We start from the raw sequence: 113,907 nt of genomic DNA, 5'->3' as shown, positions 1-113,907 counted from the left end.
AGCGGTGGTCGACCACGGCCGCGTCATCGCCCGCGGCACCTCCGACCAGCTCAAAGCCCGCACCGGCGGCGAGCGCGTCGAGGTCGTGGTGCACGAGCGCGAGCACATGGCGACCGCCGCCGAGGTGCTGCGCGGCTTCGGCAAGGGCGACACCACCGTCGAGGAACACACCCGCAAGCTCACGGTGCCCGTCACCGGCGGCGCCAAGCTCCTCGCCGAGGTGATCCGCGAGCTGGACACCCGCGGCATCGAGATCGACGACATCGGCCTGCGCCGCCCGACCCTCGACGACGTGTTCCTGTCGCTGACGGGCCATGTGGCGGAGGCCGCCGACGAAGAGAACGGCGCCGACGGCGCGAGCGGTACGCCCGCCGACGCCAAGGGCCGCAAGCGCAAGAAGGAGACCCTCAAGTGAGCGCCGTGACCGACGCCGTACCGCGGCCCGCCCGCCCGAACCCGATCGGCCAGTCCGTCCGGGACTCGCTGGTCGTCGCCAAGCGCAATCTGATCCGCATGTCCCGGATCCCGGATCCTGTTCGCTCGTGTTGGTCAGGATTCATCTCGCCGAGCATTCGAGACCGGCGGCCCAACGCCTTGAAGGAGCAGGTGAAGTGAGCGCCGTGAGCGATTCCCTGGTCATCACCCGCCGGAATCTGATTCGCATGGGCCGGATTCCCGAGATGATCATTTTTGGGCTGGTCCAGCCAATCATGTTCGTGGTGCTGTTCACCTACGTGTTCGGCGGCTCGATCCAGGTCGGGTCGTCCACCTCCACCCAGGCCTACCGCGAGTTCCTGATGGCGGGCATCTTCGCCCAGACCGTCACGTTCGCTACGGCGGGCGCTGGCGCGGGCATTGCCGACGACATGCACAAGGGCCTCATCGACCGCTTCCGCTCCCTGCCCATGGCGCGCGGCGCGGTGCTGACCGGGCGGACCCTCGCCGACTCGGTGCAGACGGCGCTGACCCTGATAGTCCTCGCCGTGGTCGCCCTGCTGGTCGGCTGGCGCACGCATGAGAACTTCGGCAAGGTGCTCGCCGGATTCGGCCTGCTCCTGCTACTCGGGTACGCGTTCTCGTGGATCGGCGCGCTCATCGGCCTGTCCGTGCGCACTCCTGAAGCGGCCACTTCGGGCGGCCTGATCTGGCTGTTTCCGCTGACATTCATCTCGAACGCCTTCGTGGACGCGAACCAGATGCCGTCCTTCCTGCGGCACATCGCGGAGTGGAACCCGTTCAGCGCCACCGTGCAGGCATGCCGCGAGTTGTTCGGCAACCTTCCCCCGGGCTTCCAGACGCCCGACGCCTGGCCCATGCAGCACCCGGTTTGGGCCTCGCTGATCTGGTCGGTCGTGATCATCCTGTTCTTCCGTACGCTCGCCGTCCGCAAGTACCGCCGGGCATCTGGTTGATGGCCTCCTCGAATGGGCCCCCATCCAACGGATGGGGGCCTTCTTCACGTTCAGGTACCCCTCACTTGAGGAACAACTTCCAGTAGGCCAAGCGGCGTACGCTGAACTGGAGGTGATTCGATGTCGTCGCTCGGAGAGAACGTCAAGAACTACCGCCGCCTGAAGGGCTGGACGCAGGAACAGCTTGCCGAAGCTGCGGGTTCCTCGGTTGGTACAGTCCGCATCGTCGAGCAGGGCGGGAACGCCTCCGTCGAGATGCTGAACTCCTTCGCCCGCGCGCTGGACACCACGACATCAAGCCTCTTCGCAACCGAGGTGCCGTCACCCATCGAGGTGGACTCCAGCGAGGGCCCCAGGCTCATGGAGCTACGCCGCGCCCTCATGCCGCCGGTCGGCTTGTCCGAGACCATCATGGGGCCGGACCAACCCGTCGCCCTGTCTGCGATCCAGCGGGACGTTGACGACCAGCACGCCCTCTACCGCACCGACCGCTACGACAGCGTGGCGAAGAAGCTGCCGGGCATCCTGCGCGCCGCCGAGACTGCGGTAGCCACCAGCGACGACGGAGAGGATCGCCAGCGCGCCATCATCGTGCGCGCCAGGGCTTTCCTGCTCGCAGGCAAGTACTTGACCCAGGTGAGGCGCTACGACATGGCGTATCACGCCCTCTCGCGCGGTATCCAGGACGCGCGGGAGACCGGGCAGGTTCAGCTCGCCACGAACGGCGTCGTCGGCATGGGCTGGCTGCTTCTGCGGCAGGACCGCTTCGACGAGGCTGAGCAACTGGCCACTCGAACGGCTGACAGCGTCGAGCCGCGTATGTCGAAGGCCACGCCTGGCGAACTGGCCGTCTGGGGTGAGCTACTTCAGCGCGTGGCGTCCGCATCGATCCGCAACAACCGTCCGGACGTCGCCAGGGAGGCTCGCCGCATGGCGACGACGGCCGCGAGCGCGCTGGGGCGGGAACACATGGACTTCCGGGAGCACTGGGCTACGTTCGGGCCGGTGACTGCTGAGACCAAGGCGATCGAGGATCTGGCGCTCATCGGTGATGCACAGGGTGTCCTCAGCCGGGCCGACGATGGCCCCGTGGGGGGTAAGGCATTGAAGAAGCTCGGCCGACCGAGTTCGAACAACTGGGACAGGCACCGCTTGGACGTCGCGAAGGCTCACGTCCTGCTCGGGTCACACCAGGACGCGATGGACGAGCTGACCGGTATCAAGGCGTCGTCTCCGGAGTGGCTGAAGCATCAGTCGATGGCCCGGCGGATCATGCGGGACATCCTCGGCAACCGGAAACGGACGCTGACTCAGGACATGCGTGACATGGCCTCTCACCTGGGGGTTGCGGGGTAACTGCCAAGCAAATTGGTAGTCCTTGACGGGGTGTCGGGTAACTACCAACGTTGCTGTCTGGAGTCGAGTGGTCGCGGCTCGTAGTTTCGACGCATGGCCACGACGGAGAGAGACCAGACGGCCGTGGACCCGGAAAGCTGCGCGCTCGACAGCCTGGTGATGGACATTGAGACCGGCAAGGTCGGCGTAGTGATGGGGCATCACGGCCCGGATCGCGTACAGCTTCGCCCCGTCCACGGGGGCCGGGAGTGGGACGCCTTCCGAGTGAGGTACCTGACCCCACGCGAGGAGCTGTCGGTTCGCAACGGCATACGAAACGCCATGTCCAGAGCGGGCCTGTGACGGACAGCGAGATCATCACCCGCCCGTGGCGCACGTCCACGAGCCGCTGATGAGGCGGTTACTCGGTCGGCTGGCCGGCCCCTTGCTCGCGTTCATGATCGCTGGCTCGATCGGATTCGTTCTGGTCGCCGCGTACGTGATGGCGAATCCCTGAGACTGGCCTTGTCCGAGCAGCGTTCCCCCGTGCGCTCGGGCGAGGCCGCCCAACCCCCGCCTCGGCCGCTCTTGATGGTCGGTGGTCGAGGCGGGTCAGCAAGTGCAGAGCACCATCCCTACGGAATCGAGGAGTGTCACATGCGCGACGAGCGCCCCTGGATCGTGCGCGGCGGCGAGGACGACAGCGACTCGGGCAACAAGCACGGCGGTGGAGGTAGCGAGGGTGACGACTCGGGCCACAGCGACACGAACGGCGGCTCCAGCCGGTGACTGAGCACGAACTGAGGGAGGCCGGCCTTCACGGGTTGGCCTCCCGGCTCAAGGAGACGGGCGCGCTGACCTCGGACTGGCCACCGGCCTTCGCCGCCGTGCCGCGCGAGCTGTTCGTGCCTGATCTGATGTGGCCGGGCCAGATCAAGGGCACGGGCCAGGGCGATGTGATCAACCGCAACGCGGACCCGGGGGCGTGGTTCCGCGCGGTCTATTCGGACGTGTCCCTGACGACGCAGTGGGACGACGGCCAGCACTCGGGCACCGGCAAGGGGAGGACGCCGACGTGCTCGAACTCGCAACCGTCCATGGTCTTCTCGATGCTCGCGGCCCTCGACGTCCAGGAGACCAGCCGAGTCCTGGAGATCGGCACAGGCACCGGGTGGAATGCCGCGCTCCTGTCTGAGCGGGTTGGTCCGGGCAACGTCTTCTCTGTCGAGGTCGACGAGGAGAACGCGAAGTCGGCGCGCGAGCGGATCGAGTCAGCGGGCTACCACCCGACGCTCGTCGTGGGCGACGGCTTCGATGGGTACCCCGAGGGGGCGCCGTATGACCGTGTCCTGGTCACGGCTGCGCTGACCGAAGTGCCGCACCAGGTGATCGGCCAGGTCCGCACGGGCGGGGCCATCGTCGCCCCGTACGCCACCACCTACGGGGGTGAAGGCGTGGTGCGGCTGACCGTGCAGCGTGACGGGTCCGCCGTGGGGCCGTTCGTCGGCTCGTCGGCATTCATGCGGCTACGTCAGCAACGCCAGAAGCGCCGACATGTGCGGGAGTACCTGGGCGGCGAGCCCTGGCCAGCCGATGGCGTCAAGTCCTTGACGTCGCTCTCGCCCGAGGACATCGGGGACTGGCTACCGATGTTCGCGATCGGCCTCCAGGCCCAGGGAGTCTTCCCGTGGACCGAGACCTACGACGACGGCTCGTACACGCTCTGGCTGCGTGACACGGCCGTCACCTCGTGGGCCACGGTCGACTACGAGCCGGGCCGGGAGGAGTTCGAGGTCTACCAGTCCGGCCCGCGGGACCTCTGGGACGAGGTCACCGTCGCATACTTGCACTGGGACGCCATGGGCAGGCCGGGGTGGGAGAGATTCGGCCTGACGGTCGACGGCGAGACCGGCGAGCATACGCCGTGGCTCGACCATCCGAGCAGCCCTCTGCGCCCGATCGGCTGACTACCTGCCGAATGTCAACCACCCCTCAGCAGCGATCAGTTAGGGGGTGGCCGGGGGTTCGTTTTCCCTGGTAGTGGCGCGGTTTGGGCAGGCCGTCGGCCCCAGCCCAAGAGGGGGAACGTCACGCGGGGTTACCCGTCTCGCTGGTCGCGGCCTTCGAGGTCGGCGGCGGCCCGTGCGGCGGCCTCTTCCATGGACAACCTCCCGGCCTGCCATCTGCGGCGCGCCTGCTGTACGCGGGCGAAGGAACGGGCCATGCGGCCCGGCCGGGTCAACGTCGTGTGCGGCTTGTTCGAGGGGCACGAGGGCGAGCACGTGTGGCCGTAGCGGGCGCTGGGCTGGCCGGTGGGGGTGTCGTGGGTTCGGGTCGGTGGCTGAGTTGCGGGGGCCGTAAGCCTCGGGCCTGAACCCTTGGGATAGGGCGGGCAAGGCGAGCTGTGCTGGATATGGCTGACGCTCTCAGGTCGCCTGGTGCTGCGCCGGGGCAGCGGCGCCCCGGACCGGACCGGCCGAAAGCCGCATGCCGGGCCGGGGTGCGGCAAGCCGCCCCGGCGGCGCGCCTTCACCTGGATCGGCGCGCTGATCGGCCTGTCCGTGCGGACGCCCGAGGCGGCCACGTCCGGCGGGCTGATCTGGCTCTTCCCGGTCACCTCCGTCTCGAACGCGTTCGTGGACTCGGACCAGATGACGCCCTGGCTGCGGCACATCGCCGAGTGGAACCCGTTCAGCGCCACGGTCCAGGCCTGCCGAGAGCTCTTCGGAAACCCCGGTGTCGCCACCTCGGGCGCCTGGCCCATGGAGCACCCGGTCTGGGCTTCACCTGATTCTTGCGAGGATGCCCCGGCGTTCACGCCGGGGAGGAATCGCATCCCGTGACGGCGACGCGGAGCGTCGCCGTGTCCGGCCTCCCGGCGGAGCCGAAAAGCGAACGCGTGTGCCCGTGTTCGCTGGTTGCGGTGACTGTGTCGTGATGAGGGCACGGGTGTGCGCATGTCGCACGTACGGTCTCCTCACGGAGGTCGGGGTGAGCGGCCGAGGCGCGGGAAGGGGGTGATGGCGTGTCGGTGGTGAAGGAGGCCGGGGACGCCGGGCACGCCCGGTACACCTACCGGCTTCGCGTGTCGTCGATCGCCCGCACCGCCCTCCTGGCGGAGTGGGACCGCTGCCGGTGGATCTGGAACGAGTGCGTGGCCCGGTCGAAGAAGGCCCACGCCGAGAACGAGAAGTGTGGCCCCGCACGGCTGGACAAGATGCTGACCGAGGCCCGCGCCATCACGCCGTGGCTGGCCGAGGGCTCGTCGGTGCCGCAGCAGCAGCTCATCCGCGACTTCGCCAAGTCCCGCGCGAAGGCGCTGAAGGACATCACGGAACGGCTGCCCGTACGGCAGCGGGCCGGGATGCCCCGGCACAAGAAGAAGCGCGAGGCACTGCCCACGCTGAACTACACCCGGCGCGGCTTCCGGCTCAAGGACGGCCGTCTGCACCTGGCCGGGAACATCGTGCTGACCGTGGTCTGGTCGCGGGACCTGCCCGCTGACCCGTCCAGCGTGCGGGTGTACCAGGACGCCCTGGGACACTGGTACTGCTCGTTCGTCGTGCCCGCCGAGGTGCAGCCGCTGCCGGAGACCGGCCGCATGATCGGGATCGACTGGGGCGTGAAGGAGACCGCGACCACCACCTCGGACGCCCACGACCTCCCACACGCCCAGCACGGGAAGAAGGCCCGGGCGAAGCTGACCCGCTACGACCGGATGATGGCCCGCCGCAAACCCGCCAAGGGGCAGGCCGCCTCCAAGGGCTACCGCGAGGCCAAGAAGCTGCGGGCGAAGACATACCAGAAGATCGCCCGGCAGCGGCAGGACACCGGCCGCAAGTGGGCCAAGCGCGTCGTGACCGACCACGACGCCATCGCCGTGGAGGACTTCCGCCCGAAGTTCCTCGCCAGGACGTCGATGGCCCGCAAGGCCGCCGACGCCGCGATCGGCGCCACCAAGCAGGCCCTGATCGAGATGGGCCGCAAGCACGGGCGGGACGTCCGCCTCGTGCACCCCGCGTACACCACCATGGACTGCGGACGCTGCGGAGCGAGAACCAAGCACGCACTTCCGCTGTCAGAACGCACCTACACCTGCACCGCGTGCGCAGCCGTCTCCCCCAGGGACAAGAACTCCGCCCGCGTGATGCTCGTCCGGGCAGGTCTGAACCCGGCTGGTGTCGAGGGCGTAAGACCCCCTGGAGCGCCGCTCCAGGAGGCGGCCTGAGCCAGGAATCCCCCTCGCTCACGCGGGGGAGCAGTCAATGATCTACTCGGCCCTGATCATCGTCATATTCCGGACTCTGGCGGTACGGAAGTACCGCTCGGCGACGGCGTGAGAACCCGCGACGAGATCGGCTCGACGAGACCGACCTGGGCATGACGAAACCCCCGGCGTCGCGCGGACGCCGGGGGCCGTCAAGGGCGGGTCGGTCAGGCGCAGGGCGCTGACCGGGTTCAGCCGCTGTACGGCTCGGCCTTCAGGATCTTCACCGAGGCCGTCTTGCCGTTGGGCAGCTCGTACTCCGCGTCCTCGCCGACCTTGTGGCCGATCACGCCGGCCCCCAGCGGGGACTGGGGGGAGTACGTCTCGATCTCGGCGCTGGCGTACTCGCGCGAGGCGAGCAGGAACGTCAGCGTGTCGTCCTCGTCACCGTCGAAGGCGATCGTCACGACCATGCCGGGGGCCACGGCGCCGTCCGTCGAGGCCGGTGCCTCGCCGACCTTGGCGTTCTCCAGGAGCTGGGTCAGCTGGCGCACACGGAGCTCCTGCTTGCCCTGCTCCTCCTTGGCCGCGTGGTACCCGCCGTTCTCCCGCAGGTCGCCCTCCTCGCGCGCGGCCGCGATCTTGGCGGCGATCTCCGTGCGCGCAGGACCAGTAAGGTACTCAAGCTCGTCCTTGAGCTTGTTGTACGCCTCCTGGGTCAGCCAGGTGACGTTCTCGCTGGTCTGGGTCACAGGTGCTCCTCGTCGGTACTGGGAATACAAAGCATCGCCCTACCCAGAAGAATGTTCCTTCACGAGTGGGCGAAACCACGAGCCTAACAATTCAGTGGCGGAAGAGGGAGGACATAAGTCAACAAAATCACGTCATTGCAGGTCAGCCGCTACGTGATACGGGTGACGTCAGTCGGCGTGGCACCCCACGAGCTCGGCTGTCGTGCCCGGTGCCGTCGTACGGAGCGTGACGACCTCGGTGATGCGGGTGGCGTCCCCGTCGAAGCGGAAGTCGGCCCGGCCCACCTCGGCGCCGTTCTCCGCCTGGGAGCGCACCGTGCAGTAGCCGGAGGCACCCGCGTCCTTCTCGACCGCCAGTTTCACCTTCACCGCATCGTCCGAGAGATCGAAACTGATCACTTCAGCGCTGATCTTGTTCTGCCCGATGTAGGTATACGCAAAATAGGCGATCACGGCGATGAACAGCGCCCCGAGGGCGACGCCGGCGACCTTCAGGGTGCGGTCGGCGCGCTCGTCCGAGGAGCGGCCGTAACGGTCCTCGGGCAGTCGCGTGCTCGCCGTACTCATGATCGTCCTCTCGGCCGGGGCGGGACCCAGGTCCCGGACGGGGCTCCCGGGACCGGGGCCCCGGAATTTTTCGCCCCCCGATTCGGTCACTATAGAAGCCGCCGTTCGCACCCGGTCACACCGGGCGCCGACCAAACGAGGATTGAGTCTTGACTGACCAGTTGCGACTGATGGCCGTCCACGCGCACCCCGACGACGAGTCGAGCAAAGGCGCGGCCACCATGGCCAAGTACGTGTCCGAGGGGGTGGACGTGCTGGTGGTGACCTGCACGGGCGGGGAGCGCGGCTCCATCCTCAATCCGAAGCTGCAGGGCGACAAGTACATCGAGGAGCACATCCACGAGGTACGCAAGAAGGAGATGGACGAGGCCCGCGAGATCCTCGGCGTCAAGCAGGAGTGGCTCGGCTTCGTCGACTCCGGCCTGCCCGAGGGCGACCCGCTGCCGCCGCTGCCGGAGGGCTGCTTCGCCCTCGAGGACGTCGACAAGGCGGCCGGCGAGCTGGTGCGGAGCATCCGCTCCTTCCGTCCCCAGGTGATCACCACCTACGACGAGAACGGTGGTTACCCGCACCCCGACCACATCATGACCCACAAGATCACGATGGTGGCGTTCGAGGGCGCGGCGGACACCGAGAAGTACCCGGAGTCCGAGTTCGGCCCGGCCTACCAGCCGCTGAAGGTGTACTACAACCAGGGCTTCAACCGCCCGCGCACCGAGGCGCTGCACCAGGCGATGCTCGATCGGGGCCTGGAGTCCCCGTACGGGGAATGGCTCAAGCGCTGGGACGACTCGGGGCACAAGGACCGCACGCTGACCACGCACGTCCCGTGTGCGGACTTCTTCGAGATCCGTGACAAGGCGCTGATCGCGCACGCCACGCAGATCGACCCCGACGGGGGCTGGTTCCGGGTGCCGATGGAGCTTCAGAAGGAGGTCTGGCCGACCGAGGAGTACGAGCTCGCGAAGTCCCTCGTGGATACCTCCCTCCCCGAGGACGACCTCTTTGCAGGCATCCGCGACAATGCCTGACATGAGCGCAAGCGCGAGCCTGGCAATGACCCATCTCGTCACCCTCGCCAAGGAGGTCGACGAGGACAAGGTGACTCCCGGCGTCCTCGGCTTCATCGTCTTCGCGGTGATGGCCCTGGCCGTGTGGGGCCTGATGAAGTCCATGAACCGCCACATGGGCCGGGTCGACTTCGACGAGGCCCCCGACGGGGCGGGGGCCTCCGGCAAGGGCGCCGCGGAGCAGGCGTCGGGGAAGGCCTCACCCGCGAAGGGCTGAGTCCCCGACCGGGCGGACCCTCACTGTGGGCGGTCCGCCCGGGACAGCAGGTAGGTGCGCAGCCCGGCGGGACGCCCTGGGGGCACCTCCCAGGCCCTTAAGGCACTGGGGGAGGCACGACTGCCCGCAGCTGCGTCCCCAGCGGCACGACTGCCCGCAGCTGCGTGCGCACCATGGACCCTCACGAGGCCGCCACCACCCCCACCCCCATGACCTCCCGCGCATGCCGGCTCGGCACCATCCCCAGTCGCCAGGCCTGCCACCCGTCCTCCAGGCTCACGCCGCGCTCCAGCAGCAGCTGATACGCCTCCACGTAGTCGTCCAGCTTCTCGTCCCGCGCCGGATGGCCGGCCCGACCCAGCTGCGCCAGCTCCTCCTGCGCCACCGCCGTACCGACCTCCACCCCACCCGGAGCCGCATACGGCAGCAGCGTGCAGCGCAGGAAATGGGCCCAGTCCTCGCCCCGCCGGTCCCCGTACGACGCGAACAGCCCCACCGCCTCGTCGCACAGGGCCAGCGCCTGTGCCGTACGGGCGTTGCCCGCGTCGACGACGGCCAGCTCCAGACAGGTCCACGCCTCGCCGTGGGCGACGCCGATGCGCTGGAAGTCGGCGCGGGCGTCGACGAGCAGTTGCCTCGCGAAGCCCGAGTTCCGCAGGGATCCGGTCTGGGCGGCACGCTGGTCGCGGGTCGCCCGGGCCGAGTGGTGGCGGGCGCAGGCCAGCCCGTACACGTCCCGCATCCGGGAGAACATCGTGCGTGAGCGCTCCAGGTCACGGACCGCCTGGTCGAGGTTGCCCGCCTCCTCCAGCGCCTGACCGAGGTAGTAGAGCGTCCAGGCCTCGCCGCGTGCGTCCTCGTTGTCGCGGTGCCGGGCCGCCGCCCGGCGCAGCTCCTCCACCCCCGTGAAGGCGTCGCCCGCGACCAGCCGGGCCCGGGCCAGCTGCGTCAGCGCCCATGCCTCGCCGCGGGCGTCGCGGGTCCGGCCGTACCGGTCGAGGGCCGCGCGCAGCTCGGCCTCCGCGCGTGGCACGTCGCCCAGGCGCAGGCACAGCTGGCCGAGCTGGAAGTGGGCCCACGCCTCGCCGTGCAGGGAGCCGCCGGCGCGGTGCAGTTCCAGGGAGCGGTTCAGCAGGTCCAGGGCCTCGGCGAGGTGGGCGCGGTCGCGTTCCACGGCCGCCAGCGCGTGCATCGTCCACGCCCGGTCGGTGGCCAGCTCGGGCGCGGCCTGCAGGTCCAGCGCCTCCCGCAGCCGGGTCGCCGCCTCGGTGAGGTTGCCCTGGTGGTGCAGGGTGATGCCGAGCGAGCACAGGGCACGGGCCGCGCCCGCATCGTGCTGGGCCTCCCGGTACAGGTCGACGACCGAGGCGAGCGTCGTACGGGCCTTGTCCAGCTCGCCCAGCTGCCGGGCCGCGATACCCGTGCGCCACTGCACCGAGCGGATCAGCAGCCCCTGGTCCACGGCCTGGGCGAGTTCGTTGATCTCGCCGAGGCGGTAGAGGTCGCCGCGCAGCAGGCAGTAGTCGCACAGCGCGCCCAGCAGGTTCAGCACCGCCGCCTGGTTCACGCCCTCCGCGAACCGGAGCGTCGAGGTGATGAAGCTCGACTCGTCGTCCAGCCAGCGCAGCGCCTCGTCCAGGGACGTGAAGCCGTGCGGGCCGAAGCGGTCCGAGCGGGTCGACATGTTGCCGTCCACCAGCCGCAGCACCGAGTCGGCGAGCTCGGCGTAGTTCACGATCAGCCGCTCCTGTGCCGCGGCCCGCTCGGCCGGCTCCTCCTCGTCCAGCAGGCGGGCGTGCGCGAAGACCCGCACGAGGTCGTGCAGGCGGTAGCGGCTGCCGCGTACATGATCGATCAGGCCCGCGCGGGAGAGGGCGACCAGGTGCCGGGTGGCCTCCGCCTCGTCCGTGGCCAGCAGTGCGGCGGCGGCCGCCGCGCCGAGCGAGGCACGGCCGGCCAGCGCCAGCCGCCGCAGCAGTCGCCGCGCCGGTTCCGCCTGGTCGGTGTAGCGCAGCCACAGCGCCCGCTCCACCGGCTCCACCGGCTCCACCGGCCCGTACGCCCCGAGGTCCGAGGCCAGCTGCCGGGGCGAGCGCGGGCCCAGCGAGGAACCGGCGACGCGCAGCGCCAACGGCAGTCCGCCGCACAACTCCCGTACCCGGTCGGCGGATTCGGCGTCGTAAGGCCCCGAGGCGTCCTGCGCGGCCGCGCCCAGCAGTTCCTCCGTGCCCACCGCGTCCAGCGTCGTGACGGGCAGCTGGTGCACCCACGCCGGCAGGTCGCCGGGCAGGTCGAGCGGGGTCCGTGCGGTGACCAGGACCAGGCTGTCGGACCGCTCCGGGACCAGGGTGCGGACCTGCTCGGGGTCCGAGGCGTCGTCGAGGACGACCGTGACGGGCACGCCGGTCAGATGCTGGTGGTACAGCTCGCTCAGCCGTTTGACCTGCTGGTCGGCCGAGGAACGCTCCCGGAACAGCAGCTGCTCGCGCGGTGCGCCCAGCCGGTTCAGCAGGTGCAGCAGGGCCTCGCGGGTGGACAACGGCGGTTCTTCCGGGCTGTCGCCGCGCAGATCCACCACGCACGCCCCGCGGAACTGGTCTTTCAGATCATGGGCGGCCCGCACCGCCAGCGTCGTACGGCCGCTGCCGGGCGCCCCGTGCAGGACGACCACCGTCGGCCGGGTCTGCGTGCTCGCCCGGGCGGCCTGCACCCACTGCCGGATCCGCGCCAGCTCCTGCCGCCGCCCAGCGAACGGGCCCACGGGCTCGGGCAGTTGACCGAACGACTGCTCCAGCACACTCCGCCCGCGCGCGGCCCCGCTCTTGTTGGCTCCTTTCAGCTGCGGCCCGCTCTTCTTCGGCCCCGTGGACGCGGCCAGCACCCGCTGCTGATCGAGGAACGGCCGGATCCCCCGCACGTCCAGCGCCGTCAGCCACTGCAGCCGCAACTGTTCCGGCCCGCCCGGCTGCCCCGCGGCACCGGCCCGGTGATGCGCGGTCGGCAGATGCGACCCGGCGACCTTCACCACCGTCGTCGCCGCGCCCACCACCCCGACGGTCACGCCCGCACCGACCGCGGTCCCCGTCCCCGTACCGAGCGCCAGATCGGCCACCGCCGCCGCCACAGCAGCCACACCCGCCACAAGCAGCGGCGTCCCGGCCCCCTCCCGCGCATACCGCTGCCCGAACGACAGCCGCCCGGCCTCCGTCTCGTCCAGCGCACGCGTATAGGCCTCGTACTCCTCGGAGGCCGCCTGCGCCATGGTGTCGAGCGCCCCGCGCGCCCGGGCCATGAGCACTTTGCCGTCGATACGGCCACCCGACCGCCGTACCTCCTCCTCCACCGCGCGCACCAACAGTCGCTCGGCCTCCGCGCGATGACTGTCCCGCATGTCCCGTCCCCCTCCGGCGGCAACTGCTTTGCCTATGAGTGTCCTTGCGGGACGCTCCGAACGCGAGGGGGGCGACGATCACCGTCCACTTCGCCGGCCGTGCGACCCGGTGAAAACGGCCGACCGGGCGGCGGAGCTTCCCCACGACCGGGCCGGGCCCGTGGGGCAGGATGGAGGTATGCCGAACCGACTGGCCCATGAGACGTCCCCCTACCTGCTCCAGCACGCCGACAACCCCGTCGACTGGTGGCCCTGGTCGGAGGAGGCGTTCGAAGAGGCGCGCAGGAGTGACAAACCCGTCCTGCTCAGCGTCGGATATTCGAGCTGCCACTGGTGCCATGTCATGGCGCACGAGTCCTTCGAGGACCAGGCGACGGCCGACTTCCAGAACGAGCACTTCGTCAACATCAAGGTCGACCGCGAGGAGCGCCCCGATGTCGACGCCGTCTACATGGAGGCCGTGCAGGCGGCCACCGGGCAGGGCGGCTGGCCCATGACGGTGTTCCTCACTCCGGACGCCGAGCCGTTCTACTTCGGGACGTACTTCCCGCCGGCGCCCCGGCACGGGATGCCCTCCTTCCGGCAGGTGCTGGAGGGCGTGAGCGTCGCGTGGCGGGACCGTCGGGAGGAGGTCTCCGACGTCGCCGGGAAGATCGTGCGGGATCTCGCCGGGCGGGAGATCGACTTCGGGGGGACCGATGCGCCGGGGGAGCAGGAGCTGGCGCAGGCGCTGCTCGGGCTGACCCGGGAGTACGACCCGCAGCGCGGCGGATTCGGCGGCGCGCCGAAGTTCCCGCCGTCCATGGTGATCGAGTTCCTGCTGCGGCATCACGCCCGGACCGGCGCCGAGGGCGCGCTGCAGATGGCGCAGGACACCTGTGAGCGGATGGCGCGGGGCGGGATCTACGACCAGCTCGGGGGCGGGTTCGCCCGGTACTCCGTCGACCGGGACTGGGTCGTGCCGCACTTCGAGAAGATGCTGTACGACAACGCCCTGCTGTGCCGCGTCTACGCCCACCTCTGGCGCACCACCGGCTCCGAGCTCGCCCGCCGCGTAGCCCTCGAAACCGCCGACTTCATGGTGCGCGAACTGCGCACGAACGAGGGCGGGTTCGCCTCCGCACTGGACGCCGACAGCGACGACGGGACCGGTCGGCACGTCGAGGGGGCGTACTACGTCTGGACGCCCGAGCAGCTCCGTGACGTGCTGGGGGACGACGCCGAACTCGCCGCCCGCTGCTTCGGCGTGACCGAGGAGGGCACCTTCGAGGAGGGTGCCTCCGTCCTCCAGCTCCCGCAGCAGGACGGCGTGTTCGACGCCGAGAAGGTCGAGTCCGTGAAGCAGCGGCTGCGGGCGGCCCGCGCCGAGCGGCCCGCTCCCGGACGGGACGCCAAGATCGTCGCCGCCTGGAACGGCCTCGCGATCGCCGCGCTCGCCGAGACCGGCGCCTACTTCGACCGCCCCGACCTGGTGGACGCCGCCCTTGCCGCCGCCGATCTCCTCGTCCGCGTCCACCTCGACGACCACGCCCGCCTCGCCCGCACCAGCAAGGACGGCCGGGTCGGCGCCAACGCGGGCGTGCTGGAGGACTACGCCGATGTCGCCGAGGGCTTCCTGGCGCTGGCGTCCGTGACCGGGGAGGGCGTCTGGCTGGAGTTCGCGGGACTGCTGCTCGACCACGTCCTGGTCAGCTTCGTCGACGAGAAGTCGGGCGCCCTGTACGACACCGCCGCCGATGCCGAGCAGCTGATCCGCCGCCCGCAGGACCCGACCGACAACGCCGCCCCGTCCGGCTGGACCGCCGCCGCGGGTGCCCTGCTGAGCTATGCCGCCCAGACCGGCGCCGAACCCCATCGGACCGCTGCCGAGCGGGCGTTGGGCGTGGTGAAGGCGCTGGGTCCGCGCGTGCCGCGGTTCATCGGCTGGGGGCTCGCCGTCGCCGAGGCCAACCTCGACGGCCCTCGCGAGGTCGCGATCGTCGGGCCGGGCCTCGACGACAAGGCCACAAAGGCCCTGCACCGTACGGCACTTCTGGGCACCGCCCCCGGTGCGGTGGTCGCGTACGGGGTGCCGGGGAGCGAGGAGTTCCCGCTGCTGGCCGACCGGCCACTGGCCGGCGGTGAACCGAGCGCGTATGTCTGCCGTAACTTCACCTGTGACGCCCCGACGACCGACCCGGAGCGGCTGCGCGCGGCGCTGAGCGGCTGATCCGGGGCGTGCAATTGGGTATGTGTGCGGACACGTCTCACTAGCCGCCCACCAGTACGAAACACGCTATTTATCGGAACAGCTTCCGAGCTTCACACTTCCCCCCTACTCTCTCCACAGTGCCGAGACGGCGGTGACTCGCCGTCTCGGCAGGGGGGTTTTGGGGATCTGGGGGGATCTGTTGCTGACGTCTGTCTTCATCGCTGCCGTTTCACTGGCCCTGTTCTGGATGGCGGCGTTCACCTTGTGGTGGCAGATGCACGCGTGGCGTACGCCCGAAGTGCTCGCGTCCACCCGTTTCAGCCGACCGGACGGCGGCGGGCACCTGTCGTTCTCGCTACTGCTTCCGGCCCGGCACGAGCAGGCCGTGCTGGACCACACCATCCAGCGGCTGCTGGAGTCCACACACACCGACTTCGAGATCATCGTCATCGTCGGGCACGACGACCCGGAGACCACCGAGGTGGCCCGGCGGGCGGAGGCCCGCGACCCGCGTGTACGGGTCGTCGTCGACACCCACGAGAAGAAGAACAAGCCCAAGGCCATGAACACGGCGCTGCCGCACTGCCGCGGCGATGTCGTCGGGGTCTTCGACGCGGAGGACCAGGTCCATCCGGAACTGCTCGCCCATGTCGACCACGCGTTCCGGTCCACCGGCGCGGACGTCGTCCAGGGCGGTGTGCAGCTGATCAACTTCCACTCCAGCTGGTACAGCCTGCGCAACTGCCTGGAGTACTTCTTCTGGTTCCGCTCGCGGCTGCACCTGCACGCGCAGAAGGGCTTCATCCCGCTCGGCGGCAACACCGTCTTCGTGCGGACGAAGGTGCTGCGCGAGGCCGACGGCTGGGACCCCAACTGCCTCGCCGAAGACTGCGATCTGGGCGTGCGCCTGTCCAGCGTCGGCAAGAAGGTCGTCGTCGCCTACGACTCCGACATGGTCACCCGCGAGGAGACCCCGGGCAGCCTGATGTCCCTGCTGAAGCAGCGCACCCGCTGGAACCAGGGTTTCCTCCAGGTCTACCGGAAGAAGGACTGGAAGCAGCTCCCGGGCTTCCGGCAGCGGCTGCTCGCCCGCTACACCCTCATGACGCCGTACCTGCAGGCGATCTCCGGCGTGATCATCCCGCTGAACGTGGCCATCGCGCTCTTCCTGGACGTCCCGGTCGGCGTCGCCTTCATCACCTTCCTGCCGGCCGTCACCGCGCTCGTCACCTTTGTCTTCGAGCTTGTCGGCCTGCACGACTTCGGCAAGCAGTACGGGCTCCGGGTCCGATTCGTGCACTACCTCAAGCTCATCGTCGGCGGCCCCTTCTACCAGGTGCTGCTCGCCGGGGCCGCGGTCCGCGCCGTATGGCGTGAGCAACGCGGCCGCAACGACTGGGAGTTGACCAGCCACGTCGGCGCACATCTCGCGCACGTGAACCGAGAGGACGTTCCTGCGTGACCTCCACACTTCCCGCGGCGACCGGAGTCAAGGTCCCCGCGCAGCGGACAGCTGCGCCCAGAACCGGTTCGGCCGGCCGAACAGCACCTCCGCTCCGGCTGCACAGTTCGCGCCCCGACCTCATCCTGTGCGGTGTCCTCCTCGTGGCGATCCTCGTCGTGCAGGGCTGGAACATCGCCGACTACCCGACCTTCAGCGACGACGAGGGCACCTACCTCGCCCAGGCCTGGGCCGTACAGGAGGGCCGGGGTCTCGCCCACTACACGTACTGGTACGACCACCCGCCCTTCGGCTGGGTGCAGATCGCCATCCTGACCTGGATCCCTGCGTACTTCGCCCCCGAGTCGATGACCGTGGGCTCGATGCGGGTCATGATGCTGCTGATCAGCGCGGTCAGCGCGGTCCTCGTCTATGTCCTCGGCCGCCGCCTCGCGCTGCCCCGCTGGGCGGCCGGGCTCGGCATGGTGCTCTTCGGGCTCTCCCCGCTGTCGGTGGTCCTCCAGCGCGAGATCTTCCTCGACAACATCGCGGTGATGTGGACGCTGCTGGCCTTCTGCCTCGCGGCCTCCCCGAGCCGTCACCTCTGGCACCATTTCGGCGCGGGCATCGCGGCCGCCGCGGCCGTGCTCACCAAGGAGACGATGCTGCTCGTCCTGCCCGCCGTGATGGTCACCATGTGGCGGCACAGTCATCGCGACACCCGGAAGTTCGCGCTCACCGGGGCGATCACCGCGTGCGCGCTCATCGGCATCTCGTATCCCCTCTTCGCCCTGCTGAAGGGCGAGTTGCTGCCGGGCGACGGGCACGTCTCGCTGTGGGACGGCATCGTCTACCAGATGAGCCGCCCCGGCTCCGGCTTCATCCTCGAACCCGGCACCGGCTCCCACGGAGTGCTCCAGTCCTGGCTGTACTACGACCGTGTCCTGCCCCTCGGGGGACTCGCCGGCGCCCTGCTGCTCCTGCTCACCTGGCGCTGGTCGGTGACGGCACGGGCGCTCGCCGGGCCCGCGCTCGCCGTGGCGATCCTCGCGGGGATGGCCATGCGGCCGGGCTACCTGCCCGCCATGTACATCATCCAGGCGCTGCCGTTCCTCGCCCTCGTCCTGGCCGGCGGCACCGCCAGTGTGACCCACCTGGTGCTGCACAGATGGCGCCGGGACGGCGAGAAGCGGTACGTCACCGGCGGGCGGTACGCGCTCGCGGCCGTCCTCGCGCTCGCGGCCGGCGCCTACGTCGTCCCCCGCTGGTACGACGGCGACCGCACCGCCATGACCGCCGACGCCAACGCCCCCTACCGGGCCGCCTCCACGTGGCTGGCCACGGAGGTCGAGGACCCGAAGGGCACCCGGGTACTCGTCGACGACGCGCTCTGGCTGGACCTGGTGCACGAGGGGTACCAGCCGGGGCTCGGCGTCATCTGGTTCTACAAGGCCGACCTCGACCCCGCGGTGACGAAGACGATGCCGCGCGGCTGGCGGGACCTCGACTACGTCGTCGCCTCGCCGACGGTACGGCGGGACGCGGTCGATCTGCCCAACGTCAGGGCAGCGATGGAGAACTCGACTCCGGTCGCCGTCTTCGGCACCGGTGAGGACCGGATCGAGATCCGGCAGATCCAGACCGTGGGAGGCGCCCGATGAGCGGCCACGAGTCCACCGTCCCCGGCGAGCTGGGTGACCCGGCCGCATACGCCGTGGAGGTTCCCGAGCCGGGCGCCGTCACCATCGTCGTACCGACGTTCAACGAGTCGGCGAACGTCCGTCAGTTGCTGCACCAGATCACCGAGTCGGTGCCGTCCCGGCTGCCCTGCGAGGTCGTCTTCGTGGACGACTCCACCGACGACACCCCGCAGGTGATCCGCGAGGCCGCCCAGGACTGCCCGTTCCCGGTGACCGTGCTGCACCGCGAGGAGCCGGTCGGCGGGCTCGGCGGTGCGGTGGTCGAGGGCATGAAGGCGGCCGGCTCCGACTGGATCGTCGTCATGGACGGTGACTGCCAGCATCCGCCCTCCCTGGTCCCGGAGCTGGTGGCGACCGGCGAGCGGGCGAACGCCGGACTGGTCGTCGCCTCCCGTTACATCAAGGGCGGCAGCCGGGCCGGGCTGGCCGGCAGCTACCGGGTGGCCGTGTCCAGAGCGGCCACCTGGCTGACCAAGACTCTCTTCCCGCGCAGGCTGCACGGCATCAGCGACCCGATGAGCGGCTTCTTCGCGGTGCGCCGCAGCGCGGTCACGGCCGAGGTCCTCCAGCCCCTCGGCTACAAGATCCTCCTCGAACTCGCCGTGCGCAGTCGCCCCCGCCGGGTCACCGAGGTCCCGTTCGTCTTCCAGGACCGGTTCGCGGGCGAGTCCAAGTCGACCGCGCAGGAGGGCCTTCGTTTCCTGCGCCACCTGGTCGGACTGCGCACCGCCTCACCGGTGGCCCGCATGATCGTCTTCGGTCTGATCGGTGCGACCGGCTTCGTTCCGAACCTGCTCGGGCTGTGGGCCCTCACCTCCCTCGGCATGCACTACCTCCCGGCCGAGATCCTCGCCAACCAGCTCGGCGTCGCCTGGAACTTCCTGCTCATCGAGCGGCTGCTGTTCCGCGACCGCCGCCGGCACCGGCGCTTCTGGGACCGGCTCGGCCGGTTCGCGCTGCTCGCCAACGCCGACCTGGTGCTGCGCATCCCGCTGATCGCGCTGCTGGTCGGCGCGTTCGGGATGGGCGCGCTGCCCGCCACAGCGCTCGCGCTGGTGACGACCTTCGTCCTGCGCTTCGTCGGTACCGAAGCGCTGGTCTATCTGCCGCGCCGGAGTCGGACACCCGAGCGCGGGAGCCGCACAGCAAGGAGAGCCGTGTGAACAAACGCCGCAGAAGAACCGCACTCCTGGCCGTCGCAGGCCTCACCGGTGGCCTGCTTCTGACCACACCCCAGTCCGCCTCCGCCGCCAACCTCATCAAGAACCCCGGCTTCGAGACGGCCGGCACCGGCGACATGCCGTACTGCTGGTCGAAGTCCGGCTGGGGCGACAACGACTTCAGCTTCACCACGACCCCGGACGCGCACTCCGGCAGCAAGGCCATGAAGGTCGAGCTGACCCGCCGTGTCGAAGGCGACCGCAAGGCGCTGATCACGGAGTCCGCGGACTGCGCGCCGGTGGTGACGGTCGGCAAGCAGTACGACCTCTCCCTCTGGTACAAGACGACGACGCCGGACGCCAACATCACCCTGTTCCGGCACGACACGACGGCCGGCTGGCAGTACTGGACCGACCTCAAGACGCTGGAGATGGCGGGCAGTTGGACCCGGGCCACGGTCCGCACCCCGGAGGTCCCGGCCGGTACCGACCGCGTCAGCTGGGGCGTCTCCGTCTACGGCACCGGCTCCGCGACCACCGACGACTACACGATGGAACAGGTCGCCGACCCGGTCCCGGACCCCGAGTGCACGGGCACGCCGGAGGAGTGCGCGAACGGCAGGTGGGACGTGCTGCCCGCGCAGAACCCGGTCCGCTCGATGCACTCGGTCGTCCTGCACAACGGCAAGGTGCTGCTGATCGCGGGCTCCGGCAACGACCCGGAGATGTTCGAGGCGGGCACGTTCACCTCCGCGGTCTACGACCCGCAGAACGGCACATACAAGGTCATCCCCACGCCGGACGACATGTTCTGCGCCGGGCACGTCCAGCTCCAGGACGGGCGGGTGCTGGTGATGAGCGGCAACAAGGGCTACCCGTCGGCGGACGGCACGATCGGCTACCAGGGGTACAAGGACTCGTACATCTTCGACCCCGAGACCGAGACGTACACGAAGACGAACGACATGAACGACGGGCACTGGTACCCGTCCGCGACCATCCTCGGCAACGGTGACGTCATCTCCTTCGGCGGGCTGAAGGAGGACTCGACCGGCTCGGTGACCGCCGAGCTGTGGTCGGACGCCGAGCAGAAGTGGCTCGAGCTGTGGAAGGTCAACCAGACCTGGTCCTACTGGGGTCTGTACCCGTCGATGATCCTGATGCAGGACGGCCGCCTCTTCTACTCCGGCAGCCATGTCTTCGGCAACAACATCCCCGGCACCGGTTCGGCGATCTACGACTACGACGCCAACACGATCACGCAGGTGCCCGGTCTGCAGAACAAGGACGAGCGCGACCAGTCGGCGAGCGTGCTGCTGCCGCCGGCGCAGGACCAGAAGGTCCTCACCGTCGGCGGCGGCAACATCGACTCCAACCCGGAGGCGAACCGGCTGACCGATGTCATCGACCTCAAGGAGCCCAACCCGTCCTACGCTGCGGGCCCGCCGCTTCCGCAGGGCACCGTCGACCTCGGCAACGGGCCGGTCCCGCAGACCGGGGGCCAGGGCAAGATGTACGTCTCCGCGGTGCTGCTGCCGGACGGCAGGGTCCTCGAGACCGGCGGTGCCCTGCACAACCGGGCCAACCCGGTCTTCGAGTCGTCGATCTACGACCCGGCGACGAACACCTTCGACCCGGTGGCCGCCGACCCGGAGGCCCGCGGCTACCACTCCTCGGCGTTCCTGCTGCCCGACGGCCGGGTGATGACCACCGGCGACAACCCGGGCAACGGCTCCTGGAACCACAACGTGTCGATCTACACCCCGCCCTATCTCCTCAAGGGCGAGCGCCCGACGATCACCTCGGTGATCGACACCGAGTGGAACTACGGCGACACCCAGCGGATCACGGTGGACCGGCCCATCGCGAAGGCGGAGCTGATCCGCCCGGCCGCGGTGACGCACTCGTCGGACCCTAACCAGCGGTTCGTGGATCTTCCGTTGAGCGTGGACGACAACACCATCGACCTGAACGTGACGAGCAACCCCAACCTGGCCCCGCCCGGCTGGTACATGCTTTTCGCGGTCGACGCCAATGGGGTGCCGTCGGTCGCCAAGTGGGTGCACCTCCAGGGCCCGCAGGCCCTCAGCGCCACCGACGCCTCGGCGCACGTCCACTCCTTCGCCGACGACCTGTCCGGCAAGGTCACGGGCCCCGGCAAGAAGCGCACCTCGCAGAAGGTCGGCACGACCGTTGCCGGCTGCGACCGGCACTACGGCTCGGCCAACGTCTGCGTGCCGACCACCTTCCCGTCCGAGGTGAAGAAGACGACGGCCGCCCGCTGCACCTGGCTGAAGGCCAACGACTACGGCCGCCTGAAGGTCAACGGCAAGGACGACCCCCTCCGCCTCGACCCGAACAAGGACGGCGTGGCCTGCGGAAAGGGCGACCTCAGGCGCCGCTGAGAATCAGGGTTCCCAGCATGAGCTGAGCGCCCCACTGCAACAGAACGGCCCCGGCTCGAGCGGGCGTCCACCGGGTTCGGGGCCACAGCAGGGCCAGCACACCGAGCACGACAGCGGCCCAGAACAAGCCGTACAGCACTCCGCCCGGGATGCTGGAGCACTGCTACTCAACCGTCCTGAGTACGCATGCTCAACGCGTCCTCCACGATCGCCACCAGCTGTTCGTGGTGCGCGCCCTTCCAGTACGCGCGCCCGCACTCCGTGCACTGCGCGAAGACGTCGTACGTCCGCTGAGTCCCGCCCTCCAACTGGTCCGCCACCTCCTCCTTGGTGGCCTCCTTCAGCAGGCCGTTGCAGGCGGTGCAGCGGGTCCAGGGGCGCAGTTCGGGGCGGAACCGGTCCAGGACGTCGCGGAGTTGGGTCTCGGGGCGGGTGCTGTAGACGAAGGCGCCGGCCCACAGTTCGCGGCGGCGCAGCAGGCCACGGTCGCGGCTGAGCATGACGCGCCGCTCGGCGGCCGAGCGGGCGGCGAGGGCCGGGTCGCCGATGTCCGTGGACTCGTACGCCGTGTCCACGCCGAGCAGCCGCAGCCGGCGGGCGAGCGTGCCGAGGTGCACGTCGAGGAGGAAGCGCAGGGGAGCGCCGGGCACCCGTTGCGGGCGTTCGACGGCGCGGACGTGCACGGACTCGCCGTCCTTCGGGATGTGCGCGGTCGGCACCTCGTGGCCGTCGACGACGAGGGCGCCGACCTCGGTGAGCGGGACGCCGACGGACTCGATGACATGGCCCAGCGTCGAGACGCCGTCGATGGCGAGCCGAGTGGCGCCCCGGCGCCTGGTGTTCGGGACGAACAGGGCCAGTTCGGGGTCGAATTCGACGTGGATCTCGGGTCCGTTCACCTGATCAGGATGGCATGGGAGCGGGCGCGGGCCTCAGGGATTTTCGGCGCCGAGGCCGCGGTCGTAGACGGCCAGGGCGCGGTCGACGAGGTCGGCCGGATCGTCGCGGAAGCCGGTGCGCGCCCAGTACGGGGAGATCTCCATCAGACCGCCGATGAGGGACATGGTGAACACGCGTACCTCCAGGCTCTCCGGGTCGCGTCCGGTGCGCGCCGCGATGGCCTCGGCGAGCAGGGGCCCGGCGGCGGACAGGCTCTCCATCAGCCGGGAGCGCACCGCCGGGACCTCCGCGATCAGCCGGCAGCGCAGTCGGGTGATCCCGGGCTCCTCGCCGAGGCCCAGGCCGATGGCCCTGCGTGTGATGTGGCGCAGGGAGTCCTGCCAGGGCTCGTCCGCGGGCCGGGCCCGGAACTCCTCCAGCAGCGAGTCGTACTCGTCCGTGAGGACGATGTCCTCCTTGGTGGGGAAGTAACGGAAGACGGTCGACGGCGACACCTCGGCACGGTCGGCGATCTGCTCGATCGTCGTGGCGTCGTACCCCTGCTCCTCGATCAGTTCGTAGGTCGCGGTGCGGATCGCCTCGCGCGTCCTGATCTTCTTCCGCTCCCGGAGTCCCGGCTGGGGGCGGTCGGCGGGGGAGGCGAGGCGGGGGGCTGTCATGGTGGTCATTGTCGGGCATCCGGCTCGGCGACAAAAGGGTGAATTGAGAGTCGCTGTCAAAATCAAGTAACCATCAATGGGGTGTCGCTGTCAGGGCATGCAAAAGGGCCACGGCCCGCAAGCCGTGGCCCTGAAGGGGGCGGGGTGCTACGGGTGCTGGTACGCCACCAGGGAGATCCCCACGTAGTGCACGACGAACGCCGCCAGCGTGAACGAGTGGAACACCTCGTGGAAGCCGAACCAGCGCGGTGACGGGTTGGGGCGCTGGATGCCGTAGACCACGCCGCCCGCGCTGTACAGGACACCGCCGACGATCACCAGCACGAGGACGGCGATACCGCCGGTGCGCATGAAGTCGGGCAGGAAGAAGACGGCCGCCCAGCCCATGGCGATGTAGCAGGGCGTGTAGAGCCAGCGCGGGGCGCCCACCCAGAAGACGCGGAAGAGGATGCCGGCCGCTGCGGCGGCCCAGATGCCCCACAGCAGCCACTGCCCCTTCGCGCCCGGCAGGAGCAGCAGGGTCAGGGGTGTGTAGGTACCGGCGATGATCAGAAAGATGTTCGAGTGGTCCAGGCGGCGCAGTACGCCGTCCATGCGCGGGCTCCAGTTGCCCCGGTGGTACAGCGCGCTCACGCCGAACAGCAGGCATGCCGTCAGCGCGTAGATCCCGCAGGCGAGGCGGCCGCGCGGGGAGTCCGCGAGGGCGGTGAGGACCAGTCCTGCGACGAGCACCGCGGGGAACATCCCGAGGTGCAGCCAGCCGCGGAGCTTGGGCTTGATCGGGTGCGGCAGGGAGAGCGCACTGGATACCCGGTCGGCGACCGGCGTGTCCCTCGGCGCGTCGGAAGCGGGCGCAGTCATGGAGGGCATCGTACCTACGGAACCGTAAGTTACGGATCGGTGTGGCGACGGGAGTGGCCATCATCTCACGGAAGTTGGGGGTACCGGCGACCCCTTCCGCCCCAAGAGGCGGTCATCCGAACCCAACGTGCACGTAAAGAAACGGAGAGAAACGCCCAGGTGCGTGGGCCGGCTCACGCCGCTCAGGTGGGCGGTCCTCTGGACAAATGCGCACTCACCTCGGATGATCAAATGAGTGCAGTCGGCACCGGATGAGCGCGTAGCGATCGGTACTGCGCAGCATCCGGGTCGCAGCCCCCACGGGGCAAAAGGACAAAAAAACCCTCATTTAGGAGCAACCGTGGCGCGCGACATATCGGCTACCCCCGTCATCCCGACCAACCACCAGGAACTGATCTCCTGGGTGAACGAGATCGCCGAACTGACGCAGCCGGACAACGTGGTCTGGTGTGACGGATCCGAATCCGAGTACGAGCGACTGTGCGAGGAGCTCGTCCAGAAGGGCACCTTCCGGAAACTCGACCCGATCAAGCGCCCGAACTCCTACTACGCGGCCTCCGACCCGACGGACGTCGCACGTGTCGAGGACCGCACCTTCATCTGCTCCGAGAAGGAGCAGGACGCCGGCCCGACCAACCACTGGAAGGCCCCTGCGGAGATGCGGGAGATCTTCCAGGGCGAGAAGGGCCTGTTCCGCGGCTCGATGCGGGGCCGGACCATGTACGTCGTGCCGTTCTGCATGGGCCCGCTCGGATCGCCCCTGGCCGCGATCGGCGTGGAGATCACCGACTCCGCGTACGTCGCCGTCTCCATGCGCACGATGACCCGCATGGGCCAGGCGGTGCTGGACGAGCTCGGCTCCGAGGGCTTCTTCGTGCGAGCCGTGCACTCGCTCGGCGCCCCGCTGGAGCCCGGCCGGCAGGATGTCCCCTGGCCCTGCAACCAGACCAAGTACATCTCCCACTTCCCGGAGACCCGCGAGATCTGGTCCTACGGCTCCGGCTACGGCGGCAACGCCCTGCTCGGCAAGAAGTGCTACGCCCTGCGTATCGCCTCCGTCATGGCCCGCGACGAGGGCTGGCTCGCCGAGCACATGCTGATCCTCAAGCTCACCCCGCCGCAGGGCTCGCCCAAGTACGTCGCCGCCGCCTTCCCGTCCGCCTGCGGCAAGACCAACCTCGCCATGCTGGAGCCCACCATCTCCGGCTGGACCGTCGAGACGATCGGCGACGACATCGCATGGATGCGCTTCGGCGAGGACGGCCGGCTGTACGCCATCAACCCCGAGGCCGGCTTCTTCGGCGTCGCGCCCGGCACCGGTGAGCACACCAACGCCAACGCGATGAAGACGCTGTGGGGCAACTCCGTCTTCACGAACGTGGCGCTGACGGACGACAACGACATCTGGTGGGAGGGCATGACGGAGGAGACCCCGGCCCACCTGACGGACTGGAAGGGCAACGACTGGACGCCGCAGTCCGAGACCCCGGCCGCCCACCCCAACGCCCGCTTCACCGTCCCCGCCGCGCAGTGCCCGATCATCGCGCCCGAGTGGGAGGACCCCAAGGGCGTGCCGATCTCCGCGATCCTCTTCGGCGGGCGGCGCGCCACCGCCGTACCGCTGGTGACGGAGTCCTTCGACTGGAACCACGGCGTCTTCCTCGGCGCCAACGTGGCCAGCGAGAAGACCGCCGCCGCCGAGGGCAAGGTCGGCGAGCTGCGCCGCGACCCGTTCGCGATGCTGCCGTTCTGCGGCTACAACATGGGCGACTACATGGCCCACTGGATCAAGGTCGGCAAGTCCGCGGACCCGGCCAAGCTGCCGAAGATCTACTACGTCAACTGGTTCCGCAAGAACGACGAGGGCAAGTTCGTCTGGCCCGGCTTCGGCGAGAACAGCCGCGTCCTGAAGTGGATCGTCGAGCGCCTGGAGGGCAGGGCGGAGGGTGTCGAGACCCCGATCGGCGTCCTGCCGACCAAGGAGGCCCTCGACACGGGCGGCCTCGAACTGGCCGACGAGGAGCTCGACTTCCTGCTCACCGTCGACAAGGAGGTCTGGCGCGAGGAGGCCGCGCTGATCCCCGAGCACCTCAACACCTTCGGCGACCACACGCCCAAGGAGCTGTGGGACGAGTACCACGCCCTGGTGCAGCGCCTGGGCTGAGACAGCCCCCCATGACGCCGCGGCCGGCTCCGAGTGTGCCCTGACCAGCAACATCGTCACGGCCGGCCGCGGTGACAGCACCACAGACCGGCGAGGTTCCGTACAACGGCGTATGGAGCCCTGGGCCTGTCGTCGTGCCCCGTCCGCCCCGACGGAAGCGCGACGACAGGCCCTCGCCTGTATGTCGTCGGGTGCGTCCCCTTGATCGAAGGATCTTCACGGCTGTTTCATGTTCATCACAGGTGCTCACTGAATCCAGTGAGCACCCAACACAGCCTGTGGGGGGCACAGTTGAATACTGCACGCCTTGATGGCGCACACCGTCCCAGACGTCTCGCGGCCACACTGCTCGCCGCCGCACTCGCCGGTACCGGCCTGACCGTCGCCGCCGCGCCCGCGGCACACGCGGCGGCGTCGGACGCCGTGGTCAAGCTGCCGATCTCGTCGTACTCGGCGCTGGCGGTCGACAACGTTCACGAACGGATCTTCGTCGCGGACAGCAACACCAGCTATTCCGGCAACAGCGGCACCATCGCCGTCTACAACTTCCAGGGCGAACGCCTCACGACGATCACCACGACCTACCACGTCTCGGGGCTCGCGCTCAGTGCCGACGGCACCAAGGTCTACGCCGGTCTGCGGGACCGGATCGAGTCGATCGACACCACCACCTTCCAGAAGACCTTCGTCGCCTACGCGAACACCGACACCTGCGGGCGTGATCTCGCCTACTCCGGCGGCCAGTTGTACTTCACGACGCCGTACTCGCAGTACATCTCCCAGTGCGCCACCGCCGGCACCTATGTGGACGCGATCATCAACGGCGCCCACACACGCACCGGTTGGAACGACTACGGCGAGCTCCAGCTGGAGTCCGGCCCCGGCAACAAGATGCTCATGGGCCAGCCGCTCAACGCGAACGCGGCCAACCCCTTCGTCACGGTGTTCGACACCAGCGGCGACAGCCTCGTACGAGGGGCCGCGCGCCGCTTCGCCGACAGCGCGGGCAAGGGCGCCCTGGACTTCAAGGACATGGCGTTCTCCCCGGACGGTGCCAAGATCGCCGTAGCCGACGCCGCGTACGGCACCCGGCTGCTGAACGCCGACGACCTGTCGGACGCGGCGACCGGCTACCCGGCGCTCCCGTCCGGCGCCACCGCCAGCTCGGTCGCCTTCAGCGGCGACGGTAAGTACATCGCGCGCGGTGCGTCGGCCACCGGCTCGACACCCGACCTGCTCGTGCAGCCCGCTGACCCCACCGACTCCACGGCCCCGCTGGAGTTCGTCTTCGAGGGCAGCCTCGACGGCGACAAGGTCGTGCCGCGCGGCATGGAGTGGTCGGCGGACGGTTCCCGCCTGTTCGCGGTCACGACCAACGCGGCCGGCAACCAGTTCTGGCTGCACATCATCCAGCCCCCGGCGGTCCAGTACGACGCCCGCTTCACCGGCGGCCTCACCCACAGCCCCATCCAGGCCGTCGCAGGCGAACCGCTGGCCGTGCGCGGCAAGCTGGAGCAGGGCGGCCCCGCGCCCGCCGAGCCCCTGAAGGTCAAGGCCACCCGCACCGACGCGAACGGCACCCACGACCTGGGCACCTTCACCGTCAAGGACGACGGCACCTTCACCGTCCTCGACGAGCCCGACCTCGTCGGCGACGCCACCTACACGGTCTCCTTCCTCGGCGACCTGACCCACCGCCCCGCCGAGGACATAACCACCACGGTGTCCGTCGGCAAGGCGCCCACCTCGATCGCGCTCACCGCGCCCGAGGAGGGCTCGCTGAGCACGGGCGTCCAGATGACCGGCATGTTCACCGCGCAGGGCAAGGCGCTGCCGGACCGGGCGGTGCTCAAGGTCGAGCGGACCGACCGCCTCGGCAGCGGCACGCTGTCGTCGGTGACCGTCGCCGCCGATGGCACGTTCACCGTCAACGACCTGCCGCGCACCCGGGGGGACGCGACCTACACGGTCAGCTGGCCGGGCGACGACCTGCACGAGGCGTCGACGGCCTCGGCGACGGTCTACGTCAGGCGGTGACGCCACCCGTCCCGCGCCGGTCCTGCAGATACCGGGTGTGGGACTCCTGGGGGCGGGCCTCCACCTCGCGCAGGCCCGCCCCCAGGTGCTCGGCCTCCTTCTTCAACAGGCCGAGCTGCCGCTCCAGATGGAACTCGGGGGATTCGGTGCCGGGTGCCATCCTCGTCCACCAGCGCGTGCGTACGAAGCTGTCGACGGCCTCGGGAAGATCGCGCCGCACGACACGGGAGAGCACGTGCACGCCCTCCGGGTCGTGCGCGAGCAGCTCCGCGACCCAGCCGGGGTCGAGTTACGCAATGAAGGCTGTCGGGTGCGCCCCGAGCTCACCGAGGGCGTCCGGTGAGCTTTCGAACCGACATGCGACCGGAGGGGATCGAGCGCTGGTGCTCAAGCAGTGTGCAGTTCCCGCCGATTGTGATCTTTCGAATGAAGGCGCTGTGACTGATTCCTACGGTGATCACATGCAGCTTCGCTACCAGTACCGCGCCTACCTGACGCCGGGCCAGGGCATCAGTGCCGCCCGTGTGTTCGGGTGCAGGCGCGTGGTCTGGAACGACGCTTTGGCGATCACCAAGCCACGTAAGACCTCGAACAAGCGGCTCGGCAGCCCGAAGCACCGGTTGGCGCAAGGCCCGTACTGGGCGGTCCCGAAGGCCGCCGAGCTGGGGAAGCTGCTGATCACCGCTGCGAAGAAGAATCCCGAGCGGGCGTTCCTTGCCAATGCGCCGGTCGGTGTGCTGCAGCAGACCCTGCGGGATCTGGATGCGGCGTGGAAGGCGCACGAGGAGTCCAAGGCGGGCAAGCGGTCCGGCCCGAAGATCGAGCCTCCGAGGCGGAAGTCCCGCAAGGACAACCGGCAGACCGCCCGGTTCACCCTCTCCGACCGGTTCAAGATCACCGAGGACGGCAGGCTGCGGTTGCCGAAGGTCGGGGACGTGCGGGTCAAGTGGACCCGTGATCTTCCCTCGGCTCCGTCGAGCGTGACGCTGATCAAGGACCGGTCCGGCAGGTACTGGGTCTCCTTCGTGGTCGAGACCGACCCGGCCGCCGATGTCCTGCCGCCCACTGACGGGGACCAGGGCATCGACCTGGGTCTGACCCGGTTTGCTGTGCTTGCGGACGGGACGCATATCACCTCGCCGAAGTACCTGCGGCGGGCGGAAAAGAAGCTCAAGAAGCGGCAGCGTGAACTGTCGCGGAAAAAGAAGGGATCCAAGAACAGGGACAAGGCCCGTGTCCGGGTTGCTCGCGCTCATGCCCAAGTGTCGGATGCCCGCCGGAACTTCCACCACCAGTGGTCTCACAAGCTGACGAGCGAGAACCAAGCCGTCTTCGCGGAGACCCTGAACGTGCGAGGGATGGCACGTGGCCGTCTGGCCAAGAGCGTGCACGACGCGGGCTGGGCCCAATTCGTGAGGTTCTGTGAGTACAAGGCTGCCCGGCGCGGGCGGACCTTCGTCAAGGTCGCCCGCGACTTCCCGAGCTCGCAGACGTGTTCCGTCTGCGGGCATCGCGACGGCCCCAAGCCGCTGCACGTACGTACCTGGACGTGCCCGAACTGCGAGGTCCGGCACGACCGGGACTGGAATGCCGGGCGGAACGTCCGCAATGAAGGGCGTCGGGTTCTCGCGGCCTCCACGACAGCACCAGCACCACCCACCCCCGGACCGGGGGCCCGACGCCGGTAACGGCGGCGGTAAACGCCTGTGGAGTGCACGTAAGACCGGGCGAGGTCCGGCAGCGCGCACAACCCCCACGCTGGGTGGGGAGGAAACAGGAACCCACCCGAAGCCGGTGGTCTTCCACTCACGGTGGCCATCGGCAGGCGGAGAATCCTGGCCCTTCAGGGCGATGGAGGAGGTCAACACTCCGCCGATCAGCAACGCGCAGCGCACCGCGAGAACGATTCCTGCGACACGTCTCACTCTGGGGAGTGCTCGCGGAACGCCCCTCGCAACCGATGCAACCAAAAGCCCCGCCAAAGCGAACGCAGTGTCATGGCACCCGATCCGCGCGTCGCTGCGGGTGCACGCGGACCGGGGCCGTCAAGGGAGCCCGGCGGGCTCAAGGCGCCTTCCCGGCAAGCCCTAGCGGGACGCGACCCCGCGGGGCTCGAGCGCAGCGGCGTGCGCATCCATGCGTTCCGCCGTAAGGATCGCCGCCGCCGTGTCCGCGCGGGATGCCGCGACGACCAGGGCACGGCCCGCGAGGGTGTGGGCGCGTCGGTGCAGGGCGGCGAGATGGGGTTCGGCGGCGGTCGCCGTCACCGACGTGCGGGCCGGCGCGGTTCCTCCCCGCAGCCGGGCCACCTGGTCGGCGAGCCGGGTGGCCGCGGTGTCCAGGTCGGCGGACGGGGCCAGCGCGCGCAGCTCGTCGGTGACGGCGAGCAGTGCCGCGAGATGGCCCGCGAGCTGGATGTCCAGCTCTTCCTCACGGGACCGGTGGGGGAAGTCGGTGGTGCTGCCGGCCATCGTCGTGTGGACCGACTTGGTGCGGATCGGCTCGTACATGGGATGGCCTCCTGTGTTCGGCAGAAGCCATCCTAGCTTGGATTTCGTCTAAAGTTGAGCCCGTTCACAAAAGTGAGCCGGGTGTCCACGCAGCGTGAGCGTCAGTGCTGGCTGTAGCCGTCCAGGAACGTGCCGATCCTGCCGACCGCGTCCCGTAGATCGCCGATCGTCGGGAGCGTCACGACCCGGAAGTGGTCCGGTTCCGGCCAGTTGAAGCCCGTGCCGTGGACGACCATGATCTTCTCCCGGCGCAGCAGGTCCAGGACCATCCGGCGGTCGTCCTTGATCTTGAAGACCTTGGGGTCGAGACGCGGGAAGAGATACAGCGCCCCCTTGGGGCGGACGCAGGTGACGCCGGGGATCTGCGTCAGCATCTCGTAGGCCACGTCCATCTGTTCCCGCAGACGCCCGCCCGGCAGTACGAGGTCGTTGACCGACTGGCGTCCGCTCAGCGCGGCGACGACCCCGTGCTGGCCCGGCATGTTCGCGCACAGGCGCATGTTCGCCAGGATCGTCAGGCCCTCGATGTAGGAGTCGGCGTGGGCGCGCGGGCCGGAGATCGACATCCAGCCGACCCGGTAGCCGGCCACTCGGTATGCCTTCGACATGCCGTTGAAGGTGAGGGTGAGCAGGTCGGGGGCGACCGCCGCGGTGGGGGTGTGCGTGGCGCCGTCGTAGAGGATCTTGTCGTAGATCTCGTCCGAGCAGACCAGCAGGTTGTGCCGGCGGGCGATGTCCGTCAGGCCCTTGAGCATCGCCTCGTCGTAGACCGCGCCGGTCGGGTTGTTCGGGTTGATGATGACGAGCGCCTTGGTGCGGTCGGTGACCTTGCGCTCGACGTCGGCGAGGTCCGGCATCCAGTCGGACTGCTCGTCGCAGCGGTAGTGGACCGCGGTGCCGCCGGCGAGGGAGACCGCCGCCGTCCACAGGGGGTAGTCCGGGGCCGGTACGAGGACCTCGTCCCCGTCGTCCAGCAGGCCCTGCATCGCCATGGTGATCAGTTCGGAGACGCCGTTGCCGATGAAGACGTGCTCGACGTCCGTCTCGATACCGAGGGTCTGGTTGTGCATGACGACCGCCCGGCGTGCGGCCAGCAGGCCCTTGGCGTCGCCGTAGCCGTGGGCCGTGGAGACATTGCGGAGGATGTCCTCCAGGATCTCCGGTGGGCACTCGAAGCCGAAGGCCGCCGGGTTGCCGGTGTTCAGCTTGAGGATGCGGTGTCCGGCCGCCTCGAGCCGCATCGCCTCCTCGAGTACCGGGCCCCGGATCTCGTAACAGACGTTGGCGAGCTTCGTCGACTGGATCACCTGCATGACAGGGAGCTTACGGTGGGGTAACGCCGCACGGCTCGTGCTTTCCGCCACATGAGACGCGGCGCTTTGGGTGGTTATCGCCGAACGCTGTCCCACCAGCCCCTTCCGCCCCTGGAATCCACGGCCGTGTCCACGCCACCTCACTACGGCAACGGGGCGAACGGCCCTTACGAACCCGCGGGGCCGCCGAACGTGTACCACCCGCAGGCCGCCCCGTCGCCGGTGTACGACGAGTACGCCGATCCGGCGGCCGCCCACGGCTGGCAGAACGCGTACGACGAGACGCGCGAGCTGCCTCCGGTCGCCGACGGCGAGAGCGGGGAGGGCGGTGCGATCGGCGAGGGCCGGGGAGACGGCCGGGTCGGCGCGGAGTCGCACCGGCACGGCTCCGGTCGGCGTTCCAGGCGCAAGCCCGGTCCCTGGCGCTCGCGGCGCGTGGCGGTGACCGCGGGAGTCGTGGGTGCCGTCTCGGCGGCCGCGCTGATCGCCGGGTTCTCCTTCTCGGGGTCGCCGTCCGGCACCCAGGGCAAGGGTGACCGCACGGGGGCCACGACGGGGGAGTCCGAGGAGTCCGCGGCGCCCACGGAGCCGGGCCGGGCCCCGGCGTCGGACGCGGCGCGGGCCGACGGCCCGTCGGGCACCGGGGAGTCGTCCGACTCGGCGTCCGCCGCCCCGTCCCCCTCGGTGAGCGGTTCCGCGCCGGCCGGGACGACGACGAAGGACCCCTCGACCGGGTCCCCCACCGCCGGCGCGACCACGACCTCCGCTCCCGTCACGGCCACCCCACCCCCTGGGCGGTCGAAGGACAATCCCGGCCAAGGGCAGGGCGGCACCAAGGGGCCCAAGTAGCCGCCCATGCGGTGATCTCATGCGGTGATCGTGGAGATCCGGCGACGTCCGGCGTGAAACGGTCCCCGGCCAGGAACAACTCCTTGTCCCCTCGCGTGCGCAGCATAACAATGTGCATGACAAACCTGCGGGCGACCGGAAGATTTCCGGTCGCCCTCGTCGCAAGAGGGGACCCCCACACATGAGAAAACCTCTCGTCGTCGCGCTCTCGGCCCTGGCGATAGCCGGGGCCGGCGCGGCCCCCGCGGTCGCGGCCGAGCCCACCCCCACGGGCTCGAGCACGGCCGCGGACACGGACACGATCACGTCCGTGGTCCACGACGTGGTCACGTCCACCACGGCGAGCGTGTCGCGGCTCACCGCACCGTCGGCCCAGGCCGTCGACTTCGCCGGCACCGTCTCGCTCAGCAACTGCTCCGGCTCCGTCGTCCGCATGCCGGACTCCGAGGACAACGACCCGGCGCTCGTGATGACCAACGGCCACTGCCTGGAGTCCGGCTTCCCCGGCCCCGGCGAGGTCGTCGTCGACCAGGCCTCCAGCCGCAGCTTCGGCCTGCTGAACTCCTCCGGTGCGCGGATCGCGACCCTGCGCGCCAACAAGATCGCCTACTCGACGATGACCGACACGGACGTGGCGATCTACCAGCTCACCACCACCTACGCGCAGATCAGCAGCTCGTACGGCATCAGCCCCCTGACGCTCAGCGACACGCGCCCGGCCGCGGGCACCGCCATCAGCGTCGTTTCCGGCTACTGGAAGCGGATCTACAACTGCTCCATAGACGGCTTCGCGCACAGCTTGAAGGAGGCCGACTGGACCTGGAAGGACTCCGTCCGTTACACCTCCGCCTGCGACACCATCGGCGGTACGTCGGGTTCGCCCGTCGTCGACCAGAGCACCGGCCGCGTCGTCGCCGTCAACAACACCGGCAACGAGGACGGTGAGCGCTGCACGATGAACAACCCCTGCGAGGTCGACGCGAACGGCAACGTCACCGTCCGCCAGGGCATCAACTACGCCCAGCAGACCCACCAGCTCGCCGCCTGCTTCGGGATCGACAACAAGCTCGACCTGTCGGCGAGCGGCTGCACCCTGCCCAAGCCGTAGGCAGGCCAGGGGCGGGTGGTCATACCGGAGTGCGGCGGACCGCCCGCCCCGCCAGTACGTCCGTGCGCCGGCCGTCCTCGATCACGAACCGGCCGTCGACCAGCACATGCGGGATGCCCGTCGGTAGGAAGCGGGGCTGCTCGAAGGTGGAGCCCGCCGCGACGGTCGCCGGGTCGAAAAGGACCAGGTCGGCCCGGTACCCCTCGCGGACCAGCCCGCGGTCCGGCAGCCGCAGCCGCGCCGCCGGGCGCGAGGTGAGGTGGGCCACGCACTCCTCCAGCGACAGCACCCCCAGCTCGCGTACGTACCGGCCGAGGTAGTGCGGGAACGTGCCGTACGCACGCGGGTGCGGCTTCGCGCCCTGGAGGATGCCGTCGGAGCCGCCGGTGTGCACCGGGTGCCGCATGATCGTCTGCACGTTCTCCTCGTGGCCGACGTGCTGGAGGATCGTCGGGCCCAGCCGGTCCTCGACCAGCAGACGGCGGGCCGTGACCCAGGGGGCCTCGCCACGCAGCGCCGCGGAGTCCTCGACCGTACGGCCGACGTAGGCGCCGAGGGCGAGGTCGGTCACGCCCGAGATCTCGATCGTGTCCCACTCGACGGGCACGCCGTGGCAGCCGTCCGCGCCGGTCACTTCCAGGTCGTGGCGGATTCGCTCGGCGCTCTCCTCGTCCGTCAGCCGCCGCAGGATCTCCTCCGGGCCGCCCTCGCTCGCCCAGCTCGGCAGCAGCGCCACGAGGGTGGTGCAGCCGGGGGTGTAGGGGTAGGTGTCCAGGCTGATGTCCGCCCCGGCGGCGAGCGCGTCGTCCAGCAGGGACAGCAGTTCCGGCGCGCGGCCCTTGTTCACGCCGAAGTTCATGGTGGCGTGGGCGAGGTGGAGCGGGCAGCCGGCCTCCCGGGTCAGCGCCACCATCTCCTCGTACGCCTCCAGCGCGCCCGCGCCGTACGAGCGGTGATGCGGGCAGTAGTAACCGCCGTAGGCCGCCACCACCCGGCACAGCTCGGTCAGTTCGGCATCTTTGGCGTACATGCCGGGCGTGTAGGTGAGCCCGGACGACATGCCGACCGCGCCCTGCTCCAGGCCCTCGGCGACCAACTGCCGCATCCGGTCCAGTTCTTCCGGCGTGGCCTCCCGGTCCTCCCAGCCGACCGCGAGCGCCCGGACCGTGCCCTGCGGGATCAGATACGCGGCGTTGACCGCGATGCCCCGGCCGTCGATCCCGCGGTCCAGGCGGTCCAGGTACTCGCCGACCGACCGCCAGTCGAAGTCGATGTCGTCGCCGTACCCGTTCCAGCCGGTGATGGCGCGGCGGACCTCGGCGAGGGTGCGGTCGTCGACCGGGGCGTACGACAGCCCGTCCTGGCCGATGACCTCCAGGGTGACGCCCTGCGCGGCCTTCGCGCTGTGGTCGGGGTCGCGCAGGAGAGCGAGGTCGCTGTGTGCGTGCATGTCGATGAAGCCGGGCGAGAGGACCAGGCCCTCGGCGTCCAACTCACGCACCGCACCGGGTCGTTGGCAGCCCGCCGCCGCTGCCTCCTTGACGATCGAGACGATCCGGCCGTCGTTCACCACCACATCGGCGCGGTACGCGGGGGCGCCGCTGCCGTCCACGACGTCCGCGTCACGGATGACGAGGTCTTCCACAGCGGGCCTCCTAGTAGGGCTTTGTTAGGTACCCCGATTGATCATCGTCAGGTAGATTGTGATGTTCTGTCAGGTGTGACACCTGAGGAGATGGAGACGGTTCGCCCGCGCCTGGAGGCGTTCGCGGCGGAGATGCTCGGTTCGCTGGCGCGTCGGGACCAGCGGGCCAAGGGCGAGCTGTATCTGCGCGGGCTGATGCTGGACGGCAAGCGCAAGTCCATGCAGCCGATGGCCGAGCGCCTGGGCGTGGACCACCAGCAGCTGCAGCAGTTCGTCTCATCGTCCACCTGGGACTACTCCAAGGTCCGTGAGCGGCTGGCCCGTTGGGCTGCCGCGCACATTTCTCCCGAGGCGTACGCGATCGATGATGTCGGCTTCCCCAAGGACGGCTACGACTCACCGGGGGTGGCGCGGATGTACTGCGGCGCCCTGGGTAAGCGCGGCAACTGCCAGGTCGGCGTCAGTGTGAACCTGGTCAGTGACCGTGCGTCATCGGCTGTCGACTGGCGCCTGTTCCTGCCCGAGAGCTGGGACGACACCAAGTACGGCGAGGACGCGCTGATGGCCGAGGCGATCCGGCGCCGCCGCGCCAAGGCGGGAATCCCGGACACCGAGCGGCACCGGGAGAAGTGGCGCCTGGCGCTGGACATGCTCGACGAGGTGCGCGACAACTGGGAGTTGCCCGACCTTCCGGTCGCCGCCGACGCCGGATACGGCGACGCCACCGGCTTTCGCGAGGGCCTGACCGAGCGCGGCCTGACCTACGCGGTCGCGGTCAAAGCCACCACGACCGCGCACCCCGGCAATGCCACACCCCAACGCCCGCCGTACTCCGGGCAGGGCCGCCCTCCCGTGTCCGCCTACCCCCAACCGCACACCACCCTGCGCGCCCTGGCCCTGGCCGTCGGCCGAGCGGCCACCCGCACCGTCACCTGGCGCCAGGGCAGCAAGGCCACCAGACGCAACCCGAACGCCGAGATGCGCTCGCAGTTCCTGGCCCTGCGGGTCCGACCGGCCAACCGCACCATCCGCCGCGCCGCCGACGGCTCCCTGCCCGACTGCTGGCTGCTCGTCGAGTGGCCACCCGACTCCGCCGAGCCAACCGACTACTGGCTCTCGACGCTTCCCGCCGACACCCCACTGCGCGAACTGGTACGAATCGCCAAGATCCGATGGCGAGTTGAGCACGACTACCGCGAGCTCAAGGACGGTCTGGGCCTGGACCACTTCGAGGGCCGCAACTACCTCGGCTGGCACCGCCACGTCACCCTCGCGTCCCTCGCCCAGGCCTTCTGCACCATGCTCAGGCTCGACCCAAAAGCCCCTGCGCCGGCCTGACCCTCTACGCGGTCCTCCGCGAACTCCAGGCCCTCCTGGCCACCTGGACCGGCGCCTGCTCGATATGCGGCCAACCCGCACCAGCACCCGAACCCCACCACAGGACCTAACAAAGCCCTACTAGAAGAACGTACGCATGTACTCGACGACCGTGCCGTCCGCCTCGGCCACCGGGATCAGCTGCCACTTGTCGAACGACGTGCACGGGTGGGACAGGCCCATGCCGAGCCAGTCCCCGACCTCCAGATCCGCCTCCGGCGCGGTGCGCAGCCAGGCGTGCTGGTCGGACAGGGCGGTGACCTCGATGCCGGTCGCCGGACGCTCGACACCGTCGCGGCGCACCACCTGCGCGAAGGGCAGGTCCAGGTCGTAGGCCGCGTCCCGCTTGCCCGCGTTGACGAAGGCCTGCTCGGGGGACGGGCGGGAGACGACCTGCGCCCACAGGCGGAACGCGGGCTCCAGGGCGCCCTCCTCCGGGACGCGGGTGAAGGGGGTCAGCTTGCGGTAGTGGCCGTCGTCGTGCGAGACGTACGCGCCCGAGCGCAGCAACTTCAGTACGGGTGCGGTCAGTTCGGGGACTTCGGCGAACACGTCGGCCACCGCGTCGAACCAGGCGCTGCCGCCGGCACTGATGACGATCTCGTCCAGGCCCTGGAAACGTCCGGCCTTGTCGAAGTCCGCGGCCAGCGCCACCAGCCTGCGCAGCCAGGCGTGCACCCGCTCCGGGGTCGCCTGCGGCACTTCGCCCTCGTAGCCCGCGACGCCGACCAGACGCAGGGCGGGTACGGCCGCCACCGCCTCCGCGATCGCCGCGCACTCCGCCTCCGTACGGGCCCCGGTGCGGGCGCCGTCGCCGGCGGCCAGCTCGACCACGACGTCCACGGGACGGGGACTCCCGTGCAGGGCCGCGGCCATCTGCTCCACGCCGCGCACGGAGTCGACGTAACAGATGAAACGGAAGTCGGGGTCGGCGGCCAGTTCCGCGGCGATCCAGCGCAGGGCCGCGGCGTCCACCAGCTCGTTCGCGAGGAAGATCCGCCGGACGCCGAACGCCCGCGCCACCCGCACCTGGTGCGGCACGGCGAGCGTGATGCCCCACGCGCCGCGTTCGACCTGGCGGTGGAAGAGCTGCGGGGCCATGGAGGTCTTGCCGTGCGGGGCGAAGGCGAGGCCGTGCCGGCTCGCGTACCGCGCCATGAGCGCGAGGTTGTGCTCCAGGCGCTCGGCGGACAGGGCCAGGACGGGGGTGGTGAAGCCGTCGGTGAACAGGTTGCGGCGCTGGGCGGCCAGCTCGCCGACCGTCAGCCCGTCGGCGTCCGGTGGGAGGCCCTTGAAGCGATGGTCGACGCGTTCCTCGGCGAGGCGGGCGAGCGCTTCTCCGGCCATGGGGGCCTCCCTCATCAGGTGCGTTGCATGTACTGCAACGTTCATTGCGTATATCGCTTACCGCTGTCTAACATCTCGGCCAACGCGGGGTCAACGGAGCCGCCGGTCCCGCGAGACGACGAGGAGTCCCGACCATCGTGACCGCCACCGGCCCCACCACCGCCCTCGACGTCGTGGACGTCGTCGCGCTCGGCGAGTCCATGGTCACCTTCCTGCCCTCCCGCCCGGGACGCCTCGCCGACGTCCCCTCCTTCGACCGTGCCATCGGCGGCGCCGAATCCAACGTGGCCTGCATGCTGGCCGCCGCCGGACACTCGGCGCGCTGGGTCAGCCGGGTCGGCGCCGACGGCTTCGGCGACCACCTGGTCGAGACGATCGGCGCGTACGGCGTCGACGTCTCGGCCGTACGGCGGGATCCGGCGCGCCCGACGGGCGTGTACTTCCGTACGGCGGGGGACCGGGCCGGCGACGGTCACGAGGTGGCCTACTACCGGACGGGGTCGGCGGCATCCGCCATGTCAGCGGAGAACATGGACCTGCAGGCGGTGCGCGCAGGACGCGTCCTGCACCTCTCCGGAATCACAGCGGCCCTCTCCGACGGGTGCTTCGCCCTGCTGTGGCAGCTGACGGCCCCCCGGCCGGACCGGCCCCTCATCTCCTTCGACGTCAACTTCCGCCCCGGCCTGTGGCGGGACGCCGACGGCCCACGCGTCCTCCTCGACCTCGCCCGCCGCGCCGACATCGTCTTCATCGGCACCGACGAGGCCCACGCGGCCTGGGGAGTCACGGGCGGCCCGGCGGAGATCCGCGAGCTACTGCCGGAGCCGGAGGTCCTGGTGGTGAAGGAGGGCGCACGAGGCGCGACGGCGTTCGAGACCGTCGGTCCGCGGGCAGCCGTGCCGCTGGCGGGCGTCAGTCCGCGGGCAGTCGTGTCGCCTGGGGCGGCACGGGTGGGCGCGGGCGGCACCCCGCCAGCGCTGGGCTGCGCGACCGACCCCCGCCCAGCACCAACCCCGCCCACCGAACAGCCGACCTTCGCCCCCGCCCTCACCGTAGACATCGCGGCAGCAGTAGGCGCAGGCGACGCCTTCGCCGCCGGCTTCCTCTCCGCCACCCTCCGCAACCTCCCGGTAGGGACCCGCCTCCGTCACGGCCACCTCATGGCCGCCGCCGCCCTCACCACCCCCGGCGACCTCGCCACACCCCCCGCCCGCGACCACGCCGACCGCCTCGCCGCCCTGGACGACGCGGCGTGGGGGAGACTGCGACTCGGCCCCGGTTGGACAGTCGCCAGGGACCGGGCCGAGGAGGAGGTACGTACGCCATGAGCCAGACCGTCGACCGCGCGCTGAGCATCCTGCCGCTGCTCGCCGAGGGCCCCGCCGATCTCGGACAGGTCGCCGACCGCCTCGGCGTGCACAAGTCCACCGCCCTGCGCCTCCTGCGCACGCTCCACGAGCACGGCTTCGTCTACCGCCAGTCCGACCAGCGCTACCGCCTCGGCGCCCGCCTCTTCGCGCTCGCCCAGGAGGCGATGGAGAACCTCGACATCCGCGAGATCGCCCACCCCCACCTCGTACGGCTGAACGAGCAGTGCGGACACACCGTGCACCTCGCGGTGTACGAGGAGGACGAGGTCCTCTACATCGACAAGGTGGAGAGCCGCTACCCGGTGCGCATGTACTCCCGGATCGGCAAACCGGTCGCCATCACGGTCGCCGCCGTCGCCAAGCTCCTCCTCGCCGACCTGCCCGAGCACGAGCGCCGGGCTGTCGCGGAGAAGCTCGACTACCCCCTGTACACGGCCCGTTCGACCCCCAACGCCGGAGCGTTCCTCAAGGAACTCACGAAGGTGCGCGAACAGGGCTGGGCCACCGACCTCGGTGGCCACGAGGAGTCCATCAACTGCGTCGCGGCGCCCATCCGCGGCGCCGACGGCCGGGTCGTCGCCGCGATGTCGGTGTCCGCCCCCAACGTCGTCGTCACCGCCGACGAACTCCTCACCCTGCTCCCGCTGGTCCGCCGCACCGCGGACGCGATCAGCGGCGAGTACTCCGGAAGGACCCCGACCAAGGACGTCGTATGACCGAGAAGACCGCCCTCACCCCCAAGACCCACACCACCCCGCCCGCGAAGTTCTCCCACGGCGTGAAGAAGGGCAACATCCTTCAGGTCGCCGGCCAGGTCGGCTTCCTGCCCGCCGAGGAGGGCAAGCCCCCGACGCCGGCCGGCCCCACCCTGCGCGAGCAGACCCTGCAGACCCTCGCCAACGTCAAGGCGATCCTCGAGGAGGGCGGCGCCTCCTGGGACGACGTGATGATGATCCGCGTCTACCTCACGGACGTCGCCCACTTCGCCGAGATGAACAAGATCTACGACCAATATTTCGAGGAGCAGGCCCTCACGCAGGCTCCGCCTGCTCGGACGACGGTTTACGTCGGGCTGCCCCAGGGCCTACTGATCGAGATCGATGCCCTGGCAGTGCTCGGCTGATTGATCGGGACTCGAACCCGTGACCTCTCCGCGCTGGTTCCGTTGATCAGATCAACGGAACCGCGGGGAGGCCAGGGCATGAAGGAGAAGGCGAAACGCCACCGTGGTTGCCGGGCGCGTCTTGCCCTGACGGCTGCCCAAGAGGCTCGACTCGACCAGCAGGCGCACGCCGCGAGGGCTTTGTGGAACTTGCTGCACGAGTTGTTCACCGTCGCCGGGGCTCGGCGGCCTCCCTTCTCCTACTTGGACAGTGAGATCCGTTGGGCGCGTGCCAACGTTGACTGGCTCGCAGTGCTGCCAGCGCAAGCAGCTCAGGCGGTGCTGAAGACGTACCGACAGGCCTGGGTGAACTGCTGGGAAGGCAGGACGGAAGCGCCGACCTTCAAGTCCCGTTCCGGCGCGGTGCCGGCGGTGGACATCCCGCAGGGACGGGATCTGCATGTGATGAGGGTGCACCGACGCTGGGGCACGGTGAACATTCCGAAGCTGGGGCGAGTGCGGTTCCGCTGGACGAGGGACCTGCCCGGGGTGACCAGAGGCGGCCACACGGGTCGGATCACGGGGGCGCGTCTGGTCAAGGAGGCGCTTGGCCGGCACATCGTGTTCCGTACGGAACGTGAAGTGCAGGTGCCGACGCCCAGGGACTGGACCGACTCCCATGTCGGGATTGACCGAGGCATCGCCATTCCGCTCTCACTGTCCGACGGCGGTCTCCCCGGAGAGATCCAGGGGAGAATCTCTCGCTGTGCGGGAGAGAGCTCCAAAACGCCTACTTCGAGGCTCCATCTTCGCCTCGCACGTCAACGACGGCGCCCGCGCGCGGAGCGCGCCAATGGATACAGCTGGATCGTGGCCAAGTACTTCGGCATCAGCGAGCGGGACACGCTCAAGACCTGGACCGTGCTGGAGCCCGTGCTGTCCGTCGCCGGGTTCGTGATGGCGGCCGCGTTGAGCATCTTCGTATAACGAAGTAGGGGCTGACTGTCTCGGACACAGGATCGTCGACCATACTGCTCCGCTGTGGAGCAGCGCATAGGTACGAGCAGTCAGCCCCTGGACGCCGGCGTCAACCCGGCCCACATCCCCGGGCTCACGGCGCCGGAGAAGGCCGCCGAGCCCGAGGACGCGGTCGAGCCCGAGGAGGCGGCCCCCGTCGAGGACGTGGCCCCCGAGGAGGCCCCGGCAGAAGAAGCCTCGGAGGCCGAGGATGCCGAGGCGGCCGACGGCCCCGTTTTCGAGGCCGCCGACCGCCGCGCACGCATCGTCGCCGACGCCAAGGGCGTACGCCTGAGCCTCGACGACGAGAAGTGCGAATTCCGCTGGGACGAGATCGGCGCGATCGAGACGGAGTCCCCGCGTTTCGGCAAGCGGTTCACCGTGACCGTGCACACGCCGGACCGCCGCTGGTACCCGATCGAGATCGAGGCCAAGTCGAAGTCCCAGCACAAGGAGTGGGACTCACAGCTGGACGAGGTCCTCGACGCCTACTTCGAAGAGGACGAAGAGGACACCGACTAACTGCAGTACTGGGCTTCCTTACCGATGGACCGGTACATACAGTCCGCGTTCTCCAGAAGCTGCAGCACCGCATCCCGGTTCCGCGAGGTCTCCCGCTCGATCACCTCATCGGGCGGGTAGAACCCGCCCCCGGACGCGGACGACGGATACATCTCGAAGGTGTACCCGAAGATCTTCTGAGAGCCCCACAGATAGTCGTCGATCGACCCGTCGGTGATGTACAGGTCGCTGGACTGCTCGGCCGTGTAACCGTTGCTGGCACCCATCTTCTGCCCCACCGCGGCGAAGGCGTTCCGGTCGTCGGCCGTCATCCCGGTGGTCGTGTCGGAGTACGTGTACCCGAACGGCCACAACACCAGCTCGCTGTACGTGTGGAAGTCGATGCCGGCCTTGATCTGCTGCGTCCCGCCGACGACCCGGCTGCGCACGAAGTTCGCGACCACCTTGACCTCGGGTGCGGATTCGGGCGCCGAGCCCCGGTAGGTGTCCGAGGACGGCGAGCCGGACGACCCGCCGCAGCAGCCCCACCGGTAGTTCCAGTTCCGGTTCAGGTCCGTACCGACGTACGACGAACCGGAGTTGGGCTGCCGGTTCTTGCGCCACGACCGGTAGGAGCCGGTCGCGATGTCGTACTCGCCGCCGTCCGGGTTGAGGTCCGGGATGATCCATATCTCCCGGTTGTTCACCATGCTGGTGACGCGTGAGTCCGTGCCGTAGTCGGAGGTCAGTTCCCGCAGCAGATACAGCGCCATCTCGACGGTGAGGTGCTCACGGGCGTGCTGGTGGTGGGTGAACAGCACCTCCGGTTCGGACTCGTCGCTCGCCACGTTGTCGCTGATCTTGATGGCGACGATGTTCCGGCCCTGGTACGACGTGCCGATCACGCGCTGGCTCGCGATGCCCGGGTTCGCCGAGACGACCGAGTTGATCTCGCTCGTCATCTCCGCGTAGTTGTGGTAGCGGGAGTCGCCGGAGGGGAAGTCGTAGAGCCGGATGTCGTCCTCACCGGCCGACCGGTCGGGGACCGCGCCGAGTGCGGTGATCTCGTAGCCCTGTGAGCGCAGCTTTCTGACCTGGTCCGCGCGGCCGGAGATCACGACCCCGTGGTCGTGGACCTCGTCCACGGTCACGCCCGACCGCTGAAGTGCCGTACGGTCCTTGGCGGTCGAGTGCATATGGATCTCGTACTGGCGGATGTCGTCCGCCGAGGCCGACGCCCTGTCCGCCCCGTCGGCGGTGGCGTCGGTGGTCGTCGCCGAGATCGGGGCCGCGAGGGCGAGGGCCAGCAGGGCGGCGAGCGCGGCGGTGCGTCTGCCGCTGCGGACGCCTGAGCCGCGGATGCGAAGTCGCATGAAATCTCCTTGTTTCTCCAGTGATTCCGGGGTCTCCGGAAGTGGGGGAGTGGAGCCGGGGGGGTGGTTCTTCCGTGCGACGTACGACGTACTGGTGCGGGTGTGGCGCTCATCGTGGGCGTATGGCATGGCCAGGTCAAGAGTTGGCTGTGGGCGGGTGGCTGAAACCACGCCAAAAACGGCTGTGCAACACGGTATTGAGCGTCCGCGCAGTGTACGCACGACGTCCTCACCCGGTGCCGACCCCGGCAAAGTGCACCCGTCGGTGTGAGCGGAACGTGCATATATGTAGGCGTCGGGGGAGAGTTGCAGTCCGCGCAAGGGCGAACCCTCCCCCCACCCCAGAGGACTGGCTGATCATGGGCGGATCAGCGCCGCACCGGGACGGTCACCTGCCGGTCGAGACGACCAGCTTCGTCGACCGGCGGACCGAACTCACCGAAGGACGCGAACTGCTGGCCCGTGCCCGCCTGGTCACGCTGACCGGCCCGGGCGGAGTCGGCAAGACCCGGCTGGCCGGACGCCTGGCGTCCCGTGTCGCCCGCGCCTTCCCGGACGGCGTGCGCTTCGTGCACCTGTCGGGGCTGCACGACCCGGCACTCGTCCCGCTCGCCGCCGCCGACGCCCTCGGCCTGCACGACTACTCCGCACAACCGCCGCTGGACGCGCTGGTGGAGCACTTACGGGACCGGCGACTGCTCCTCGTCGTCGACAACTGCGAGCATCTGCTGGGCGCCTGCACGGAACTGGCCGCCGCCCTGCTGCGCGGCACCACCGGCGTCCGGGTCCTCGCCACCAGTCGGCACCGCCTCGGCCTGACCGAGGAACACCTCCTGGAAGTACGTCCCCTGCCGGTCCCCGACCCCGACGGCGACCTCTCCGCCGCCGACGCCAACCCGGCCGTGGCCCTCTTCGCCGACCGCGCCGCCGCCGTCGTCCCCGGCTTCCGGCTCACGCCCGCCAACCGGCCCGCGGTCGTCCGCCTGTGCCGGCGCCTCGACGGCCTCCCCCTCGCCATCGAGCTCGCCGCCGTCCGGATGCGCGTCCTCGGCGTCGAACAGCTCCTCGACCGCCTCGACGACCGCTACCGCCTGCTGTCCGCAGGCAGCCCCGCCGCCCGGCCCCGCCACCAGACGCTGCGCGCGGCCGTCGACTGGAGCCACGAACTGTGCACCGAGCGGGAGCAGTCGGTGTGGGCGCGGCTGTCCGTACTGGCCGGCAGCTTCGATCTGGAGACGGCGGAGGCGGTGTGCGCGGACGAGGAAGGGCTGCACGCCTACGACGTCCTGGAAGCCGTCGCCGGGCTCGTCGACAAGTCCGTACTGTGCCGCGAAGCAGGCCCCGACGGCGTGCGCTACCGCCTCCTCGACACCCTCCGGCACTACGGCCTGGAGAAACTCCGGCACAGACCCGACGACGAGACCGCCGCACGCCGCCGCCGGCGGGACTGGATGCAGCAGCGGGCCGCCGCCTGCGAACGCGCCTGGTTCGGGCCCGGACAGCGGGAGACCGTGGCCCGCCTGCGCGCCGACCAGGACAACCTGCGCGCCGCCCTCGACTTCAGCCTCACCACCCCCGGCGAAGCCCTCGCCGCCCTGCACCTGGCCGGCACCCTCTGGTTCTACTGGCACGCCTGCGGCGCCCTACGCGAGGGCCGCTACTGGCTCGACCGCGCCCTCGACGCCAACCCGGAACCGACCCCCGAACGCGCCCGCGGCCTGTGGGTCTCCGGACTGCTCGCGCTCTGCCCCGAGGACCTCACCCGAGGCCGCCGCCGCGCCGAAGAGGCCCGCACCCTGGCCCGGCGGCTCGGCAACCCGGCGGAGGCGGCGCACGCCGAGTACGTCCTCGGTGTGATCACTCTGTTCAGCGACGACCTGCCCGCCGCCCTCGACCACTTCCGGGCCGCCGTCGCCCGCGGCCGGGTCCCCGGCCAGCACCTCAGCCTCGTCGGCCTCGACCGCGTCGAACTCGCCTGCGCCCTCGGCTTCCTGGGCGAGGCCGACCAGGCCATCGAGGTCTGCGAGGAGACCCGCCGGCTGTGCGAACGGCACGGCGAGGAATGGGTGCTGTCGTACGTCCACCGCATGCTGGCCCTCGCCCACAGCGTGCGCCACGACCACCGGCAGGCCGAACGGCACGCCCATGAGGCCCTGCGTCTCAAACTCGCCGTGCACGACGTCGTCGGCATCGGCCTCACCCTCGACCTGCTGGCCCACACCGCGAGCCGGACCGGCGCCCACGACCGCGCGGCCGTCCTGCTCGGCGGCGCCGACCGCATCTGGACCGACGTCGACCGGAACCGCTGGGGCTCCGCCGCCCTCAACTCCGGCCGCCGCGACACCGAGACCCGGGTACGCGAGGCCCTCGGAGCCGCCGCCTACGAGCGGTCCTACGAGCACGGCGCAGGACTCGGCCTCACGGACATCGTCGGCCACGCCCTCGACGAACACCGCCCCGAACAACCCACCGGCGAACGCCCCCAGCCCGACGTCCGCCTCACCCGGCGGGAGAGAGAGGTCGCCGAACTCGTCGCCGAGGGCCTCGCCAACCAGCAGATCGCCGACCGCCTGGTGATCGCCCGCCGCACCGCCGAGGGCCACGTCGAACGCATCCTCAGCAAGCTCGGCTTCAGCAACCGCAGCCAGATCGCCGCCTGGGTCACCGCCCGGCGCTGACACCCCCGCCCCTACCACCGACAGGAAACCCATGCCTGCCCGACCCGCACTTGCCCAAGGCACCTTCGACCACCGCATGGCCGTCTTCGACACCGACGAGGAGTTCCTGGCAGCCGCCCTGCCCTTCCTCGCCGAAGGCCTCGCCGCCCCCGACGAACCCCCGCCCGTGGCCATCGCCGCCCCCGCCAAACTCGGCCTGCTGCGCGACGCCCTCGGCGACGACGCGGCGCACGTCGGCTTCATCCCGCACACCGAGTGGTACACCGGCTCCGCCGCCAACGCGATCGCCCAGGGCGTCGGCTACCTCGCCGCGCACGCCGCCCCGCACGGCCGTATCCACCTCCTCATGGAACCCGACTGGAGCGGCCGGGCCGGCCGCTCCGCCCGCGAGACCAGCGAGTGGATCCGCTACGAGGCCTTCACCAACCTCCTCTTCGCCCCGCTCGCGACGACCGCCCTGTGCGCCTACGACACCCGCACCGCGGGCTCCGCCGTCGTCGCCGCCGCCCGCCGCACCCACCCCGGCACCGACGTCTACGAGGAACCGCTGCGCATCGCCGCCGAACTGGACGCCGTACCGCTGCCGCCGCCCCCGCCGGACGCACACCCGCTGCCCGCCCCGGACCCGCAGTCCGTACACACCTGGGCCACCGCCCGCGGACTGCCCGCCGCCGACGCCGACCTGTTCGCCGCCGCAGTCACCGAGGCCGCCGCCCCGCTCGACCCCGTCACCCGCGTCCTGCTGTGGGGCGAAGCCCCCGCCTGCGTCTGCGAACTGCGCTCCCCACGCCGCGTCGACGACCCCCTCGCCGGTTTCGTCCCACCGCCGGACGCGCAGCCGGCACCCGGCCAGGGGCTGTGGTTCGCCCGGCAGGTGTGCGCATACGTCGACGTACGCGACGACGGTGCGGGCGCGGCCGTACGCCTGCAGTACGCGTAACCCGATCCGTATGCGCACGCCTGCACAGGTATGGAATCGGGTAGTCCTCCCCGTGTGCCGGACACCCGGTACGGACACCCTGGAGACATGCTGCAACTCTCCGGGGGAGGCCGCCCGGACCCCGACCCCCGGTACGGCGCCTATCCCCAGCCACCCATGCGCGCGGGCCACTTGAGCGTCGAGTACGACCCGCAACCCTCCGCGGTCCGCGAGGCACGCACGGAGGTCCGGCGGCAGCTGGAGGCATGGGGACTGGCGGAGCGGGGCGGTACCGGCGACGACGACCTGGTGGCCACGGCCGAACTGCTGGTCAGCGAGCTGGCCACCAACGCCCTGCTGCACGCCGCGACCCCCTTCCGGCTCACGCTGACCGCCGCGCACGGCGTCCTGCGCTGCGAGGTCGCCGACCGCGGCCGGCGCCCGCCGCGGGTGGTCGACGCGGGCACCTCGGAGAGCGGCCGCGGGATGTTCCTGGTGGACGCGCTCGCCCGGCGCTGGGGCCACCACCAGGACGGACCGGGCACGACCGTCTGGTTCGAGCTCGGCACGTGCGCGTGCGACGGCTGCGGTCGGCGGCAGCCGTAGCACGCGTCGCACACATCGGGTGAAGATCCCGCCCGCCCTCTTGTCGCCCGGCCGTCCATGGGCTTACTTGACCTTCATGGCGGACACCACGGGAAACACCAGTGAAACCGGCGCATCACCGGCCCAGAACTCCGACTCCACCCCCCGTAAATCCAGTTGGAAATACATCGGCCCCGGCATCGTCGTCGCGGCGACCGGCGTCGGCGCCGGTGACCTGGTGGCCACACTCATCGCGGGCAGCAACTTCGGCTACACCCTGCTGTGGGCCGCGGTCATCGGCTGCCTGGTGAAGATCTCCCTCGCCGAGGCGGCCGGCCGCTGGCACCTGTCCACCGGCCGCACCCTCTTCGACGGCTGGGCGAGCCTGGGCCGCTGGACCACGTACTTCTTCGTGGTCTACGTCGTGATCTGGGGCTTCGTCTACGGCGCGGCGGCGATGTCGTCCAGCGCGCTGCCGCTGCAGGCACTGTTCCCGGACGTCATGGACCTCAAGTGGTGGGGCATCGCCTGCGGTCTCGTGGGCCTGGTCTTCGTCTGGTTCAACAAGTACGCCGTCTTCGAGAAGGTCATGACGGTCCTGGTCGGCGTCATGTTCGTGGTGACGGTGTACCTCGCGATCAGGGTCACCCCCAATCTCGGGGACGCCTTCGCCGGCCTCCTCCCCGTCCTGCCCGACGAGAAGGACTCGATCCTCAACACCCTCGGCCTGATCGGCGGCGTCGGCGGCACCATCACGCTGGCCGCGTACGGCTACTGGGTCAACGCCAAGGGCTGGACCAACACCGGCTGGATGAAGGTCATGCGCCTGGACAACCGGGTCGCCTACGCCACCACCGGCGTCTTCGTCGTCGCGATGCTCTTCGTCGGCGCCGAGCTGCTGCACGCCGCGAACATTGCCATCGAGAGCGGCGACAAGGGCCTGATCCAGCTCGGCGACATCCTGGAGGACGAATACGGCACCGCGACGGCCAAGTTCTTCCTGATCGGCTTCTTCGCCACCTCCTTCACCTCCCTGATCGGCGTCTGGCACGGCGTGAGCCTGATGTTCGCGGACTTCGTGGCACGCTACCGCCGCCGCGACGTGGCCAAGGGCGAGGAGATCGCGTCGGGCGAGCGGGAACGCTCCTGGCCGTTCCGGGCGTACCTGCTGTGGCTGACGTTCCCGCCGATCGTCCTGCTCTTCCAGGGCCAGCCGTTCCGCCTGGTCATCATCTACGGCGTGCTGGGCGCGGCGTTCCTCCCCTTCCTCGCCGGCACGCTGATCTGGCTGCTGAACTCCGACCGCACGCCCCGCGAGTGGCGCAACGGGTGGCTGAGCAACGGCATGCTCGTCATCGCGGGGCTGCTGTTCCTGGTGCTGTGCGTGAAGCAGATCTGGGACCAGCCGTGGTCGGAGTTCTTCTAGCCTTGGCTCTCACACGAGGTCGGCCCACTTCGGGCTGAGGGCGATCTCGCGGAGCTGCTCGATGGTGAGGGCGGGTGTCTCCCGTGTCGCGTCGGTGTGCTGGGCGTCGGAGTTGAACGCGCTGATCACGACACGGAAGCCGTCCGTCCGCATGGTGTCGACGCTCCACACCACGACCCCGGCACCACCCTTCTCGCCCGGCGCCTGGCTGGTGGCGACCAGCGTGCCGTCGGGCAGCTTCTCGGCGTCGCCGTAGAGGTCGCCGGCGGCGTCGGACATGTCGGCCTGCGCGTTGATCTGGACGAGGCTCTGCCCCTTGCCGTCGTCGACGACGACGTAGGCGTACGCGCTCTCCTGACCGCCCTGGGAGACCACCTCGACCCCCTCCGGCAGGAGGTCGACGAGGGTCTTCCGAATCGCGCCACCGTCGACCTCCGGCGGCATCTCCGACTCCGCCCCCGGTTTGCCCTCGGGATTCCCGGGGATCGAGTCGACGACGGCTCGCCACTCCGGAGCCACGGCGATGACCTTCAACTGAGCCGCGGACAGAGGCGGCTCTTCCCGAGTGATCGGCTTGTCCTTCTCCGCCACGGCGTTCCACTCGCTCACACTGACCTGCTGCCCCTCGGGGGTGACCAGCTCGGCCTGCCAGCGCTTGGTGTCCACGCGCCGGTCCGGAAACTCGTAGCCCTGAAAAGCATCAGCACCGAGCCGTCGGACAGCCGGCTCGTGGTGCAACTGTCGTACGGGACATGCGCCTTGTCGGGACACGTGGTCGCGTCACGCGCCGACTGACTGCCCGGCTCGACCCGGCTCAGCGCGACGCTGACCGCCCCGCCGCCCTTGCCGTCGTCGTAGACGACACGCGCGTACGGCGCCGCGATCTCCTCGTCCGTGCCACTGCCCGCCTCGCCGCTGACCGTCCCTTCCGGAAGCAGCTTCCTCAGCGTGGCGATCATGTCCTCGCCGGAGACGGGGGCAGGCGCCGACGAGGACGAGGTGGGCGTCGTCCGACGCAGCCGCAGCCTGTGCCCGCGGGCCTGACCGGCGGCGATCAGGGCGGGGCGATCGGTGTCGAACGTGTCCCCGGCCTGCCGCAGGGCTGCGCCGAGCCGGTCCTCGAAGGAGTCGTTCTCGTGGTGTGAAGTGGGCATGGCGAATCACCGTTTCTCAAGAGACGCGCGGATGAAGTGGGCGTACGGGTTCGGGGGGTCGCTTTAGAGGGTCGCTTCAGTGGGTCGCGTACTCGCCGAGGTCCTCGCCCAGAAGCTCACGCATCCGGGCGAGCGCACGGACACAACGCGTCCGCACGGCAGCCGAACTGGCGTTGAGTACGTCGGCGGTCTCCTCGATGCTGCGGTCCTCCCAGTAGCGCAGCACGACCACCGCCCGGTCCTTGGCAGGCAGCCGGGCGAGGGCTTCCAGCGGGGTCAGCCGCAGGGAGGCGTCACCGGCCCCGCGTCGGGCCGGTCCGGCAGTACGTCCATGGCACGCTCGGTACTGCTCCGCCGCCGCTGATAGGCGAGGAACGTACGGGTGAGCACGGTCTGCACGTACGCGGCGGGTTCCCGACCCGCGCAACGCGCCCCCATCTCACGTACAGCCGCCCGAGGGTCTCCTGCACCAGATCCTCGGCGAGGTGCGTGTCCCCCGCGGTGAGCAGACACGCGGACCGGTACAGATGCCCGGCGCGTGCCGCCGCGAACTCCGCGTACTCGTCCCCGAGGACCTGCATCGTTGTCCCCCCATCGTAGGCACCGTCACTTCATTGATGCGGTGGGCCCGGGGAAATGTTTCACGCCGGTCTCACGACTCTCAGAGCAGGTGATCGGCCTCCCCGGCCTTGATGCCGAGGATGAGGCTGCGGAGGGCTTCACGGGTGTCGGTGAGGTAGGCGTCCTCGGCACCGGCGACGGCTATGTAGGCGTTGCCTTGGGGGTCGGTGCCTAGGCGGAAGCAGCTGGCTCCCTCGCCGCAGAACGGCTCTTCCCAGGTGATGTCGTTCATCGGGGTCTCCTCACAGACTGTTGGCGATGTCCCGAATGAAGTCGCGCGACTCCTCCTGTGACAGCGCGATGCGCTCCATCCAGTCCAGGTGCGTACGGTACTTGACCAACTGCGTGTCCCCACTGAGGAATTCCGGCCCGTGACTGCTGTCGATCTGAACGGTGTCCAGCTGGGGAACCGGACCTTCGAGGAAGTTGAAGGTCTGCCCCGAGCCGGGGAACGTACCGGCGACGAACGGAATCACCAGTAGCCGTACTGCCGGTCGCTCCGAGACGGTCAGCAGATGCTCGAGCTGAGCGCGAGCAACCTTCCGCCCGCCGAACTGCATACGCAGAGCGGCCTCGTGCACAACGGCGACGTACTCGGTCGGGTTGTCGCCGTTCAGCACTTGCTGCCGCTCCACGCGGTACACCCAACCCCACCTCGCAACGGCCTGCGACACCCGCCGCCGCGCAGCCCTCCGCGTCCTGGCCCGCGTCTGCCGAGCCTGCGAGGGCGACTGGGGCTTCGGCGAATCCCGAGAACCGGGCGGCGGAACGCGAATGTGGGCGACGCTACCGAGGACGGGGACGGCGAAGTACGGCACGCTCACCGTGTGACCGCCGTTCCCAAGTGACCGTCGGGGCCGCCCGCTTCTTGGCCAGTGTCGTGCTTCCGCGAGGCGAGTAAAGGGCGCTTCGCGTCGCCTTCGGCGATGGCCCTGCGGGCCACCCTTGACTCGCCTCGCTCCAGCACGGGTGAGAAGCGAGCGAGCGGCCCGGAAAGGCGGGTGGCCGAGCGGGCGGTCACTTCCGTCGGTTGCGGGGCCTGCCGGGGTTGGCGGGCGCGGTCGCGCCTCGCATGCACGTCGGGTGGGCTTGGCGGCGATCGGCAGTGTGTGGTGGCGGTCGCGTCGGCGGGGTGGCGGGACGCCGGCTCGGTTCAGCGGCCTGCGGGTGGTGGGTGGCTGGGGCGCGCCAGGCGGTCGGGACAGGCCGGTCGGCTTGGCGGTTTCCGCCCGGCAGGAGGGGGTGGGAGGCGCGGGGCGGGCGCGGACTCGCCGATGGCGCTGGCAAGTCCCTGCTGCCACATCAGCCCCACGGGCCGTACCCCAGGAGGTAATTGGCCGATTTGGCTCACTGCAGGCAGTCCCCACCTGGGCTTTCTCTCCCGCTGGGTGAGCCAAATCGGCCAATTACTGTTCCATCGCCAGCGCCCGGCATCGGAACCCGAGGAAGGCTTACCAGTCACAGACCCCGGACGCTGCCACTCGCCCGCCACCCACCGGCCGGATGCCGTTGAGCCAACCCGGCGTGCAGGCGAGGCGCTGACGCGCCCCAGGGCGTCTTCATACATCTTGATCCATTGGGATGGCCTGTGCTCGTCAAGAAACCGGGCTCCTCAGGGCGTTCGCAGTACACCCGAGCCTGGAGGAACGCCTCGAACACGTCCTGCGGCGACGCCTCCCCACCCTTCGCCCGCCGCACCGCGTCGACCAACTCGGCCGCAACACTTGACTCTTCCGGCCTTGGTATGCCGCCCCCGTCCACACATGTGCCCAAAGATCACACAGGCCGATTACGGATTGCAACGCGGCTTTCCGACAACACCAACGTGATCCCCACGACAGCGCCGGCCGCATCGGGACATGCGGCCGGCGCCAGGAAGGGCGAGGATCACGGCAGTGCGTGCACGTGCGGCCCCACCGCGTTCGACCAGGCGTTCCCCGCCGTCGCGTCCCAGTTTGTCGACCACGTCATCGCGCCGCGCAGGTCGGGATACGTCCTCGACGGCTTGAAGCTGCCGCACCCGGTCCCCCGAGTCAGGCAGTCAAGCGCGTTGTTCACCACCGACGGTGACACATACCCACTGCCCGCGCCCCGCGTCGATGCCGGCAACCCCAACCCCACCTGGGACGGAGCCAGACCACCCTCCAGCTGGATGCAGGCCAGCGCGGTCAGGAAGTCCACCGAGCCCTGGCTGTAGACCTTGCCGTCGCAGCCGAGCATCGAACCGCTGTTGTAGTACTGCATGTTGACGACCGTGAGGATGTCCTTCACGTTCAGGGCCGTCTGGAAGTACGAGTTCGACGTCGACTGCATGTCGATGGTCTGCGGGGCCATCGTGAGGATCATCGACGGGCCCGCCTTCGCGGACAGCGAGCGCAGTGCCTGCGTCATGTACGTCGCGTTCAGGCCGTTCTCCAGGTCGATGTCGACGCCGTCGAAGCCGTACGTCTGCATCAGCCCGTACACCGAGTTCGCGAAGTTCGTCGCCGACGTCGCGTCGTTGACCGTGACCGTGCCGCGCTCGCCGCCCACCGAGATGATCACCTTCTTGCCGGCGGCCTGCTTGGCGCGGATGTCGGCCTTGAACTGGTCCACCGTGTAGCCGCCGAGGCCCGCCGAGTCCAGGTTGAAGGTGACCGCGCCCGGCGTCCCCGTCGCGTCGGCGAAGGCCACCGCGATGATGTCGTACTGGGACTGGACGTCCGCCAGCCGCTGCACGGTCGCGCCGTTGTTGAAGTTCTGCCAGTAGCCCGTCACCGCGTGCCGGGGGAGGTCGGAGCCGGTGTCGCCCGCCGGTGCCGTGGTGCCTGTCACGGTCGCCGACTTCGGTGACTCACCGGCCGCGTTCGTGGCCGTGACCTGGAAGGAGTACGACGTCGAGGCCGCGAGGCCGGTCACCGTCGCCGACGTGCCGGTCACCGCCGTCACCTTCGTGCCGTTGCGGTAGACGTTGTAGCCGGTCGCCCCGGAGACCGTGTTCCACGCCAGCGACACGGACGAGGACGTCGTACTCGATACCGAAAGACCGCTCGGCGCGCCCGGGATCGTCGGAGCCGGGTCGCCGCCCCCGCCGCCGTCGGGGCCGTGCACCGAGATGTCGTCGGCGTGGTAGGCCGCCTGGCCGTACCAGCCGTGCGTGTAGATCGTCACCGACCTCGTCGAGGCGCCTGTCGAGAACGTCGTCGACAGTTGTTTCCACGTCGTCGAGTCCGGTGTCCATGTCGACACGTCCGTCGTACCCGTGCCGGTGACGCCCAGGTAGGTGTAGCCGCCCTGGACCCATCCGCTCAGTGTGTACGTCGAGTTGGGCTGCACCGCCACCGTCTGGGAGCAGCGGGCGTTGTCCTGTCCGGCCGGGGTGGCTTTGAGCGCGGAGGTGCCGCTGTGTACCGGGGACGAGACGGTCGTACCGCTGTTCGCTGAGCAGGTCCAGTTGCTCAGGCCCGACTCGAAGCCGGCGTTCTTGGCGTTGTTGACGTCGGCGGCGGACGCCTGGCCGGTCGTCGGCACGGTGAGGGCGAGAGCGGCGGTCACCGCCCCCGACCACATGCGTATCCGTCTCCGTCTGCGTGCGCGGTCCACTGGGGCCTCCGGTGGGGGAGTGGGGTTGCGATGCGACGGTGGCCACCGTTGGACCTACAAGTTGGTCCAGACCAATTCAACTGTCAAGAGGTCCAGGCCAATTCGTCCGCCGGTGACCGACGAGATCTGGCACAGCGACGGTTCGAAGACGGCGTCGGTGGGCTGTCTGCCCGAGAATGATGGCGACGGCCACCACGATCATGCCCAGGTACTCGGTGCCGGCAGCTCCCCGGTCAGCTCCGTTACCAGGACCCACTCTTTCGGGTTCGGTCGGGATGCTCAACCTGCCCCGATTTGACGTGTCTTGTGCGACGACAGTTGCACGCCAGCTACGGAAACGCTGTTCTCCGGTCATCGAGGCGTGGATACAGTGCTGAGGAAGTCACGCAATGAAGTCACCTCGGTACACCGGAGTTGCGCCGGTGGGCCGACCGGGCGGGAAACGGGGAGCTGCGCGTGCCAACAGCCATTGCCGTGACCGGCGTCGACATGGCCCTGCCGGCGCAGGACGAACGCACCCTGCCCGCCGTCGTCCTGCAGGATGTGCACCAGCGCCCGCTGGAGCAGGCCCTCGCGGAGATGCAGACGCTGATCGAGACCCACGGCCATGTGATCGTCGTCAGCTCACGGGCCGTCCCCGCCGCGGTGGACCGGCGGCTGCACACCATCCGGTCGATCCTGGAAAGCGACCGGATCGCCCTGTTCCGCCCTGATCTGCCGCCGCTCGGACTCGCGGTCCTGGCCCGGCAGTTGAGGCAACTCGCCTCCTGTGACCTCACCCCCGGCGTTCTCGCCTCGGCCGGACGGCTGCTCACCCACTACATCCACGCCGGCGCCCTCCTCGGCTCCGTGGCCCGGCTCGACCGCGTCCCCGTCAGCCTCAAGTCGCACGCCAAGTCCTGGATGCCGGGCAGCCAGTTCGGCGTGATCGCCCACCCCGAGCCGCAGCTCGTGAAGATCGACCCCCAAGCCACCCTGAGCGGACCGGAGTTCGGCACCTGGATGCTCGTCGCCAAGGGCCAGCTCCAGTCCGACTGGGTCACCGCCTCACTGGCCCCGGCGTGGAAGGTGCAGGGGCTGCGCGAGGCCCAGCTGCCGGCCGAGTCGGCCGGCTGGTGGGGGACCGGCAAACTCATCGAGTTCTGCACCTATCTGCCCGACCTGTCGGTGCTCTACCAGCTGGTCAGCTCGGTGCGACAGGGCCGCTGCCACTGGTGCGGCATCGACGTCATCGGCGACCGGTGCGTGTTCTGCTCCGCCGTCGCACCGGAGCACGAGCAGTCCTACGAGAACCAAATCCCCGCGGGGTGAGTCCTGAATCACAGGACACGCACGGGGCCCCGGCACCCCGCGGGGCCGCGCACGACCCCTCACCGCTCACACGAACCCAGCCCACTCGACCGATATCCCCAATGAGGTTGCACGGTTCATGAACTCCCGTCAGCGCCGCGGCGTGATACTCCTGCTTCTGTCCGTCATCTGCGCCCTCGGCGCGTTCGCGGGCGTCCTGTCCGTCATCAGCGACGTGAAGTCCAAGGTCGGTCCCGAGGTCACCGCGTACCGGGTCAAGGCGAACGTGGAGCCCTACTCCGCCCTCACCACGGGCCAGTTCGAGAAGATCGAGATGCCCGAGCGCTGGCTGTCGGCCAACGCGGTCACCGATCTCCGGCAGATCGAGGGCAAGATCGCCGTGACGACCCTGCGCGAGGGCTCCCTGCTCCAGAGCGACATGATCGTCGACCAGCCCGCCCTGGAGCCCGGGCAGCAGGAGGTCGCCATCATGATCGATGCGGCGACCGGGGTGGCCGGCAAGATCACACCGGGCTCCACCGTCAACGTGTACGCCACCTTCGCGGGCGAGCGTGAGGGTGACCCCGCTCAGTCCAAGATCATCGTAACAAATGCACGGGTGATCGACGTCGGCAGGTTGACGTCCCTCAACCCCGACGAGGACGACCGCAGCCGCCAGGCCACCGACGCCGTCCCCATCACCTTCGCCCTGTCCAGCATCGACGCCCAGCGCATCACCTACGCCGAGTCGTTCGCCGACCGCGTCCGGCTCGCCCTGGTCGCACCCGGCAGCGACACCACCGTCCCGGACGAGGACCGCACCTACGAACTCGCGAAGGACAAGTGAGGCCCGTATGCCCACGAGGGTCCTGCCGGCGGTCGGCGACGCGGACGCGGTCCGCTCCATAACGACCCTGCTCAGTCAGCTCCCGGACGCCGAGCCGGTGGCCCCGGTGGTCGACTCCACCCAGCTCATCGACACCCTCGCCCGGCTCGCCGCCGAGTCCGTCGACGAACTGCCCGAGGTCGTGGTCGTGCACGAGCGGATCGGCCCCGTCCCGGCACTGGAGCTGATCCGCGAGGTCGCCCTGCGCTTCCCCGCCGTCGGGGTCATCCTCGTCACCTCCGACGCCGGCCCCGGCCTCTTCCAGGCCGCCATGGACTCCGGCGCCCGGGGCCTCGTCGCCCTGCCCCTGAGCTACGAGGAACTCGCCAACCGCGTCCAGGCCGTCGCCCAGTGGTCGGTCGGCGTACGCCGCCACCTCGGCCACACCGGCGACGTGTTCACCGGCGTCGGCGGCACGGTCGTCACGGTCAGCGGCGCCAAGGGCGGGGTGGGCGCGACCGTCACGGCCGTCCAACTGGCGCTGGCCTCCCAGGCGTCGGGCCGCAGCACCGCCCTGGTCGACATGGACCTCCAGACCGGGGACGTGGCGTCGTACCTGGACGTCCAGTTCCGCCGCTCCGTCGTCGACCTCGCCGCCATCGCGGACATATCCCCGCGCGTCCTGGCCGACGCGGTGTTCCGGCACGACACGGGGGTCGCGCTCCTGCTCGCCCCCGGTGAGGGCGAACGCGGCGAGGAGGTCACCGACCGGGCCACCCGGCAGATCGTCAGCGCCCTGCGCTCCCGCTACGAGACCGTCGTCATCGACTGCGGAGCCCAGATGAGCGGCGCGAGCGCGGCCGCGGTGGAGATGGCCGACCGGGCTCTGCTGGTCACGACGCCGGACGTGGTCGCGGTCCGGGGCGCCAAGCGCACCGTACGGATGTGGGACCGGCTGCAGATCCGCAAGGCGGAGGAGACGACGGTCGTCGTCAACCGCCACTCACGCGCCACCGAGATCCAGCCACCGCTCGTCCAGAAGATCACCGGCACGCCGGTGGCGGCCACCGCCGTCCCCGCCAACTTCAAGGAACTCCAAGGAGCCGTGGACGCGGGCCGCCTCCACGAGCTGGACAGCAAGAGCGTGGTCAAGCAGGCCCTGTGGGGCCTCGCGGGCGAACTCGGACTGGTCAAGGTCCCCGAGGGCGACCGCAAGGGCAGCCGGCTGCGGGGCGACCGCGGCGCGGTGAGCTTCCGGAGACGGAAGGACGGAGGGGGATGAACGTGCGTGCACTCCTGAAACGGGACCGGGGCCAGGTCACCATCGAGTTCCTCGGCATGACCCCGCTGATCATTCTGACGCTGGTGCTGCTGTGGCAGTTCGTGCTCGTGGGATACACGTTCACACTCGCGGGGAATGCTGCGGACGAGGCGGTACGGGAGGGGACGGCGGCGGTCGATCGTCAGGCGGCCTGCGAGGAGGCGGGCCGTCGGCATCTGCCGGACGCCTGGGAGGGGGGCGCCAGCGTGCAGTGCACCACGAACGGCGGCTATGTCACGGCCGACGTCAGTCTCCAGGTGCCGGTCCTCTTCCCCGGCTCGGTCGGCTTCCCCTTCCCGGGCGTCGACGGGCATGCGGGGGCCGTGGAGGAGGAGGTGGGCTGAGATGTCGTACGAGCACTGCTCCTTTTACGGCCGTAAAGACCGCGAGCGCGGCCAAGTCGCCCTCGAGTACCTCGGGTTCATCCCGATCCTGATCCTCGTCGCCATGGCCGCCGTGCAGATCGGACTGATCGCCTACACCGGACAGCAGGCCGGCACGGCCGCCCGCACCGGCGCCCGCAGCGCGTCCCTGAACGGGCCGTACGTGCAGGACTGCCAGAACGCGGTCAGCGGCTGGCTGGCCGACGGCACCGCCTGCTCGAGCGCCGAGCTGGGCGACGAGGTCGAGGTCACCGCCACCGTCGACATCCCGTCGATCGTCCCCGGCTGGGACTTCGGCGACGCGAACAAGACCGCCACGATGCCGATCGACCACTGAAACAGGGAGCACGGCGATGAGCCTGCGGGCACGGATCAACTCCCCCGAGGAGAACGGAAGCAGAGGCGAGGACGGCCACCTGGTCGCCTCGTACCGCGCCAAACTCCTGGAGGAGATCGACCTCGCGGAGATGAGCTCGCTCGCGGCGGCCGAGCGCAGGGCGCGGCTGGAGCGGGTGCTCGGGCACATCATCAGCCGTGAGGGCCCGGTGCTGTCGACCGTCGAACGGTCCCAGCTGATCCGGAGGGTCGTCGACGAGGCGCTGGGGCTCGGCATCCTGGAGCCGTTGCTGGAGGACGCGTCGATCACCGAGATCATGGTGAACGGCCCGGACGCGATCTTCGTCGAGCGCGGCGGCCGGGTGGAGCAGCTGCCGCTGCGGTTCGCCTCCAACGAGCAGTTGATGCAGACCATCGAGCGGATCGTGTCGACGGTCAACCGCCGCGTGGACGAGTCGAATCCGATGGTCGACGCCCGCCTCCCGTCCGGCGAGCGCGTCAACGTCATCATCCCGCCGCTGTCCCTCACCGGCGCCACCCTCACCATCCGCCGCTTCCCCCGTTCCTTCACCCTCCAGGAACTCATCGGCTTCGGCTCGCTGGACGAGCACATGCTGTACCTGCTGGCCGGGCTGGTGCAGGCCAGGTTCAACATCATCGTGTCCGGGGCGACGGGCACCGGAAAGACGACACTGCTCAACGCCCTCTCCGGCCTGATCCCCGAGGCCGAACGCATCATCACCATCGAGGACTCCGCGGAACTCCAGCTCCAGCAACAGCACGTCATCCGGCTCGAGTCCCGCCCGCCGAACGTCGAGGGCCAGGGCCAGGTGACGATCCGCGACCTGGTCCGCAACTCCCTGCGGATGCGTCCCGACCGCATCGTCGTCGGTGAGGTCCGCGGCGGCGAGTCACTGGACATGCTCCAGGCGATGTCGACCGGCCACGACGGCTCGCTGGCCACCGTCCACGCCAACAGCGCCGAGGACGCGCTGATGCGTCTGCAGACCCTGGCCTCCATGTCCGACGTCGAGATCCCCTTCGTAGCGCTGCACGACCAGATCAACAGCGCCGTCGACGTGATCGTCCAGCTCACCCGGTTCGCCGACGGAGTCCGCCGCGTCACCGAGATCGCCCTGCTCGACAGCCACGGCGGCGAGCCCTACCGGCTGGCCACCGTCGCCCGCTTCAACGCCCAGCCCATGGCCGCCGACGGCCGCATCTACGGATCCTTCGAGTACTTCCCGCTCACCCGCCGCACCGCCGACCGCCTCTACATGGCGAGCCAGCCCGTACCCCAGGCCTTCGGCGTGGCCCAGTCCGCAGACCAGCTAGCCACCCGAGAAGCCAGGTAGGCAGGAACCGTCCCCATGGAACTCCAGACCCTCGTCTCGCTCACCACCGGCATCACTCTGCTGACCTGCGTCCTCGCCGTGGCCGGACTGCACGCCTACTCCATGGGCAAGGCCCAGCGCCAGGCACTGGTCGACCGCCTGTCGTCCACCGGCCAGATCCCGGTGGCCGGCCGACGGCGCCACTTCCCGACCCTGGACCGCCGCCTGCGCCGCACCAAGCTGGGCCGGAAACTGGAGCTGAGGCTTGCCGCGACCGGCCTGGACGTGACACCGGGCGAGTTCTTCGCGGCGATGCTCGCCACGGTCGCCGGCCTGTGGCTGATCGGCCAGGCCACGCTGGCCCCCTTCTTCGGCCCGATCGCCGGACTGCTGGGCATCTGGGTGGCAGTGCAGTTCCTCAACTGGCAGCGGCAGAAACGCATCGAGAAGTTCATCAACCAACTCCCCGAACTGGCCCGCATCCTGGCCAACGCCACCCAGGCCGGCCTCGCCCTGCGCACCGCGATCGGCATGGCGGCGGAGGAGCTGGAGGCTCCGGCGGGCGAGGAACTGGCCAAGGTGGCCAACCAGTTGGCGGTCGGCGCGTCGATGGACGACGCGCTGGGGGAGCTGGCGGACCGGCTCCCCTCGCGTGAGCTGGTGGTGTTGGTCACCACGCTGGTGCTGTCCAACCGGGCCGGCGGCCAGGTCGTCAGCGCCCTCCGGAACCTGACGGAGACGCTGGAGGAACGCAAGGAGACCCGACGGGAGATCCGCACCCAGCTGTCGCAGGTCAGCATGACGTCGTACGCGGTCCCGGTGATGGGCGTCGGCTCGCTCTTCCTGATGAACGGCGTCAAGGACGGCGCCCTGGACCGAATGACGGCCTCCCCGGTCGGCCAGGCATGCGTGATCATCGCGTTCGCGCTGTACGCCGTCGGCTTCGTCCTGATCCGCCGTATGTCCCGTATCGACGTCTGAGACGGAGGGGTACCTCATGGCACTTCTGCTCGCACTGCTGATGGGCCTCGGCGTCTGGGGCGTCTTCGCCGGCATCCGGATGTACCGGGCGGAGGCAAAACTGCCCGGCGACCTCGCGCTCGCCCTGGAGGTCGGCTCGACCCGCACGGGCGCGGTGGACTCGCTGGTCGACCGCCTGGGCATGCGGTACGCGCCCGCCGTACTGCGCATGATGGGCTCCAAGCAGGTCGCCAAGTACCGCCGCAAGATCGACCTGGCGGGCAACCCCGGCGGTCTGACGATCGACCGGTATGCGGCGAGGAGGGCGGTCTACGGCTTCCTGGGCGGCCTCGGCGGCCTGGTGTTCCTGCTCCAGGGCAACATCTTCATGGCCCTGCTCCTGTTCGCCTTCGGCGCGTTCTGGACGGAGGTCGGCATCTGGTCGGCGATCCGGCTCCGCAAGGACGTGATCGAACGGACCCTGCCGGACTTCCTCGACGTCCTCGCCGTCGTGGTGAGCGCCGGCCTCGGCTTCCGCCAGGCCCTCGACCGGGTCTCCTCCCGCTACGAAGGCCCCTGGGCCGACGAGATCCGCATCACCCTCCGCCAGATGGACCTCGGCATGAGCCGCCGCCAGGCCTTCGCCGAGCTCCGGCGCAGGAACGACTCCGAGCAGGTCGCCATGTTCGTCACGGCACTGCAGCAGGGGGAGGAGCTGGGCGCGCCGATCGTCGACACGCTGGTGTCCCTGGCCAAGGACATGCGCCGCACGGACGCCCAGAACGCCCGCCGCAAGGCGGCCCGCGCCGTCCCCAAGGCCACGATGATGATCACGACGTTCATGGTCCCGGCGACGATGCTGCTGCTGGGGGCGGGCCTGCTGCTCGGCTCCGGTACGGACTTCGGCACGATCACGGGTGAGTGACGACCATGACGACACCACCGACGATGAAGGAGGGCACAGGCCTCCTGCGCCGCCGCCCCAAACTGCCCGAGATCACGACGCCGCCCGCGGGGACGGTGTTGCCGGCCCATGTGCGGTCGGGGGCACCGGACATCCCGGTGACGTCGGTGACGCCGGCGTTGCCGGCGGGGTGGGTGCGGGCGGACGGGGAGAGGGCGCTGCAGACGCCGGCACAGTCGCGTGCGGTTGCCGGGGACGGCGGATCGGCGGCGCACGGCGGGTCGGCTGCGAACGGCGGGAAAGCCGCCGATGGCGCTCAGCCCCCACAGGGGCCACCCGCACCTGACCACGATGGCCGCACGGATGGTGCGGGTGGGAACCAAAACCCGGCCGAAGGCCGGGTGCCCCCCACCGCACCCGCACGGGCCCCCGCACCCGCATTGCCCATCCAAATCAACGCCCTGCAAGCAATGTGCCGCCAGGTCTTCGGCTTCCGCCTGGCCATGATCGCCCTCGCCGCCCCCGCCGCCCTCCTGAACGCCAACCCGGGCGTGGGCGCATACCTAGTCGGCGCAGCCGTAGTCGTCACCTTCATGGCCTCCTACGTCCTCTTCAGGGACTGGGAACGCTTCGGCCCCCTCCTCCTCCGCCACCCCTCCCTCCTCGCCGTGGACACCCTCCTCGGCTCCCTCCCCCTGATCTCCGCCGGCCCCGACACCACCCTCGCCTACGTCAGTGTCTGCACCCCCCTCCTCGCCGGCCTCGTCTACAGCTGGCGAGGCGCCGCAGTCTTCGCCTCCCTCCAGTCCCTGATCCTCGTCCTCGTCCACGCCACCCTCACGGACACCCCGAACGCCGGCCCCGCCGAAACCCTCCTCCTCCCCGGTCTCTGCGTCATCGCAGGCGCGGTCGGCTCGACCCTGCGCAACCTCATGCTCCGCTTCGGCGAAGCCACCCACGCCCTGACGACGGTCCAGGCCCGCCTGGCCGTCACGGAAGCGGTGGCCGCAGAACGCGCCCGCCTGGCCCGCGAACTCCACGACTCCGTCGCCAAGACCCTCCACGGCGTGGCCCTGGCGGCCGACGGCCTGGCAGGCTCCGCCGACAAAATGAACCCACGCCTGGTCAAACAGCAGGCGGAACTGGTCGCCCGCTCCGCCCGCCGAGCCGCCGCCGAATCCCGCGAACTCCTCACCGACCTGCGCCGAGAGTCGGACCCCGACCACGGCACGGACGTACTCGTCGAACTCGCCGCCCGCACCCGGGACTTCAGCACCCGCACCGGCCTCCCGGCCACCTACCGCCCCACCGGCGAACACGCGGTACCCCCCGTCCCCCCGGCCGTGGCCCGCCAGCTCCTCACGATCGCGGCGGAGGCGATGGAGAACGCCCACCGCCACGGGGCGCCCACCCAGGTCGACGTAACGGCGGGCGTACACGGCGACCTGCTCCGCATCACGATCTACGACGACGGCCGCGGCCTACCCCCCGGCACCACCCTCGAACAACTCCGCCGCGCAGGCCACTTCGGCCTGGTCGGCATGGTCGAACGCGCCGCCTCGGTAGGCGCCCGCATCCGCATCGGCCGCGGCACGCACCCCCGCGGCACGGAGGTCCGCCTGGACCTCCCGCTAGCAGCCCTGAACACACCTCCAGCCTGACCCACTGCTCGCCCCCACGACCCCGAGAGGAGGCCGAACGATGCCGGACACCCAGCCCCACCTGCCTCATCCCGGCTCGCCGCCCCCGCCCCCGCCTTCACCCACGTCTTCGCCCCAGAACCCGTTCGCCGACTTCCCACCGCCCCCGCAAACGGCCCCCCTCCGCGTGGTCGTTGCCGACGACAACCCGGTGGTACGCGCCGGCCTGACCGCCCTCCTCTCCGGCCGCGAGGACATCACGGTCGTGGCGGAGGCCGCCGACGGCCGCGAGGCCTACGACGCGGCCCAGGCCCACCACCCCGACGTGGTCCTCCTCGACGTCCGCATGCCCGGCGTGGACGGCATCTCGGCCCTCCCGTACCTCGTACGCCTGGCTCCGGTCGTCATGCTCACCTACAGCCGCGAGTCGGAAATCGTCCAGGAGGCCCTGCGCCGAGGAGCGGGCGGCTACCTGGTGCACGGCGAGTTCACGGCGGATCAGTTGGTGTCGGCGGTACGGGACATCAAGCAGGGCAGGGCCCACTTCACCCCTACGGCGGCAGGCGCGCTGCTGGCACAACTCCGGCAGGAGCAAGGTGCCCCCGGCGAACCGCCACCGCTCCCTGACGGCCTGGGCGCGACGAATGCGACTGCAAACCACGAAGTCGTGGCACGAACTGGAAGTTCCCCTATCAGTCACGTACCTGCACCGCCTATTTCTCCAGAAAACCTTTCGCAGGTGCAACCAGATGTGGCACAGTCGTCGTCGTACCGGGCAAGGTTCCAACTCAGCACGAGGGAAGCGGAGATCATGGACCTCATCGCATCCGGCATGAACAACCAGCAGATCGCCGCCACCTGCTTCATCAGCGAGAAGACGGTCAAGAACCACATCAACCGCATCTTCGCCAAGCTCCACAGCACAAGCCGCTCCGAAGCCGCCGCCAAGTGGCTGGGCACGGCCCCCGGTTCACAGCGGGGACTGGGGTGACCTGCGGTGACCAACGGGGGGACGAACAAGAAGCGATGGGCCTCGGGTTGGGCCCGTGATTGGGCCCTGGGGCCCTCTGGTGGGAGGGGTGTCCCGCCGTACGTTTCCGGTATCGCAAGCGGCACCGAAGCCGATACCGGAGGGGAACACCATGAGCAACTGGATCAACACCACGGTCACGTACTTCCAGTCCCGCGCCGCCCGCAACGACAAGGGGCAAACCGCGGTGGAGTACCTGGGCATCATCGCGGTGGTTGTGGCGATCGTGCTGGCGATCACGGGTACGGACATCGGGCAGTCGATCTACGACGCCATCGTGGAGCAGATCGACGAGGTTACCGGTTGATCGGGCGCCGCAAGTACGGCGACGCAGGGCAGGCCTTCCCCATCTACATCACGGTGGTGGCGGGCCTGCTCTTTCTCGCGTTCGCTTACCTTGCGGTCGGCCAGGCCGCGGCGACTCGGAACGAGGCCCAGACGGCGGCGGACGCCGCAGCGCTCGCCGCTGCCCAGGACAGGCGGGACCAGCTTGCTGGGCTGTGGCTGAAGAACGTGCTGGATCCGGGCCTTTGGCAGGACATCTTCGACGGCAACGTGGACGGGCTTGACCCATCGTGCGGGCGCGCAGATCAGCTTGCGGCACAGAACGACGCCCAAGTGCTGGAGTGCGTGCCGGAGGGATTCCTGGGCTACAAGGTCGAAGTTGAGACCAGCGAGCCCGTAGGGGACACCATCGTGCCCGGTACGGAGGACAAGTACGCGCGGGCATCCGCCACGGCCGTCATCGAGCCACGCTGCACGTTCGAGCTCCCGGGTGAGGGCGCTGCAGGCGACGTGCTGCCAAGGCTTACCTGCAAGGACAGGGACTGGGTCCTGGACCCGAAGAGACTCCTCGATCTCCCGGGACCCGAGGACCTCTTCGACGTCCATCTGGCCGACTGACAAGCGAACGACGAGGATGAAGGAAACGGAGTCATGAGCATTCGGTTCACTACGAAGGCCCGCAGGGGGATGGTCGCGTTGACCGTTGCGGCCGGACTGGCCCTCGGTGTGGCCGGTTGTGGCGGCGGTGGCGGCGAGGACGAGAAGTCGGACAGTTCGGCTTCTGCCTCCAAGGACAGTGGTTCCCAGCCGGGTGCTCAGGAAGGTACGGATGAGCCTCTGGCCGAGCTCAAGGGTGAGGACGGTCTCATCCTTAAGATCACGTCTGCCACTAGGGACTCCGGGGGCTTCCTCACCGTGAGCGGCGAGCTGAAGAACGACGGCGACGACTCGGTTCGGGTTTCGGTGCGAACCGCAGGTGACGAGACCGAGATCATCAGGCATGGAACATCGCTTGGTGGAGCAACCCTCGTGGATTCGAAGGGCAAGAAGCGCTACTACGTGCTGCGCGACACAGACGGCCGTCCCCTGACAACGACGGGCATGCCGAGGATCAAGGCCGGGGCCTCCATCCCCGTATTCATGCAGTTCCCTGCGCCTCCTTCCAGCACGACCGAAGTCAACTTCCAACTGCCGACGTTCGCCAGCGGCACCATCACGATCTCCGGGTGAGGCCCACCATGACCCACACCCGCCTCACCCTGGCCCTGACCGCCGCCACCGTAATGTTCGCCACGAACCTCTACGGCGCAGCGACGGCCCACGCCGACGAGAGCCCCAGCGTCCCCCCGGGCACGGAAGCCACTGCCTCCGCACCCGTGGAAGTGGACCCCAACGACCCCGACCTCAAGATCCCCGAGGGCGCAACGCTCGCCGAACCGAAAGTCCTGGACATCAAGCAGGTCGTCGAGGACCAGAGCGGAGACGAACGCCGCGAGGACACGAACGCGGACGTGAAGTTCGCCCTGCAGGCGGAGGTGCTGTTCTCCAAGGACAGCGCCAAGCTCAGCGGCGAGGCGAAGTCCCGTATCGCGGCGATCGCGGAGGAGATCAAGACGCAGAACGCGACGAAGATCCGCGTCTTCGGCTTCACCGACAACCTCGGCTCGTCAGCCCACGGCGACGTTCTGTCCAGGCAGCGCGCCAACGCCGTACACGACGTCCTGGACGGAGAACTGAACGACCCGAACATCACGTTCGAGGTACGCGGCTACGGCGAGCAGTACCCCATCGCGGACAACTCGACGGAGGCCGGCCGCAAGAAGAACCGCCGGGTCGAGGTCTCCTTCCCGCGCACGGAGAGCTGAACGGGGCCCGCCGGGGAGTGCCTCGTGTGGGATCTCAAGTTTGGCTGCACAATCTCACCGCCCGCTTCATATCGACTGCACTTTCCGTGTTCCTCGACGAACTCGCCCACCGCGCACGGCACATCGAACTGGCCGGCGAGCCCCGCCGCAGCACCTCCCACCTTGTCTGGGGTTACGCCTCCCTGCCCGTCTCACTCTCCGCGCGCGCGGATCATGGGTGAGCTATCCTCCGCGCATGCGCGGACAGTTCACCGGCTGGCCGGAGCAGGCCATGGACGTGTTGTGGCAGCTCCAGGGCGAACCGACCCACGCGACCCGCGAGCGCTACCGCGCGGACCGCGAACGCCTGGTCCGGCAGCCGATGATCGCCCTGCTCAACGAGGTCGCGGACACCGACCCCCGGTACGAGGACTTCTCCGTCTGGCACTACCGCACCGACTCCTGGTGGTGGCAGCACCAGGGCGCGGTGATCCGGCTCGGCCGCAAGATCGAGATCGGTCTCCGGTTCTCCCTGGACGGCCTGCGGATCCAGGGCGCCTGGTGGTACCCCGATCCCGGCCAGGTGGACATGTTCCGCAAAGCCGTGGCCTCCGAGGGGAGCGGCCGCGAACTGTCCGCCATCGTCGAGGACGTGCGGAAGAAGGGCTACGACATCTCGGGGGACGTGATGAAACGCCCCCCGCGCGGCTATCCGACGGACCACTCCCGTGCGAACCTGCTGCGCCACCGTTCACTGATCGCCGCCCGTCCCCTCGGCCTTGAGGAGTGGCTGCACACCCCCGAGGCGGTCGACCGGGTCCTCTCGGCCGCCGCCGACCTGGACGCCCTGCTGATGTGGCTGGTCCGCCACGTGAAGCGCACCGCCTGACATCACGAGGGCGCCACGCGGCACGGGAGGAACCACACCCGTGCCGCCAGCCCCCGCGCTCAGAAGAGGCGGACCTTCAGCGCCGACCGGTCGTCCATCGCCCGACAACCGTCCGGCACCTCGGCCAGGGGGCCGGCACGGTCGAAGACCGGCCCCGGACCGAGGACCCCGGAGAGCACATCCGGCAGGAGTTTGGGAATGCAGGCACGGACCGGGGCGATGCCCCCCGAGCAGGGCGATGTTGCGGTCGAACATCGGGCGGCAGAACGACCCCCGCGTTTCCCGCCGTACGGCACCCCCGCACAGCCGACCGCACCGCCGTCCCGGGTGATAGCGGGCCGTGAGACACCGCAGGTCAGCGATCTACCCGTCCGGAGCGGCCTCAGTAAACCTGGCGGGGATGCACCGAGAGCCGAGACAACCGCAGATGAAGCAGCGTGAGACACCGCGAGAAGTCGCAGGTCACAGCCTCGGCATATGCAGCGAAGCGCGAGACTCTACAGGTGTAGGGTCTCGCGGCTGATGTCGTAATCTCACGGGCCGTGTCGTACCGATGTCGTATACGACATCACCGTGAGACTAGCGCGTTGACCCGTCTCATCGGAGCTGGCAGGTTCTCAAGGAACCGGGTCGGATTCTCAAAGGGAGTGTCGCTGAGGGCTCGATTCTCACGACACCTGTCAGTTCCGTCACTCGGGTCGGGAGGGTGAAGATCTCCGCTGCTGCCCGGTCGATGTCCATCGAGAAGCCGCGATCGATTGAGACGCCGCACCCCGGCCGTCTCAGTCAAGTTAGCAACGCCGCAGCTCCCAACAAGATCAAGAGACACCTGCACTGCGACAGGACACGCGTGGGTGCTGCTGCTCAGCGCCTCGTCTCGTACCTGGTCAGGACCACGCCGCCGGGAAACGTCCGCGTCTCCACCAGGTTCAGGTTCACCCAGCTGTCCAGCGCGGTGAAGAACGGCGTGCCGCTGCCCACCAGGACCGGATAGGCGGCGATCGCGTACTCGTCGATCAGCCCGGCGCGCATGGCCGCCCCGGCGAGCGTTGCGCCGCCGATGTTCATTGGGCCGCCGTCCTCGGTTTTGAGCCGGGTGATCTCGGCGATCGCGTCGCCGGTGACCAGGCGGGTGTTCCAGTCGACCTTGTCGATCGTCGAGGAGAACACCACCTTCGGCGTGTCCCGCCAGTTCCGCGCGAACTCGATCTCCGCCGGGGTGGCGTTGGGCTGCTGGTCGCCGGTCGGCCAGTAGGAGCTCATCGTCTCCCACAGCTTGCGCCCATACAGCGACAGGCCACTCGCCTGCTCGTGGTCGAGCCACCACTGGAACAGCTCGTCGCTCGGCGGTCCGCTCCAGCCGATGTCGTCGCCGGGCGCGGCGATGTAGCCGTCCAGGGTCAGGTTCATGCCGTAGATCAATTTCCGCATGGCGCCAGCCTTCCGTTCGTGGGTGTCCGGCGTATAGACCAGCGCGGCGCGGGAAACTCATCGGTGCGCGATCTGGGCTCGCCGGTAGCCCTCGTGCTCGGGGCTCAGCGTGGTGTACTCGGCCGACTTCTACAAGCCGCCTGATCTCGACCTCGCCCTCGCGAGGAAATGCCACGGATTTGAGACTGATCATGGGTGACAAGGCCGTGAGACAGCCAAGAAACGCCCAGGTCACGCAAGATCGACATGTCACGAGCGGCGAGACCCTACATCGGCGGGACCGATACTTTCAGGTGGCCGTCGGGGCCGCCCGCTTCTTTGCCAGTGTCGTGCTTCCACGGCCCGAGTAAAGGGCGCGGCGTTCCGCTGCGCTCCACTCCGCGTCGGCTATGCCGATCGGCCTGCGGCCGACCCTTGACTCGGTCCGTTCCAGCACGGGTGAGAAGCGAGCGAGCGGCCCGGAAGGCGGGTACCCCAGGTCGGCCGACCATGCGGGTGGGTTGGACGGCTGGCCGGGGTTGGCGGGCACGGTCTCGCCTCGCATGCACGCCGGGTCGGCTCAGCGGCCGTGTCCACAGGAGCGGTGTAGCGGCTGAGAACGCAACACATCCGACGGATGTGTTACACCTGCGGATTCCCCTACCGGTGGGCGACAGCCGTACACCACGTCAGACGAGCGGAATTCGTTCGGCGAATGGTGGCTGCCCGCAGCCACGCCCGTTCGGGACGGGTCCCCGGGAGTCCCGCGGATGATAGGACGTCAGTCGCTGAGGTGGAACACGGAGATCCGCCGCGCGCACGCAACCGCAGCACACCGGGACACGGGAGCACCATGGCATCGACGACTTCGGCACGCACAGCAGCCACCGCAGGCAGGGGCCGTACACCTCGACGGGGAACCGGCATCGTTCTGGCGGCGCTGACCGCGCTGACTGTTCTGACCGCAGCCGGCTGCGGCAACTCGGACGAGGACGAGCCGGACGGTGGTCGCAGAGAGCCGGCGACGGAGTCCCGCTCCCCGAAACCGTCGGGGCATCCCTCCGCCGACCGCACCCCATCGGCGAAGCCATCGGTGACGGCGGCGGACGGGGATGACGTCGACGCCTGCGCGGACGGCAACTGCGAGATCGCGGTGTCCAAGCCGGTGACGTTCCGCTTCAAGGGACCGGCCGGGGTCGGTACGGCGACGCTGTCCGTGACGAAGGTCGGACCCAACGAGGTCGAGTACACGGTGAAGTCGGACAAGGGCCAGGCCAAGAATGGAGCGAGTGGCCCGGGGCAGGGCTGCATCACCGTTCTCCGCAGCAACGGCAGCAGCAACTCGTGCAGCGTACTGGGGGACGCCGGCCGGCCGAGCGCCCAGCCCGACGCCGTGGTGATCCAGGCGGTGACGGGGGAGGACGGTACGGCGATCCTCCATGTCGTGTCGCCCTGAGAACACCCTTCGGGGCACTACAGCAGGTGGTCGGCCTTCATGGTGTGCCGGCAACGCCGGCCGACGGTCAGCCGAAGAGGAGATCGACGTCCTTCTCGACACAGAACTGCAGGACGACCACCAACTGGCGGGCATCGTCGACGTGTCGTCGGAGGACCGGTTCGATGCTCCCGTCGTGCCGCTGGTCGGCGATCTGTTGCAGGCGGGGCAGGATCGCGGCGCACTGGGTCGGCGAGAGGTCGGGGCCGGCATCGTCGGGGTGATTGAGAAGCGGTGTGAGCGTGGTGGAGGCGTCGCTGACGAACACGGCGATGCCGAATGCCCGCAACTACTGCGCCGAGGTATCGCGCGAGTGGCGGCGACGCAGTGCGCGCAGCTGGGCCACCTGCTCCTCGAAGGTCCGTACGTCCGCGGCGCCGACGTACGGCATCGGCAGAAAGACAACAGCGCCGCCGCGCAGCTTGGCCGCGACACGGAGATTGGTGCCGCGGACGCGGGGGTCGCTGTTGTCTACCCGTACATCCTCGAAGCGGACGATCTCGTCCCACTCCAGCCGGTGCCACCGCGGCACCGTGCGGAACCTCAGCCCAGCCGGACCCGCCTCCACACGGCGCCCGGGCACCGCGAGGGCGCTCACAACGGTCAGCACACCGATGGTTCCGGAGAGGATCCCCCACTTGTCGGCCTGCGCAACACCGAGTCCGGCCCAGGCCCCTGTCGCAATCGCCGCCAGTGCGGACAACGCGATCGCCACGCGTACGGACTTTCCTCCGGCTCGCAGGGACAGCTCACCATGATCAGTCATTCTCATGATCCTGCCACCCACCCGCCGCCGCGCCCAGGGCGTCGATCACGCCTGCCGAGCCCCACGCCGCCGCACAGCTGTGGTGCTCAGAGTGGCTACGGCGCTCAGCCACACCCACGCGTACGGAAGTTCACCGGGAATCTCCACACCTCTACGCGGGACCCCCACCCGGCAGCACCCGCATTTCAGCAGGTCAGCGAATTCCGTCGGTTGGCCCCCGGGGCCATGAGCGCGAGATCCTGCCTCGCTTCTTCCCCGGCAGGATTGGGCCTCGGGCCCATGCTGGAGTGGTGGTCCGTCCCTGGCCTCGGCCGGGAGCCGGCATCGATCTGGCGGCGCGGACCGCGCTGACTACGGGGGCTCTACAGCAGGTGGTCGGCCTTGCCCGCCTTGATGTCCCGGATGAGGGTGCGGAGGGCTTCGCGGGTGTCGGTGAGGTAGTGGTCCTCCTGGCCGGCGACTGCGATGTAGGCGTTGCCTTCGGGGTCGGTGCCTATGCGGAAGCAGTTGGCGCCTTCGGCGCAGAAGGGCTCTTCCCAGGTGATCATCGTACTCCTCAGAGTTGGCTGGCGATGCTGTGCATAAATTCGCGCGAGTCGGCGGAGGAGAGCGAAGCTGCTTCCATCCAGTCCAAGTGGGCGCGGTACTTGTCGAGTTGGGACTGGCCGTGAAGGAATTCGGGGCTGTGGGCTGAGTCGAGTTCCACGGTGTCGAGCTGCGGCACCAGCGCCTCCGCATAGATCACCGCTTGCCCCGCCCCGGGGAACGCCCCCGCCTTGAAGGGGATCACCCGGACGTCGATGTTCTCCTGCTGCGACAGGTCGCAGAGGTGGTCGAGTTGCGCCCGCATCACCTTGGGCCCGCCGAACTCGACCCGTAGCGCGGCCTCGTGCACGTAGCCGACGTAGGTGATCGGGGTCTCTCGGTGCAGCACCTGCTGGCGCTGCATGCGCAGGGCAACCCGCAGTTCCACCTCCATCGGGGCGAGGGGCGGTAGCGCGGCGGCGAACAAGGTGCGGGCGTAGGCATCGGTCTGGAGGAGGCCCGGTACGTGCATGGCCAGACCTGCGCGCACCTTCTTGGCGTGCCACTCCAACTCCGCGATGTCCATGAGTCCAGCGGGGAGCTGACCCCGATACACCTCCCACCAGCCCCGCGTGCGGTCACTGGCCATGTCCGCCAGAGCTTCGACGTACGACTTGTCGCGGCAGTCGTAGTTGCAGGCGAGCGTCCTCAGGCGTTCCGGCGTGATCGTCCGAACTCCTGCCTCGATGTTGGAGATCTTCGTCCGGTCGATGCCCAGAAGCCCTGCGGCGTACTCCGTGGAAACCTCGGCTGCAAGACGCATCTTCCGCAGCTCTGCACCCAGTCGCTTCTGGCGTTCGGTGGGCGTTGCCCTCGGCGGCATGTGCACTTCCTCCAGTGGTCGCGGCGTCAGTCTGCCCCTTGTCCGCCCAGTTGGTCCATCCACACGAGTGGCAATCCCCGCAAGTAAGTGGCAAGTTACCACTCAATTCCTCTACCGTCAGTGATGGGTCGATCACGACCCCTCCGCCAAACCGGAAGCGCATCACGCGTGCCCGCCCGCACTCTCCTCCCCCGGGAGGGGTGGGCCCGCGTCAGGGAGACAGGCCACCGGGCGGAGTCGAAGCCACTTGTCCGTCATGGGAGTTGCCATGCCCGTAAGCGTGACGTCCTGCCCGGCCCCGACCGCCGTCGACCGCCCGCCCGCGCCCCCAACCCCCGAAACCCTCGCCTACAGCCTCACCCTCCCCGCCGCCCTGCAAAGCCCATCGAGCTGGGCGGCATGCTCCCGATCACCGCGGACCTGTTGGTCAGGCTGGCGGCGGCGCTCGACGTCACCGTGGATCTGCACGTGAACTGACCCACCCGGCGCCTGTGGATTGGGCGTGGATTTGGGTCCTCGGGCCCATGTCCCAAGGTGGCCCCCTCCCTAACCTCTGGCGGTGACGCAGGGGCCAGAACATGCCCCTGCCCGGCCGGAGTTGAGGAGGCGGGGGCATGGCCTCGATCGGGAGAGTGCCGGAGTTCGGAGGTGCGGGGCCGTCGGGGCGGGCTGGGCGGCGGGGTATGCCCGGGCCGCTTTCGGCGGCTCTTGTTCTCGTCCACGTGCTGTTCGCGGTCACCGTCATCGGCGGGCTCGGCCTGCTCCTTACGGCGGCCTCCGTGGACGCCGTCGACGGTGGGCTGCTGGCGCAAGTCGCGTACGCGGCCACGCCCGGTGTGCTCGGGTGGTGGCTGGCCCGGCGTACCTGGGTGGGCGGGAGCTGGGTCTGGGGTGGGCTGATTGCCGTACAGGCGTGGCTTGTTCTGGGCTCCTTGTCCAATCTCACCGACGGGTCGGCCCGGGGGTTCACCCAACTTCTGCTGCCTGTCCTGATCTTGTACTTCCTCACGCGCTCGGAGAGTCGCGACTGGTATCGCCGTCCCGCATCCGATCGGCCTGGCCGCCGTCCGTTCTCCCTGGCCCGGATGATTCGTTGGCGCCGGGACGAGGGGCAGACCGCGGTGGAGTACGCGGGACTTGTCGCGGTCGTCGTCGCCATCGTCGGTGCGCTCGTCGTCAGCGGGCTCGGTACGCAGATTCTCAGCGGGATTCAGGCTCAGGTGTGCCGGGTGACCGGTGCGGCCTGTCCGGCTCCGGAGGGCGGTGGCGATGTCACTGCCTGGGATGGCAGCGACGGCAGCACCAACGGCAACGGCAACGGTGACAGCAACGGCGGCGACGACGGCAACGGCAACGGCGACAGCAACGGCGGCGACGACGGCAACGGCAACGGCGACAGCAACGGCGGCGACGACGGCCCGGGCGGTGGGGACGACGCCCCGCCCGCCGAGGATCCCGCCCCCGACGACCCTGGCTCCGACGACCCCTCCGTCGTAGACCCCGTCTCCGACGAGGACGAGATCGACGAGCCGCCGTACGAAGACCCCACCACGGGCGGTGAGGACGGGGACGACGGCGGCGAAGGGTGTTTCTCCGGGTTCGGTGCCTTCTTCGGCTGTGCCGGTGATCAGCTCCAGCAGGTCGGTGAGGGACTCTTCGTCGACGGTATCGGCGGTGACCTGGCCGGGATCTGGAACACGGTCACGAACCCGGTCGACACCTGGAACGGCCTGATGGACTACGGCCGTTCGCTGGGCGAGGAGTGGTGGAACAACACTGCGGACGCCCGCGAGATGTGGGGCGACGGCGACTATCTGGGCGCGATCCTGGACTGGGGCGGCGCGTCGCTGGGGACCGGCGGCACGGTTCTGTTCGACATGTTCATCGGCGACGACGTCGTGGACCAGTGGAACAGCGGCAACGAGACCCGCGCCGTCACCACCGTCCTCTGGAACGTCGGCTCGCTGTTCATCCCCGGCTACAACGTCGCGAAGGTCGCCGAGAAGGCCGGCGCCCTCGGCAAACTGAGCCGACTCGCCGACAACGCGGCCGAGGCGGCGCAGGACGCGCGGCGGGCCGCCAGGGCGGGTGACCTCGACGCGCTCGAGGACGCGGCGAGGCGGGCCGACGAGGCAGCGGACGAGGCGGAGGAGGCGGCCCGCAGGACGGGCTGCACCATCTCCGCTCCGGTTCGGGACGTCCCGTACGGCACGGCCCCCGGCCTCAGCGGTGACTCCGGTTCCGGCACCACCGTCCTCGCCGCCGCCCCCACTGTCGTACTGGCGGCCGGAGGCTGTGACGAGGAGGCCAGAGAACAGGCGAGGCAGGCCCGCGAGCAGGAGCGGCGGGCCTACCTGGAACGCAAGCGGGCCGAGGAGCCGGCGCGTGCCCAGCAGGCGCTGGAGAACCGGCGGCAGTGGCCCGAACCCGAGCACGGCGACACCCGTGACCCGCGCAACTACAACCCGCCGGACTGGGCCGACGACCTGAGCACCCGTACCTACGGAGACGCCGACGGCGGCGACGGATTCTGGGCCAGTCGGGACCGGAACCCCGAGCCCAACTGGAGGAACGAGTCCTGGCTGCGCTATCAGGAGCAGGTCACCGGTACGCAGCGCGGATACGAGTACGTCGTCCCGCATCCCGACCCGGACGTGCCGGACGTCGAGTTCGACGGCTGGGACGCCTCCCGGGGGACGTATCTGGAGGCCAAGAACGGTTACGACAGCTTCCTGACCGCCGATCGGACGGAACTCACCCCCTCCGGCCGGGAACGGCTGCTCACCGAGGCCCGCCGGCAGTCCGAGGCGGCGCGGGGCAGGGGCATCGAGTGGCACTTCTCCAACCCGGAGGTGGCCGACGCGGCGAGGGACGCGTTCGAGGACGCCGGCCTGGACATCGAGGTCGTACACACCGCGCCGCAGCCGGTCGCCGGCGACCGCAGGCCCGAGGCGTTCAACTAAGAGCTAGTGCCGCGGCACTAGCAGGGCGCGGACGCCCCGGCGCCATACAGTGGGGACAGCCCGTACGAGGAGGCAGGAGCAAGGCATGCGACGAGTGGTGCGGGGCTTCTGGGGGCCCCGGCAGGAGTCGGTGGAGGAGCTCGCCGGACGCTGGAGCGCGATGTTGGGCCGGTTCGCCCAGCTCCTCCCGGAGGCCGGCGCGGAGTGGACGTGGCGGACCGTTCCCGCGTCCGGGCCCTCCGTGGACGTGCGGTCGGACGAGGCGTCCCTCGCGGGGGCGCTGCGTACGGCGCAGGCGGCCGACGACTGGTCGGCGGCGAACGGCACCTCTCTGCGTCTGCTCGCCGACAGCGCTCCGGGCTGGAAGGTGGAGGTCGCCGGACTGGCGGGCGGCACCCCGGAGTTCCTGCTCCAGTCGCTGGTGGTCACGCTCGTGTCTCCCGACGATGCCCAACTCCCCGACGCCGGACTGCTCACGGCGGTCGCCGAGGCATGGCAGCCGGACTTCGGCGACGTCGGCGACCGGGCCGTGACGGCCGCCCTGAAGAACGAGGCCGGCTTCAAGGTCGGTACGCCGTCGGTGGGATGGGTCGGCTTCCTGTCCCCGGGGCGAGCAGCCCGGGTTCCCGACGGGCTCGCGGCCGTCCGGAAGGAACTCCCGGACGCCGGTGTGCTCCTGGAGATCGCCGCCCCCGGTGACACCGAAGCCGTGGTCGCGGCCTACCGGGCGCTGAAAGAGGCCGGAGCCCTGGAGCCGCTGCCCCGCCCGCTGGACCGGGCAGCGCTGTGACCGCCCGCATGGGTGAGGCCTTCGACATGGGGCGGGCCCTGTCCGACATCGAGGCCCTCCTGGCCGAGCCCCTGCCCGCGGCCGGGCCGACGACCAGGGAAGGCGCCCCGGACACGGGCGAATGGTCGGCGACCAGGGGGGAGGGCTTCGTGCTGGTCCCGCTCTGGGAGGGCGAGGCCCTCACCGGGGTGTACGGGCGGGAGTGGGACGCGGTCACCAGCAAGGCCCAGGAGCACCTGGTCTCCCTCGCGGCGGAACTGGACCGTCGTTGGGGCGCGCATCGGATGGTCGGCATGCACGTACCGCTGTTCCGGAAGCAGGCGGGGGAAGCGCTGCCCGAGCCGTTCCAGGCGCTGAGCGACCATGATTTCTATGGCGATCTGGCCGTGTGGGGGCCGGTGACCGGGGACTCTGGACCGCGATGGGTCGGCGTCTCCCTCAACCACTACGACGGCGACGCCCCGATGATCATGACCGCGCTGGTCGCAGACCGGCCGATCACCGAGCTGGACGAGCAGACGTGATGACCACGCCCACGCGCCTCATTCCGCGTACCCTGCCGACCCGGCCTCGACCGACACCCGCACCCCCACCCGCAGCCCCCACCCCGCCATGACCCCCGCCTCCGCCTCCAGCACATGCCGGGAGCGAAGCCGCGGCAGACCCAGGCGCCACGGTTTCATCGTGTGGACGGCGACGACGGTGAGGTCTCGGTCGAGGTAGGCGACGTCGATGGGGATGCGCATGCGGAAGGTGTGGACGCTGTTGGCGGGGGAGAGGAGGATCGCGCCGTCCAGGGAGTCGCGGCCCAACAGCCCTTTCGTGCGGGCCCGGTAGGACGTCGCGATCTCCAGGGGGACCGCGGTGGGCGTTCCGTCCCCGTACACGATGAGTTCGCCGCGTCCGTCCCGCCAACGTCCCATGCTTAAGGACACCTCCGCCGTCCGCCCTCCGGGTGTGCGCACCGACCGTATCCGCCGGGGAGTGATCACCACCGGCGGATCGACGATGTCAGCGGCGCAGCGCGCGCCGTTGCACCGACTCCAGCGGGCCCTGGGAGAAGCGGCGCAGCCACAGGGTGGAGGCGGTGACGAGGAGCGCGCAGACGGCCGCCCACAGGGTCATCACCCACCACGGCCCCTCGTCCGCGAGGCGCTCGGCCAGGCCGAGGCCGAGGCCGTAGCAGGCCAGCATGCACAGCAGGTTCTGCAGGACGTAGCAGGACAGGGCCGTGCGGCCGACCGAGGACAGGCCGCGGGTGAGGACGGTGGGGAGCCGTCCGCGGTCCATGACGACACCGATCAGGCCGATGTAGCCGAGGGCGACCACCGGGGCGGCCACATAGCGGCCGAGGAAGAAGAAGTCCTCGCCGCCCAGGGTGAGGGCCGCGTTGAACGGGATGCCCAGGCCCAGACCCCAGACCGCCATCCGGGTACGCAGCCGGCGGCCCCGCTCGGTCGCGGTGAAGGCGCCGGCGCGGTGGAGGTGGACACCGAGCAGGAAGAGGAAGACCAACAGGCCGAAGGAGACGACCGGCTCCATGCGCAGGGAGATCGCGTTCTCCAGGCGGAAGGCGATCTGGTCGAGCCAGCTGCCGTGGGCGTAGAGGTCCACGGTCCTGGCGGAGACCGACGCCTCCTCTGAGCCGGAGTCGGAGGCGAGCAGGGCGAGCGTGCCGAGGATGGCGGCCCCGCGCAGGACGTCCAGCAGCGGCAGCCGGGCCGGCGGGGAGGTGTGGGGGGAGGCGGCGTCCACCGACGCGCGCAGGCTGTTCGACATGACACCAGGCTCGCGGAGCGTCGCCGCGCAATCTTCGTGCCGCCGGACGAAACCGTCGTACATCCTTCGATGCAGCGCTCGGGGCGTGGATCGGACAACGGTGAGGTGAGCCGTGCGCGGCGCGTGGGGGTGTTGGGGCGGGCGCCGGCTGGATAGGAAGAAGGCATGACCGAACTCGGCGCAGTATTCCGTCCGCAACTCCCTCCTGAGCGGCTGCGTGCCCTCGCCCGTCTCGCCGACGAGACGGGGCTCGATGAGCTGTGGCTGTGGGAGGACTGTTTCCGTGAGGGCGGCATCTCCACGGCCGCGGCCGCTCTCGCCTGGACCGAACGGGTACGGGTGGGTGTCGGCCTGCTGCCCGTGCCGCTGCGGAACGTCGCCGTCACCGCGATGGAGGCCGCCTCGCTGCACCGAATGTTCCCGGGCCGCGCGATCCTCGGCGTCGGACACGGGGTGCAGGACTGGATGGGCCAGGTCGGGGCGCGCGTGGAGTCGCCGGTGACGTTGCTGCGCGAGCATCTCCTCGCGCTGCGGGCCCTGTTGAGCGGGGAGCGGATCACCACCGAGGGCCGGTACGTCATGCTCGACGACGTCGCCCTGGACTGGCCGCCGCAGGCCCCGGTCGAGGTGCTCGCCGGTGCCACCGGCCCGCGTACGCTCCGGCTCTCCGGCGAGGCGGCGGACGGCACGATCCTCACCGCCGCCACACCGCCCGAGGGCGTACGCCGGGCGCGTCAACTCGTCGACGAGGGCCGCAAGTCGGCCGACCGCACCGACCCGCACCGCATCGTCGTCTACCTCCTCACGGCCACCGGCCCCGACGCCCCCGCCCGGCTGCGCGCCGAACTCACCGCCGAGGGTCTCGCCTCCGTGCCCGACCTCGGTGTCGCCGGTGACGCGGCCACCGTTGCCGCGGCTGTCCGACGCCTCGGTGAGGCCGGCGCCGACTCGGTGATCCTCCAGCCGACGGCCGACGAACCCGACCCCGAGGGCTTCCTGCGCTTCACCGCGCGGGAGGTGCGGCCTCTGGTCCCGTAGCCACGTTCGCCGAAATCAGCAGCGGCCACTGACAACGCCCTGCGACGATCAGCGCATGGATCACGACCAGCGCACCTTCGAGGAACTCGTCACCGAAGGGGCCACCGTCCCCACCGAGGGCTGGGACTTCTCCTGGTTCGAGGGCCGGGCCACGGAGGAGCGGCCCGTGTGGCGGTACGCGGAGTCGATGGCCGGGCGCCTGGGCCGCGCGAGGGCCGCCCTCGACCTCCAGACCGGCGGAGGCGAGGTCCTCGGCTTCGCCCTCGGCGCGGCCCCGCACCAACCCCGCCTCACCGTCGCGACGGAGGGCTGGCCGCCGAACGTCGCCAAGGCCACCGCCCTGCTCCGCCCCCGCGGCGTCGCCGTCGTCGCCACGCCCGAGGACGCGCCGCTGCCCTTCGCGGACGCCGCCTTCGACCTCGTCGTCAGCCGGCACCCCGTACAGCCGCACTGGGCGGAGATCGCCCGCGTCCTGGAGCCCGGCGGCACGTACTTCGCCCAGCACGTCGGCCCCGGCAGCTGCTACGAACTCGTCGAGTACTTCCTCGGACCGCAGCCGGACGACAACCGCACCGCCCGCAAGACGGTCACGCAAGGGACGCCAGGCCGGCACTAGGTCGGATCCGGTCCTCCCTGCAGGTCACAGGGTTTTCACATCGTTATCGTCTGCCCCTGGATTCACACCGACATCTTCACGTAAGTTCAGGCCAAGGTAATTCGCGGGAGCAAAGCCGCGCGGGCCGCACCGCGCAGCGGAGGGGGCTGCGCGGTGCCCTGTACGTCAAGCCTCCGTAGGGCCGTTCGCCCATCAGGGGGACGCCCGGGATTCAGCCATGAGTCAGCTGTGAACCCCCTGTGAGCCGCACGTTCCGTGGCCACCGGCGCGTTGCCGGACGATTCCGGAGAGTAGTTATTGCGCGCCGATGCACGCAGCATCCCTTACGAAGGGTTATGGTGGAAACCCCCCCTCGGGCCGGTCCGTCTCCCCCCCCACGGACCGGCCCGTTTTTTCTACAGATGCGGGGCACTCCCAAGAGACGGCGACGGCACGCCCTCAAGGGGCGCGGGGCTGTGTCGATATGCGGCTCCGCCGCGTGGGCGCGACCTGCCCAAGACAACCCGCAGACCCCAACAGGCAGACGCACCCCCCACCAACTGGGCCCACCCGCACCCAAGAACCCCCGCCCAAACCCCGCAGGGGTAGGCTTCGCCCGCGGGGACCGCCACCGTACGGAGGGGCTGACAATCACGTGAACCTGCGCGACAAGCTGCGCGGCCTGCTGGTCAGACTGTACGCACGCCGGGTGGAAGGCCACCTGGACCACGCTCAGGTGCCCAAGCACATCGGCGTCATCATGGACGGCAACCGGCGCTGGGCGAAGGCCGCGGGCTCCACCACTGTTCACGGTCACCGGGCCGGCGCGGAGAAGATCGAGGAGTTCCTCGGCTGGTGCTCCGAGACGGACGTCGAGGTCGTCACCCTCTGGCTGCTGTCGACGGACAACTTCGACCGCCCCCAGGAGGAACTCGTCCCGCTGCTCGGGATCATCGAGGACGTCGTGCGCACCCTCGCCGCCGACGGCCGCTGGCGCGTCCACCACGTCGGCACCCTCGATCTGCTGCCGCAGCAGATGCAGACCACGCTCAAGGAGGCCGAGGAGGCCACGGCGCACGTCGACGGGATACTCGTCAACGTCGCCATCGGCTACGGCGGCCGCCAGGAGATCGCCGACGCCGTCCGTTCGATGCTGCTGGACGCCGCCGACAAGGGCAGGTCCATCGAGGACGTCGCCGAGACCGTCGACGTCGACATGATCGGCCGGCACCTCTACACGGGTGCCCAGCCCGACCCCGATCTGGTGATCCGCACCAGCGGTGAGCAGCGGCTGTCCGGATTCATGCTCTGGCAAACGGCCCACTCCGAGTACTACTTCTGTGAGGTCTTCTGGCCGGCCTTCCGCAAGGTCGACTTCCTGCGCGCCCTGCGTGACTACGCGGCGCGCCACCGTCGTTACGGCGGCTGACGGACGAACCCCCGCAGCAGCGGACGTACCCCGCTTCACAAGGAGTTCACCAGGGCGCCGTCATATGCCGTGGCATGGCAGCGCACGTTCGAGGGCATAAGGCAATCAGGTCGACACCCGAACCACGGGTGTCGGATCTCAGCGGGCGGCACGGGGCCGTCCGCCCGGGAGGCCCTTTGCACCAGCCCGATCGTGCGGTCACAGCACGGACGAAGCAACGTGAGGGCCGGTTCTCGGCCCGTGCATCGGAGCCGTCGACCGGTCCAGCTCATCTCCGTCGCTCCCCGACCTCATCCGAGGGGGTACGTCCTTCCGTGGTGACCAGCACAAAGCGCCACAAGCCAGACCGGCGCACCTATGTTCTCGACACCAGCGTCCTGCTGGCCGACCCGAACGCCCTGAACCGCTTCGACGAGCACGAGGTCGTGCTCCCCGTCGTCGTGGTCACGGAGCTGGAGGCCAAGCGGCACCATCCCGAACTCGGGTACTTCGCCCGGCAGGCACTGCGCCTGCTCGACGACTTCCGGGTGCGGTACGGCCGTCTCGACGCCCCCATCCCGATCGGGGACCTCGGCGGCACCCTGCGTGTCGAGCTCAACCACTCGGACCCCAGCGTGCTGCCCACCGGCTACCGCCTGGGGGACAACGACTCCCGCATCCTCGCGGTCGCCCGCAACCTGCAGGCCGAGGGGTTCGACGTCACCGTCGTGTCGAAGGACCTCCCGCTCAGGATCAAGGCGTCGTCGGTCGGCCTCCTCGCCGAGGAGTACCGCGCGGAGCTGGCCATCACGGACGCCTCCGGCTGGACCGGAATGTCCGAACTGACCCTGCCCGGCAAGCAGGTGGACATCCTCTTCGAGGAAGGCCACGTCTACGTCCCCGAGGCCGCCGACCTGCCCGTCCACACCGGCCTGACCATCCAGTCCGAGCGCGGCAAGGCACTCGGCCGGGTGACCCCGGAGGGCAACGTCCGAGTGGTGCGCGGCGACCGGGAGGCGTTCGGCATCAAGGGCCGCAGTGCCGAGCAGCGCATCGCGCTGGATCTGCTGCTCGACCCGGACGTCGGGATCGTGTCGATGGGCGGCCGGGCCGGCACCGGCAAGTCGGCGCTGGCGCTGTGCGCGGGTCTGGAGGCGGTCCTGGAGCGCCGTCAGCACAAGAAGATCATGGTCTTCCGTCCGCTGTACGCGGTGGGCGGGCAGGAGCTCGGCTATCTGCCCGGCAGCGAGGCCGAGAAGATGAGCCCCTGGGCTCAGGCGGTCTTCGACACGCTGTCCGCGGTCACCAGCCGCGAGGTCATCGAAGAGGTCACCGCGCGCGGGATGCTGGAGGTGCTGCCGCTCACGCATATCCGCGGGCGTTCGCTGCACGACGCGTTCGTGATCGTGGATGAGGCGCAGTCGCTGGAGCGGAACGTACTGCTGACTGTTCTGTCCCGAATCGGCGCCAATTCACGGGTTGTTCTGACCCATGACGTAGCACAGCGGGACAATCTGCGCGTGGGGCGGTACGACGGTGTCGTCGCCGTCGTCGAGAAACTGAAGGGGCATCCGCTCTTCGCGCATGTCACGCTGACGCGGTCCGAGAGGTCCCAGATCGCGGCGCTTGTGACCGAAATGCTGGAGGACGGGCAGATCTGACCCTCGCGCCCCATCTCGGGGCGGTTACGCGGTAGTTGGCGCCGTTCGGCAAAGGCTGAGAGCCTAGTCGGGCGGCGCCTTCGCGCGTCACGGTTTCTCAAAAATCCCAGGGCCAAACAGGATGTGAGCTTTCACACGCAACTCAGAATTGCCACCCGCCGTCCGGTTACGGCAGAGTCTCACTCCTGTCAGGCCCCGCATACGACACACCTGTACCCCCAGCGGTACGGCACAACGGAAGCAACACCGCTAACTCCATAACTCCGTCGTATGCCGCCCGAGCACCATGCGGCGCTCCCCTGTGGGGAGTTGCCCACCGGGCCCGCGCCTCCCGTGACCCCGCAGTTGGGGAGGCCAGTGCCAGGGGCACGATTGCGTCCGCCAGGGTCACCGAAGCGGGCGATGCTGGAAGGAAACCGTGTGAGCCGGATTTCGGTCCGGGGATTCGCAGTGGCCTCGGCCACCGCGGTCACCGCAGTCGGAAGCGTCGTCGGCGTTGCCTCGGGCAGCACCGCGCAGAACAACGACGCCGAGGCGGCGGCAACCGACCTGACGCTCCTCGCGGACATACCCGCGGGCCAGCAGGCCCAGGTGCAGACCGCGTCCCTGACACAGCAGGCCGACGTGCAGGCCATCGCCGCCGACGCGAGCGCCAAGAAGGACGCCGAGGAGGCGGCCCGCAGGGCGGCCGCCGAAACCGCGATCGCGAAGAAGGAAGCCGCAGAGAAGGCAGAGAAGGCGGCCCAGGAAGCCAAGGAGCGCGAGGAGGCGGAGCAGGCGGCCAGCCGCGAAGCCGCCCGGGACGCGTCCGACTTCGCCGTCCAGAGCTCGTACACCATCGCCGAGATCCAGTCGATGGCGGCCTCGATGGTGCCGAGCGGGCAGTTCCAGTGCTTCAGCAACATCGTGGACCACGAGTCCGACTGGAACTACCGGGCGGTCAACCCCTCTTCCGGTGCCTACGGCCTCTTCCAGGCGCTGCCCGGCTCCAAGATGTCCTCCGTCGGTTCCGACTGGCAGACCAACCCGGCCACCCAGATCAAGTGGGGCCTCAACTACATGAACGAGCGCTACGGCAGTCCCTGCGACGCCTGGTCGTTCTGGCAGGCCAACCACTGGTACTGAGCCGCCCCCCGCTCAACTTTTCCGAGCCCCTCACCGTCCCTTGGTGAGGGGCTTCGGCCATGTACGGTCTGAATGGACGACTCCAGGGGGAGCGGTGGGGACAGACGGGGGAAAGGGACGGATCATGTCGCGAGTGCCACGGTGGCTGAGCCGGCTCGGGACCCGGCTGGCAGATATGGGCCAGCGGTGGGAGGAACGCCGGGCCGAGGCGGAGAAGGAGCACGCCGAGCCCGAGCCGGAGCCGGCGGCCGCCGCGCAGGCGTCCGCACCCGCCGAGGGCGCCGCCGCGCCGACGGTCGTCCGGCCCGATCCGGCGCAGGCCGTGCCGTGGGGTGTGCGGGTCGCCGCCGAGGCCGGGTGGCGGCTGCTGGTGCTGGCGGGCACGCTGTGGGTGCTGATGCGGGTCATCAGTGCCGTACAGCTGCTGGTCCTGGCGTTTGTCGCGGCGCTGCTCATCACCGCTCTGCTGCAGCCGACGGTGGCGCGGCTGCGGCGGTACGGGGTGCCGCGCGGGCCGGCCACGGTGCTCACCGCGATTCTCGGCTTCGTTGTCATGGGGCTCATCGGCTGGTTCGTGACCTGGCAGGTCATGGAGAACATCGACAACGTCTCCGACCAGGTCCAGGACGGCATCGACGAGTTGCGCAGGTGGCTGCTCGACAGTCCCTTCCATGTCACCGACAAGCAGATCAACGACATCGCCGAGAACCTGCGGGAGGCAATCGGCGCGAACACCGAGCAGATCACGACCGCGGGGCTGGAGGGCGTGACGGTCGTCGTCGAGGCGCTTGCCGGGATCCTGCTCGCGGTCTTCTGCACGCTGTTCCTCCTCTACGACGGACCGCGCATCTGGCAGTGGACGCTGAAGCTGGTGCCGGCGGCGGCACGGCCGGGAGTCGCCGGGGCGGGGCCGCGGGCTTGGCGGACGCTGACGGCGTATGTGCGCGGCACGGTGGTGGTGGCGTTGATCGACGCGATCTTCATCGGCCTGGGGATCTACTTCCTGGACGTTCCGATGGCCGTGCCGCTCGCCGTGTTCATCTTCCTCGGTGCCTTCGTCCCGCTGGTGGGTGCGGTGGTGTCCGGGGCGCTGGCGGTCGTGGTCGCGCTCGTGACGCAGGGCGTTTTCACGGCGGTGATGACGCTGGTGGTCGTCCTCGCGGTCCAGCAGATCGAGGGGCACATCCTGCAGCCGTTCATTCTGGGGCGGGCGGTGCGGGTGCATCCGCTGGCCGTGGTGCTGTCCGTCACGGCCGGGGGCCTGGTGGCCGGGATCGGCGGCGCGGTCGTGGCGGTGCCGTTGGTGGCGGTGACCAATACGGTGGTCGGCTATCTGCGGTCGTACTCCCAGGAGGCGCTACGGCAGTCCCCTCAGCCACACGGCGCGACAGCGACGTCCATCGCCCCGTCGCCGCCCAACCCCCCGTCGGACGCGCACTGACCGTCTCCACAAGACTTCCGCGGCAACGGACAGGGCCCCGCCCACCACGAAGGTGAACGGGGCCCGCACGCGGGGGGCTTGGTCCGGCTACTCGGCCAGTACCGCCTCGGCGTCCAGCGTGACGCCGACCGCCTGGATGACGGAAGCGATCTTGAAGGCCTCCTGGATGACCTCGCGGTCGATGCCGGCCTTGCGCAGGACCTGCTCGTGCGAGTCGAGGCACATGCCGCAGCCGTTGATGGCGGAGACGGCGAAGGACCACAGCTCGAAGTCGACCTTGTCGACACCGGGGTTGCCGATGACGTTCATCCGGAGGCCGGCGCGCAGGGTGCCGTACTCGTGGTCGGACAGCAGGTGGCGCGTGCGGTAGAAGACGTTGTTCATCGCCATGACCGCGGCCGCCGCCTTCGCCGCCGTGTACGCCTCGGGCGACAGGTTCGCCTTGGCCTCCGGCTCCAGCTCGCGCAGGACGATGGGGGAGCGGGAGGCGATGGCGGTCGCCAGCACCGTGCCCCACAGCTGCTGCGCCGGCAGCTCGGAGTTGCCGATGACCGAGCCCAGGTTGAGCTTCAGGTCCTTGGCGTAGTCCGGAATCGAGGACTTCAGGGAGTCGAGGGACATGTCAGTCACTCACCGGCCAGCAGCTTGACCGGGTCCAGGGTCTCGTCGCCCTTGCTCCAGTTGCACGGGCACAGCTCGTCCGTCTGGAGCGCGTCGAGGACCCGCAGGACCTCCTTGGGGTTACGGCCGACCGAGCCGGCGGTCACCATCGAGAACTGGATCTCGTTGTTCTGGTCGACGATGAAGACGGCCCGCTTGGCGAAACCCTCCTCGTCCTCGATGCCGAGGTCGCGCATCAGCTCGTGCTTGGAGTCGGCCATCATCGGGAACGGCAGGTCACGCAGGTCGTCGTGGTCCTTGCGCCAGGCGTGATGCACGAACTCGGAGTCACCGGAGAAGCCGAGGACCTGGGCGTCGCGGTCGGCGAACTCCTCGTTCAGCTTGCCGAAGGCCGCGATCTCGGTCGGGCACACGAAGGTGAAGTCCTTGGGCCAGGCGAAGATCACCTTCCACTTGCCCTCATAGGTCTTGTGGTTGATCTTCTCGAACTCCTTGCCCTGCTCCAGCGAGACACAGGCAGTCAGTTCGAACTGGGGGAACTTGTCACCGACAGTGAGCACTAGCTCTCCTTGCAGCGAAGAAACGCCCATTGTGTGGGCGTTTCCCATGGGGTTGGACGTTGGTGATCGTGGCACAACGCGCATTGATTATGGAAATAGCTACACTCGGTCGGATTGATCGGAGGTAGCTATCGGTGACCGTCGGTAATGTGAGCAAGAGGAGGCAGCCCAGTCTTGCCCAGTTGCGTGCCTTCGCCGCCGTGGCCGAGCATCTGCACTTCCGTGACGCCGCCGCCGTGATCGGCATGAGCCAGCCCGCCCTCTCCGGGGCCGTCTCCGCCCTGGAGGAGGTCCTCGGCGTCACCCTCCTCGAGCGTACGACCCGCAAGGTGCTGCTCTCGCCCGCCGGTGAGCGGCTGGCCGTACGGGCGAAGGCGGTGCTGAGTGAGGTGGGGGCCCTGATGGAGGAGGCCGAGGCGGTTCGTGCGCCCTTCACCGGGGCACTGCGGCTCGGCGTCATTCCGACCGTCGCGCCCTATCTCCTGCCGACCGTGCTGCGGCTGGTGCACGACCGCTATCCCGACCTCGACCTCCAGGTGCACGAGGAGCAGACCGCCAACCTCCTCGAGGGGCTGACCTCCGGGCGTCTCGACCTGCTGCTGCTCGCCGTGCCCCTCGGGATGCCAGGAGTGTCCGAACTGCCCCTGTTCGACGAGGACTTCGTGCTCGTCACACCGCTGGACCACTGGCTCGGCGGGCGGGAGGGCATTCCGCGCGAGGCCCTCAAAGAGCTGAATCTGCTGCTGCTCGACGAAGGGCACTGCCTACGCGACCAGGCACTCGACATCTGCCGGGAAGCGGGGCGCGAGGACGCGCCCGTCACCACCACGGCCGCCGGGCTGTCCACCCTCGTCCAGCTCGTCGCCGGTGGGCTCGGGTGCACTCTGCTGCCGCGCACCGCCGTCAAGGTCGAGACGAGCCGGAGCGATCAGCTCCTCACCGGTTACTTCGCCGACCCCGCGCCGACCCGGCGTATCGCCCTGGCCATGCGCACCGGCGCGGCGCGCGGCGGCGAGTACGAGGAGCTGGCGGCCGCACTGCGCGAGGCACTGCGGCCGCAGCCCGTACGGGTGGTGGACGGCGCCGACTGAGTCACTCGGTGCGCAGGCCCTCCGGGCGCATCAGCCGCAGCAGCGGCGGCAGGCTGAGCAGCGTCACCAGCAGGACCACGCCCGCGCCGATGCCGGTCATCGCCAGCACGCTCACCCAGTCGACGTTCACCGGGGTGGCCGTCATCTTCAGCAGCACCGCGCCCAGGGTGAGGCCCACCACGGAGGCCAGGGTCAGGCCGAGCACGATCGGGATCGCCGTCTGCCACAGCACCGACAGGCTCAGCGTGCGGCGCCGGGTGCCGAAGGCGACCAGGGCGGACAGCAGCTTCCTGCGCTCGCGGAGCTGTTCCAGCTGGGAGACGAGCAGACTCGCGCCGATGAGGGCCAGGACGCAGGTGGCGCCGACGAGCAGGCCGGTGCGGATGCTCTCGTAGCGGTCGGAGCGCTCGCTGGACACCCACACCATGGGCTCGGAGAGCGGGTCGACGGCCTTCGCCGTGTTGCGTACCAGATCGCGTACGTCCGGTACGGACTCGTCGAGCCGCAGATAGACCTCGCCGGTCAGGCTCGACAGGGCCGCCGCGGGCAGCGCCTTCGGGGTGACGAGGAGGCCGCCGCGCTCGCCCCCGGTCATGTCCAGGGACGCCTTGGCCTGCTTCACGGCCGGCAGGGTCCAGGCGGTCTCCGCGCCCTTCGGGCTGCCCTCGTACGTGGGGTCGAAGTACACCGTCCGGCCGGGCTTCGCCATGGTGTCCGTGTCGGTGTCGTATTCCGCGCCCGACACGGCGAACACATCACCGTCACGGCAGGACGGCAGCTTCGCCACCTCCCGCAGCGAGGCGCAGTCGCCCACGGTCACCATGGTGCTGAGCTCGGGATCCGAGCGCCGCTCGCCCAGATAACCCTCCGAGTACGCATACACCCTGCGCACCCCCTCGGTCCGCCGGAACTCCTCCGCGGCCTCGGTGAGCGGCATGCCCTCCGGGACGGACATCTGCATCTGGATCCGCGAGACGTCCTGGTCGGACTCGACGGTGAAGTCGTCCTCCACACCGGCGAACAGCATCTGCAGCGCGATCGCGCCGGCCACCGCCACCGCGATGCCGTTGACCGTGCGGGCCGCCGTACCGCTGCTCAACTGAAGCCTGCGGACGGCCAGTTGCCAGGACACCGAGCCGGCGCCGAGCCGGGCCACGACCGCCTCGACGATCCACGGCAGCAGCGCGGTGACGCCGATGAGCAGCAGCATCACGCCGCCGACGACCAGGTACTGGTTGAAGTCGCCGCCGTCGCTGCCCTGGCCGATCATCGGGGCCAGCATCGCGAGGCCGGCCAGCGGCAGCAGCAGCCGCCACCACAGCCGGCGGCGGCGCTGCTTCGCCGTGCGGACCACGCCGAGCGGCTCGATGACCACGCCGCGCAGGGCGAACAGGGTGACCAGGACGGCCGCGAGCGGGACAGCGAGAGCGACCAGTGCGGCAAGGACGGGAGAGGGGTTGAGGTAGCTGGGGAACACGCTGACCTCGAACACCTCGGCCGAGCCCGCGATCTCCCGGCCGATCAGGAAGAAACCGGTACCGAACACCAGGCCCAGCACGGACCCGGCGAGTGCCTCTCCCGCCGCGACCCGGCGGGTCATATGACGGTCGGAGCCCACCAGCCGCAGCGCCGCGAGCCGCCGGTCGCGCCCTTCCCCGCCGAACCGTACGGCCGCGGCGACGAAGACACCCACCGGCATCAGCAGCACCACGAAGACGACCAGGACCAGCAGGAGCAGAACGGGGTCCCAGGGCTCGGACGTGCCCGGAATCTCCTCCCCGAACCGTTCGATCCGCGCGACCCGGCCGCCGTCGAGCCTCGACGCGAGTTCCTCGCCGCCCCGGTAGAAGGCGAGTTCATGAGAGCCGATCAGGCCGGGCTCGGCGATGGTGCCGACGATCCGGTCGGGCAGCCGCTCGCGCAGCAGTGCCCCGTCCGCCGACGTCAGCAGTTCCTTCAGCGCGGGGGAGACGACCATCTCGCCCGCCGCCGGGAACTCCGCCACGCCCGGCGGCAGCGGAGCCTTCGCGCCCTCCGGCTCCAGCTCCCGGCCCCGGATGTCCTTGTCGCGGAAGGTGGTGCCGACGTTGGCGACGAGCAGGGTGGCGTCCGTCTTCGGCGGCGTCGTCTCGCTGAACGTGAAGTCGGTGCGCGCCCGTTCGCGCTCGTCCCGGGCGGTCAGCGCGCTCGGCAGCGCGGTGGTGAGCAGCAGCAGCGCCACACCGAGCCCGACGCCGACCGCCATGAGCACCGCCCGCACCCAGCCGCCCCGGCCGGTGAACGCGAACCCGACGCCCATGGCCAGATCCCTGGACCACTGACGGAGCCTCATACGACGCGCTCCATGTCCCGGGACTTCCCGTCCCGTACGACGATCTCGCGGTCGGAGTAGGCGGCGACCCGCGCCTCGTGGGTGACCAGGACGACGGCCGCGTTGGTCGAGCGGGCCGCGTCCGTCAGCAGCTCCATCACGCGCTCCCCGTTGAGGGAGTCCAGCGCGCCGGTCGGCTCGTCGGCGAACAGCACCCGCGGACTGGTGACCAGCGCCCGCGCCACGGCGACCCGCTGCCCCTGACCGCCGGAGACCTCACCGGGCCGCTTCCTGCCTATCCCGTCGACCTCCAGGCGCTCCATCCAGGACAGCGCCGTACGCTCGGCGGCCTTGCGGGACGTGCCGTTCAGCCGCAGCGGCAGGGCCACGTTCTCGACGCAGGTGAGCTCGGGCACGAGCTGGCCGAACTGGAAGACGAACCCGAACTCCGAGCGTCTCAGCGCGCTGCGCTCGGCGTCGCTCATCGTGGCCATCTCCCGGCCGTCGTAGCGGATCGAGCCCTCGTCGGGCGTGACGATCCCGGCGAGGCAGTGCAGCAGCGTCGACTTGCCGGAGCCGGAAGGGCCCATCACGGCGACGACCTCGCCGGGGTGGATGGAGAACTCGGCGCCGTCGAGGGCGGTCGTGGGACCGTACGTCTTGCGCAGCCCTTCGGCCACGAGCAGGGAACCGTAAGGAGCGGTCACTCGGCCACCGCCGCCGCGAGCTTGTCGAGGCGCGCGGCGGTCAGTTCCAGCCAGCGCAGGTCGGCCTCGAGGTGGAACAGGGCGTGGTCGCAGATCAGTTGGTCGGCGAGGTCGCCCTTGCGCTTGCGGTCGGTGAGGATCCGCATCATCCGCAGGTGCTCGGAGCGCTGGGTGTCGAGGATCTCGGCGGCGTCGCGCCGGGTGAGCAGCGCGAGGACGACCTTGGTGTACAGGGTCGACTGAAGGTACGGCTCGGGCTTCTCCGGCGTCGCGAGCCACCGCTCGACGTCGGTGATCCCGGCGTCGGTGATGGCGTACCGCTTCCGCTCGGGCCCGCCGCCCGGTTCGATTCCGTCGACTTCGACGAGCCCGTTCTTCAGCAGGCGGGACATCGTCGAGTAGACCTGGCCGTAATGCAGCGGCCGGTCCTGACCGAACTTCTCGTCGAAGGCCCGCTTGAGGTCGTAGCCATGACGGGGGCCGGATTCAAGGAGGCCCAGGAGGGTGTGACCGATGGACATGCGGAGCACTCTACACACGGGGTATACGTCGTGTGTATACATCGGGTGTGCAGCTCATGGCAGGGGGTGCGACGGCCCAGGTGAGGGCCGATTGTCACGGTTCTGCCACTGAACCCCCGGGCGGGCGACCGCGGCGGGGAAGTGGCCCTGTCTCCTTCGGCAGCCGACCCGCGTCCGCCAGGGCCTTCCGCAGGAGGAACTCGATCTGCGCGTTCGCCGAGCGCAGCTCATCGCCCGCCCACAGGGCAAGCGCCTCGTACACCGCCGGGTCCAGCCGCAGCAGCACCTGCTTGCGCTGCTGCGGCCGACGCTGAGGGGTTGAACCCCCGGAAGGAGCCGTCACTGGTAGAGCGTCCCGGTGTTGAGGACCGGCTGTGCGGAGCGGTCCCCGCACAGCACCACCATCAGGTTGGACACCATCGCCGCCTTCCGTTCGGAGTCCAGCTCCACGATGTCGCGCTCGGTGAGCCGCGCCAGCGCCGCCTCGACCATGCCGACGGCCCCGTCCACGATCTGCCGCCGGGCCGCGACGACCGCGCCGGCCTGCTGCCGCTGGAGCATCGCCGAAGCGATCTCGGGGGCGTAGGCGAGGTGGGTGAAGCGGGACTCGATGATCTGCACGCCGGCCGCCTCCACGCGCGCGTGCAGTTCGACGGCGAGCTTCTCGGTGATCTCCTCGGCGTTGCCGCGCAGCGAGAGGCCGTCCTCGTCATGGGCGTCGTACGGGTACTCGATGGCGATGTGCCGGACCGCCGCCTCGGTCTGCGTGGAGACGAACTCGATGTAGTCGTCCACCTCGAAGGTGGCCTGCGCGGTGTCCTCGACCTTCCACACCACGACCGCGGCGAGCTCGATCGGGTTGCCGTACGCGTCGTTGACCTTCAGGACCGCGGTCTCGTGGTTGCGGACGCGGGTGGAGATCTTCGTGCGGGAGGAATGGGGGTCCCCCCGCTCGAGCGAAGCCGAGAGTGGGGGAGGGTTCACCCAGCGCAGACCGTCCTGCCGGATCGTGCCCCGGTAGCGCCCGAAGAGCTGGACGACCCGGGCCTCGCCCGGCGCGACCATGTTCAGCCCGCACATGGCGACGAAGGCGGAGATGCCGACGAGTACACCGACGGTGATCAGCGCGGCCTTCGCGCCGGCCCCCGAGACCGCAGAGGCGGACACGGCCATACCGATGCCGGCCAGCAGCCCGATCAGGCCCAGGAGCAGGGCGAGTCCGCCGCCGATGCTGTGCGCCGTGAACTCCCGCACGCGCGGGGCGGGCATGTCGGGGACGTCGGCGGTGGGTGCGGTGTTGTGCGTGGACATGGTGATTCCCCCGTTCTTCGGTCTGTATCCGACCGTCTGTCTGGAATCTACATCTATCGCGGATCTAGCTAAGTGATATCACTTTACCCCGTCACGACAACCCCAACCCCCACTCAGGCGTCGGTTCTATTGGGAAGGGTGCTGATTGTCACGCCCGTAAAAGACCGAATCGGCCGGAGTGGGTCATAGACGGCGGTGTTAGCTTTCTGAGCTGACTTGCACTGGGCACCGGAGTGACAGCCGACAACGAAGCGGAGCAGACGGACTCATGGGACGAGCGGAAGAGAGACGAGCGCGACAGCGCGGTGGCCACCGCGCGGCGCCCAGGCGCCGCTCGGGACGAGCAGCCGGGAAGAACGACGGCAAGAGCTTCATACGCCGGCTGTTCACCTGGAAGAAGATCCTCGGCACGTTCCTCGGTCTCTGCCTGCTCGGCATCGGCGGCTTCATCGTGCTGTACCTGGTGATCGACATCCCCAAGGGGAACGCGCTCGCCAAGGAGCAGAGCAACGTCTACAAGTACAGCGACGGCACGACCCTCGTCCGCGACGGCGAGGTCAACCGCGAGGTCGTCGACCTCGCCCAGGTCCCCAAGAAGGTCCAGCGGACCTTCGTCGCCGCCGAGAACAAGACCTTCTACAAGGACTCCGGCGTCGACCTCAAGGGCACGGCCCGAGGTCTGCTCAACACCCTCTCCGGCAAGGGCAAGCAGGGCGGCTCGACGATCACCCAGCAGTACGTCAAGAACTACTACCTCACCCAGGAACAGACGGTCACCCGCAAGCTCAAGGAGCTGGTGATCTCCCTGAAGGTGGACCGCGAGAAGTCCAAGGACGACATCCTCGCGGGCTACATCAACACCAGCTACTACGGCCGTGGCGCCTACGGCATCCAGGCCGCCGCCCAGGCCTACTACCGCGTCGACGCGAGCGACCTCTCCGTCGAGCAGGGCGCGTACCTCGCCGCGCTGCTCCAGGCGCCGAGCTCTTACGACTGGGCGGTCGCTTCCGAGACGGGCAAGCAACTGGTCAAGGAACGCTGGAACTACGTCCTGGACAACATGGTCGAGCAGGGCTGGCTGGATTCCGCCGAGCGCCAGGGCATGAAGTTCCCGGCGCCGAAGGAGCCCACTGCCGCGCCCGGCATGGAGGGCCAGAACGGTTACATCGTGAAGGCGGCCAACCAGGAACTGGCCAGGCAACTGGTCGCCCAGGGCTCGGCGTCCGACCTGGAGGAGGCCCTGACGAAGATCGACCTGGGCGGCTGGACCATCACGGTCAACATCGACAAGAAGAAGCAGACCCGGCTGGAGAAGGCGGCCAAGGAGCAGCTCACCAGCAAGCTCGACCCGGACGAGCGGGAGGTCGACGCGGATGTCCAGGCCGGCGCCGCCTCCGTCGACCCGAAGACCGGCAAGGTCCTCGCGATGTACGGCGGCGTCGACTACGTCAAGCACTTCACGAACAACGCGACGCGCACCGACTACCAGCCCGCCTCCACCTTCAAGCCGCTGATCCTGGCCGCGGCGGTCGACGAGGGCGCCGAGACCCAGGACGGCACCCCGATCACCGCCCACACGATCTACGACGGCGACAGCAAGCGCCCGGTCGTGGACGACGGCGAGAAGGTCGGCTTCGCGCCGCCGAACGAGGACGACGTCGACTACGACGACGTCACCGTGCAGACGGCGATGAACAAGTCCATCAACTCCGTCTTCGCGCAGATGGGCGTCGACGTCGGCATGGACAAGGTCATGGAGGTCGCGGAACGGCTCGGCATGGACGCCAAGGACCTCCAGTCGGTGCCGGCCCAAACCCTGGGCACCATGGGCGCGAGCCCGCTGGAGATGGCCGGCGTCTACGCCACCCTCGACAACCACGGCAAGAAGGTCACCCCGTCGATCGTGGCGTCGGCCAAGCACAAGGACACCGCCGTCGAGATGCCCGACCCGATCGGCGAGCAGGTCATCAGCCGCGAGGCCGCCGACACCGTGACGTCGGTGCTCACGGGCGTGGTCGACGACGGTACGGCCCGCACGTCCGTGCGCGACAACCCGGCCCGCGACGGCCAGCAGGTCGCCGGCAAGACCGGTACGTCCGACGAGAACAGGTCGGCCTGGTTCACCGGCTACACGCCCGAACTGGTCACCTCCGTCGGCGTCTTCGGAGAGGACCCCAAGACGTACGCGCAGTCCTCGCTCTACGGCGCGGGCGGCGAGGAGCGCGTCAACGGCGGTGGCTTCCCCGCCATGATCTGGGCCGAGTACACCTTCGGCGCGATGGGCGACGTCACCCGGTTCGACCTGGAGACCGACCAGGGCGCGGCCGTCCAGCCGACCCGGACCCCGAGCCGGACGCCCACCCAGACCCCGACGCAGGAGCCGACGACCCAGGCCCCGACGTCCGAAGCCCCGACCCAGACGCCCACGCAGACGCCGACGCAGACCCCGCCCCAGACACCGACGCAGACCCCGACCCAGACCCCGACGCAGACGCCGACGACGAGGCCTCCGGACGGGGACATCACGCTGGATCCGGTGGAGCCGGGCGAAGAGGAGTGAACGAGGGGCGCCCGGCGTTTCGCCGGGCACCCCTCTTCGTTGTCGGGGAATCAGGCGCCATTGACATTGTGCGCGATCCGATCCCCGATCTCCTTGTCGATGTTCCGCCAGTACTGCAGGGCCCGGTCGACCACCGGCCGGGTCACCCCGTTCTTCAGGTGACCACTGACGTTGGACACGAGCCGGTCCCGGGCCGCATCGTCCAGCACATGCCGCACCATCGTGCCGGGCTGCCCGAAGTCGTCGTCCTCGCGGTGCAGCCGGTAGGCCTCCCGCACCATTTCACCGGCGGTCTCCCACCCGGCGATGTCCCCGAACCGGTCGACGGCCGCGGCCGGCCCGCCGTACGAGTTCGGCGCGTACGGCGCACCGGTGTTGGCCGGCTCGTAGCGCATCGGCCCGTCCTTGGCGTACGAGTTCACCTGCGAGCGAGGCCGGTTGGGCGGCAGCTGCGCGTAGTTGGGGCCGATCCGGTAGCGGTGCGTGTCCGGGTACGAGAACAGCCGGCCGAGCAGCATCTTGTCCGGGGACGGCCCGATGCCCGGCACCATGTTGGACGGCTCGAACGCGGCCTGCTCGATGTGGACGAAGTAGTCCTCCGGGTTCTTGTTCAGGGTCATCCGGCCGACCTCGATCAGCGGGTAGTCGCCGTGCGGCCACACCTTGGTCAGGTCGAACGGGTTGAACCGGTAGTCCGGGGCGTCCTCGAACGGCATCACCTGCACGTGCACGGTCCAGGACGGGTGGTCGCCCCGCTCGATGGCCTGGAAGAGATCCCGGCGGTGGCAGTCGGCGTCCTCGCCGGCCATGCGGTCCGCGTCCTCCTGGGTGAGGAAGTCGATGCCCTGATCGGTCTTGATGTGGTACTTGACCCAGAACTTCTCGCCGCCGCGGTTGACCCACATGTAGGTGTGGGAGGAGTACCCGTTCATGTTGCGATACGTCTTCGGAACGCCCCGGTCGCCCATCAGCCACGTCACCATGTGCGCGGACTCGGGGGAGAGGGTCCAGAAGTCCCACTGCATGTTGTTGTCGCGCAGCCCGTTGTCCGGCCGGCGCTTCTGGGAGCGGATGAAGTCCTGGAACTTCTGCGGGTCACGGACGAAGAAGACCGGCGTGTTGTTGCCGACGAGGTCGTAGTTGCCGTACTCCGTGTAGAACTTCAGGGCGAAGCCACGTGGGTCGCGCCAGGTGTCGGGGGAGCCGAGCTCACCCGCGACGGTGGAGAAACGCGCCAGCATCTCCGTGCGCTTCCCCGGCTGGAAGAGGTCGGCCTTGGTGAACTGGCTGACGTCGTTGGTTACTTCGAAGACTCCGTATGCACCACTGCCCTTGGCGTGTACCACCCGCTCCGGGACCCGCTCCCGGTTGAACTGGGCCATCTTCTCTATGAGGTAGTGGTCCTGGAGCAGAATCGGGCCGTTGGAGCCCACGGTCAGCGAGTGCTCGTCGCTCTCGACCGGGATGCCGTGGTTGTTGGTGGTGTACGGGAACTGCTGGGGTGCCTGCGTCACTTGTCCTCCCCGGGGAAGAACGGTCACTCGGATCGGTGAATCGTTGCCAAGGCGAACGCCCGTCCCCGCCACGGTCGCTGAGGTCGGGGACACCGGGCTGGTTCCAACCCGGCTGGTGTTGATCGTGTAAGCCTCGGCCGCTCGCTGAGCGACCGAGCGGCGTGAGCCAGGAATCCCTCTGCCGAGTCAGAGGGAGGGTTCAAGAGCGGTCCTCCCGTCGGACCTCGGGCCGGGTGACCTGGTCACCCGGCCAGTCAACCCCGCCGACAGGCAGTCGGCAACTTTTGGACGGGGTCTAATTCAGGTCCGATTCCGAGAGTGTCCGGTGGGTCACCCTTGGTTGAGTTCGAACCAGACCACCTTCCCGGTGCTGAGCCGTGTCGCCCCCCATCGCCGGGCCAGCCGGTTCACCAGGAACAGCCCGCGTCCGCCCTCGTCGGTGTGGCGCGCCTGCCGCAGCCGGGGCAGCTGCGGCACATCGTCGCCGACCTCGCAGCGCAGCACGTCGGTACGCAGCAGCCGCAACGTGACCGGCCGTGACGCATAGCGCACGGCGTTGGTGACGACCTCGCTGACCAGCAGCTCCACCGGGTCGGTGAGCTCCTCCAGGTCCCAGCGGGCGAGTGCGCTGCGGGCCAGCCGCCGGGCCTTGCCGGGGGCCATCTCCTCCGGCTCCAGGGACCAGTACGCCACGTCGCTCGGCGCGATCCCGTCGAAGCGGGCGGCGAGCAGCGCGATGTCGTCGTCCCGGTCGCCGGGGCCCAGCATGTCCAGCACCTCTTCGCACAGGGCTTCGAGGGGCGGCGGATGGTCGGGGCCGGTGAGCTGCGCGGTCGCGGCGAGCTTCTCGCGCAGTTGCTCTATGCCGGTCCAGACGTCGCGCAGGCGGGACTCGACCAGCCCGTCGGTGTAGAGGAGCAGGGTCGCTCCGGCCGGGGCGTCCAGCTCCACGGCCTCGAAGTCGACGCCGCCGACACCGATCGGGGCGCCCGCCGGCACCCGCAGCACCTCGGCCCGGCCGCCCAGGTGCAGCAGGACCGGCGGAGGATGGCCGGCGTTGGCGATGGTGATGCGGTGCGTGACCGGGTCGTAGACGGCGTACAGGCAGGTCGCCATGCGGTCGGTGCCCAGCCGCTGGGCCTGCTCGTCGAGGTGGTGCAGCACCTCCTGCGGCGGCAGGTCGAGGCCGGCCAGCGTCTGCGCGGTGGTGCGCAGCTGGCCCATGATCGCGGCGGACGTCATGGAGTGGCCCATGACGTCACCGACGACGAGGGCGACCCGGCTGCCGGGCAGCGGGATGGCGTCGTACCAGTCGCCGCCGACCCGCGCGGTCTCGGCGGCCGGCAGGTAGCGCGAGGCCAGCCGCACGCCCGTCGGCTGCGGCAGGGTCTCGGGGAGCATGGTCCGCTGCAGCTCGTCGGCGATGTACGCCTCCCGCCCGTACAGCACGGCCTTGTCGATGCCGAGCGCGCTGTGCGTGGCCAGCTGGGCGGCCACCAGCAGATCGTCGGCCTCGAAGGGGATCCGCTCCGGGCGGCGCAGGAAGACCGCGGCGCCGATGACCCGGCGACGGCCGCGCAACGGGGCGAGGATGGCCCGCTGGCCGCCCGGGATCACCGACTCGCCGCCCTCGCCGATGAGTTCGGGCAGCGCGGCACGAGCGGCGGGCGCGTCGGCGAACACCGGCCGCACCCCGCGCAGCACCTCGGAGAGCGCGCCGCCGGGGAGCACCTCGCACAGTTCGGCGGTCAGCGCCGACAGCTCCGACGGCTCCGGCTGGAGCACGGGCTGGAACCCGCCCTCGGTGTCCCGCTCCTCCGGAATGCGGTCGGTGCGGCGCAGCCGCAGCACGACCGGGCCCGTGGGCCGCTCGTCGCCGACTGGCAGCGGGTCGCGCAGATAGACGAGGATCGCGTCGGAGAAGGTCGGCACGGTCGCCCGGCACAGCCCCATCACGATCTCGTCGAGGTCGATACCGCGGGCGATCCGCCGGGTCGCGGCGCCCACGAACCGCAGCCGGTCCCCGTCCCGCCGCATCGGCGTGGGCCGGCCGGGCGGCGTGACCTGCCCGGTACGCCGCTCCTTGCCGCCGGGGCCGGAACGCTCCGGCTCAAGACCGGGCTGCGCCGGAATGGCCTCCGGCGTGGGGCGCGGGCGGTGGGTGTCGGTCTCGGTGGCGGCCGGCTGGGAGTGCTCGGGGCCGGCGCCGTCGCTCGGCGTCACCGACGTGCCCGAGGGCGTCTCGCCGGTGCTGCGGCCCTGCGCGGGTAAGGCGGCGGCACCAGCGTGCGGTGCGGGCGCCTGGGAACGCAGGAGCGCCCCGCGGGGGTCCGCGGGGTCGACGCCCGGCTGGGGGCGCTCGAAGGAGGTCGGCTGCTCCGTCACGCGTGTCGCATCCATCCGTCCGGGGCGTGCAGTTCGTCCCGCAGGAATCCCGATACCCGGAATACGTGCCCCAGGAACGGATTTCCCGCGTGGTCAGAGGCTGTTCCTGTGCCGCCGGCGGACCGATCGTGGCCCGCACGGGTGTTGCCCTGGTACCCCTCGCTCACGTCCTGCCGCCCCTCGGTGACATGTGGTCAAGCACAGTGTGCACTCCGGGAGTTGTTGCCGGACTCCCACCCGCCACCCGGCCACCACCCCTCAACGACGGTGCTGCGCACCGGCCATGCTTTTTGCGGTTGCGGAGGACGATCCTACGTTTCTTGCCCCGGGGCGCATCAAGGGTCTCATGAGGACACGTGCACGGGCGTACGATCCCAGTCGTCCGGCAACGGGGGGACGGACCAGGACGGATCGGGGCGCCAGTGCTCCCAGCCGTCCGAGAACGGCGGCCCCCAGGCGCGGATCACCTCCACCGCGGACCGCCCCGCCGCCCTGACCCGCGCGGCCGACGGGGCGTCCATCAGCCCGTCCCGCTGGGCCTGCGCGAACTCGTCCTCGTCCCGCCAGTGCCAACTGCCGTCGGGGTGCACGGAGATGTCGAGAAAGTGATCCTCGGAGTCCACCCCGCCGTCCCAACGCGCCAACGGCTCCTCGAGATTGACGTACCAGTTCTTGAACCGCCAGCCCGGATCCCAGAACAACCACACCGACCAGGGCTCACCGGGCCGCGCCAGCTTCAGCACACCCGTACCGAACCACCGGTCGCGCTGCACCGTCCGCGGCTTGGTGTAGCGCGACTCCAGCGGCTCCTGATGCACCGGCGTACCGTCGGCGAGCACCGGCCTGACGCACTCCGTGCCGGGCGCCATCCAGACGGCGAGCAGCTCGGCATCGTCCTGTACGACGGTGACGGGGCGCGCTATGTGGAAGCGGTCGCCGCCGTTCTCCCGGTACCGCCACAGGATCCGGCTCCCGGGCGCCCAGAAGGCCGCTGCTCCGCCCGCTTCCACGCGTCTCACCGCTCCGTCGTCCGCCATGCACAGATATTAGGTGTCACCGGCATACGACGCTGCGGCGCGCGTCACGGTTCACGCGCCGGTCACGTGCCGGAACACGTCGTTACGGATGCGTCATCCGCAGGACGTCCAGGGCCTCGTCGAGCTGTTCGACGGTGAGGTCGCCGCGCTCCACGTAGCCGCTCTCCAGGACGACCTGACGGATCGTCTTCCGCTCGGCCAGCGCCTTCTTGGCGACCTTGGCGGCCTCCTCGTACCCGATGTACTTGTTGAGCGGGGTGACCACGGACGGTGACGACTCGGCGTACTCCCGGGCCCGCTCCCGGTTGGCGGTGATGCCGTCGACGGTGCGGTCGGCGAGCAGGCGGGTGGCGGTGGACAGCAGCCGGATGGATTCGAGGACGTTCTTCGCGATCACCGGGAGCATGACGTTCAGCTCGAAGTTGCCGGCCGCACCCGCCCAGGCGACGGTGGCGTCGTTCCCGGTGACCTGGGCGGCGACCATCAGGACGGCCTCGGGAATGACCGGGTTGACCTTGCCCGGCATGATCGACGAGCCGGGCTGGAGGTCGGGCAGCGCGATCTCGGCGAGCCCGGTGCGCGGCCCGGAGGACATCCATCGCAGATCGTTGGCGATCTTCGTCAGCCCCACGGCGATGGTCCGCAGCTGCCCGCTGGTCTCCACGATCCCGTCCCGGGCGCCCTGCGCCTCGAAGTGGTCGCGGGCCTCGGTGAGCGGCAGCCCGGTGGCGCGGGCCACCTCCTCGATGACGGCGGCGGAGAAACCGGGCGGCGTGTTGATGCCGGTGCCGACGGCGGTGCCACCGAGGGGGAGTTCGGCGAGGCGGGGGAGGGAAGCGTTGAGCCGCTCGATGCCGTAGCGGATCTGCGCGGCGTAACCGCCGAACTCCTGGCCGAGGGTCACCGGCGTGGCGTCCATCAGATGCGTCCGCCCCGACTTCACGACGTCGGCGAACTCCTCCGACTTGCGGGTGAGGGAGGCGGCGAGGTGTTCGAGGGCGGGGATGAGGTCGCGGCTGACGGCGGCGGTGGCGGCGATGTGGATGGAGGAGGGGAAGACGTCGTTGGACGACTGCGAGGCGTTGACGTGGTCGTTGGGGTGGACGTCCCGGCCGAGCCGCTCGGTCGCGAGGGTGGCGATGACCTCGTTGGTGTTCATGTTGGACGAGGTACCGGAACCTGTCTGAAACACGTCGATGGGGAAGTGCTCGTCCCACCGCCCCTCGGCTACCTCGGCGGCCGCCTCCTGAATGGCCTCCGCGATGTCCTTGTCGAGCACGCCCAGCCGCGCGTTCACCTTGGCGGCGGCGCCCTTGATGCGGGCGAGGGCTTCGATGTGGGCGCGCTCGATGCGCTGGCCGGAGATCGGGAAGTTCTCGACGGCCCGCTGGGTCTGCGCCCGCCACTTGGCGTCGACGGGGACCCGGACCTCGCCCATGGAGTCGTGCTCGATGCGGTATTCGCTCATACCGGGTACAGCGATCGGGAGGGTGCGGATGTTCCGTTCCTGCGGCATCAACCCGCTGACCGGAGCGCGGCGGGGGCAGTCACCCCCGCCGCACTCCATGGCGCTTACGCCAGCCCGGGCCCCCGTACCGGAATGCTCGTGAACGTCGGCTGAGGCGCCGGATCCTGGAAGAAGTCGTTGCCCTTGTCGTCCACGACGATGAACGCCGGGAAGTCCTCGACCTCGATCTTCCAGACGGCCTCCATGCCGAGCTCCTCGTACTCGACGACCTCGACCTTCTTGATGCAGTCCTGGGCGAGCCGGGCGGCCGGGCCGCCGATGGAGCCGAGGTAGAAGCCGCCGTGCGATGCGCACGCGTCGGTGACCTGCTTGCTGCGGTTGCCCTTGGCGAGCATCACCTTGGAGCCGCCCGCCGCCTGGAACTGCTCGACGTAGGAGTCCATACGGCCGGCGGTCGTGGGCCCGAAGGAGCCGGACGCGTAACCCTCGGGGGTCTTCGCGGGGCCCGCGTAGTACACCGGGTGGTCCTTCAGGTACTGCGGCATCTCCTCGCCCGCGTCCAGCCGTTCCTTGATCTTGGCGTGGGCGATGTCGCGGGCCACGACCAGGGGGCCGGTGAGGGACAGGCGGGTCTTGACCGGGTACTTGGTCAGCTCGGCGAGGATGTCGTCCATCGGCTGGTTGAGGTCGATGCGTACGACGTCACCGTCGGATTCGAGGTGCTCGTCCGTCGTCTCCGGCAGGAAGCGCGCGGGGTCCGTCTCCAGCTGCTCCAGGAAGACGCCCTCGGCGGTGATCTTCGCGACTGCCTGACGGTCGGCCGAGCAGGAGACCGCGATCGCGACCGGGCAGGACGCGCCGTGCCGCGGCAGCCGGACCACACGCACGTCGTGGCAGAAGTACTTGCCGCCGAACTGCGCACCGATTCCGATCTTCTGCGTCAGCTCGAAGACCTTCTCCTCCAGCTCCTTGTCCCGGAAGCCGTGGCCGAGCGGCGATCCCTCGGCGGGGATCTCGTCCAGGTAGTGCGCGGAGGCGTACTTCGCGGTCTTCAGGGCGTACTCCGCGCTCGTACCGCCGACGACGATCGCCAGGTGGTACGGCGGGCAGGCGGCCGTACCCAGCGAACGGATCTTCTCCTCCAGGAACTTCATCATGGAGGCCTCGTTCAGGACGGCCTTCGTCTCCTGGTAGAGGAAGGACTTGTTGGCGGAGCCGCCGCCCTTGGCCATGAACAGGAACTTGTAGGCGCCGCCGTCGGTCGCGTACAGCTCGATCTGCGCCGGGAGGTTGGAGCCGGTGTTCTTCTCCTCCCACATGGTGAGCGGAGCCATCTGCGAGTAGCGGAGGTTCAGCTTCGTGTACGCGTCATAGATGCCGCGGCTCAGCGCCTCCTCGTCGCCGCCCTTGGTGAGGACGTTCTGGCCACGCTTGCCCATGACGATCGCGGTGCCGGTGTCCTGGCACATGGGGAGCACGCCCGCCGCCGCGATGTTCGCGTTCTTCAGCAGGTCCAGCGCGACGAACTTGTCGTTCGCGCTCGCCTCCGGGTCGTCGATGATGCGGCGCAGCTGCGCGAGGTGGGCCGGGCGCAGGTAGTGCTGGATGTCGTGGATGGCCTCCTCGGCCAGCTTGCGCAGCGCCTCCGGCTCGACCTTGAGGAACGTCCGCCCGTCGGCCTCGAAGGTGGAGACACCCTCGGAGGTCACCAGCCGGTACGGGGTGGTGTCCTCTCCCATGGGGAGCAGATCGGTGTACGCGAACTCAGGCATGCGCCCATTCCTCACTCGACAGACAGCGCGGCTGGCCTCCATTGGCAGCGTCCACCAGCGTAGGACCTGGCTCTGACGGCGAGCTTGTGAGGTAAGGCTCAGTTCGATGTCCCCAGGGGTGTCGCGATCTATCGTGTTTGGGTACGCTGCTCTCGTGGACCTTCAGAAGCAGACCGCTCCTGCGGCCGCCTCCGCGCCCGCCACCTCCGAGCTCCGCGCGTCCGACGCCGACCGCGACCGCGTGGCCGACATCCTGCGCGACGCCCTCGCCGAGGGGCGCCTCACCGCCGAGGAGCACGCGGAGCGGGTGGAGGACGTCTTCCGCGCCAAGACGGTGGGCGAACTCGAGCCTCTCGTGCGGGACCTGCCGGGCGCGCATCAACACCGCACACCTCCGGCGTACGCCGCCGCGCCGGGCCGCCCCACGGCCGGTGCGATACCCGCCGACCCGGACGAGAACGTGATCGCGGTGTTCAGCAGCGCCGTCCGCAAGGGCCGCTGGCGCGCGGGCCGTCGTATCCACGCGTACTCGATCTTCGGCAGCGTCGAGATCGATCTGAGTGAGGCGATCTTCGAGTACCAGCAGGTCGTGATCAAGGCGTTCTCGCTCTTCGGGAACGTCGAGGTCCGCGTCCCGGAGAACGTCTCGCTGCGCGGCACCGGTGGTGGCGTCCTCGGCAACTTCGAGGTGGACACGCTGGACGCGCCGGACGCCGAGGCACCGGTGGTCTTCGTGGACGGCTGGGCCGTCCTGGGCAACGTCGAGGCGCGGCCCGAGCGCGGCAAGCTCGTCGCGGACATTCTCGATCGCGTGCAGCGCAAGGTCGACAAGAGTGTGCGCAAGCACCTCTAGCGTTCCCCGCGCCGCACAAGAACGCACGAACTCCAGCGGTTGGGGACTCCCTGCATAGGCGTGCGTACAGCGGGTAGACCTTGCTGCATCGTCTCTCGCTCGCGAAGCCGTCGTCAGGAGTAGACCGTGCTGCAACCGCCGCATTCGTCCCTGCAGGTAGCTGCCGTTCCGGCCCAGCGGGTGCCAGCGCGAGACAGGGACCAAGACGCACCCTGGCACACGGAGGCCGTGTGCCGGCGCGACGAGGCCGGCCTGTTCTTCGCACCCTCCAAGGAACCCACCGCCGCGCGGCTGTCCCGCGAGGAGGCGGCGAAGCGGGTCTGCGCCCGCTGCCCGGTGATGGTCGAATGCCGCGAACACGCCCTGCTCCAGCCCGAGCCGTACGGAGTCTGGGGCGGCCTCACCGCCGCCGAACGCCGAGTGGTCCTGGCGAGGCGCCGCCGCCGCGAACTGGAACTGAAGAAGGCGGCCCGCACGACGAACCACATAGCGGCAGCGGGCTGACCGGCCGATCACGCACGAAGGGCGCCCCCTCCGCACCGGGGGCGCCCTTGTGATGCCGGCGAGCTTCGCAACCCAAGGGGCGCGGGGAACTGCGCGACCAGCCACAGAGGACCCGCAGTTGCCCACGGTCCAAGGTTCCCCGCGCTACCAGCGGAGCTACTTCGCCCGGTCGAAGTCGATCGCGCTGTAAGCCCGCAGCTTGCTCAGCCGGTGCTCGGAGTCGATCCGCCGCACCGTACCCGACCTGGACCGCATCACGATCGAGTCGGTCGTAGCAGTCTCGGACCGGTACCGAACCCCCCGCAGCAGCTCACCATCGGTGATACCGGTCGCGACGAAGAACACGTTCTCCCCGGTGACCAGATCCTCCGTGGTCAGCACGCGATCCAGATCATGCCCCGCGTCGACCGCCCGCTGCCGCTCCTCGTCGTCCTTCGGCCACAGCTTGCCCTGGATGGTGCCCCCCAGGCACTTCACGGCGCAGGCCGAGATGATGCCCTCGGGCGTACCGCCGATCCCCAGCAGCAGGTCGACCCCCGTGCCCTCGCGCAGCGCCAGGATCGAGCCGGCGACATCGCCGTCGGAGATCAGCTTGATGCGCGCGCCGGTCTCCCGGATCTCGTTGATGATGCCCTCGTGCCGCGGCCGGTCGAGGATGACGACGGTGACGTCCTCGGGCTGGCGGGCCTTCGCCTTGGCGACCCGGCGGATGTTCACGGACACGGGTGCGTCGATGTCGACGAAGTCGGCCGCCTCGGGCCCGGTGACCAGCTTGTCCATGTAGAAGACGGCGGACGGGTCGAACATTGATCCGCGCTCGGCGGCGGCCAGCACCGCGATCGCGTTCGGCATGCCCTTCGCGGTCAGGGTCGTGCCGTCGATCGGGTCGACGGCGATGTCGCACTCGGGCCCGGTGCCGTCCCCGACGCGCTCCCCGTTGAAGAGCATCGGCGCCTCGTCCTTCTCGCCCTCCCCGATGACGACGACGCCGTTCATGGAGACGGTGGACACGAGGGTGCGCATGGCGCGTACCGCGGCACCGTCGGCTCCGTTCTTGTCACCGCGGCCCACCCAGCGGCCGGCGGCCATCGCCGCGGCTTCGGTCACGCGGACAAGTTCCAGCGCGAGGTTGCGGTCGGGGGCCTCGGAGGGAACATCGAGTTCGGACGGCAGATGATGCTCGGTCATCGGAACGCACCTTTCTGATACGACGACGGCCGGATGAGGGTATTTCGGTGACGACTCTATCGTCAGACGACAGAATGAGCAGATACCCCCACGGATGAGCAGCGTGAGCACCTGCGACGATAGGACGCGTGGCAGGTACGAACGGCAAGCAGAAAACGGTCCGGGACATGGTGCTCTCCCTGGGCCTGATCGTGCTGGCGGCATGGGTCATCTACCTCTTCATCCCGCACGACGACAAGGAACCCGATCTCCCGAGGGTCGACTACCGGGTCGAGTTGCTCACGGCACGCCGTGCGGCCGCGTATCCCGTGGCTGCGCCGGAGGGTCTGCCGCAGAGCTGGAAGCCGACGTCCGTCCGCTTCGACGGCACCGAGCACGACGTCTGGCACCTGGGCTTCCACGCCCCTGACGGGGAGTACGTGGCGGTCGAGCAGTCGACCGAGAAGCGGGTCCCGTTCATCGAGGACGCGAGCCAGGGCGCTGAGGAGACCGACGTCACCGAGGAGATCGGCGGCCGTACGTGGGTGCGGTACACCGGCGGGCGGTACGACGCGCTGGTGCTGGCCGAGGACGAGGACGCCAAGGGCGCGACGACGGTGGTCGCCGGTACGGGGTCGTTCGAGCAGCTGGCTCAGATGGCCGGGGCGCTGAAGACGTCCTGACCCCATGACACGGCGAAGGCCCCCGGCGCGGCAGCCGGGGGCCTTCGCCGTGGTGCACGCGTCTCAGACGGTGGTGACGACCTCTTCGTAGGCCAGGCGCGGCGAGCGCGGGAACCAGGCGTCCGGGCCCGGCTTGCCGATGTTGAGGACGATCAGCGGGGTGTGGTCGTCGTCCAGGAACTCCTTGCGCACGCCCTCGAAGTCGACGCCGGTCATCGGGCCCGCGGCCAGCCCGGCGGCGCGGACGCCGATGATGAAGTACGCGGCCTGCAGGGCGGCGTTCAGCCCGGCGGCGCCCTCGCGGGTCGCGCGCTCGGCGTAGACGACGTCCTTGGCCTGCGGGAAGTGCGGGAACAGCTCCGGCAGCTCCTCGTGGAACTCGTTGTCCGCGGAGAGGATCGCGACCAGCGGGGCGGCGGCCGTCTTGGCCTGGTTGCCCTCGGCCAGGTGCTGGACCAGGCGCTCACGGGCCTCGGGGGAGCGGACCAGGGTGATGCGCAGCGGGGACTGGTTGAAGGCCGTCGGACCGTACTTGACCAGGTCGTAGATCGCCTGCACCTGCTCGTCGGTGACGGGCTCGTCGGTGAAGGTGTTCGCGGTGCGGGCCTCGCGGAACAGCAGGTCCTGGGCGGCTGGGTCAAGAACGAGAGACATGGTGAACCTTCTGTGCATGAGTCGGATCCGGCGGCCGGATCGGCTGACGGGCATGACCGTACGCAAATGAAGTTCAACGTTCAACCAAATGCGAGGCGTGGTGATCCGCTTCACAACCCGCCAGGCCCGCTTACCCGGCGTCGGCCTCACTGCTCTTGTCCTCGGCCGCCTCTTCGGCCAGCGCCGCGTCCAGCCGGGCCCGCGCCCCCTCCAGCCACCGCCGGCACACCTTCGCCAGCTCCTCGCCCCGCTCCCACAGCGCGAGCGACTCCTCCAGCGTCGTGCCACCGGCCTCCAGCCGCCGTACGACCTCGATCAGTTCGTCGCGCGCCTGCTCGTACCCGAGCGCCTCATCCACCTTGCTGCTCATCCGCCCACCCTAGGACCTGACTCGACATCGACTCGTACCGCGAACTCGCCCTCGGCCACCCGGGCCCGCAGCTGCTCCTCGGCCGTCACCTCGTCCGGCGTGCGGACCACGTGCCCATCGGCCTTCTGCAGCACCGCGTAGCCCCGCTTCAGCGTCGCCGCCGGTGAAAGGGCCACCACGCGCGCGTGCGTGTGGGTCAGCTCCGACTCGGCGCGGTCGAGGTGATGCCCCAGACACCGCCGCCCGCGGTCGACCAGCGACGTCACCTGGTCGGCCCGCTCGTCGATCATCCGGTGCGGATCCTCTATCGCCGGCCGCGCCAGCGCATGCGCGAGCCCGCGCTCCTCCCGCTCCACGAACGCCTCGACACACCGCCGCGCACGGTCGCGGAGCAGCCGTACACGTTCGAACTCCTCGCCCACGTCCGGTACGACCTTCTTCGCGGCGTCGGTGGGAGTGGAGGCGCGCAGGTCGGCGACGTAGTCGAGGAGCGGGGTGTCGGGCTCGTGGCCGATGGCCGACACCACGGGCGTACGACAGGCGGCGACGGACCGGATCAGCTGCTCGTCGGAGAACGGCAGCAGATCCTCCACGCTGCCGCCGCCCCGGGCCACGATGATCACGTCGACGTCGTCGAGCTCGTCGAGCTCCTTCACCGCCTGCACGACCTGCGGCACCGCGTGCACGCCCTGCACGGCGACGTTGCGCACCTCGAAGCGGACCGCCGGCCAGCGGTGCCGGGCGTTCTCCAGCACGTCCCGCTCCGCGGCGGAGGCCCGGCCGCAGACCAGCCCGACGAGCTGCGGCAGAAACGGCAACGGCCGCTTGCGCTCCGCCGCGAACAGCCCCTCGGCCGCCAGCGTCTTCTTCAGCTGCTCAAGGCGCGCGAGCAGTTCGCCCACTCCGACGGGCCTTATCTCGGCGGCCCGCAACGACAGCTGCCCCCGCGGTGCGTACCACTCCGGCTTCGCGAGGACGACGACCCGGGCGCCCTCGCTCACCACGTCGGCCACGGCGTCGAACACCTGCCGGTAACAGGTGACGCTCACCGAGATGTCGTACGAGGGATCCCGCAGCGTCAGGAACACGACCCCCGCGCCCGGCCGCCGCGACAACTGCGTGATCTGCCCCTCGACCCACACCGCACCGAGCCGATCGATCCACCCACCGATGAGCCGCGACACCTCACCGACAGGGAGCGGAGATTCGGGGGACGTGTTGACAGCCATGCCGCGAGCGTAATGGCCACCGCCGACATTCCAGCCCGTCCGGCGTTCGGTCGACACGGAACGCGATCTTTGGCCCCCAGAACGCGGCCTTACGATGGTGCCCATGACTGCTTCGCCTGGCCGCCGTGTCCTGCTCGCCGCCCCCCGTGGCTACTGCGCCGGTGTGGACCGCGCCGTGATCGCCGTCGAGAAAGCCCTGGAGCAGTACGGGGCTCCGGTCTATGTCCGCCACGAGATCGTCCACAACAAGTACGTCGTACAGACCCTGGAGAAGAAGGGCGCCATCTTCGTCGAGCGGACCGAGGAGGTCCCCCCGGGGAACATCGTCATGTTCTCCGCGCACGGCGTCGCCCCGACCGTCCACGAGGAGGCCAGGCAGGGCCGCCTCGCCACCATCGACGCGACCTGCCCGCTGGTCACCAAGGTCCACAAGGAAGCCGTCCGTTTCGCCAACGACGACTACGACATCCTCCTGATCGGCCACGAGGGCCACGAGGAGGTCATCGGCACCTCCGGCGAGGCCCCCGACCACATCCAGCTCGTCGACGGCCCCGGCGACGTCGAGAAGGTCGAGGTCCGCGACCCCTCCAAGGTCGTCTGGCTCTCCCAGACCACGCTCTCCGTCGACGAGACCATGGAGACCGTCGACGCCCTGAAGGAGAAGTTCCCGCAGCTGATCTCCCCGCCGAGCGACGACATCTGCTACGCCACGCAGAACCGCCAGCTCGCGGTGAAGCAGATGGGCGCCGAGGCCGACCTGGTGATCGTGGTCGGCTCGCGGAACTCCTCCAACTCCAAGCGGCTCGTCGAGGTCGCCAAGCTGGCCGGCGCCCGCGAGTCCTACCTCGTGGACTTCGCCGCCGAGATCGACGAGGCCTGGCTGGAGGGCGTGTCCACGGTCGGTGTCACCTCCGGTGCCTCCGTCCCCGAGGTCCTCGTCGAGGAGGTCCTCGAATGGCTCGCCCAGCGTGGCTTCGAGGACGTCGAGCTCGTCAAGGCGGCCGAGGAGTCCATCACGTTCTCGCTGCCGAAGGAACTGCGCCGTGACCTGCGCGAGGAAGCGGCCGCGCTGATCGCGGAGCGAACGCGGACGGAGGACCCCGCCGGGGAGTGACCGTCAGTGGTCCGTCGTAACGTGGTGCCATGCAGATCTTCGGCGTGGACATCGGCGGATCAGGGATCAAGGGTGCCCCTGTGGACCTCGACAGGGGCGACCTGGCGGACGAGCGGTTCAAGGTGCTGACCCCGCACCCGGCCACGCCCGATTCGGTGGCCGACGGGGTCAAGGAGGTCGTCGACCACTTCGGCTGGACCGGACCGGTCGGCGTCACGTTCCCGGGCGTCGTCACCGGCGGCGCCACGATCCGCACGGCGGCGAACGTCGACAAGAGCTGGATCGACACCGACGCGCGCGCGTTGCTCGGCGAACGCCTGGGCGGCGCGCCGGTGACGGTCGTGAACGACGCGGACGCGGCGGGCATCGCCGAGATGTCCTTCGGCGCCGGCCGTGACCGCAGGGGCACGGTCATCCTGCTGACCTTCGGCACCGGCATCGGCAGCGCCCTCTTCATCGACGGCGCCCTCGTCCCCAACACCGAGCTGGGCCATCTGGAGCTGCACGGCCACGACGCCGAGAAGCGCGCCTCCAGCAAGGCCAAGGAGGACCACGACCTGTCGTGGGAGCGCTGGGCCGACCGCGTCCAGACCTACCTCGCCCACGTCGAGATGCTCTTCTCACCCGAGCTGTTCATCATCGGCGGCGGCGTCAGCCGCAAGGCGGACAAGTTCCTGCGCCACATCGACGGCATCAAGGCCGAGATCGTCCCGGCGCAGCTGCAGAACAACGCGGGCATCGTGGGAGCGGCGATGCGGGCGGCGAAGGAGGGGTAGGCCCTCACACGGGCGGGCGGCTGCGTGCGGTCCGCCGGCGCAGCATACGGATCCAGCGCACGGTCACCAGGGACCCCGCGACGAGCGTCCCGCCGTACAACCACCCCGCCTGAGTCGCCAGCGCCGTGAAGAGGCCCACGAACCGCCCGCTCACCCCGTCACCGCGCTCGGCGACCGGCACGAGCCCCACGGCGAACGCGATCGGCACCACGATGGGCACGGTCACCAGGTCGCCCCGCCGCACCCACACCGCTGTCAGCACGCACACCGGCAGAAACAGCACGCCGTACACCACCGGCGACGCCCCGAACAGCAGCTGATCCAGACAGCCGAGCGCGAGCATCAGCGCCCCGCAGAACAATCCGACGCCCAGCCCGGTGAGCCGGGGGTTGGGCATCCGGCGTGCCACCTGGCCCCCCTGAGGAGCGGGCCGCCGTACGGCCACGGGTCGCTTCACCCCACCGGCCCGGCCCACGCCCGCGCCCCCGCGCGGTTGCGGCGAGCGGGGGCGGACCGGCCGGTCAGCCGGGGGGGTGGCCCGCTCAGGCCGCCGGCCTCGCTCGGCCCGTCCGGCCTGTTCGGCCCGTCCGGGCCGCGGGGACCGCGGGGACCGCGTCGACCGTACGAGGCCGTCGCCCGCGCCGTCCGAACCGGCAGCACCGCGAGCCCCGCCGGCACCCGAAGGACCGCCGCCGGCTCCGCCGCGCACCGCCTGTGGCGGCAGGGGCGGGGGCGTGGCGCGTCGCGGTCCGTACTGCGGGGGTCGCGCCTTGTATTGCTCCACTGGACCAACTTAGGTCGGCTTATGTGCCGAATAGCCCGTCAGACACGCCGAGGCGCAGAGCTTGGCCAAGCGTTCGATACGTCGCCGGGGCGGCGCCGGGCACCCCGTAGACTGGTGGATCGGCCAGACGTCTCCTGGCCCCGGCCCCGGCCCACCACCCCCTGGCCCTCTCACGTACGGGAAGTCGCAACGTGTCGCTCACGATCGGAATCGTCGGTCTGCCGAATGTCGGCAAGTCGACCCTGTTCAACGCCCTGACCAAGAACGACGTGCTGGCGGCCAACTACCCGTTCGCCACGATCGAGCCGAACGTCGGCGTGGTCGGCGTCCCCGACACCCGCCTGGCCAAGTTGGCGGAGATCTTCTCGTCGGAGCGGATCCTGCCCGCCACCGTCGACTTCGTCGACATCGCGGGCATCGTGCGCGGCGCCAGCGAGGGCGAGGGCCTCGGCAACAAGTTCCTGGCGAACATCCGCGAGTCCGACGCGATCTGCCAGGTCATCCGTGCGTTCAAGGATGAGAACGTCGTCCATGTCGACGGCAAGGTCTCGCCCAAGGACGACATCGAGACGATCAACACCGAGCTGATCCTGGCCGACCTGCAGACGATCGAGAAGGTCCTGCCGCGCCTGCAGAAGGAGTCGCGGATCAAGAAGGACGTGGCGCCGAAGGTCAAGGCGGTCGAGGAGGCCAAGGAGATCCTCGAAAAGGGCGACACCCTCTTCGCGCACGGCATCGTCCAGGGGACCGAGCGCAACGAACTCCTCCATGACCTGCACCTGCTCACCACCAAGCCCTTCCTCTACGTCTTCAACGTCGACGAGGACGAGCTGATGGACGACGCCTTCAAGGACGAACAGCGGGCGCTGGTCGCCCCCGCCGAGGCGATCTTCCTCAACGCCAAGCTGGAGGCGGACCTCGCCGAGCTGGATGAGGACGAGGCCCTCGAACTCCTGGAGTCCGTCGGCCAGCACGAGCCCGGCCTCGCGACCCTGGCCCGCGTCGGCTTCAACACCCTCGGCCTGCAGACCTACCTCACGGCCGGCCCGAAGGAATCCCGCGCCTGGACCATCAAGAAGGGCGCCACCGCCCCGGAGGCCGCGGGTGTCATTCACACCGACTTCCAGAAGGGCTTCATCAAGGCGGAGGTCATCTCCTTCCAGGACCTGGTCGAAACGGGCTCGGTCGCCGAGGCCCGCGCGAAGGGCAAGGCGCGGATGGAGGGCAAGGACTACGTGATGCAGGACGGGGACGTGGTGGAGTTCCGGCATGGAGGAACGTCTGGCTCCGGGAAGAAGTGACCGACGAGCATTGGGATCTGACCGCTCATGTCCGGGGTGCTCTCGCTGAGGCACTCGTGGCGGAAGCGATCTACCGGAGGCATGCAGATGTGGTGCTGCACGCGCCGAGGCATCCGGGCTATGACGTGTCGAGCGAAGCGGGTGGCTTGCGAGTGGACGCCAAGGTCTCCGTGCTCGTTGAAGCGGACCTCGACGGTAACGGCACGGAACCCGCGGCCGAGTGGGACGCTGGGACTCGCCCCGATGTACTGCATGAGTCGGCCACGCACCTCGGGTTGGTTGTCCTCGACGACTCGTTGACGGCGCTCAGACTGTTCGAGGGCGGCGAGGCCGTGCTCAGTGGTGAAGTCGTCGCCCACGGGCGAGTGTTTCTTGTACCCGGCGATGTGGCGCGGGCGGAGGCGCAGCCGGTCTGGAGTACACGCCACGGACGTCCGAGCGCGGGACGTTTCCGCTACCTCGGGCTGAGCGTGATCGAGCCGTTCGAGGTGGACTTTCAATCTGGTTCGAGCCCTGCAGGGATGAAGTAGCCCCAGTCGTTGCCTGGCTCGAGGCCCCCGCGATCCCAGTGCTTGGTAGCGCATGCCCGCATCGCAGATATTCAACCCGGTTCAGCCACCGGCCACGCGGCCGACCACTCTCTACCTCCTCCAGAACATCGGCAGCGCGCCTGAACATCAAGGTGCACATCCAGGGGATCGACTACCGGGCCCGCAGCACGGAAGAACGCGCTGCGAAGGAGAGCAA

104 protein-coding genes and 6 pseudogenes (1 of these 110 cut by a window edge) are annotated in these 113,907 nt (G+C 69.7%); 68 read left to right on the top strand and 42 right to left on the bottom strand.

The annotated features are described in order from the left end of the window. The 10 genes and pseudogenes from ACKTSN_RS17640 to ACKTSN_RS17595 all read left to right on the top strand — a co-directional run. Positions 1–415, top strand: the 3' end of a protein-coding gene (locus ACKTSN_RS17640; RefSeq protein WP_409470004.1) for an ATP-binding cassette domain-containing protein. It extends 614 nt beyond the left edge of the window; only the last 415 of its 1,029 coding nucleotides appear in the window; its start codon lies beyond the left edge, outside the window; the stop codon is at positions 413–415. After that, positions 412–615, top strand: a complete 204-nt coding sequence (locus tag ACKTSN_RS17635) for an integral membrane transport protein (protein ID WP_224734022.1) — start codon at positions 412–414, stop codon at positions 613–615. Before ACKTSN_RS17640 ends, ACKTSN_RS17635 begins: the two co-directional genes overlap by 4 nt. Then, on the top strand, positions 612–1,412 hold the full coding sequence (locus ACKTSN_RS17630; protein WP_224734021.1) for an ABC transporter permease: 801 nt from the start codon (positions 612–614) through the stop codon (positions 1,410–1,412). Before ACKTSN_RS17635 ends, ACKTSN_RS17630 begins: the two co-directional genes overlap by 4 nt. A 120-nt stretch (positions 1,413–1,532) precedes the next feature. Further along, positions 1,533–2,768, top strand: coding sequence for a helix-turn-helix domain-containing protein (locus tag ACKTSN_RS17625; protein ID WP_409470003.1), 1,236 nt, complete (start codon positions 1,533–1,535; stop codon positions 2,766–2,768). 93 nt (positions 2,769–2,861) lie between these two features. Next, positions 2,862–3,110, top strand: a complete 249-nt coding sequence (locus ACKTSN_RS17620; protein WP_224734019.1) for a hypothetical protein — start codon at positions 2,862–2,864, stop codon at positions 3,108–3,110. 294 nt (positions 3,111–3,404) lie between these two features. Beyond that, a complete protein-coding gene (locus tag ACKTSN_RS17615; RefSeq protein WP_262508416.1) occupies positions 3,405–3,536 on the top strand; it encodes a hypothetical protein in 132 nt (43 codons plus the stop codon). Then, complete coding sequence (locus tag ACKTSN_RS17610) at positions 3,533–4,714, top strand: methyltransferase domain-containing protein (protein WP_409470002.1); 1,182 nt, start codon at positions 3,533–3,535, stop codon at positions 4,712–4,714. The genes ACKTSN_RS17615 and ACKTSN_RS17610 overlap by 4 nt, the downstream gene beginning before the upstream one ends. A gap of 192 nt (positions 4,715–4,906) precedes the next feature. Next, the gene (locus tag ACKTSN_RS17605; RefSeq protein WP_409470001.1) at positions 4,907–5,041 is read left to right on the top strand and encodes a hypothetical protein; all 135 of its coding nucleotides are present in this window, start codon (positions 4,907–4,909) and stop codon (positions 5,039–5,041) included. 231 nt (positions 5,042–5,272) lie between these two features. Beyond that, positions 5,273–5,533 (top strand): annotated as a pseudogene (locus tag ACKTSN_RS17600) (ABC transporter permease); the annotation flags it as partial. A gap of 239 nt (positions 5,534–5,772) precedes the next feature. Continuing rightward, positions 5,773–6,975 (top strand): RNA-guided endonuclease InsQ/TnpB family protein, encoded by a 1,203-nt coding sequence (locus tag ACKTSN_RS17595; protein WP_224734017.1) that lies wholly within the window; start codon positions 5,773–5,775, stop codon positions 6,973–6,975. Between the two features lie 230 nt (positions 6,976–7,205). Here the strand turns inward: ACKTSN_RS17595 and greA are convergent, their stop codons facing one another. Continuing rightward, positions 7,206–7,706, bottom strand: a complete 501-nt coding sequence (gene greA, locus ACKTSN_RS17590) for a transcription elongation factor GreA (protein ID WP_224734016.1) — start codon at positions 7,704–7,706, stop codon at positions 7,206–7,208. A 168-nt stretch (positions 7,707–7,874) separates the two neighbouring features. Further along, entirely contained in the window at positions 7,875–8,273 is a 399-nt protein-coding gene (locus ACKTSN_RS17585) for a DUF4307 domain-containing protein (protein WP_409470000.1), read from the bottom strand. Between the two features lie 170 nt (positions 8,274–8,443). Between ACKTSN_RS17585 and mca the strand changes: the two genes are divergently transcribed. Together mca and ACKTSN_RS17575 are read left to right on the top strand one after the other, a co-directional pair. Further along, positions 8,444–9,304: a mycothiol conjugate amidase Mca gene (mca, locus tag ACKTSN_RS17580; protein ID WP_224734025.1), complete on the top strand. Its 861-nt coding sequence runs from the start codon at positions 8,444–8,446 to the stop codon at positions 9,302–9,304. Then, on the top strand, positions 9,297–9,560 hold the full coding sequence (locus tag ACKTSN_RS17575; protein ID WP_409469999.1) for a hypothetical protein: 264 nt from the start codon (positions 9,297–9,299) through the stop codon (positions 9,558–9,560). The genes mca and ACKTSN_RS17575 overlap by 8 nt, the downstream gene beginning before the upstream one ends. Positions 9,561–9,741: 181 nt before the next feature. Here ACKTSN_RS17575 and ACKTSN_RS17570 read toward each other — a convergent pair whose 3' ends face one another. Continuing rightward, on the bottom strand, positions 9,742–12,951 hold the full coding sequence (locus tag ACKTSN_RS17570) for a tetratricopeptide repeat protein (protein WP_409469998.1): 3,210 nt from the start codon (positions 12,949–12,951) through the stop codon (positions 9,742–9,744). A gap of 178 nt (positions 12,952–13,129) precedes the next feature. Here ACKTSN_RS17570 and ACKTSN_RS17565 point away from each other — a divergent pair, with 178 nt between their 5' ends. The 5 genes from ACKTSN_RS17565 (at position 13,130) to ACKTSN_RS17545 (ending at position 21,848) form a co-directional block, all read left to right on the top strand. After that, on the top strand, positions 13,130–15,160 hold the full coding sequence (locus tag ACKTSN_RS17565; RefSeq protein WP_409469997.1) for a thioredoxin domain-containing protein: 2,031 nt from the start codon (positions 13,130–13,132) through the stop codon (positions 15,158–15,160). 181 nt (positions 15,161–15,341) lie between these two features. Continuing rightward, complete coding sequence (locus ACKTSN_RS17560; RefSeq protein ID WP_409469996.1) at positions 15,342–16,604, top strand: glycosyltransferase; 1,263 nt, start codon at positions 15,342–15,344, stop codon at positions 16,602–16,604. Further along, positions 16,601–18,244: an ArnT family glycosyltransferase gene (locus tag ACKTSN_RS17555; protein WP_409469995.1), complete on the top strand. Its 1,644-nt coding sequence runs from the start codon at positions 16,601–16,603 to the stop codon at positions 18,242–18,244. The genes ACKTSN_RS17560 and ACKTSN_RS17555 overlap by 4 nt, the downstream gene beginning before the upstream one ends. Then, the gene (locus ACKTSN_RS17550) at positions 18,241–19,446 is read left to right on the top strand and encodes a glycosyltransferase (protein ID WP_409469994.1); all 1,206 of its coding nucleotides are present in this window, start codon (positions 18,241–18,243) and stop codon (positions 19,444–19,446) included. The genes ACKTSN_RS17555 and ACKTSN_RS17550 overlap by 4 nt, the downstream gene beginning before the upstream one ends. Further along, the gene (locus ACKTSN_RS17545) at positions 19,443–21,848 is read left to right on the top strand and encodes a galactose oxidase-like domain-containing protein (protein ID WP_409469993.1); all 2,406 of its coding nucleotides are present in this window, start codon (positions 19,443–19,445) and stop codon (positions 21,846–21,848) included. Before ACKTSN_RS17550 ends, ACKTSN_RS17545 begins: the two co-directional genes overlap by 4 nt. Before the next feature lie 167 nt (positions 21,849–22,015). On the opposite strand, the gene ACKTSN_RS17540 is transcribed toward ACKTSN_RS17545, so the two are convergent. From ACKTSN_RS17540 to trhA, 3 genes are all read right to left on the bottom strand, one after another. Then, a complete protein-coding gene (locus tag ACKTSN_RS17540) occupies positions 22,016–22,747 on the bottom strand; it encodes a Mut7-C RNAse domain-containing protein (protein ID WP_409469992.1) in 732 nt (243 codons plus the stop codon). Between the two features lie 33 nt (positions 22,748–22,780). After that, positions 22,781–23,407 (bottom strand): TetR/AcrR family transcriptional regulator, encoded by a 627-nt coding sequence (locus ACKTSN_RS17535; RefSeq protein ID WP_409469991.1) that lies wholly within the window; start codon positions 23,405–23,407, stop codon positions 22,781–22,783. A gap of 147 nt (positions 23,408–23,554) precedes the next feature. Next, positions 23,555–24,268, bottom strand: a complete 714-nt coding sequence (trhA, locus tag ACKTSN_RS17530; protein ID WP_409469990.1) for a PAQR family membrane homeostasis protein TrhA — start codon at positions 24,266–24,268, stop codon at positions 23,555–23,557. Between the two features lie 340 nt (positions 24,269–24,608). Between trhA and ACKTSN_RS17525 the strand changes: the two genes are divergently transcribed. Continuing rightward, positions 24,609–26,432 carry a phosphoenolpyruvate carboxykinase (GTP) gene (locus ACKTSN_RS17525; protein ID WP_409469989.1) on the top strand — a complete coding sequence of 608 codons (1,824 nt, stop codon included), beginning with the start codon at positions 24,609–24,611 and terminating at the stop codon, positions 26,430–26,432. A 291-nt stretch (positions 26,433–26,723) separates the two neighbouring features. After that, entirely contained in the window at positions 26,724–28,469 is a 1,746-nt protein-coding gene (locus ACKTSN_RS17520) for an Ig-like domain repeat protein (protein WP_409469988.1), read from the top strand. Here the strand turns inward: ACKTSN_RS17520 and ACKTSN_RS17515 are convergent. Further along, positions 28,459–28,758, bottom strand: a pseudogene (locus ACKTSN_RS17515) (hypothetical protein); the annotation flags it as partial. The gene ACKTSN_RS17520 and the pseudogene ACKTSN_RS17515 overlap by 11 nt on opposite strands. Before the next feature lie 172 nt (positions 28,759–28,930). Here ACKTSN_RS17515 and ACKTSN_RS17510 point away from each other — a divergent pair. Further along, entirely contained in the window at positions 28,931–30,157 is a 1,227-nt protein-coding gene (locus tag ACKTSN_RS17510; RefSeq protein ID WP_409469987.1) for an RNA-guided endonuclease InsQ/TnpB family protein, read from the top strand. Between the two features lie 399 nt (positions 30,158–30,556). Here ACKTSN_RS17510 and ACKTSN_RS17505 read toward each other — a convergent pair whose 3' ends face one another. After that, positions 30,557–30,979 (bottom strand): hypothetical protein, encoded by a 423-nt coding sequence (locus ACKTSN_RS17505; RefSeq protein WP_409469986.1) that lies wholly within the window; start codon positions 30,977–30,979, stop codon positions 30,557–30,559. A gap of 101 nt (positions 30,980–31,080) precedes the next feature. Beyond that, complete coding sequence (locus ACKTSN_RS17500; RefSeq protein WP_409469985.1) at positions 31,081–32,292, bottom strand: pyridoxal phosphate-dependent aminotransferase; 1,212 nt, start codon at positions 32,290–32,292, stop codon at positions 31,081–31,083. A gap of 126 nt (positions 32,293–32,418) precedes the next feature. On the opposite strand from ACKTSN_RS17500, the gene ACKTSN_RS17495 reads away from it, so the two are divergent. Next, the gene (locus ACKTSN_RS17495; protein ID WP_409469984.1) at positions 32,419–33,141 is read left to right on the top strand and encodes a hypothetical protein; all 723 of its coding nucleotides are present in this window, start codon (positions 32,419–32,421) and stop codon (positions 33,139–33,141) included. 181 nt (positions 33,142–33,322) lie between these two features. Further along, positions 33,323–34,249: a S1 family peptidase gene (locus tag ACKTSN_RS17490; RefSeq protein WP_409469983.1), complete on the top strand. Its 927-nt coding sequence runs from the start codon at positions 33,323–33,325 to the stop codon at positions 34,247–34,249. Positions 34,250–34,268: 19 nt separating this feature from the next. Here the strand turns inward: ACKTSN_RS17490 and ACKTSN_RS17485 are convergent, their stop codons facing one another. Then, positions 34,269–35,894 carry an N-acyl-D-amino-acid deacylase family protein gene (locus tag ACKTSN_RS17485; protein WP_409469982.1) on the bottom strand — a complete coding sequence of 542 codons (1,626 nt, stop codon included), beginning with the start codon at positions 35,892–35,894 and terminating at the stop codon, positions 34,269–34,271. A gap of 75 nt (positions 35,895–35,969) precedes the next feature. On the opposite strand from ACKTSN_RS17485, the gene ACKTSN_RS17480 reads away from it, so the two are divergent. Continuing rightward, positions 35,970–37,232 carry an IS701 family transposase gene (locus tag ACKTSN_RS17480; RefSeq protein ID WP_409467247.1) on the top strand — a complete coding sequence of 421 codons (1,263 nt, stop codon included), beginning with the start codon at positions 35,970–35,972 and terminating at the stop codon, positions 37,230–37,232. 120 nt (positions 37,233–37,352) lie between these two features. Here ACKTSN_RS17480 and ACKTSN_RS17475 read toward each other — a convergent pair whose 3' ends face one another. Next, positions 37,353–38,618, bottom strand: a complete 1,266-nt coding sequence (locus ACKTSN_RS17475; protein ID WP_409469981.1) for an amino acid deaminase — start codon at positions 38,616–38,618, stop codon at positions 37,353–37,355. 137 nt (positions 38,619–38,755) lie between these two features. On the opposite strand from ACKTSN_RS17475, the gene ACKTSN_RS17470 reads away from it, so the two are divergent. The 5 genes and pseudogenes from ACKTSN_RS17470 to ACKTSN_RS17450 all read left to right on the top strand — a co-directional run bounded on the left by ACKTSN_RS17470 (position 38,756) and on the right by ACKTSN_RS17450 (position 42,629). Next, positions 38,756–39,946: a sugar kinase gene (locus tag ACKTSN_RS17470; RefSeq protein WP_409469980.1), complete on the top strand. Its 1,191-nt coding sequence runs from the start codon at positions 38,756–38,758 to the stop codon at positions 39,944–39,946. Continuing rightward, on the top strand, positions 39,943–40,704 hold the full coding sequence (locus ACKTSN_RS17465; protein WP_224736103.1) for an IclR family transcriptional regulator: 762 nt from the start codon (positions 39,943–39,945) through the stop codon (positions 40,702–40,704). The genes ACKTSN_RS17470 and ACKTSN_RS17465 overlap by 4 nt, the downstream gene beginning before the upstream one ends. Continuing rightward, positions 40,701–41,111, top strand: coding sequence for a RidA family protein (locus ACKTSN_RS17460; protein ID WP_409469979.1), 411 nt, complete (start codon positions 40,701–40,703; stop codon positions 41,109–41,111). The genes ACKTSN_RS17465 and ACKTSN_RS17460 overlap by 4 nt, the downstream gene beginning before the upstream one ends. Positions 41,112–41,889: 778 nt before the next feature. Further along, positions 41,890–42,077: pseudogene (locus ACKTSN_RS17455) on the top strand (hypothetical protein); the annotation flags it as partial. Positions 42,078–42,131: 54 nt separating this feature from the next. Next, the gene (locus ACKTSN_RS17450; protein WP_409469978.1) at positions 42,132–42,629 is read left to right on the top strand and encodes a hypothetical protein; all 498 of its coding nucleotides are present in this window, start codon (positions 42,132–42,134) and stop codon (positions 42,627–42,629) included. Here the strand turns inward: ACKTSN_RS17450 and ACKTSN_RS17445 are convergent. Further along, positions 42,626–43,981: a M14 family metallopeptidase gene (locus ACKTSN_RS17445; protein ID WP_409469977.1), complete on the bottom strand. Its 1,356-nt coding sequence runs from the start codon at positions 43,979–43,981 to the stop codon at positions 42,626–42,628. The genes ACKTSN_RS17450 and ACKTSN_RS17445 overlap by 4 nt on opposite strands. Before the next feature lie 359 nt (positions 43,982–44,340). On the opposite strand from ACKTSN_RS17445, the gene ACKTSN_RS17440 reads away from it, so the two are divergent. The 4 genes from ACKTSN_RS17440 (at position 44,341) to ACKTSN_RS17425 (ending at position 49,589) form a co-directional block, all read left to right on the top strand. Further along, positions 44,341–46,659 (top strand): ATP-binding protein, encoded by a 2,319-nt coding sequence (locus ACKTSN_RS17440; protein WP_409469976.1) that lies wholly within the window; start codon positions 44,341–44,343, stop codon positions 46,657–46,659. Positions 46,660–46,690: 31 nt separating this feature from the next. Further along, positions 46,691–47,599: an anti-sigma factor RsbA family regulatory protein gene (locus ACKTSN_RS17435; protein ID WP_409469975.1), complete on the top strand. Its 909-nt coding sequence runs from the start codon at positions 46,691–46,693 to the stop codon at positions 47,597–47,599. Between the two features lie 87 nt (positions 47,600–47,686). After that, entirely contained in the window at positions 47,687–48,184 is a 498-nt protein-coding gene (locus ACKTSN_RS17430; RefSeq protein WP_409469974.1) for an ATP-binding protein, read from the top strand. Between the two features lie 76 nt (positions 48,185–48,260). Further along, positions 48,261–49,589 (top strand): Nramp family divalent metal transporter, encoded by a 1,329-nt coding sequence (locus ACKTSN_RS17425; protein ID WP_409469973.1) that lies wholly within the window; start codon positions 48,261–48,263, stop codon positions 49,587–49,589. Positions 49,590–49,598: 9 nt separating this feature from the next. Here ACKTSN_RS17425 and ACKTSN_RS17420 read toward each other — a convergent pair whose 3' ends face one another. The 5 genes and pseudogenes from ACKTSN_RS17420 to ACKTSN_RS17400 all read right to left on the bottom strand — a co-directional run bounded on the left by ACKTSN_RS17420 (position 49,599) and on the right by ACKTSN_RS17400 (position 52,038). After that, positions 49,599–50,255 carry a hypothetical protein gene (locus ACKTSN_RS17420; RefSeq protein WP_409469972.1) on the bottom strand — a complete coding sequence of 219 codons (657 nt, stop codon included), beginning with the start codon at positions 50,253–50,255 and terminating at the stop codon, positions 49,599–49,601. After that, on the bottom strand, positions 50,195–50,743 hold the full coding sequence (locus tag ACKTSN_RS17415) for a hypothetical protein (protein WP_409469971.1): 549 nt from the start codon (positions 50,741–50,743) through the stop codon (positions 50,195–50,197). Before ACKTSN_RS17415 ends, ACKTSN_RS17420 begins: the two co-directional genes overlap by 61 nt. Positions 50,744–50,819: 76 nt before the next feature. Continuing rightward, positions 50,820–51,324: pseudogene (locus ACKTSN_RS17410) on the bottom strand (SigE family RNA polymerase sigma factor). A gap of 80 nt (positions 51,325–51,404) precedes the next feature. Continuing rightward, the gene (locus ACKTSN_RS17405) at positions 51,405–51,596 is read right to left on the bottom strand and encodes a hypothetical protein (RefSeq protein ID WP_409469970.1); all 192 of its coding nucleotides are present in this window, start codon (positions 51,594–51,596) and stop codon (positions 51,405–51,407) included. Between the two features lie 10 nt (positions 51,597–51,606). Next, entirely contained in the window at positions 51,607–52,038 is a 432-nt protein-coding gene (locus ACKTSN_RS17400) for a DUF5753 domain-containing protein (protein WP_409469969.1), read from the bottom strand. On the opposite strand from ACKTSN_RS17400, the pseudogene ACKTSN_RS17395 reads away from it, so the two are divergent. After that, a pseudogene (locus tag ACKTSN_RS17395) lies at positions 52,001–52,195 on the top strand (ATP-binding protein); the annotation flags it as partial. The gene ACKTSN_RS17400 and the pseudogene ACKTSN_RS17395 sit on opposite strands and share 38 nt — an antisense overlap. A gap of 1,056 nt (positions 52,196–53,251) precedes the next feature. Here the strand turns inward: ACKTSN_RS17395 and ACKTSN_RS17390 are convergent. Then, positions 53,252–54,913 carry a chitinase gene (locus tag ACKTSN_RS17390; protein WP_409469968.1) on the bottom strand — a complete coding sequence of 554 codons (1,662 nt, stop codon included), beginning with the start codon at positions 54,911–54,913 and terminating at the stop codon, positions 53,252–53,254. 522 nt (positions 54,914–55,435) lie between these two features. Here ACKTSN_RS17390 and ACKTSN_RS17385 point away from each other — a divergent pair. From ACKTSN_RS17385 to ACKTSN_RS17310, 16 genes are all read left to right on the top strand, one after another. Continuing rightward, on the top strand, positions 55,436–56,257 hold the full coding sequence (locus ACKTSN_RS17385; protein WP_409474852.1) for a hypothetical protein: 822 nt from the start codon (positions 55,436–55,438) through the stop codon (positions 56,255–56,257). 118 nt (positions 56,258–56,375) lie between these two features. Beyond that, positions 56,376–57,083 carry a Flp pilus assembly protein CpaB gene (gene cpaB / locus ACKTSN_RS17380; protein WP_409469967.1) on the top strand — a complete coding sequence of 236 codons (708 nt, stop codon included), beginning with the start codon at positions 56,376–56,378 and terminating at the stop codon, positions 57,081–57,083. A 7-nt stretch (positions 57,084–57,090) separates the two neighbouring features. Beyond that, the gene (locus tag ACKTSN_RS17375) at positions 57,091–58,344 is read left to right on the top strand and encodes an AAA family ATPase (protein ID WP_409469966.1); all 1,254 of its coding nucleotides are present in this window, start codon (positions 57,091–57,093) and stop codon (positions 58,342–58,344) included. Continuing rightward, a complete protein-coding gene (locus ACKTSN_RS17370) occupies positions 58,341–58,727 on the top strand; it encodes a TadE/TadG family type IV pilus assembly protein (RefSeq protein ID WP_409469965.1) in 387 nt (128 codons plus the stop codon). The genes ACKTSN_RS17375 and ACKTSN_RS17370 overlap by 4 nt, the downstream gene beginning before the upstream one ends. A gap of 1 nt (position 58,728) precedes the next feature. Further along, entirely contained in the window at positions 58,729–59,103 is a 375-nt protein-coding gene (locus tag ACKTSN_RS17365; protein ID WP_409469964.1) for a TadE/TadG family type IV pilus assembly protein, read from the top strand. A gap of 16 nt (positions 59,104–59,119) precedes the next feature. After that, entirely contained in the window at positions 59,120–60,457 is a 1,338-nt protein-coding gene (locus tag ACKTSN_RS17360; protein ID WP_409469963.1) for a CpaF family protein, read from the top strand. A gap of 15 nt (positions 60,458–60,472) precedes the next feature. Continuing rightward, complete coding sequence (locus tag ACKTSN_RS17355; RefSeq protein ID WP_409469962.1) at positions 60,473–61,417, top strand: type II secretion system F family protein; 945 nt, start codon at positions 60,473–60,475, stop codon at positions 61,415–61,417. Between the two features lie 16 nt (positions 61,418–61,433). Further along, positions 61,434–62,321, top strand: coding sequence for a DUF5936 domain-containing protein (locus tag ACKTSN_RS17350; RefSeq protein ID WP_409469961.1), 888 nt, complete (start codon positions 61,434–61,436; stop codon positions 62,319–62,321). Positions 62,322–62,326: 5 nt separating this feature from the next. Further along, on the top strand, positions 62,327–63,961 hold the full coding sequence (locus tag ACKTSN_RS17345) for a sensor histidine kinase (RefSeq protein ID WP_409469960.1): 1,635 nt from the start codon (positions 62,327–62,329) through the stop codon (positions 63,959–63,961). A gap of 40 nt (positions 63,962–64,001) precedes the next feature. Beyond that, entirely contained in the window at positions 64,002–64,931 is a 930-nt protein-coding gene (locus ACKTSN_RS17340; protein WP_409469959.1) for a response regulator, read from the top strand. A 151-nt stretch (positions 64,932–65,082) separates the two neighbouring features. Continuing rightward, positions 65,083–65,277 carry a Flp family type IVb pilin gene (locus ACKTSN_RS17335; RefSeq protein ID WP_409469958.1) on the top strand — a complete coding sequence of 65 codons (195 nt, stop codon included), beginning with the start codon at positions 65,083–65,085 and terminating at the stop codon, positions 65,275–65,277. Further along, positions 65,277–65,873 (top strand): pilus assembly protein TadG-related protein, encoded by a 597-nt coding sequence (locus ACKTSN_RS17330; RefSeq protein WP_409474851.1) that lies wholly within the window; start codon positions 65,277–65,279, stop codon positions 65,871–65,873. The genes ACKTSN_RS17335 and ACKTSN_RS17330 overlap by 1 nt, the downstream gene beginning before the upstream one ends. Before the next feature lie 33 nt (positions 65,874–65,906). Next, entirely contained in the window at positions 65,907–66,485 is a 579-nt protein-coding gene (locus ACKTSN_RS17325) for a hypothetical protein (protein WP_409469957.1), read from the top strand. A gap of 8 nt (positions 66,486–66,493) precedes the next feature. Next, positions 66,494–67,120 carry an OmpA family protein gene (locus ACKTSN_RS17320; protein ID WP_409469956.1) on the top strand — a complete coding sequence of 209 codons (627 nt, stop codon included), beginning with the start codon at positions 66,494–66,496 and terminating at the stop codon, positions 67,118–67,120. A gap of 26 nt (positions 67,121–67,146) precedes the next feature. Further along, positions 67,147–67,341: a hypothetical protein gene (locus ACKTSN_RS17315; RefSeq protein ID WP_409469955.1), complete on the top strand. Its 195-nt coding sequence runs from the start codon at positions 67,147–67,149 to the stop codon at positions 67,339–67,341. A 14-nt stretch (positions 67,342–67,355) separates the two neighbouring features. Continuing rightward, positions 67,356–67,988: a DUF2461 family protein gene (locus ACKTSN_RS17310; RefSeq protein WP_409469954.1), complete on the top strand. Its 633-nt coding sequence runs from the start codon at positions 67,356–67,358 to the stop codon at positions 67,986–67,988. 864 nt (positions 67,989–68,852) lie between these two features. On the opposite strand, the gene ACKTSN_RS17305 is transcribed toward ACKTSN_RS17310, so the two are convergent. After that, positions 68,853–69,419, bottom strand: coding sequence for a dihydrofolate reductase family protein (locus ACKTSN_RS17305; RefSeq protein ID WP_409469953.1), 567 nt, complete (start codon positions 69,417–69,419; stop codon positions 68,853–68,855). A gap of 832 nt (positions 69,420–70,251) precedes the next feature. Here ACKTSN_RS17305 and ACKTSN_RS17300 point away from each other — a divergent pair. Continuing rightward, positions 70,252–70,854 carry a hypothetical protein gene (locus tag ACKTSN_RS17300; RefSeq protein WP_409469952.1) on the top strand — a complete coding sequence of 201 codons (603 nt, stop codon included), beginning with the start codon at positions 70,252–70,254 and terminating at the stop codon, positions 70,852–70,854. 67 nt (positions 70,855–70,921) lie between these two features. On the opposite strand, the gene ACKTSN_RS17295 is transcribed toward ACKTSN_RS17300, so the two are convergent. The 4 genes from ACKTSN_RS17295 to ACKTSN_RS17280 all read right to left on the bottom strand — a co-directional run bounded on the left by ACKTSN_RS17295 (position 70,922) and on the right by ACKTSN_RS17280 (position 73,067). Further along, positions 70,922–71,161: a hypothetical protein gene (locus tag ACKTSN_RS17295; protein ID WP_409469951.1), complete on the bottom strand. Its 240-nt coding sequence runs from the start codon at positions 71,159–71,161 to the stop codon at positions 70,922–70,924. A gap of 21 nt (positions 71,162–71,182) precedes the next feature. After that, positions 71,183–71,659, bottom strand: coding sequence for a hypothetical protein (locus ACKTSN_RS17290; RefSeq protein WP_409469950.1), 477 nt, complete (start codon positions 71,657–71,659; stop codon positions 71,183–71,185). A gap of 362 nt (positions 71,660–72,021) precedes the next feature. After that, positions 72,022–72,207, bottom strand: a complete 186-nt coding sequence (locus tag ACKTSN_RS17285) for a hypothetical protein (protein ID WP_409469949.1) — start codon at positions 72,205–72,207, stop codon at positions 72,022–72,024. Between the two features lie 8 nt (positions 72,208–72,215). Then, positions 72,216–73,067: a helix-turn-helix domain-containing protein gene (locus tag ACKTSN_RS17280; protein WP_409469948.1), complete on the bottom strand. Its 852-nt coding sequence runs from the start codon at positions 73,065–73,067 to the stop codon at positions 72,216–72,218. Between the two features lie 683 nt (positions 73,068–73,750). Here ACKTSN_RS17280 and ACKTSN_RS17275 point away from each other — a divergent pair. The 3 genes from ACKTSN_RS17275 (at position 73,751) to ACKTSN_RS17265 (ending at position 77,344) form a co-directional block, all read left to right on the top strand. Continuing rightward, a complete protein-coding gene (locus tag ACKTSN_RS17275; protein WP_409469947.1) occupies positions 73,751–76,030 on the top strand; it encodes a Tox-REase-5 domain-containing protein in 2,280 nt (759 codons plus the stop codon). A gap of 85 nt (positions 76,031–76,115) precedes the next feature. Continuing rightward, positions 76,116–76,820 carry an Imm52 family immunity protein gene (locus ACKTSN_RS17270; RefSeq protein ID WP_409469946.1) on the top strand — a complete coding sequence of 235 codons (705 nt, stop codon included), beginning with the start codon at positions 76,116–76,118 and terminating at the stop codon, positions 76,818–76,820. Further along, positions 76,817–77,344 (top strand): hypothetical protein, encoded by a 528-nt coding sequence (locus ACKTSN_RS17265; protein ID WP_409469945.1) that lies wholly within the window; start codon positions 76,817–76,819, stop codon positions 77,342–77,344. The genes ACKTSN_RS17270 and ACKTSN_RS17265 overlap by 4 nt, the downstream gene beginning before the upstream one ends. A gap of 18 nt (positions 77,345–77,362) precedes the next feature. Here ACKTSN_RS17265 and ACKTSN_RS17260 read toward each other — a convergent pair whose 3' ends face one another. Both ACKTSN_RS17260 and ACKTSN_RS17255 read right to left on the bottom strand, forming a co-directional pair. After that, positions 77,363–77,743 (bottom strand): DUF192 domain-containing protein, encoded by a 381-nt coding sequence (locus ACKTSN_RS17260; RefSeq protein WP_409469944.1) that lies wholly within the window; start codon positions 77,741–77,743, stop codon positions 77,363–77,365. Positions 77,744–77,831: 88 nt separating this feature from the next. Next, positions 77,832–78,599, bottom strand: a complete 768-nt coding sequence (locus tag ACKTSN_RS17255; protein WP_409469943.1) for a DUF418 domain-containing protein — start codon at positions 78,597–78,599, stop codon at positions 77,832–77,834. Positions 78,600–78,764: 165 nt separating this feature from the next. Here ACKTSN_RS17255 and ACKTSN_RS17250 point away from each other — a divergent pair, with 165 nt between their 5' ends. The 6 genes and pseudogenes from ACKTSN_RS17250 to ACKTSN_RS17225 all read left to right on the top strand — a co-directional run bounded on the left by ACKTSN_RS17250 (position 78,765) and on the right by ACKTSN_RS17225 (position 85,867). Then, on the top strand, positions 78,765–79,637 hold the full coding sequence (locus ACKTSN_RS17250; RefSeq protein ID WP_409469942.1) for an LLM class flavin-dependent oxidoreductase: 873 nt from the start codon (positions 78,765–78,767) through the stop codon (positions 79,635–79,637). Between the two features lie 55 nt (positions 79,638–79,692). Beyond that, positions 79,693–80,217: pseudogene (locus ACKTSN_RS17245) on the top strand (class I SAM-dependent methyltransferase); the annotation flags it as partial. A 670-nt stretch (positions 80,218–80,887) separates the two neighbouring features. Then, positions 80,888–81,661, top strand: a complete 774-nt coding sequence (locus ACKTSN_RS17240) for an isoprenyl transferase (protein ID WP_385510832.1) — start codon at positions 80,888–80,890, stop codon at positions 81,659–81,661. A 314-nt stretch (positions 81,662–81,975) separates the two neighbouring features. Beyond that, positions 81,976–83,301: a PhoH family protein gene (locus tag ACKTSN_RS17235; protein ID WP_409469941.1), complete on the top strand. Its 1,326-nt coding sequence runs from the start codon at positions 81,976–81,978 to the stop codon at positions 83,299–83,301. Between the two features lie 420 nt (positions 83,302–83,721). Then, positions 83,722–84,426 (top strand): transglycosylase SLT domain-containing protein, encoded by a 705-nt coding sequence (locus ACKTSN_RS17230; RefSeq protein WP_409469940.1) that lies wholly within the window; start codon positions 83,722–83,724, stop codon positions 84,424–84,426. A 124-nt stretch (positions 84,427–84,550) separates the two neighbouring features. Next, positions 84,551–85,867, top strand: a complete 1,317-nt coding sequence (locus tag ACKTSN_RS17225) for an AI-2E family transporter (RefSeq protein ID WP_409469939.1) — start codon at positions 84,551–84,553, stop codon at positions 85,865–85,867. 87 nt (positions 85,868–85,954) lie between these two features. Here the strand turns inward: ACKTSN_RS17225 and ACKTSN_RS17220 are convergent, their stop codons facing one another. Beyond that, positions 85,955–86,488 carry an alkyl hydroperoxide reductase gene (locus ACKTSN_RS17220; RefSeq protein WP_409469938.1) on the bottom strand — a complete coding sequence of 178 codons (534 nt, stop codon included), beginning with the start codon at positions 86,486–86,488 and terminating at the stop codon, positions 85,955–85,957. Between the two features lie 5 nt (positions 86,489–86,493). Then, positions 86,494–87,048, bottom strand: a complete 555-nt coding sequence (locus ACKTSN_RS17215) for a peroxiredoxin (protein ID WP_409469937.1) — start codon at positions 87,046–87,048, stop codon at positions 86,494–86,496. Between the two features lie 134 nt (positions 87,049–87,182). On the opposite strand from ACKTSN_RS17215, the gene ACKTSN_RS17210 reads away from it, so the two are divergent. Then, entirely contained in the window at positions 87,183–88,139 is a 957-nt protein-coding gene (locus ACKTSN_RS17210) for a LysR substrate-binding domain-containing protein (protein ID WP_409469936.1), read from the top strand. 1 nt (position 88,140) lies between these two features. On the opposite strand, the gene ACKTSN_RS17205 is transcribed toward ACKTSN_RS17210, so the two are convergent. From ACKTSN_RS17205 to ACKTSN_RS17185, 5 genes are all read right to left on the bottom strand, one after another. Beyond that, entirely contained in the window at positions 88,141–90,471 is a 2,331-nt protein-coding gene (locus ACKTSN_RS17205) for an ABC transporter permease (protein ID WP_409469935.1), read from the bottom strand. Then, complete coding sequence (locus tag ACKTSN_RS17200) at positions 90,468–91,157, bottom strand: ABC transporter ATP-binding protein (protein ID WP_409469934.1); 690 nt, start codon at positions 91,155–91,157, stop codon at positions 90,468–90,470. Before ACKTSN_RS17200 ends, ACKTSN_RS17205 begins: the two co-directional genes overlap by 4 nt. Further along, positions 91,154–91,678 carry a PadR family transcriptional regulator gene (locus ACKTSN_RS17195; protein ID WP_409469933.1) on the bottom strand — a complete coding sequence of 175 codons (525 nt, stop codon included), beginning with the start codon at positions 91,676–91,678 and terminating at the stop codon, positions 91,154–91,156. The genes ACKTSN_RS17200 and ACKTSN_RS17195 overlap by 4 nt, the downstream gene beginning before the upstream one ends. A gap of 94 nt (positions 91,679–91,772) precedes the next feature. Then, on the bottom strand, positions 91,773–92,021 hold the full coding sequence (locus tag ACKTSN_RS17190) for a hypothetical protein (RefSeq protein WP_409469932.1): 249 nt from the start codon (positions 92,019–92,021) through the stop codon (positions 91,773–91,775). Next, positions 92,018–92,989, bottom strand: coding sequence for an SPFH domain-containing protein (locus tag ACKTSN_RS17185; protein WP_409469931.1), 972 nt, complete (start codon positions 92,987–92,989; stop codon positions 92,018–92,020). Before ACKTSN_RS17185 ends, ACKTSN_RS17190 begins: the two co-directional genes overlap by 4 nt. Before the next feature lie 268 nt (positions 92,990–93,257). Here ACKTSN_RS17185 and ACKTSN_RS17180 point away from each other — a divergent pair, with 268 nt between their 5' ends. Further along, positions 93,258–95,549, top strand: coding sequence for a transglycosylase domain-containing protein (locus ACKTSN_RS17180; RefSeq protein WP_409469930.1), 2,292 nt, complete (start codon positions 93,258–93,260; stop codon positions 95,547–95,549). 50 nt (positions 95,550–95,599) lie between these two features. On the opposite strand, the gene ACKTSN_RS17175 is transcribed toward ACKTSN_RS17180, so the two are convergent. The 5 genes from ACKTSN_RS17175 to ACKTSN_RS17155 all read right to left on the bottom strand — a co-directional run bounded on the left by ACKTSN_RS17175 (position 95,600) and on the right by ACKTSN_RS17155 (position 103,725). Further along, entirely contained in the window at positions 95,600–97,063 is a 1,464-nt protein-coding gene (locus ACKTSN_RS17175; RefSeq protein ID WP_409469929.1) for a catalase, read from the bottom strand. 330 nt (positions 97,064–97,393) lie between these two features. Then, positions 97,394–99,463, bottom strand: a complete 2,070-nt coding sequence (locus tag ACKTSN_RS17170) for a SpoIIE family protein phosphatase (protein ID WP_409469928.1) — start codon at positions 99,461–99,463, stop codon at positions 97,394–97,396. Positions 99,464–99,792: 329 nt separating this feature from the next. Further along, positions 99,793–100,485 (bottom strand): cytidylyl-2-hydroxypropylphosphonate hydrolase, encoded by a 693-nt coding sequence (gene fomD / locus ACKTSN_RS17165; RefSeq protein ID WP_409469927.1) that lies wholly within the window; start codon positions 100,483–100,485, stop codon positions 99,793–99,795. Between the two features lie 82 nt (positions 100,486–100,567). Beyond that, positions 100,568–101,953 (bottom strand): class II fumarate hydratase, encoded by a 1,386-nt coding sequence (locus ACKTSN_RS17160; RefSeq protein ID WP_409469926.1) that lies wholly within the window; start codon positions 101,951–101,953, stop codon positions 100,568–100,570. Between the two features lie 104 nt (positions 101,954–102,057). Next, positions 102,058–103,725 (bottom strand): fumarate hydratase, encoded by a 1,668-nt coding sequence (locus ACKTSN_RS17155; RefSeq protein ID WP_409469925.1) that lies wholly within the window; start codon positions 103,723–103,725, stop codon positions 102,058–102,060. A 154-nt stretch (positions 103,726–103,879) separates the two neighbouring features. Here ACKTSN_RS17155 and ACKTSN_RS17150 point away from each other — a divergent pair, with 154 nt between their 5' ends. Further along, positions 103,880–104,578 carry a DUF1707 SHOCT-like domain-containing protein gene (locus tag ACKTSN_RS17150; RefSeq protein ID WP_409469924.1) on the top strand — a complete coding sequence of 233 codons (699 nt, stop codon included), beginning with the start codon at positions 103,880–103,882 and terminating at the stop codon, positions 104,576–104,578. A 126-nt stretch (positions 104,579–104,704) separates the two neighbouring features. Next, on the top strand, positions 104,705–105,082 hold the full coding sequence (locus ACKTSN_RS17145; protein WP_129801260.1) for a WhiB family transcriptional regulator: 378 nt from the start codon (positions 104,705–104,707) through the stop codon (positions 105,080–105,082). A gap of 156 nt (positions 105,083–105,238) precedes the next feature. Here the strand turns inward: ACKTSN_RS17145 and glpX are convergent, their stop codons facing one another. Then, positions 105,239–106,270 (bottom strand): class II fructose-bisphosphatase, encoded by a 1,032-nt coding sequence (gene glpX, locus ACKTSN_RS17140; protein WP_385263418.1) that lies wholly within the window; start codon positions 106,268–106,270, stop codon positions 105,239–105,241. Between the two features lie 128 nt (positions 106,271–106,398). On the opposite strand from glpX, the gene ACKTSN_RS17135 reads away from it, so the two are divergent. After that, the gene (locus ACKTSN_RS17135) at positions 106,399–106,932 is read left to right on the top strand and encodes a DUF4245 domain-containing protein (RefSeq protein ID WP_409469923.1); all 534 of its coding nucleotides are present in this window, start codon (positions 106,399–106,401) and stop codon (positions 106,930–106,932) included. Positions 106,933–106,995: 63 nt separating this feature from the next. Here the strand turns inward: ACKTSN_RS17135 and ACKTSN_RS17130 are convergent, their stop codons facing one another. From ACKTSN_RS17130 to xseA, 3 genes are all read right to left on the bottom strand, one after another. Next, the gene (locus tag ACKTSN_RS17130; RefSeq protein WP_409469922.1) at positions 106,996–107,586 is read right to left on the bottom strand and encodes a malonic semialdehyde reductase; all 591 of its coding nucleotides are present in this window, start codon (positions 107,584–107,586) and stop codon (positions 106,996–106,998) included. Positions 107,587–107,716: 130 nt separating this feature from the next. After that, on the bottom strand, positions 107,717–107,956 hold the full coding sequence (locus tag ACKTSN_RS17125) for an exodeoxyribonuclease VII small subunit (RefSeq protein ID WP_409469921.1): 240 nt from the start codon (positions 107,954–107,956) through the stop codon (positions 107,717–107,719). Continuing rightward, positions 107,953–109,185: an exodeoxyribonuclease VII large subunit gene (gene xseA, locus ACKTSN_RS17120; RefSeq protein ID WP_409469920.1), complete on the bottom strand. Its 1,233-nt coding sequence runs from the start codon at positions 109,183–109,185 to the stop codon at positions 107,953–107,955. The genes ACKTSN_RS17125 and xseA overlap by 4 nt, the downstream gene beginning before the upstream one ends. A 103-nt stretch (positions 109,186–109,288) precedes the next feature. Here xseA and ACKTSN_RS17115 point away from each other — a divergent pair, with 103 nt between their 5' ends. Then, the gene (locus ACKTSN_RS17115; protein WP_409469919.1) at positions 109,289–110,299 is read left to right on the top strand and encodes a 4-hydroxy-3-methylbut-2-enyl diphosphate reductase; all 1,011 of its coding nucleotides are present in this window, start codon (positions 109,289–109,291) and stop codon (positions 110,297–110,299) included. 29 nt (positions 110,300–110,328) lie between these two features. Then, a complete protein-coding gene (ppgK, locus tag ACKTSN_RS17110; protein WP_409469918.1) occupies positions 110,329–111,075 on the top strand; it encodes a polyphosphate--glucose phosphotransferase in 747 nt (248 codons plus the stop codon). A 4-nt stretch (positions 111,076–111,079) separates the two neighbouring features. Here the strand turns inward: ppgK and ACKTSN_RS17105 are convergent, their stop codons facing one another. Further along, positions 111,080–111,472, bottom strand: a complete 393-nt coding sequence (locus ACKTSN_RS17105) for a DUF6542 domain-containing protein (RefSeq protein ID WP_409469917.1) — start codon at positions 111,470–111,472, stop codon at positions 111,080–111,082. A gap of 578 nt (positions 111,473–112,050) precedes the next feature. Here ACKTSN_RS17105 and ychF point away from each other — a divergent pair. After that, positions 112,051–113,160 carry a redox-regulated ATPase YchF gene (ychF, locus tag ACKTSN_RS17100; protein ID WP_409469916.1) on the top strand — a complete coding sequence of 370 codons (1,110 nt, stop codon included), beginning with the start codon at positions 112,051–112,053 and terminating at the stop codon, positions 113,158–113,160. Continuing rightward, positions 113,157–113,690, top strand: a complete 534-nt coding sequence (locus ACKTSN_RS17095) for a hypothetical protein (RefSeq protein ID WP_409469915.1) — start codon at positions 113,157–113,159, stop codon at positions 113,688–113,690. Before ychF ends, ACKTSN_RS17095 begins: the two co-directional genes overlap by 4 nt. Positions 113,691–113,907 lie beyond the last annotated feature (217 nt).

Origin of the sequence: Streptomyces flavusporus, from assembly GCF_046267975.1 — a bacterium.
Taxonomy (GTDB): Bacteria; Actinomycetota; Actinomycetes; order Streptomycetales; family Streptomycetaceae; genus Streptomyces; species Streptomyces flavusporus.
This window is presented reverse-complemented; position numbering and strand designations above follow the sequence as displayed.

What these genes read in the sequence shown, in the direction of transcription:
- cpaB (WP_409469967.1), top strand. Translation starts at nt 56,376, where the DNA reads ATGAACTCCCGTCAGCGCCGCGGCGTGATACTCCTGCTTCTGTCCGTC.
- ACKTSN_RS17360 (WP_409469963.1), top strand. Translation starts at nt 59,120, where the DNA reads ATGAGCCTGCGGGCACGGATCAACTCCCCCGAGGAGAACGGAAGCAGA.
- ACKTSN_RS17460 (WP_409469979.1), top strand. Translation starts at nt 40,701, where the DNA reads ATGACCGAGAAGACCGCCCTCACCCCCAAGACCCACACCACCCCGCCC.
- ACKTSN_RS17325 (WP_409469957.1), top strand. Translation starts at nt 65,907, where the DNA reads ATGAGCATTCGGTTCACTACGAAGGCCCGCAGGGGGATGGTCGCGTTG.
- ACKTSN_RS17370 (WP_409469965.1), top strand. Translation starts at nt 58,341, where the DNA reads ATGAACGTGCGTGCACTCCTGAAACGGGACCGGGGCCAGGTCACCATC.
- ACKTSN_RS17115 (WP_409469919.1), top strand. Translation starts at nt 109,289, where the DNA reads ATGACTGCTTCGCCTGGCCGCCGTGTCCTGCTCGCCGCCCCCCGTGGC.
- ACKTSN_RS17305 (WP_409469953.1), bottom strand. Translation starts at nt 69,419, where the DNA reads ATGCGGAAATTGATCTACGGCATGAACCTGACCCTGGACGGCTACATC.
- mca (WP_224734025.1), top strand. Translation starts at nt 8,444, where the DNA reads ATGGCCGTCCACGCGCACCCCGACGACGAGTCGAGCAAAGGCGCGGCC.
- ACKTSN_RS17505 (WP_409469986.1), bottom strand. Translation starts at nt 30,979, where the DNA reads ATGTACGAGCCGATCCGCACCAAGTCGGTCCACACGACGATGGCCGGC.
- ACKTSN_RS17355 (WP_409469962.1), top strand. Translation starts at nt 60,473, where the DNA reads ATGGAACTCCAGACCCTCGTCTCGCTCACCACCGGCATCACTCTGCTG.
- ACKTSN_RS17345 (WP_409469960.1), top strand. Translation starts at nt 62,327, where the DNA reads ATGACGACACCACCGACGATGAAGGAGGGCACAGGCCTCCTGCGCCGC.
- ACKTSN_RS17405 (WP_409469970.1), bottom strand. Translation starts at nt 51,596, where the DNA reads ATGAACGACATCACCTGGGAAGAGCCGTTCTGCGGCGAGGGAGCCAGC.
- fomD (WP_409469927.1), bottom strand. Translation starts at nt 100,485, where the DNA reads ATGGCGGACGACGGAGCGGTGAGACGCGTGGAAGCGGGCGGAGCAGCG.
- glpX (WP_385263418.1), bottom strand. Translation starts at nt 106,270, where the DNA reads ATGACCGAGCATCATCTGCCGTCCGAACTCGATGTTCCCTCCGAGGCC.
- ACKTSN_RS17365 (WP_409469964.1), top strand. Translation starts at nt 58,729, where the DNA reads ATGTCGTACGAGCACTGCTCCTTTTACGGCCGTAAAGACCGCGAGCGC.
- ACKTSN_RS17310 (WP_409469954.1), top strand. Translation starts at nt 67,356, where the DNA reads ATGCGCGGACAGTTCACCGGCTGGCCGGAGCAGGCCATGGACGTGTTG.
- ACKTSN_RS17250 (WP_409469942.1), top strand. Translation starts at nt 78,765, where the DNA reads ATGACCGAACTCGGCGCAGTATTCCGTCCGCAACTCCCTCCTGAGCGG.
- ACKTSN_RS17500 (WP_409469985.1), bottom strand. Translation starts at nt 32,292, where the DNA reads ATGCAGGTGATCCAGTCGACGAAGCTCGCCAACGTCTGTTACGAGATC.
- ACKTSN_RS17290 (WP_409469950.1), bottom strand. Translation starts at nt 71,659, where the DNA reads ATGACTGATCATGGTGAGCTGTCCCTGCGAGCCGGAGGAAAGTCCGTA.
- ACKTSN_RS17170 (WP_409469928.1), bottom strand. Translation starts at nt 99,463, where the DNA reads ATGGATGCGACACGCGTGACGGAGCAGCCGACCTCCTTCGAGCGCCCC.
- ACKTSN_RS17185 (WP_409469931.1), bottom strand. Translation starts at nt 92,989, where the DNA reads ATGTCCACGCACAACACCGCACCCACCGCCGACGTCCCCGACATGCCC.
- ACKTSN_RS17585 (WP_409470000.1), bottom strand. Translation starts at nt 8,273, where the DNA reads ATGAGTACGGCGAGCACGCGACTGCCCGAGGACCGTTACGGCCGCTCC.
- ACKTSN_RS17180 (WP_409469930.1), top strand. Translation starts at nt 93,258, where the DNA reads ATGGGACGAGCGGAAGAGAGACGAGCGCGACAGCGCGGTGGCCACCGC.
- ACKTSN_RS17605 (WP_409470001.1), top strand. Translation starts at nt 4,907, where the DNA reads ATGGACAACCTCCCGGCCTGCCATCTGCGGCGCGCCTGCTGTACGCGG.
- ACKTSN_RS17275 (WP_409469947.1), top strand. Translation starts at nt 73,751, where the DNA reads ATGCCCGGGCCGCTTTCGGCGGCTCTTGTTCTCGTCCACGTGCTGTTC.
- ACKTSN_RS17620 (WP_224734019.1), top strand. Translation starts at nt 2,862, where the DNA reads ATGGCCACGACGGAGAGAGACCAGACGGCCGTGGACCCGGAAAGCTGC.
- ACKTSN_RS17350 (WP_409469961.1), top strand. Translation starts at nt 61,434, where the DNA reads ATGGCACTTCTGCTCGCACTGCTGATGGGCCTCGGCGTCTGGGGCGTC.
- ppgK (WP_409469918.1), top strand. Translation starts at nt 110,329, where the DNA reads ATGCAGATCTTCGGCGTGGACATCGGCGGATCAGGGATCAAGGGTGCC.
- ACKTSN_RS17280 (WP_409469948.1), bottom strand. Translation starts at nt 73,067, where the DNA reads ATGCCGCCGAGGGCAACGCCCACCGAACGCCAGAAGCGACTGGGTGCA.
- ACKTSN_RS17130 (WP_409469922.1), bottom strand. Translation starts at nt 107,586, where the DNA reads ATGTCTCTCGTTCTTGACCCAGCCGCCCAGGACCTGCTGTTCCGCGAG.
- ACKTSN_RS17430 (WP_409469974.1), top strand. Translation starts at nt 47,687, where the DNA reads ATGCTGCAACTCTCCGGGGGAGGCCGCCCGGACCCCGACCCCCGGTAC.
- ACKTSN_RS17320 (WP_409469956.1), top strand. Translation starts at nt 66,494, where the DNA reads ATGACCCACACCCGCCTCACCCTGGCCCTGACCGCCGCCACCGTAATG.
- ACKTSN_RS17285 (WP_409469949.1), bottom strand. Translation starts at nt 72,207, where the DNA reads ATGATCACCTGGGAAGAGCCCTTCTGCGCCGAAGGCGCCAACTGCTTC.
- ACKTSN_RS17510 (WP_409469987.1), top strand. Translation starts at nt 28,931, where the DNA reads ATGCAGCTTCGCTACCAGTACCGCGCCTACCTGACGCCGGGCCAGGGC.
- ACKTSN_RS17615 (WP_262508416.1), top strand. Translation starts at nt 3,405, where the DNA reads ATGCGCGACGAGCGCCCCTGGATCGTGCGCGGCGGCGAGGACGACAGC.
- ACKTSN_RS17475 (WP_409469981.1), bottom strand. Translation starts at nt 38,618, where the DNA reads ATGGCCGGAGAAGCGCTCGCCCGCCTCGCCGAGGAACGCGTCGACCAT.
- ACKTSN_RS17205 (WP_409469935.1), bottom strand. Translation starts at nt 90,471, where the DNA reads ATGAGGCTCCGTCAGTGGTCCAGGGATCTGGCCATGGGCGTCGGGTTC.
- ACKTSN_RS17535 (WP_409469991.1), bottom strand. Translation starts at nt 23,407, where the DNA reads ATGACAGCCCCCCGCCTCGCCTCCCCCGCCGACCGCCCCCAGCCGGGA.
- ACKTSN_RS17445 (WP_409469977.1), bottom strand. Translation starts at nt 43,981, where the DNA reads ATGCGACTTCGCATCCGCGGCTCAGGCGTCCGCAGCGGCAGACGCACC.
- ACKTSN_RS17220 (WP_409469938.1), bottom strand. Translation starts at nt 86,488, where the DNA reads ATGTCCCTCGACTCCCTGAAGTCCTCGATTCCGGACTACGCCAAGGAC.
- ACKTSN_RS17440 (WP_409469976.1), top strand. Translation starts at nt 44,341, where the DNA reads ATGGGCGGATCAGCGCCGCACCGGGACGGTCACCTGCCGGTCGAGACG.
- ACKTSN_RS17385 (WP_409474852.1), top strand. Translation starts at nt 55,436, where the DNA reads ATGGCCCTGCCGGCGCAGGACGAACGCACCCTGCCCGCCGTCGTCCTG.
- ACKTSN_RS17125 (WP_409469921.1), bottom strand. Translation starts at nt 107,956, where the DNA reads ATGAGCAGCAAGGTGGATGAGGCGCTCGGGTACGAGCAGGCGCGCGAC.
- ACKTSN_RS17550 (WP_409469994.1), top strand. Translation starts at nt 18,241, where the DNA reads ATGAGCGGCCACGAGTCCACCGTCCCCGGCGAGCTGGGTGACCCGGCC.
- ACKTSN_RS17255 (WP_409469943.1), bottom strand. Translation starts at nt 78,599, where the DNA reads ATGTCGAACAGCCTGCGCGCGTCGGTGGACGCCGCCTCCCCCCACACC.
- ACKTSN_RS17105 (WP_409469917.1), bottom strand. Translation starts at nt 111,472, where the DNA reads ATGCCCAACCCCCGGCTCACCGGGCTGGGCGTCGGATTGTTCTGCGGG.
- ACKTSN_RS17490 (WP_409469983.1), top strand. Translation starts at nt 33,323, where the DNA reads ATGAGAAAACCTCTCGTCGTCGCGCTCTCGGCCCTGGCGATAGCCGGG.
- ACKTSN_RS17260 (WP_409469944.1), bottom strand. Translation starts at nt 77,743, where the DNA reads ATGGGACGTTGGCGGGACGGACGCGGCGAACTCATCGTGTACGGGGAC.
- ACKTSN_RS17415 (WP_409469971.1), bottom strand. Translation starts at nt 50,743, where the DNA reads ATGCCCACTTCACACCACGAGAACGACTCCTTCGAGGACCGGCTCGGC.
- ACKTSN_RS17340 (WP_409469959.1), top strand. Translation starts at nt 64,002, where the DNA reads ATGCCGGACACCCAGCCCCACCTGCCTCATCCCGGCTCGCCGCCCCCG.
- ACKTSN_RS17300 (WP_409469952.1), top strand. Translation starts at nt 70,252, where the DNA reads ATGGCATCGACGACTTCGGCACGCACAGCAGCCACCGCAGGCAGGGGC.
- ACKTSN_RS17425 (WP_409469973.1), top strand. Translation starts at nt 48,261, where the DNA reads ATGGCGGACACCACGGGAAACACCAGTGAAACCGGCGCATCACCGGCC.
- ACKTSN_RS17160 (WP_409469926.1), bottom strand. Translation starts at nt 101,953, where the DNA reads ATGAGCGAATACCGCATCGAGCACGACTCCATGGGCGAGGTCCGGGTC.
- xseA (WP_409469920.1), bottom strand. Translation starts at nt 109,185, where the DNA reads ATGGCTGTCAACACGTCCCCCGAATCTCCGCTCCCTGTCGGTGAGGTG.
- ACKTSN_RS17575 (WP_409469999.1), top strand. Translation starts at nt 9,297, where the DNA reads ATGCCTGACATGAGCGCAAGCGCGAGCCTGGCAATGACCCATCTCGTC.
- ACKTSN_RS17225 (WP_409469939.1), top strand. Translation starts at nt 84,551, where the DNA reads ATGTCGCGAGTGCCACGGTGGCTGAGCCGGCTCGGGACCCGGCTGGCA.
- ACKTSN_RS17570 (WP_409469998.1), bottom strand. Translation starts at nt 12,951, where the DNA reads ATGCGGGACAGTCATCGCGCGGAGGCCGAGCGACTGTTGGTGCGCGCG.
- ACKTSN_RS17155 (WP_409469925.1), bottom strand. Translation starts at nt 103,725, where the DNA reads ATGCCTGAGTTCGCGTACACCGATCTGCTCCCCATGGGAGAGGACACC.
- ACKTSN_RS17270 (WP_409469946.1), top strand. Translation starts at nt 76,116, where the DNA reads ATGCGACGAGTGGTGCGGGGCTTCTGGGGGCCCCGGCAGGAGTCGGTG.
- ACKTSN_RS17435 (WP_409469975.1), top strand. Translation starts at nt 46,691, where the DNA reads ATGCCTGCCCGACCCGCACTTGCCCAAGGCACCTTCGACCACCGCATG.
- trhA (WP_409469990.1), bottom strand. Translation starts at nt 24,268, where the DNA reads ATGACTGCGCCCGCTTCCGACGCGCCGAGGGACACGCCGGTCGCCGAC.
- ACKTSN_RS17465 (WP_224736103.1), top strand. Translation starts at nt 39,943, where the DNA reads ATGAGCCAGACCGTCGACCGCGCGCTGAGCATCCTGCCGCTGCTCGCC.
- ACKTSN_RS17390 (WP_409469968.1), bottom strand. Translation starts at nt 54,913, where the DNA reads ATGTGGTCGGGGGCGGTGACCGCCGCTCTCGCCCTCACCGTGCCGACG.
- ACKTSN_RS17565 (WP_409469997.1), top strand. Translation starts at nt 13,130, where the DNA reads ATGCCGAACCGACTGGCCCATGAGACGTCCCCCTACCTGCTCCAGCAC.
- ACKTSN_RS17625 (WP_409470003.1), top strand. Translation starts at nt 1,533, where the DNA reads ATGTCGTCGCTCGGAGAGAACGTCAAGAACTACCGCCGCCTGAAGGGC.
- ACKTSN_RS17375 (WP_409469966.1), top strand. Translation starts at nt 57,091, where the DNA reads ATGCCCACGAGGGTCCTGCCGGCGGTCGGCGACGCGGACGCGGTCCGC.
- ACKTSN_RS17195 (WP_409469933.1), bottom strand. Translation starts at nt 91,678, where the DNA reads ATGTCCATCGGTCACACCCTCCTGGGCCTCCTTGAATCCGGCCCCCGT.
- ACKTSN_RS17335 (WP_409469958.1), top strand. Translation starts at nt 65,083, where the DNA reads ATGAGCAACTGGATCAACACCACGGTCACGTACTTCCAGTCCCGCGCC.